General features: G+C 45.2%; 107 protein-coding genes and 1 pseudogene. 43 read left to right on the top strand and 65 right to left on the bottom strand.

Going from position 1 to position 115343, the window contains the following annotated elements:
- Positions 1–196: 196 nt before the first annotated feature.
- From ASC49_RS03015 to ASC49_RS03000, 4 genes are all read right to left on the bottom strand, one after another.
- Positions 197–4783, bottom strand: coding sequence for a beta strand repeat-containing protein (locus tag ASC49_RS03015; protein ID WP_055461739.1), 4587 nt, complete (start codon positions 4781–4783; stop codon positions 197–199).
- Positions 4784–5195: 412 nt separating this feature from the next.
- Positions 5196–6116 (bottom strand): PIG-L deacetylase family protein, encoded by a 921-nt coding sequence (locus ASC49_RS03010; protein ID WP_055461738.1) that lies wholly within the window; start codon positions 6114–6116, stop codon positions 5196–5198.
- Between the two features lie 33 nt (positions 6117–6149).
- On the bottom strand, positions 6150–8423 hold the full coding sequence (locus ASC49_RS19860) for a GNAT family N-acetyltransferase (RefSeq protein ID WP_072242032.1): 2274 nt from the start codon (positions 8421–8423) through the stop codon (positions 6150–6152).
- Positions 8413–9444 (bottom strand): ABC transporter permease, encoded by a 1032-nt coding sequence (locus tag ASC49_RS03000; protein ID WP_211262005.1) that lies wholly within the window; start codon positions 9442–9444, stop codon positions 8413–8415. Before ASC49_RS03000 ends, ASC49_RS19860 begins: the two co-directional genes overlap by 11 nt.
- Between ASC49_RS03000 and ASC49_RS02995 the strand changes: the two genes are divergently transcribed.
- Both ASC49_RS02995 and ASC49_RS02990 read left to right on the top strand, forming a co-directional pair.
- Entirely contained in the window at positions 9425–10522 is a 1098-nt protein-coding gene (locus tag ASC49_RS02995) for a glycosyltransferase family 2 protein (protein ID WP_055461736.1), read from the top strand. The two genes, ASC49_RS03000 and ASC49_RS02995, sit on opposite strands and share 20 nt — an antisense overlap.
- Positions 10419–12743: a glycosyltransferase gene (locus tag ASC49_RS02990; RefSeq protein ID WP_141656783.1), complete on the top strand. Its 2325-nt coding sequence runs from the start codon at positions 10419–10421 to the stop codon at positions 12741–12743. Before ASC49_RS02995 ends, ASC49_RS02990 begins: the two co-directional genes overlap by 104 nt.
- Positions 12744–12778: 35 nt before the next feature.
- Here the strand turns inward: ASC49_RS02990 and ASC49_RS02985 are convergent, their stop codons facing one another.
- Positions 12779–13477: a Crp/Fnr family transcriptional regulator gene (locus ASC49_RS02985; protein WP_055461734.1), complete on the bottom strand. Its 699-nt coding sequence runs from the start codon at positions 13475–13477 to the stop codon at positions 12779–12781.
- Positions 13478–13811: 334 nt separating this feature from the next.
- Here ASC49_RS02985 and ASC49_RS02980 point away from each other — a divergent pair, with 334 nt between their 5' ends.
- The 5 genes from ASC49_RS02980 to ASC49_RS02960 all read left to right on the top strand — a co-directional run bounded on the left by ASC49_RS02980 (position 13812) and on the right by ASC49_RS02960 (position 21376).
- Entirely contained in the window at positions 13812–15275 is a 1464-nt protein-coding gene (locus ASC49_RS02980) for a FecR family protein (protein ID WP_055461733.1), read from the top strand.
- A 34-nt stretch (positions 15276–15309) separates the two neighbouring features.
- Positions 15310–17280 carry a CHASE2 domain-containing protein gene (locus ASC49_RS02975; protein WP_055461732.1) on the top strand — a complete coding sequence of 657 codons (1971 nt, stop codon included), beginning with the start codon at positions 15310–15312 and terminating at the stop codon, positions 17278–17280.
- 69 nt (positions 17281–17349) lie between these two features.
- The gene (locus ASC49_RS02970) at positions 17350–18654 is read left to right on the top strand and encodes a tetratricopeptide repeat protein (RefSeq protein WP_055461731.1); all 1305 of its coding nucleotides are present in this window, start codon (positions 17350–17352) and stop codon (positions 18652–18654) included.
- A gap of 545 nt (positions 18655–19199) precedes the next feature.
- Positions 19200–20267 (top strand): phosphatase PAP2 family protein, encoded by a 1068-nt coding sequence (locus ASC49_RS02965; RefSeq protein WP_055461730.1) that lies wholly within the window; start codon positions 19200–19202, stop codon positions 20265–20267.
- Between the two features lie 107 nt (positions 20268–20374).
- Positions 20375–21376 (top strand): phosphatase PAP2 family protein, encoded by a 1002-nt coding sequence (locus ASC49_RS02960; RefSeq protein WP_055461729.1) that lies wholly within the window; start codon positions 20375–20377, stop codon positions 21374–21376.
- A 66-nt stretch (positions 21377–21442) separates the two neighbouring features.
- Here the strand turns inward: ASC49_RS02960 and ASC49_RS02955 are convergent, their stop codons facing one another.
- From ASC49_RS02955 to ASC49_RS02880, 16 genes are all read right to left on the bottom strand, one after another.
- Complete coding sequence (locus ASC49_RS02955; RefSeq protein WP_055461728.1) at positions 21443–22078, bottom strand: OmpA family protein; 636 nt, start codon at positions 22076–22078, stop codon at positions 21443–21445.
- Between the two features lie 26 nt (positions 22079–22104).
- On the bottom strand, positions 22105–23499 hold the full coding sequence (locus ASC49_RS02950; protein WP_055461727.1) for a TadE/TadG family type IV pilus assembly protein: 1395 nt from the start codon (positions 23497–23499) through the stop codon (positions 22105–22107).
- A 159-nt stretch (positions 23500–23658) separates the two neighbouring features.
- Positions 23659–24207, bottom strand: coding sequence for a tight adherence pilus pseudopilin TadF (gene tadF / locus ASC49_RS02945; RefSeq protein ID WP_072242030.1), 549 nt, complete (start codon positions 24205–24207; stop codon positions 23659–23661).
- A gap of 1 nt (position 24208) precedes the next feature.
- Positions 24209–24748 carry a hypothetical protein gene (locus tag ASC49_RS02940; protein WP_055461725.1) on the bottom strand — a complete coding sequence of 180 codons (540 nt, stop codon included), beginning with the start codon at positions 24746–24748 and terminating at the stop codon, positions 24209–24211.
- A gap of 21 nt (positions 24749–24769) precedes the next feature.
- Positions 24770–26353 carry a tetratricopeptide repeat protein gene (locus tag ASC49_RS02935; protein WP_055461724.1) on the bottom strand — a complete coding sequence of 528 codons (1584 nt, stop codon included), beginning with the start codon at positions 26351–26353 and terminating at the stop codon, positions 24770–24772.
- Positions 26346–27236 carry a type II secretion system F family protein gene (locus tag ASC49_RS02930; protein ID WP_055461723.1) on the bottom strand — a complete coding sequence of 297 codons (891 nt, stop codon included), beginning with the start codon at positions 27234–27236 and terminating at the stop codon, positions 26346–26348. The genes ASC49_RS02935 and ASC49_RS02930 overlap by 8 nt, the downstream gene beginning before the upstream one ends.
- Positions 27226–28155, bottom strand: coding sequence for a type II secretion system F family protein (locus ASC49_RS02925; RefSeq protein ID WP_211262004.1), 930 nt, complete (start codon positions 28153–28155; stop codon positions 27226–27228). The genes ASC49_RS02930 and ASC49_RS02925 overlap by 11 nt, the downstream gene beginning before the upstream one ends.
- Entirely contained in the window at positions 28155–29447 is a 1293-nt protein-coding gene (locus ASC49_RS02920; RefSeq protein WP_055461722.1) for a CpaF family protein, read from the bottom strand. Before ASC49_RS02920 ends, ASC49_RS02925 begins: the two co-directional genes overlap by 1 nt.
- 9 nt (positions 29448–29456) lie before the next feature.
- A complete protein-coding gene (locus tag ASC49_RS02915) occupies positions 29457–30710 on the bottom strand; it encodes an AAA family ATPase (protein ID WP_055461721.1) in 1254 nt (417 codons plus the stop codon).
- 6 nt (positions 30711–30716) lie between these two features.
- Positions 30717–31241, bottom strand: a complete 525-nt coding sequence (locus tag ASC49_RS02910; protein ID WP_055461720.1) for a hypothetical protein — start codon at positions 31239–31241, stop codon at positions 30717–30719.
- Entirely contained in the window at positions 31238–32566 is a 1329-nt protein-coding gene (locus tag ASC49_RS02905; protein WP_055461719.1) for a type II and III secretion system protein family protein, read from the bottom strand. Before ASC49_RS02905 ends, ASC49_RS02910 begins: the two co-directional genes overlap by 4 nt.
- Positions 32567–32578: 12 nt before the next feature.
- Complete coding sequence (gene cpaB / locus ASC49_RS02900) at positions 32579–33421, bottom strand: Flp pilus assembly protein CpaB (protein WP_082443686.1); 843 nt, start codon at positions 33419–33421, stop codon at positions 32579–32581.
- Positions 33422–33430: 9 nt separating this feature from the next.
- Positions 33431–33877, bottom strand: coding sequence for a prepilin peptidase (locus ASC49_RS20295; protein ID WP_407067169.1), 447 nt, complete (start codon positions 33875–33877; stop codon positions 33431–33433).
- A gap of 24 nt (positions 33878–33901) precedes the next feature.
- The gene (locus tag ASC49_RS02890; RefSeq protein WP_055461716.1) at positions 33902–34090 is read right to left on the bottom strand and encodes a Flp family type IVb pilin; all 189 of its coding nucleotides are present in this window, start codon (positions 34088–34090) and stop codon (positions 33902–33904) included.
- Positions 34091–34515: 425 nt separating this feature from the next.
- A complete protein-coding gene (locus ASC49_RS02885) occupies positions 34516–35502 on the bottom strand; it encodes a peptidoglycan-binding domain-containing protein (RefSeq protein WP_055461715.1) in 987 nt (328 codons plus the stop codon).
- Positions 35503–35624: 122 nt separating this feature from the next.
- Positions 35625–36428, bottom strand: coding sequence for an OmpA family protein (locus ASC49_RS02880; RefSeq protein WP_055461714.1), 804 nt, complete (start codon positions 36426–36428; stop codon positions 35625–35627).
- A gap of 417 nt (positions 36429–36845) precedes the next feature.
- Between ASC49_RS02880 and ASC49_RS02875 the strand changes: the two genes are divergently transcribed.
- The 7 genes from ASC49_RS02875 to ASC49_RS02845 all read left to right on the top strand — a co-directional run bounded on the left by ASC49_RS02875 (position 36846) and on the right by ASC49_RS02845 (position 44539).
- Positions 36846–38756, top strand: coding sequence for an ATP-binding protein (locus ASC49_RS02875; protein WP_055461713.1), 1911 nt, complete (start codon positions 36846–36848; stop codon positions 38754–38756).
- A gap of 1 nt (position 38757) precedes the next feature.
- Positions 38758–40128, top strand: coding sequence for a sigma-54-dependent transcriptional regulator (locus ASC49_RS02870; protein WP_055461712.1), 1371 nt, complete (start codon positions 38758–38760; stop codon positions 40126–40128).
- A gap of 217 nt (positions 40129–40345) precedes the next feature.
- Complete coding sequence (gene phnD / locus ASC49_RS02865; protein ID WP_055461711.1) at positions 40346–41389, top strand: phosphate/phosphite/phosphonate ABC transporter substrate-binding protein; 1044 nt, start codon at positions 40346–40348, stop codon at positions 41387–41389.
- A gap of 112 nt (positions 41390–41501) precedes the next feature.
- Entirely contained in the window at positions 41502–42287 is a 786-nt protein-coding gene (gene phnC, locus ASC49_RS02860; RefSeq protein WP_055461710.1) for a phosphonate ABC transporter ATP-binding protein, read from the top strand.
- The gene (phnE, locus tag ASC49_RS02855; RefSeq protein ID WP_055461709.1) at positions 42275–43069 is read left to right on the top strand and encodes a phosphonate ABC transporter, permease protein PhnE; all 795 of its coding nucleotides are present in this window, start codon (positions 42275–42277) and stop codon (positions 43067–43069) included. Before phnC ends, phnE (ASC49_RS02855) begins: the two co-directional genes overlap by 13 nt.
- Positions 43070–43087: 18 nt before the next feature.
- Positions 43088–43885 (top strand): phosphonate ABC transporter, permease protein PhnE, encoded by a 798-nt coding sequence (gene phnE, locus ASC49_RS02850; protein ID WP_055461708.1) that lies wholly within the window; start codon positions 43088–43090, stop codon positions 43883–43885.
- A gap of 81 nt (positions 43886–43966) precedes the next feature.
- The gene (locus tag ASC49_RS02845) at positions 43967–44539 is read left to right on the top strand and encodes a histidine phosphatase family protein (RefSeq protein WP_055461707.1); all 573 of its coding nucleotides are present in this window, start codon (positions 43967–43969) and stop codon (positions 44537–44539) included.
- A 100-nt stretch (positions 44540–44639) separates the two neighbouring features.
- On the opposite strand, the gene glmS is transcribed toward ASC49_RS02845, so the two are convergent.
- Together glmS and glmU are read right to left on the bottom strand one after the other, a co-directional pair.
- Entirely contained in the window at positions 44640–46469 is a 1830-nt protein-coding gene (glmS, locus tag ASC49_RS02840; RefSeq protein ID WP_055461706.1) for a glutamine--fructose-6-phosphate transaminase (isomerizing), read from the bottom strand.
- A 1-nt stretch (position 46470) separates the two neighbouring features.
- Positions 46471–47838, bottom strand: coding sequence for a bifunctional UDP-N-acetylglucosamine diphosphorylase/glucosamine-1-phosphate N-acetyltransferase GlmU (gene glmU, locus ASC49_RS02835; RefSeq protein WP_055461705.1), 1368 nt, complete (start codon positions 47836–47838; stop codon positions 46471–46473).
- A gap of 209 nt (positions 47839–48047) precedes the next feature.
- On the opposite strand from glmU, the gene ASC49_RS02830 reads away from it, so the two are divergent.
- Positions 48048–49469, top strand: coding sequence for an MBL fold metallo-hydrolase RNA specificity domain-containing protein (locus ASC49_RS02830; RefSeq protein WP_055461704.1), 1422 nt, complete (start codon positions 48048–48050; stop codon positions 49467–49469).
- A 70-nt stretch (positions 49470–49539) separates the two neighbouring features.
- Here the strand turns inward: ASC49_RS02830 and ASC49_RS02825 are convergent, their stop codons facing one another.
- Entirely contained in the window at positions 49540–50133 is a 594-nt protein-coding gene (locus tag ASC49_RS02825) for an FMN-dependent NADH-azoreductase (protein WP_055461703.1), read from the bottom strand.
- A gap of 160 nt (positions 50134–50293) precedes the next feature.
- Here ASC49_RS02825 and ASC49_RS02820 point away from each other — a divergent pair, with 160 nt between their 5' ends.
- A complete protein-coding gene (locus tag ASC49_RS02820; RefSeq protein ID WP_055461702.1) occupies positions 50294–51199 on the top strand; it encodes a LysR family transcriptional regulator in 906 nt (301 codons plus the stop codon).
- A gap of 96 nt (positions 51200–51295) precedes the next feature.
- Here ASC49_RS02820 and ASC49_RS02815 read toward each other — a convergent pair whose 3' ends face one another.
- Positions 51296–53437, bottom strand: a complete 2142-nt coding sequence (locus tag ASC49_RS02815) for a helix-hairpin-helix domain-containing protein (protein ID WP_245624638.1) — start codon at positions 53435–53437, stop codon at positions 51296–51298.
- A 255-nt stretch (positions 53438–53692) separates the two neighbouring features.
- On the opposite strand from ASC49_RS02815, the gene ASC49_RS02810 reads away from it, so the two are divergent.
- Positions 53693–54094, top strand: coding sequence for an H-NS histone family protein (locus tag ASC49_RS02810; protein ID WP_055461700.1), 402 nt, complete (start codon positions 53693–53695; stop codon positions 54092–54094).
- 73 nt (positions 54095–54167) lie between these two features.
- On the opposite strand, the gene trmB is transcribed toward ASC49_RS02810, so the two are convergent.
- From trmB to ASC49_RS02785, 5 genes are all read right to left on the bottom strand, one after another.
- Entirely contained in the window at positions 54168–54881 is a 714-nt protein-coding gene (gene trmB, locus ASC49_RS02805) for a tRNA (guanosine(46)-N7)-methyltransferase TrmB (protein ID WP_055461699.1), read from the bottom strand.
- Positions 54882–54945: 64 nt separating this feature from the next.
- Entirely contained in the window at positions 54946–55341 is a 396-nt protein-coding gene (locus tag ASC49_RS02800; protein ID WP_055461698.1) for a DUF423 domain-containing protein, read from the bottom strand.
- A gap of 14 nt (positions 55342–55355) precedes the next feature.
- Positions 55356–56345, bottom strand: a complete 990-nt coding sequence (locus tag ASC49_RS02795) for a WD40 repeat domain-containing protein (RefSeq protein ID WP_055461697.1) — start codon at positions 56343–56345, stop codon at positions 55356–55358.
- Positions 56317–56787 (bottom strand): Rsd/AlgQ family anti-sigma factor, encoded by a 471-nt coding sequence (locus ASC49_RS02790; RefSeq protein ID WP_055461696.1) that lies wholly within the window; start codon positions 56785–56787, stop codon positions 56317–56319. Before ASC49_RS02790 ends, ASC49_RS02795 begins: the two co-directional genes overlap by 29 nt.
- A 194-nt stretch (positions 56788–56981) precedes the next feature.
- On the bottom strand, positions 56982–57473 hold the full coding sequence (locus ASC49_RS02785) for a disulfide bond formation protein B (RefSeq protein WP_055461695.1): 492 nt from the start codon (positions 57471–57473) through the stop codon (positions 56982–56984).
- 144 nt (positions 57474–57617) lie between these two features.
- Between ASC49_RS02785 and ASC49_RS02780 the strand changes: the two genes are divergently transcribed.
- Complete coding sequence (locus ASC49_RS02780; RefSeq protein ID WP_055461694.1) at positions 57618–58043, top strand: flagellar basal body-associated FliL family protein; 426 nt, start codon at positions 57618–57620, stop codon at positions 58041–58043.
- Between the two features lie 100 nt (positions 58044–58143).
- Here the strand turns inward: ASC49_RS02780 and ASC49_RS02775 are convergent, their stop codons facing one another.
- From ASC49_RS02775 to ASC49_RS02760, 4 genes are all read right to left on the bottom strand, one after another.
- On the bottom strand, positions 58144–58428 hold the full coding sequence (locus tag ASC49_RS02775) for an oxidative damage protection protein (protein WP_055461693.1): 285 nt from the start codon (positions 58426–58428) through the stop codon (positions 58144–58146).
- Between the two features lie 65 nt (positions 58429–58493).
- Positions 58494–59648: a chromate efflux transporter gene (gene chrA / locus ASC49_RS02770; RefSeq protein ID WP_055461692.1), complete on the bottom strand. Its 1155-nt coding sequence runs from the start codon at positions 59646–59648 to the stop codon at positions 58494–58496.
- A 38-nt stretch (positions 59649–59686) separates the two neighbouring features.
- Positions 59687–60751, bottom strand: a complete 1065-nt coding sequence (gene mutY, locus ASC49_RS02765; protein ID WP_055461691.1) for an A/G-specific adenine glycosylase — start codon at positions 60749–60751, stop codon at positions 59687–59689.
- Between the two features lie 9 nt (positions 60752–60760).
- Positions 60761–63001, bottom strand: a complete 2241-nt coding sequence (locus ASC49_RS02760) for an AsmA family protein (RefSeq protein WP_055461690.1) — start codon at positions 62999–63001, stop codon at positions 60761–60763.
- Between the two features lie 185 nt (positions 63002–63186).
- Between ASC49_RS02760 and hisB the strand changes: the two genes are divergently transcribed.
- From hisB to hisF, 3 genes are read left to right on the top strand one after another with little or no spacing between them, the layout of a single operon-like run.
- On the top strand, positions 63187–63780 hold the full coding sequence (gene hisB, locus ASC49_RS02755; RefSeq protein WP_055461689.1) for an imidazoleglycerol-phosphate dehydratase HisB: 594 nt from the start codon (positions 63187–63189) through the stop codon (positions 63778–63780).
- A 16-nt stretch (positions 63781–63796) separates the two neighbouring features.
- The gene (gene hisH / locus ASC49_RS02750; RefSeq protein ID WP_055461688.1) at positions 63797–64459 is read left to right on the top strand and encodes an imidazole glycerol phosphate synthase subunit HisH; all 663 of its coding nucleotides are present in this window, start codon (positions 63797–63799) and stop codon (positions 64457–64459) included.
- 21 nt (positions 64460–64480) lie between these two features.
- Positions 64481–65254: an imidazole glycerol phosphate synthase subunit HisF gene (hisF, locus tag ASC49_RS02745; protein ID WP_055461687.1), complete on the top strand. Its 774-nt coding sequence runs from the start codon at positions 64481–64483 to the stop codon at positions 65252–65254.
- A 77-nt stretch (positions 65255–65331) separates the two neighbouring features.
- On the opposite strand, the gene ASC49_RS02740 is transcribed toward hisF, so the two are convergent.
- Positions 65332–65919 (bottom strand): SCO family protein, encoded by a 588-nt coding sequence (locus tag ASC49_RS02740; RefSeq protein WP_245624620.1) that lies wholly within the window; start codon positions 65917–65919, stop codon positions 65332–65334.
- A gap of 8 nt (positions 65920–65927) precedes the next feature.
- A complete protein-coding gene (locus ASC49_RS02735) occupies positions 65928–66371 on the bottom strand; it encodes a hypothetical protein (protein WP_055461685.1) in 444 nt (147 codons plus the stop codon).
- 152 nt (positions 66372–66523) lie between these two features.
- Between ASC49_RS02735 and gshA the strand changes: the two genes are divergently transcribed.
- Positions 66524–68119: a glutamate--cysteine ligase gene (gene gshA / locus ASC49_RS02730; RefSeq protein WP_245624619.1), complete on the top strand. Its 1596-nt coding sequence runs from the start codon at positions 66524–66526 to the stop codon at positions 68117–68119.
- 67 nt (positions 68120–68186) lie between these two features.
- On the opposite strand, the gene yihA is transcribed toward gshA, so the two are convergent.
- Positions 68187–68825 (bottom strand): ribosome biogenesis GTP-binding protein YihA/YsxC, encoded by a 639-nt coding sequence (gene yihA / locus ASC49_RS02725; protein WP_055461684.1) that lies wholly within the window; start codon positions 68823–68825, stop codon positions 68187–68189.
- A 197-nt stretch (positions 68826–69022) separates the two neighbouring features.
- Here yihA and ASC49_RS02720 point away from each other — a divergent pair, with 197 nt between their 5' ends.
- The 9 genes from ASC49_RS02720 (at position 69023) to tatC (ending at position 76203) form a co-directional block, all read left to right on the top strand.
- Positions 69023–69625: a c-type cytochrome gene (locus tag ASC49_RS02720; RefSeq protein ID WP_055461683.1), complete on the top strand. Its 603-nt coding sequence runs from the start codon at positions 69023–69025 to the stop codon at positions 69623–69625.
- Positions 69626–69788: 163 nt separating this feature from the next.
- Entirely contained in the window at positions 69789–70418 is a 630-nt protein-coding gene (locus ASC49_RS02715; protein WP_055461682.1) for a thiol:disulfide interchange protein DsbA/DsbL, read from the top strand.
- A 20-nt stretch (positions 70419–70438) separates the two neighbouring features.
- Positions 70439–71962 (top strand): GGDEF domain-containing protein, encoded by a 1524-nt coding sequence (locus tag ASC49_RS02710; RefSeq protein ID WP_055461681.1) that lies wholly within the window; start codon positions 70439–70441, stop codon positions 71960–71962.
- A gap of 99 nt (positions 71963–72061) precedes the next feature.
- Positions 72062–72814 (top strand): bifunctional demethylmenaquinone methyltransferase/2-methoxy-6-polyprenyl-1,4-benzoquinol methylase UbiE, encoded by a 753-nt coding sequence (gene ubiE, locus ASC49_RS02705; protein WP_055461680.1) that lies wholly within the window; start codon positions 72062–72064, stop codon positions 72812–72814.
- 2 nt (positions 72815–72816) lie between these two features.
- The gene (ubiB, locus tag ASC49_RS02700) at positions 72817–74460 is read left to right on the top strand and encodes a ubiquinone biosynthesis regulatory protein kinase UbiB (protein WP_055461679.1); all 1644 of its coding nucleotides are present in this window, start codon (positions 72817–72819) and stop codon (positions 74458–74460) included.
- 16 nt (positions 74461–74476) lie between these two features.
- The gene (locus ASC49_RS02695; RefSeq protein ID WP_055461678.1) at positions 74477–74809 is read left to right on the top strand and encodes a phosphoribosyl-ATP diphosphatase; all 333 of its coding nucleotides are present in this window, start codon (positions 74477–74479) and stop codon (positions 74807–74809) included.
- Positions 74810–74820: 11 nt separating this feature from the next.
- Positions 74821–75033: a Sec-independent protein translocase subunit TatA gene (tatA, locus tag ASC49_RS02690; protein ID WP_055461677.1), complete on the top strand. Its 213-nt coding sequence runs from the start codon at positions 74821–74823 to the stop codon at positions 75031–75033.
- A 3-nt stretch (positions 75034–75036) separates the two neighbouring features.
- A complete protein-coding gene (gene tatB, locus ASC49_RS02685) occupies positions 75037–75417 on the top strand; it encodes a Sec-independent protein translocase protein TatB (RefSeq protein WP_055461676.1) in 381 nt (126 codons plus the stop codon).
- Between the two features lie 21 nt (positions 75418–75438).
- Positions 75439–76203 carry a twin-arginine translocase subunit TatC gene (tatC, locus tag ASC49_RS02680; protein WP_055461675.1) on the top strand — a complete coding sequence of 255 codons (765 nt, stop codon included), beginning with the start codon at positions 75439–75441 and terminating at the stop codon, positions 76201–76203.
- A 334-nt stretch (positions 76204–76537) separates the two neighbouring features.
- Here the strand turns inward: tatC and dtd are convergent, their stop codons facing one another.
- The 4 genes from dtd to thiI all read right to left on the bottom strand — a co-directional run bounded on the left by dtd (position 76538) and on the right by thiI (position 82407).
- Positions 76538–76972, bottom strand: coding sequence for a D-aminoacyl-tRNA deacylase (gene dtd, locus ASC49_RS02675; protein ID WP_055461674.1), 435 nt, complete (start codon positions 76970–76972; stop codon positions 76538–76540).
- A gap of 126 nt (positions 76973–77098) precedes the next feature.
- On the bottom strand, positions 77099–78916 hold the full coding sequence (typA, locus tag ASC49_RS02670; RefSeq protein ID WP_055461673.1) for a translational GTPase TypA: 1818 nt from the start codon (positions 78914–78916) through the stop codon (positions 77099–77101).
- A gap of 199 nt (positions 78917–79115) precedes the next feature.
- Complete coding sequence (locus ASC49_RS02665) at positions 79116–80702, bottom strand: methyl-accepting chemotaxis protein (protein WP_055461672.1); 1587 nt, start codon at positions 80700–80702, stop codon at positions 79116–79118.
- A gap of 253 nt (positions 80703–80955) precedes the next feature.
- Positions 80956–82407 (bottom strand): tRNA uracil 4-sulfurtransferase ThiI, encoded by a 1452-nt coding sequence (gene thiI, locus ASC49_RS02660; RefSeq protein ID WP_055461671.1) that lies wholly within the window; start codon positions 82405–82407, stop codon positions 80956–80958.
- 332 nt (positions 82408–82739) lie between these two features.
- On the opposite strand from thiI, the gene glnA reads away from it, so the two are divergent.
- Positions 82740–84146, top strand: coding sequence for a glutamate--ammonia ligase (gene glnA, locus ASC49_RS02655; RefSeq protein WP_055461670.1), 1407 nt, complete (start codon positions 82740–82742; stop codon positions 84144–84146).
- A 12-nt stretch (positions 84147–84158) separates the two neighbouring features.
- Here glnA and ASC49_RS02650 read toward each other — a convergent pair whose 3' ends face one another.
- Positions 84159–84359, bottom strand: a complete 201-nt coding sequence (locus ASC49_RS02650) for a hypothetical protein (RefSeq protein ID WP_055461669.1) — start codon at positions 84357–84359, stop codon at positions 84159–84161.
- A gap of 62 nt (positions 84360–84421) precedes the next feature.
- Between ASC49_RS02650 and glnL the strand changes: the two genes are divergently transcribed.
- The 4 genes from glnL (at position 84422) to ASC49_RS02630 (ending at position 88100) form a co-directional block, all read left to right on the top strand.
- Positions 84422–85492 carry a nitrogen regulation protein NR(II) gene (gene glnL, locus ASC49_RS02645; protein WP_141656793.1) on the top strand — a complete coding sequence of 357 codons (1071 nt, stop codon included), beginning with the start codon at positions 84422–84424 and terminating at the stop codon, positions 85490–85492.
- A gap of 9 nt (positions 85493–85501) precedes the next feature.
- On the top strand, positions 85502–86929 hold the full coding sequence (gene ntrC / locus ASC49_RS02640) for a nitrogen regulation protein NR(I) (RefSeq protein ID WP_055461668.1): 1428 nt from the start codon (positions 85502–85504) through the stop codon (positions 86927–86929).
- A gap of 146 nt (positions 86930–87075) precedes the next feature.
- A complete protein-coding gene (locus ASC49_RS02635; RefSeq protein WP_055461667.1) occupies positions 87076–87456 on the top strand; it encodes a DUF3461 family protein in 381 nt (126 codons plus the stop codon).
- Positions 87457–87542: 86 nt separating this feature from the next.
- Complete coding sequence (locus ASC49_RS02630; protein WP_055461666.1) at positions 87543–88100, top strand: L-threonylcarbamoyladenylate synthase; 558 nt, start codon at positions 87543–87545, stop codon at positions 88098–88100.
- A 551-nt stretch (positions 88101–88651) separates the two neighbouring features.
- Here ASC49_RS02630 and ASC49_RS02625 read toward each other — a convergent pair.
- From ASC49_RS02625 to amaB, 12 genes are all read right to left on the bottom strand, one after another.
- The gene (locus tag ASC49_RS02625) at positions 88652–89365 is read right to left on the bottom strand and encodes an ABC transporter ATP-binding protein (protein WP_055461665.1); all 714 of its coding nucleotides are present in this window, start codon (positions 89363–89365) and stop codon (positions 88652–88654) included.
- A complete protein-coding gene (locus tag ASC49_RS02620; protein ID WP_055461664.1) occupies positions 89362–90243 on the bottom strand; it encodes an ABC transporter ATP-binding protein in 882 nt (293 codons plus the stop codon). Before ASC49_RS02620 ends, ASC49_RS02625 begins: the two co-directional genes overlap by 4 nt.
- Complete coding sequence (livM, locus tag ASC49_RS02615; RefSeq protein ID WP_055461663.1) at positions 90240–91514, bottom strand: high-affinity branched-chain amino acid ABC transporter permease LivM; 1275 nt, start codon at positions 91512–91514, stop codon at positions 90240–90242. Before livM ends, ASC49_RS02620 begins: the two co-directional genes overlap by 4 nt.
- Positions 91514–92425, bottom strand: a complete 912-nt coding sequence (locus ASC49_RS02610) for an ABC transporter permease subunit (protein WP_055461662.1) — start codon at positions 92423–92425, stop codon at positions 91514–91516. Before ASC49_RS02610 ends, livM begins: the two co-directional genes overlap by 1 nt.
- Before the next feature lie 76 nt (positions 92426–92501).
- Positions 92502–93617, bottom strand: coding sequence for a branched-chain amino acid ABC transporter substrate-binding protein (locus ASC49_RS02605; RefSeq protein WP_055461661.1), 1116 nt, complete (start codon positions 93615–93617; stop codon positions 92502–92504).
- A 339-nt stretch (positions 93618–93956) separates the two neighbouring features.
- Positions 93957–94889: a divergent polysaccharide deacetylase family protein gene (locus ASC49_RS02600; RefSeq protein ID WP_082443682.1), complete on the bottom strand. Its 933-nt coding sequence runs from the start codon at positions 94887–94889 to the stop codon at positions 93957–93959.
- Positions 94889–96166 carry a S41 family peptidase gene (locus ASC49_RS02595; RefSeq protein ID WP_055461660.1) on the bottom strand — a complete coding sequence of 426 codons (1278 nt, stop codon included), beginning with the start codon at positions 96164–96166 and terminating at the stop codon, positions 94889–94891. The genes ASC49_RS02600 and ASC49_RS02595 overlap by 1 nt, the downstream gene beginning before the upstream one ends.
- Before the next feature lie 24 nt (positions 96167–96190).
- Positions 96191–97324: a murein hydrolase activator EnvC family protein gene (locus ASC49_RS02590; RefSeq protein ID WP_055461659.1), complete on the bottom strand. Its 1134-nt coding sequence runs from the start codon at positions 97322–97324 to the stop codon at positions 96191–96193.
- A gap of 15 nt (positions 97325–97339) precedes the next feature.
- Positions 97340–98869 (bottom strand): 2,3-bisphosphoglycerate-independent phosphoglycerate mutase, encoded by a 1530-nt coding sequence (gpmI, locus tag ASC49_RS02585; RefSeq protein WP_055461658.1) that lies wholly within the window; start codon positions 98867–98869, stop codon positions 97340–97342.
- A 91-nt stretch (positions 98870–98960) separates the two neighbouring features.
- Positions 98961–99947 (bottom strand): LysR substrate-binding domain-containing protein, encoded by a 987-nt coding sequence (locus tag ASC49_RS02580; protein ID WP_245624618.1) that lies wholly within the window; start codon positions 99945–99947, stop codon positions 98961–98963.
- A gap of 88 nt (positions 99948–100035) precedes the next feature.
- Positions 100036–101307, bottom strand: a complete 1272-nt coding sequence (locus tag ASC49_RS02575) for an NAD(P)/FAD-dependent oxidoreductase (RefSeq protein WP_055461657.1) — start codon at positions 101305–101307, stop codon at positions 100036–100038.
- 47 nt (positions 101308–101354) lie between these two features.
- On the bottom strand, positions 101355–102899 hold the full coding sequence (gene amaB, locus ASC49_RS02570) for an L-piperidine-6-carboxylate dehydrogenase (RefSeq protein ID WP_055461656.1): 1545 nt from the start codon (positions 102897–102899) through the stop codon (positions 101355–101357).
- 170 nt (positions 102900–103069) lie between these two features.
- Between amaB and ASC49_RS02565 the strand changes: the two genes are divergently transcribed.
- Both ASC49_RS02565 and ASC49_RS02560 read left to right on the top strand, forming a co-directional pair.
- The gene (locus ASC49_RS02565) at positions 103070–103936 is read left to right on the top strand and encodes a LysR family transcriptional regulator (protein WP_055461655.1); all 867 of its coding nucleotides are present in this window, start codon (positions 103070–103072) and stop codon (positions 103934–103936) included.
- A gap of 118 nt (positions 103937–104054) precedes the next feature.
- The gene (locus ASC49_RS02560; protein ID WP_055461654.1) at positions 104055–104861 is read left to right on the top strand and encodes a DUF1338 domain-containing protein; all 807 of its coding nucleotides are present in this window, start codon (positions 104055–104057) and stop codon (positions 104859–104861) included.
- Positions 104862–104900: 39 nt separating this feature from the next.
- Here the strand turns inward: ASC49_RS02560 and ASC49_RS02555 are convergent, their stop codons facing one another.
- Positions 104901–105491: a hypothetical protein gene (locus tag ASC49_RS02555; RefSeq protein ID WP_141656782.1), complete on the bottom strand. Its 591-nt coding sequence runs from the start codon at positions 105489–105491 to the stop codon at positions 104901–104903.
- A 137-nt stretch (positions 105492–105628) separates the two neighbouring features.
- Between ASC49_RS02555 and ASC49_RS02550 the strand changes: the two genes are divergently transcribed.
- Genes ASC49_RS02550 through secB form a run of 3 tightly spaced genes read left to right on the top strand, consistent with a single transcriptional unit; the run spans position 105629 to position 106794 of the window.
- On the top strand, positions 105629–106045 hold the full coding sequence (locus tag ASC49_RS02550) for a rhodanese-like domain-containing protein (RefSeq protein WP_055461652.1): 417 nt from the start codon (positions 105629–105631) through the stop codon (positions 106043–106045).
- Positions 106046–106060: 15 nt separating this feature from the next.
- Positions 106061–106318, top strand: a complete 258-nt coding sequence (grxC, locus tag ASC49_RS02545; RefSeq protein ID WP_055461651.1) for a glutaredoxin 3 — start codon at positions 106061–106063, stop codon at positions 106316–106318.
- Between the two features lie 17 nt (positions 106319–106335).
- The gene (secB, locus tag ASC49_RS02540) at positions 106336–106794 is read left to right on the top strand and encodes a protein-export chaperone SecB (RefSeq protein ID WP_055461650.1); all 459 of its coding nucleotides are present in this window, start codon (positions 106336–106338) and stop codon (positions 106792–106794) included.
- A 211-nt stretch (positions 106795–107005) separates the two neighbouring features.
- Here secB and ASC49_RS02535 read toward each other — a convergent pair whose 3' ends face one another.
- Positions 107006–107791, bottom strand: coding sequence for an AraC family transcriptional regulator (locus tag ASC49_RS02535; RefSeq protein ID WP_072242028.1), 786 nt, complete (start codon positions 107789–107791; stop codon positions 107006–107008).
- Between the two features lie 118 nt (positions 107792–107909).
- Between ASC49_RS02535 and ASC49_RS02530 the strand changes: the two genes are divergently transcribed.
- Positions 107910–108728 carry a sulfite exporter TauE/SafE family protein gene (locus tag ASC49_RS02530; RefSeq protein ID WP_055461649.1) on the top strand — a complete coding sequence of 273 codons (819 nt, stop codon included), beginning with the start codon at positions 107910–107912 and terminating at the stop codon, positions 108726–108728.
- A gap of 249 nt (positions 108729–108977) precedes the next feature.
- Here ASC49_RS02530 and ASC49_RS02525 read toward each other — a convergent pair whose 3' ends face one another.
- The 3 genes from ASC49_RS02525 to ASC49_RS02515 form a co-directional block, all read right to left on the bottom strand.
- Positions 108978–109487 (bottom strand): DUF6653 family protein, encoded by a 510-nt coding sequence (locus tag ASC49_RS02525; RefSeq protein WP_055461648.1) that lies wholly within the window; start codon positions 109485–109487, stop codon positions 108978–108980.
- Between the two features lie 101 nt (positions 109488–109588).
- Positions 109589–110737, bottom strand: a complete 1149-nt coding sequence (locus ASC49_RS02520) for an FAD-dependent monooxygenase (RefSeq protein WP_055461647.1) — start codon at positions 110735–110737, stop codon at positions 109589–109591.
- A gap of 107 nt (positions 110738–110844) precedes the next feature.
- A complete protein-coding gene (locus ASC49_RS02515; protein WP_055461646.1) occupies positions 110845–111174 on the bottom strand; it encodes a hypothetical protein in 330 nt (109 codons plus the stop codon).
- Between the two features lie 315 nt (positions 111175–111489).
- Here ASC49_RS02515 and ASC49_RS02510 point away from each other — a divergent pair, with 315 nt between their 5' ends.
- A complete protein-coding gene (locus ASC49_RS02510; RefSeq protein ID WP_082443678.1) occupies positions 111490–111693 on the top strand; it encodes a protein-export chaperone SecB in 204 nt (67 codons plus the stop codon).
- 78 nt (positions 111694–111771) lie between these two features.
- On the opposite strand, the gene ASC49_RS02505 is transcribed toward ASC49_RS02510, so the two are convergent.
- From ASC49_RS02505 to ASC49_RS19555, 6 genes and pseudogenes are all read right to left on the bottom strand, one after another.
- A complete protein-coding gene (locus tag ASC49_RS02505) occupies positions 111772–112059 on the bottom strand; it encodes a type II toxin-antitoxin system RelE/ParE family toxin (RefSeq protein WP_055461645.1) in 288 nt (95 codons plus the stop codon).
- Positions 112056–112337 carry a type II toxin-antitoxin system Phd/YefM family antitoxin gene (locus tag ASC49_RS02500; RefSeq protein WP_055461644.1) on the bottom strand — a complete coding sequence of 94 codons (282 nt, stop codon included), beginning with the start codon at positions 112335–112337 and terminating at the stop codon, positions 112056–112058. The genes ASC49_RS02505 and ASC49_RS02500 overlap by 4 nt, the downstream gene beginning before the upstream one ends.
- 417 nt (positions 112338–112754) lie before the next feature.
- Complete coding sequence (locus tag ASC49_RS02495) at positions 112755–113918, bottom strand: tetratricopeptide repeat protein (protein ID WP_162265192.1); 1164 nt, start codon at positions 113916–113918, stop codon at positions 112755–112757.
- Between the two features lie 171 nt (positions 113919–114089).
- Positions 114090–114173, bottom strand: a pseudogene (locus tag ASC49_RS20290) (SEC-C metal-binding domain-containing protein); the annotation flags it as partial.
- Positions 114174–114256: 83 nt separating this feature from the next.
- On the bottom strand, positions 114257–114826 hold the full coding sequence (locus tag ASC49_RS02490; RefSeq protein WP_055461642.1) for a hypothetical protein: 570 nt from the start codon (positions 114824–114826) through the stop codon (positions 114257–114259).
- A 386-nt stretch (positions 114827–115212) separates the two neighbouring features.
- On the bottom strand, positions 115213–115343 hold a 131-nt coding region (locus ASC49_RS19555), incomplete at its 5' end, for a transposase domain-containing protein (protein WP_141656781.1).

Here is a 115343-nt window from a genome sequence, read left to right as displayed (position 1 = left end):
ACAAATGGCCACAAGTAAGACTGATTGAGCGAGATTCTTTTTCAATCTATCAATCTATTGAGGCGGGTGGCTTAGACATGCGTGATATTTAATCCTACAGAAAATAAAAAAGCCCCATCACCGAAGTGACAGGGCTTTATGCTTTAACCGAGGGCTATCCTAAGATAACCCTTGGCATCTTTCTCAAAGAGAGGGATTAAGCGAAGTTAGCGGCAGTCAGAGCAGTCTGCTCTGCACCGAAGTCGATAACACCAAGCATCTCAACAGTGAACTCTGAACCATCAGCAGCGGCTGCGTTAGTTTCAACAGAGAACACCTTGTATTCGCCAGCGTTCTGATCATTCTCAACCATAAGGATAGAGCTGATACCTGTACCAACTAGGTTAGTAGGATCTGCAACTGCAGTAGAACCACCGTTTAGGAAGTTACCGTATGCAGCAGTAGAACCTTCTAGAGCAGCATCGATATCAGCTGCATCTAGTAGAGCCCAAGTCTCGTTCAGAGAACCAGAGATATCTTGTGCAAAGTCGTTAATGATCACAACTTCGTTAGAACCTAGGTTCAAGTTAGCCGCTGCAGAGACAACACTAACAGTCGTTGCTGTAGTGATCGCAGACTCTGTAGAGCCAGAAGTTGAAGTTTGATCATCCAACCAAGCAGTGAAGTCCAAAGTATCGCCCGCAAGAGTAATACCAGAACCTGTCTGACCTTGAGTCACTGTCAGTGCATCAGCAATTGCAGTGTCAACAGCACCGTCTACGTAAGTTGTAGACTCAACAGCACCCAGCGCAGCTGACTTAGCTAGAGTTACAGTACCGTCAGCGTTATCAGTCACTGTCCAGTTAGTATCAAGTGCCGCATCCAATGCTGCAGCTGCTTTCGTTGCAACAGAGATTGCAGAATCACCCGCCAACAATGCAACATCAATCTGCTGAGCATCTGTAGTTGCATCACCATCGTGGTCAACGAATAGAGAAAGCGTACCCGCTTCGTCCGCTGCAGTGAAGGTCAATACGTCATCGCCTTCTGCAACAGCTGCAGCCGCATCAACACCATCCTGACCTGCAGTTACTGCGGTACCAACAGCACCAAAACCTGGTGTAGCAGTTGTGTTATCAGTAATGGCTGAACCAGTGAAATCACCAGCAACGATATTAGCGATATTGCCAGCAGTGTTTGCAGTAAACTGTACCACACCTGCACTGTAGTCATAGTCAGTTACAGTAAAGTTGGCGTAAGTGCCAGCAGCTACTTGTTGAGCGATTTCATCAACTTCAACAGCACCTGAGCCGTCAGTGTCTGCAAGAGTAATGGTTGTACCATCGAAAATGATCTCTTGACCAATGACAGCATTATCGACATCTGCAAATGCAACGTTTGTTACTTCAGCTACTGCATCTACAGCAGCAACAGCAGCACCACCTGTAGTGGTTTGAGTCATAGTTGCATCAGTTGCAATAAACTCAGCCACTTCAGTAGTTGCTACGTTACCTTCTGATGCGTCGTAGATCAAAGTAATGGTAGTGCTAGTTCCACCAACGTTAGATGCCACTACGTTAGTAGTTACACCAAGGCCGTTAACAGCAGCTACAATAGCGTTAGAGATAGCTTGATCGTCGTCATTTGTATTGATGGCAACCAAAACAACTTCGCCAGTACCAAGAGTGATCTGAAGACCACCATTGTTATCTGTTTCACCAGCAGAAACGCCAGTAACATCGATTGTTTGAACTTCGTTTTGTCCGCCAACCGCTGTTGAAGCAGCATCAAAGTTAAGAACAGATACTTTGTCCCAGTTATCAGAGAACACTAGCGTATCAGAAGAATCCTGATCAGTGTCTAGTACAACTAGATCATTCGCACCAGTACCCATGTCAATGATAGCGCGTGAAGTAGCGTTTGTGTTGTCAGTACCTTCAGTTGCATTCACAACCAAGTTAACTGCAACGTTACCTTCTTCGTCTAGGTTACCGTCGATGTTGCTAAGAACCGCAAGCAGATCTGCCTCAGGTGTTACCGTGCCGATAACCGCTGAATCTGCAACAGCACCTGTTGCTAGCAAGCCAGCTTCTAGTGCACTGTACTCTGTAGGTGCAATCGTCACATCACCTGCTACAGCAGTTGCAGCAGCAACAACAGTAGGCTGGTTAATGCTGATCGCTAGGTTGTATGCACCCTGCACATTAGATGTGATAGTCAGTTGCTGAGAATCTTCACTACCGTCATTTACTTCAGTTGATAGTAGACGAGACAGCTCTGGGTTAGCTTCGATTACTGCGATAATCGCGGCATTGATGTCAGCCTGAGTCGCAACAAAGTTGTTAGCTGCAGTCGTTGGGATCACTAGAGATTGCTGGAAGCCTGCAAAGTTTACCGTTACAGTTGCTTCGTATAGAACGCGTGCATTCCAAGAACCATCAATGCTGTCGCTACCAGTACCTAGAGTCCACTCACCAGCTTCACCGTTACCAGTACCCTCTGCATTATCAGCGTCAACCACAACGAAGTCAGAGCCAGAACCAGCGTTTACTTTTGTGATGATTTCAGTATTCAGGTATAGCGTGTCATCACCAGAACCTAGATCAACGTTAACGTTGTCTAGTGCCAGTACTGTCGCATCAGAAACACCAGTAGTACCTGTCAGAGTAGCAGTGTCGTCACCAGCACCCATTGATAGAGTGAAGCTTTCACCTACAGCATCTACAGAATCGCCATCAAGGTTAGCTGTAACGGTGTCATCACCTTCGCCCATAGAGATGCTGTATGCTTTGCCAGAAGATACCGAATCCTCTTCAGAAGACGACCAGTTGTAAGAGTCGTTACCAGAACCGAAGATAGACGTAACTGCTTGCTGACCAGTAAGGTCAGACATTGCTAGAGAGAAGTCACCAGTGAATGCAGACGCATCGATCAGTTCTAGCTCTTGGCCTTCACCTAGTAGGTTACGTACTGTTAGAGATGCACCGTCGAAGTCTGTTTCGTCGTTTTTAACGTAAACAGTTGTTAGTGCACCGTTAGTAGACTTGATCGTACCTAGGTTAGAAGGACGAGACTCGTCACCGCGAACGTCGATGTAGAACACTTCGATGCCGTCAGTTTGGTCAACATCAGTACCAGTGTTATTGTTAGGGCCAGAAGTTTGGTCTTTCGCACCGATGGTTAGATCACCACCGTCTGCATCACGACCTACTTTGTCTAGCTCGATGTTGATGCTTAATGGGTTTTCAACAGTGCTTGCTGCTGTAGAATTGAACGAGTTGTTCATGTCTGTGTCGTAAAGCACTGTAGATTGAGAAATCTCAACACCTGCAAGCGCTTCTGAACCAGTGTTTGTCAATGTGATTGGGTAATAAACACCAGCAGAGTTACCAGTCGTGTATGAACCAACTGGGATAGAGAATACTGCAGGCTCAGTTGCGTTAATAGCAGCCGTTACCGTGCTCAGACCTTGCGCAGCTAACTGTGCGTTAATCGCGTCAACTACCGCAGCGTAAGCTGTAGTGTAGTCTAGAGCTGAGTTTGTAGCGATGTCAGTGATGTCAACGTTTACCGCTGTTTCGCCCACTGTGAATGAGATTACATCGTAACCTTCCACTGGGTTGCCGCCTTCTACGTTAGAGAATGCGTTCAACATACGGATAACAAGACCTGCACCGCCAGTAGTTTGGTCAGTGATCAAGTAATCTTCATCGATGTAAACAGTCAAGTCAGAACGATCAGAAGTAACGTTGTCGCTACCCGCTGTGTGGTCCATAACTACTGTTAGCTCAGCCGTGTTACGAGCGCTACCATTTGCCGTTAGCGTCGTTAGGTTGTCGATGATTAGATCGCCGTTTGAGTAAGAAGAACCGATCACTTGGATGTCAGTCATAAGCTGAGCATCTAGTGTGATGTCTGTGTAAGAAGATCCAAATACAGCTTCAGATTGACCAGTAGAGAACACGTCACGAGCATTGATCATAACTTCTTCGATGTTCGCAGTCTTTGGCATAACTGCTACAGTGTTGTCGCCTGTTACACCGTAGAACTCAGGAACAAGTGTAGCGAACAAAGAGTCGTAGTCGCCTTGACCATCTAGACGGTCAGCAGATGACAATGTGTTAGAGATGCCGCCTGCAAAGCTGTTTTGGCCTAGATCAGCGTAGTATACATCTGCTGCAGATGTACCACGGAATGCAGAACCCGCATCAGTTGCAGTTGTTAGGAAGAACTCAGTGCCTTCAGCGCTTGAAGAACCGCCTAGGATAGTACCGTTGTCGATTTCAGCTTTCTTAGCATCAACGGTAGCAGAGTCAGCTGTTACGCCGTCAGTTACTAGTTGCATTTGCTCTAGTGATAGACCTGCGTAGTCACCGTTTACTGCGAAGTAGTCAGCTACTGCAACTTTGTTGTTTAGCTCAGCTGCTGCTGCGCCCCATACTGCGTCGTCTTGTGGAGCAGCGGCAATAGCTTTGATTGCTTCGTATGCAGCTTGACCAGTAGAGAAACCAGCGTTGATTAGGTCAGTTACGAACTGAGCGCCATCTGCTACAGCTTGCTCTGATGTGTTACCACCTAGTAGGTTAGTGATAAAACGAGCAGAGAACTCTTCAACTGTTAGGTATGAAGGGTAAAGTGCACCGAACTCAGATGAGTTACCTAGGTTCGCAGCATACTGATCTAGCGTAGCGCCATCATTTAGACCTGTTGCCAAAGCTGAAAGTAGCTCAGACGTAGGCGCTGCGTCGAACATACCAACTACAAGCGTTAGTAGATCCGTACGTTGTTGTTGACTAATAGCCATTTATTAACTCCTTGATCAAAGGTTATTTACTAAACTTCATGCGACAGTTTTGAATCCGTCACTGCCAATTACATGAATAAGTTTTAGCTAACTTGCGCACTGTGCGCGAGTTCCTATTGCTGGTCATATAGCGCCTGCACAAGCTACAAGCTTGCTCAATAATGCAATACGCTTATGACAATTTGGTGAACACTTAATGATATCACCTAGCATGTGTTGCAGAGTAATCGAGCTACCGTCAAAAGAATGTGACGGGCATCACACGATGCTAATTTTTTTAATTACTCTGCGTTTTTTGTTTTTCTCGGTAAAAATACGCAACAAAAACAAAGATTTTTACATAGCCGCCAAGGATGTCATACATACAACACAGTAATCAATGCTTTTGTAAGGACTTACGCTAATTTTGTATTCATTTTTTTTGCACAGAAAGTCGCTTTAACCAGCTCGATAGCTTCCTCATCGGTGATGTTATGCGCCAAGAACGGCTGCTGTACATCTGCTGAAGTGCAGTTTCTAGCTGCTGGACTTGCTCCTGTTGCTCAACAAGCCGTTGCTGTAAAAGGTAAGTGTACTGTTCGGCATTTTTTAACGCTAGGGTGGTTTGAGTCGGTGCATATTCTTGTAATAAAGGCTCTAGTTCCGCCACATCGACACTGTAAAATGCTTCTGCATACTGTGTGTCCAACCCGAGGGTATAGGTGCGATAAATATTTAGACCATTGATTTGCTCGGCATAATGCTGGGACGCCAATTGCGATAGGAAGCACTGCATGGCTTGCCATTTTAGGGATTTAAAAGCGGTGACATCTTCTATGACATTGGCAATTAGCGGTACGCCTATTTCATAGAAGCAAAGGCGCTTAACGCTTGGTAGTGTTTGCGCCAAGCGAATCGCTATTTCAGCTGTCGCCCGATGATCTCGGTGCATTTCCCAAATGGAAGGCGCGACGATGGTCGTCGGCTGCCACGCTTGTAAGCGCTCGGCCAGCTCGGAGGCGATCATGACGTTATCCCATAACTCACCGTCTTGCGCATTGAGAAACTCGGGCTCAGGTAGCCCAAGCACTTTGGCAGCTGCTTTTGATTCATTAGCACGAAGCAAGGCTTTCGCCAGACGCTTTTGCTCGGCATCTGACTGGTCTGAGAATTCGTTGCGCACAACACCCGCCGTCAAAACAAAGCTTTTTACTTGCTTACCTTGGGCTTGCCATTTGCTCGCACTGGCGCCACAGCCAAATATTTCGTCGTCTGGATGAGGGGCCAAGATGGCTATGCGCTCCCCAACGACAGCCGTGCCTGCATGGTAGGGGGTGAAAAATCGTTCAAACACGTTTAGTTCCGTTGCAAAAAAGAGATGCCAAGCTTATCGAAAATCGCTGTCGCCACCCATGAGCCACCAGTTGCCAACAGCGACTTGTGTGTGCTCTGGGTTATCTAGCCCATTCCCTGGCACGACGACATCTGTCTCTAACAGTGCTGGGCAAGTCTGTGTCAGCCATTGACTCACATTCGCTGTTAACCACGCGTACACTTTTGCCCTGTGCAACTGGGTCGCCAGCTGCTGGGCAGCGTTGATCACTAGGGCCGCATGTTGAGGCTCACATACAAAGTCCAGTAGCTCGATATGATCCGCTTCTGGGTGGTCTTTCGTTACGATTAGACCAATCGGCGCTCTGTGACTGCTTTGCCAGTCATTTAAACCAATAAAATGGAGCTGATATTGGTCATGGGGCTTTTCTAAAAAGCGGTAGCGCATCCAACTCTGATCTTTTAGACCGACTAGATAGGTACCCATGTGCTGGGACATCTTAAGCCAAAGTTGGTCAATTAATTTTCCTTGTTCCACACTGCCATCCCAAACCGCCATAGTGAAAGAGTCGGATTCGGCGGGGGGAGCTGGCCAAGTGGCTTCTAATATCTTATCGAATTTGGCGTATAACTTATGTCGCTCACCAACTCGTAGATGTCGATAGTTTGGAAAACCAAAGGCAAATTCATAATCTCGACCTTGTCCAATAGTATCCGCCATAAAAGGCAGTACACAGCGATAAAATGGTCCAGTCTTACTGAGTACACCGCGGTGGGAGGTTTGCACCATCACATCGCCTATTTGACAAAACGTCGATGGTCTCCCCTGCACTAGACCTTGCCTAGGCGCGCCGCCGCAAAAGGCGACGATTTCATTCCCTTCTGTGACCACAAAACCCGCACTATCGGTATGGCGATATTTCCAGTTCCAAGTACTCTTATTAAGCTGTTGCTGAAAAGCGTCTTGGTAGACACGTTGCAACTGTGCGAAATCTTCCGCTCTGGCAGGACGTGTTTGCCAGCGGTCGGAAAGCGCTCCGTGCTTGACGGTTGCGGTTTCAGCGATGCGAGGCTGGGGGGTAGTCACTTGCCAAGAGTGAGGCAGCATGACCAGTCCGCGCTCTTGATTGGCTTGGGTCACGTCTAATGTGACAACCGGGTCTGCTTCATCGTGTAGAAACAACCCACGTTGACAGAAAAGCAACACGCCCACGTAATAGGTGCCCTTTAATAAAGGCAATTTTGGTAAGTGCAATCGAACTTGTCCATTACCATGTCGATCTACACTCGGTTTGACGCCGGTTGTCCATGCCGCGCAGCTGGTTATCAATTGCCCTGCCGCATTGTGTACCGCAATCGCTATCTGAGGGGTTTCGTTTTTAAGCGTTGATACAAATTGAATATCCAGCGTGAGATCCGTGACACAACTTTCGATAGCGAGCCGTTCACCTTGCTCTTGAAGTGTTGAAGCAAGCACTTTTTTAATACGGGCATACTCTCCTTTAGGAGGCTCTTCTAGCATTGGCTTATCTTCCAATACCGTATCACGGGGCTCCAGTACATCTTCTGGCGTCGAGTCAGGTTGATGACTCAGTCGATCAAGAAACGCCTGATAGTCTGCCACCAGTTTTACCGGCTCTCCCATCTTAATAAGGCGACCTTTTTCTAACCAAATCGCTTTGGAGCATAACACTTCAATCTGATAAAGGGAGTGGGAGCAAAATAAGATGGTAGCGCCTCGTTCTTTCATCGCCATAATGCGCTCAAATGATCGTCTCGCGAAATCCCCATCACCGACGGATAGCGCTTCGTCAATAATAAGAATGTCTGGCTCAATACTGGTGGCGACAGAGAACGCTAACCTTACATACATGCCGCTTGAATAGGTTGAGACCGGTTGGTCGATAAAGTTTCGCACGCCAGCAAAGTCTATAATGCCTTCAACTTTATGCTCTATTTCTTGCTTAGGGACACCCATGATGGAAGCGGAGAGGTAAATATTTTCTCGGCCTGTAAATTGGGGGTTAAAACCAGCGCCTAACTCTAACAAGGCTGCAATTCGACCATTTACCGCCACGTTTCCTGAAGTCGGAGTCAATGTGCCACAAATCAATTGCAGTAGCGTTGATTTCCCTGCGCCATTACGCCCGACAATGCCCAACACCTCCCCTTTAGGTAGACTAAAGGACAGGGGTGATAAGGCTTGATACTCGCGGAAATACTGGCGTTTACCACGAAAGAGCATTTGCTTTAAACGGTCTTGGGGGCTGTCATATAGCTGATAGCTTTTTGACACCTGTTCGATACTAAGGGCAAGCTCATAGGACATCGGCAAACCCTCGTTTAAGTTTATGAAAACACGCAGCCCCTAATACCATAACGATAAAAGAGACTAAGAGATAAAGAATAAGGGCTAGCCAATCTGGCCAGTACCCAATCATTACTGCATCACGAATGGCTTCTATAGGCAATACTAATGGGTTAATCCAAATAATTGCTTGGATTGCTTCAGGCAATGAGGAAGAAGGATAAAATATCGGCGATAAGAACATTAGCGGTGTCAGTACCAATGTCACAATCTGAGCCAAATCGCGCAGATAGACACCTAACGCCGACAATCCCCAACTCAAACCTAGCAGCATAGGAAATGCCAGCACAAATACGAAGGGCAAGGACAAAATATGAATACTTAGCTCTAACCTCATAAAGTAAGCCGCTACGACTAATACCCCTAAGCTAACCACGGCAAAAATATAGGCAGTTAAGACATTCACCCATGCCAGCACTGGTAGCGGAAATATGACTTTTTTCACCATATTAGGCTGCTCCACTACCAGACTAGAAGCTCGACTCAATACCTCTGAAAATAAGTTAAACACCAATAACCCTGAAAAGATCTGCAAGGCAAACTCGATGTTATTGGCATCTTCATTCCCCGGCCACTTGGCTTTCAAGACGGATTTAAATACAAATGTATAAACGCTTAGCATTAATATCGGGGTGATAAACACCCAAGCCAACCCAAGGATAGAGCCTTTGAATCGTTGTAAGACCTGACGTTTTGTTAGTTGTACTATAAGCTGGCGCTGCTGTATTGGTAATGCATACTGCCAGAACCACTTGGTCGATATCATAAAGACCATCCAATCCACACGAAAATGGCCGCTAAGATACCACTGGGAGCTTAGCTGCGCAAAGTTACAATACTCATTAGGGTGGTATGTTTTTACGTAAACGGCTACCATTTCGCGTTTTGCTAAGGATGGGAATTCCCCTAGGTAGGCTGGTAATGGCTTTAAATCATGCGTTTGTAAAAATTGGTTGTCTTTCATGCCAAAAGTAAGTGTCATAGTAAGAACAAAAAATCGCCCAGATTTTCTCGAGGACGCTGTTCAATCTGTATTGGCCCAAACCTATAGACCTCTTGAGTTGGTTGTTATCAACGATGGAGGAGAAGATGTGCTTACGTTGCTCAATACTCTGGTAGACAAAACACATGACGTAGAACTTAATTACGTAGCGCATGAACAAAGTCAGGGGCGCACCCAAGCCGCTAATGCTGGTTTGCTTTGCGCAACAGGCGAGTTCTCCATTTTCTTAGATGACGACGACTACTTTGATCCAAGCCACATTAGTAAGCTCGTTCAAGCACATATTTCGGTATTTCAAGATAACAACATCCTTGGCGCCGTACACTGCCGGGCTCGTGCAGTCCATATAGATGGACAAGGCGAAGAACAACTGTTATCGCTTCAAGGAGGCCCGTTGGCTAAGGATCAGCTATTTTATCAAAATCTGATGCCTATCTTGACGGTACTTTTCCCCACTCGCGTTCGAGAATTAGGCACTACGTTTGATGATTCGATTGATCTTTTCGAAGATTGGGATTTCTGGCTGCAATTCAATCGCGTTGGTCGTTTTCACTTTATTGATGAAGTTACTTGCGCTTACCGAATACACTTAAATCAGTCAGGGGCTCAAGAACAGGCCAAGCAAGAAGCAGCCTATGAGACGATCTATAACAAGTGGCTTCCTAGCCTTACGCACAAAGAGCTCACGCTACTGCTTGCAAAAACGCATCAGTGGCACGAATTAAGAGTCGCTGCCCTACAAGACCAAAATACCAAAGAGCTATCTCGTATTGGTGATCTTCATTCGTTTGCGCTAAAAACTATTGCCGATAAAGATCAAGATATTGCTCATTTGACGCGCATTTATCAAAGAGTCGAAAAAGAGTGTCAAGAAAAGGAAGCTGCGCTTAAATCTGAGAAAAAGAAAAATTTAGACTACAAGCATTATCAAGCAAGCTTAAGAAAGGAGGAGCGTGAAATTCAACGCTTACGACGCCCCCACCCTCTTTACTTTTTATACCGTTGCGGAAAATCAGCTATCCATTTCTGCCGCAATATCTTTAAACGTCATAACTGAGGAATTCATGAACCACCCCATTGATGTCATTGTGCCGGTCTACCGAGGCCTCCAAGATGTAATTGATTGCCTTGATAGCGTTAATGCCTCTACCAATAAGGTAGACTTTGATCTAATTGTCATTGATGATTGTTCACCTGATCCTCAAGTAAGCGAGCTACTTAAGCAACGGGCAAGTACTGGTGAGTTCACTCTTTTGGTCAACGAGCAAAACCTTGGCTTTGTGGCAACCGTTAATCGAGGTATGCAGCTTCACCCGGAACGCGATGTTTTATTGCTTAACAGTGATACCATCGTTGCAAACGACTGGTTAGACCGCATTCACAAAGCGGCTTATGCTTCTGAGAACATCGGAACGGTCACTCCCTTTTCAAATAATGCGACTATTTGTAGTTATCCTTATTTTTGCAAAGATAACACCATTCCGAACAACACTCCCTTAGAGCGTCTGGACCTTTTATGTGCAGTGGTCAACTCGGAGCAATCCGTGGAAGTCCCTACTGGGGTTGGGTTTTGTATGTATATTCGTCGCGCCTGTCTGGATGCCGTGGGTTATTTTGATGTCGAGACATTTGGCAAAGGCTACGGTGAGGAAAACGATTTTTGTCAACGCGCCATTAAAGCCGGCTGGCAAAATCGCTTTGCGCTCGATGCTTTTATCCATCATACAGGCAATGTGAGTTTTGGGGATGAGCACAATGAATTAAAACACGGCGCTTTAGCTAAGCTTGTTAAGAGGCACCCGGAATATGAGCGCGATGTCCATTTACATATAGCCGAGGATCCTGCAAAAGAAGCGCGCGTTAAACTCTGGCTTGCTTCGCTTATCGCTGGAACTCTGCCTATTGTCCTACATGTCACCCATAATCGTGGCGGCGGTACGCTTCGCTTTGTAGAAGAGCTTGCTAACGATCTGAGTAATCAAGCTTACTCTTTGATGCTATTACCCAGTGTTAAAAAACCAGGATACCTAGCGTTGACAATAGCCAAGTCAAGCAGTGATGGTTCAGCTCCTGAGGAGTCTGAATATACTTTGTTTTTTAACGCAGAATCGCAGCAACAAGAGTTAAAAACCGTTTTACAACAATTGCCTATTCGAAACATGCACTTCCATCATCTTTTAGGTCTACCTGATTGGATTATGGATTTACCTCGCTCCGGTGGCTATCCTTGGCTCGTTAGCCTTCATGATTATTACTATTTGTGCCAATCAATCTCTCTTACCAATGAGAAAGACCTCTTTATTGGTCATTTAGAAGCCCAGAATAACTCGCAGTGGTCTAATCGATTCAAGGCTTTTATAGAAGGTGCTGATCTGTGCATTGCGCCAAGCAATGCCTGCTTAGCATTTTACCAAGAGACTTTTCCTAAGGCCCACCTCTCTACGGTATACCATGAACAAGGGAAGCATCTATTGAATCGGGCGTTTTCTGCCTCTCCTATTCAATACCCTTTAGAACGCCCTTTAAAAGTAATCATTATTGGCGCGCTGAGCAAAATAAAAGGGGCTGATCTACTTGAAAAGGTTGCTCTTCAATGCGCCAAACAGAATGTAGATGTTGAATTTGAGCTTATTGGCTACAGTTATCGAGACCTAGCTAGCAAGCCCAAAAGCAAGTTGACGGTCAGTGGTCAATATGACGATGAAACACTCGTTGCTTTATTAAAAGAAAAACATGCTAACAATGAAGCGGATCTCGTCTGGTTTACGGCGTTATGGCCTGAGACATATAGCTATACATTGAGTAGCGCTATTGAGGCGGGACTTCCTGTTGTCGTTCCCAATATAGGCGCGTTCAGTGAGCGGGTGTATGGCAGAGAGAACAGCTGGATTGTGCCGTGGGATATGCCTGCTGAAAGCTTCACAGCTCTCTTTAAACAATTGTCAACTTCTAGTGATCTGACCGAATTAGAATTTGTTGAGTCGAAAATGATCGAGCCAGCCTCTCCTTCAAATATCTATCAGACAGACTACTTCTCTTTGATTCAAAAGGGTAAGCCATTCAGCAACGATTACTCAGACGTTGATAAGAATAACATCGACAAGTGGATTAAGCTTGTATCCAGATATAATGATGATAGCGTCACAGTCGAGCAGAGCCTGCGCAAGGGAACCCTTAAAGCCTTGTATTACCTTCGAAGCGCTCCAGCATTACGTCCGGTATCTAGGTTAATCCCATTAACTTTACAACGAAAGATTAAAAATCTCTTGTCACACTAATTGAAGCCTGAAAACTTGAAGAAGGTGACGAAACTTTATCCGTCACCTTCTTCAAATAATGATCGTAGTGCCATCTCATTTAAGATTAACAGCCGGGAAGTCCCATCTCGTTTTACTATTTCTTGTGTTTGTAAGGTTTGAAATACACGCGTGACCGTCTCACGGCTCAGGTTGAGCATAATGCCAAGCTCCTGGTGTGTCGGCGGATAAGCGATAATCCCATCCTTTCTGTTTGCTTTATCTTGCTCTTCAAGCATCATCCATAATTGCCCACACACTCGGGCAACGGTGCTGGATAAACCAAGCAACGCTCTTTGAGCAGACAGCTGCCTCACTCTGCTTGCCATCCGTACAAACAAGCTTTCGACCATTTTCTGACTACTCTGTATAGCGACTCTTACCGCTGCAGCAGGGATCAAGATAATTTGAGATTTAGCCAGTGCAATAACGCTTTCAGGTTGACCTTGAGCATCATAAAGCCCCAACTCACCGCAGAAGTCACCAGGCTCGACAAAGTAGAGCCCTACTTCACGACCGTCTAGCGTAAAGTCTACCCCTTGTAAGCGGCCATCAAACAGAAAGCACAGATAGTCCGAGGCCGTGCCACCACTGACAATCACTGCGCGTCTACTGACATTCTTCAGAGAGGACTGTAACGCTAATTGCTCAAGCTCATGATCTGGAAGGCTTTGCAATATTGGAAAGCGTTTTAAGAGTTCAACCGTTACCGGCATATCACGCCCAATTTTGATCGTTCATAATTTGCGAGAGATTCATGGTTTCATTATTCAAATGTATATGGTGCCAGTCGAGCGGCTGACATTTAACCTGATTTTTTATCCACATGCCATAGAGAGCGGCATCAAATTGCCCACAGGCACACGAACAGCTTCCTCATTGGGGATAACTTGGTCCCTGTAGAATCAGTGAACACCTCATTTTCTGGAATACTTATTCATGTGACTGCAATCACTTCTCTTCTATATTTACAGCGTATTATTTACCCTATCTTTAAACTGTTTCCATGAGATAAAGTAGTTTTACGGACACTCAAGGCGGATAGAAAACATGCACTTTTTAAGCACTATCAAGTTTTATGCCAATCTTTCTTTGGTCAGCCTGTCTTTGCTGACCTTTGCACATGCCACACCTCAAGAAAGTGCTGGGATAGTCACGTTCATGCTTGGCAAGGCTTATTTAAATAATGAACTAGTTCATGTTGGTACAGAAATCAATCAAGGCGACACGCTAGAGACCCTAAGTAATGGGCATGTTCATATTCGTTTTGTTGATGATGCATTGGTTAGTGTTCGTCCGAGTAGCAAACTGTCTATTGATCATTATGCATACAATGCTCAAACGCCAAGCGAATCCGTTATAAAATTTGATTTGAAAGAAGGCATTATTCGCTCGATATCAGGCAAAGGAGCAAAATCCGCACGAGATAAGTTTCGCCTGAATACACCAATCGCGGCGATAGGTGTTAGGGGGACAGACTTTGTCGTAAAAGCCTCTAACAAGTTAGTTCAAGCGGTTGTTAATGAAGGCGCTATTGCTGTGGCACCATTTTCGTCAAGTTGTGATGCGAGTGCCTTTGGGCCTTGCAGCGAAGCAGTTGAGTTAGATGGAACATCTAAGCAATTACTTGAACTCAATACGCTCTACAGCACACCTAGGCTCATTCCTCTCTCTGCCTCCATTGAACTGGCCTCTGAGCTGTTTAAATCTGAACTAACTAACAGCCAGAGCAATACTGAAGACACTGAAACAGAGTCTTCTGAAAAAGATCAAAATGCCAAGGATTCTAGCAACAATACTAATAATGCTAAGAGCAATTCTGGTACCGATACGACGAGTGGCACCAGCAATAACAGCAGTTCATTTGACTCGCCTTTTTCAGAAGCAATGTCAGAAACAGAAGTAAAACAAATTATTGCGGACCATGTTGCAAAAAACAGCGTGGATCAGTTAACAACTTCGCCAGTTTCTACCAAGTTGGCTTGGGGAAGATTTTCTTCGTTTGGTAAAGTCTACCAAGACACTAAGAATGACACTTTGATTTATGAGAGTTACCTTGATGCAGCAGAGGGCAGAGAAAGCCTTCCCGTTGCAGCACTTTTAGGGGCCGCAAATGGACTTCCAAATGCCACGGCTCTTTTCAGAAGTGGCTCAGATCGATCAAGCATCGACTATAGTCTAGGCAACGTTGATTTTGACCTCAAAGCGAGTCAGGTGAATTTATATATGCCAGATGGCGGCGTAGAAGAGATGGATATTACGGATAGTTTTTTATCTGTTGATTTTACAAAAGGAAGTTTTAATACGGGCCTCACGTTGAATAGCCTTATCACATCAAAAGTGAAATTCAATATGAGCGGCTCGATTAACTCGAATGGTGAGTTGTTTCCAGGAAGTTCTGATTCCACTAGACATTTTAGCGGAGCCACTACACTGGAAGGAGATGAGGCAGGATACCTTTTCTATAAAGAAATTGAAGCAGGGATGATCGAAGGCGCCACTATTTGGCATTAATTACCATTAACCGCAGCCAGCCCTATTTCGTATTATGAAACTTTTACGTAACACATCAACTTCGACCCATGCCCGCCTGCCTTTCCAGCTAGGCTTGCTAGCACTTGCTTGTGCCATGGTTGTTTTTCTAAGTTTTGTGTTCCCTAACGTGAATTATGAATACGATGAAAAAGGCGGCTCTTTATTATGGTCATTATTACCTGATCAGGAACGTGAAGAGCGCATTGTTATTGTTGCTATTGATGAGAAGAGCCTATCAGAAGTAGGCTCTTGGCCTTGGTCGAGAAATACCATGGCTGAGTTATCAGATAAGTTGGCCGATTATGGCGCGGCTCTGCAACTGTTTGATATCGTGTTCCCCGAAACCAAACTTGGCGACCAAGCTTTTTCTCAAGCTTTAGCGAGAAATAATGTCGTACTAGCGCAAATACCTATTTTTGAAGGGGATTCTTCTCTTCGTAGTGGCGAGCTTTCTGGGGCCCTAGCATCAACACGTTGTGAGTTTCCTATACCTAGAGCAAGCAGCTACCTTGCCAACACTCCTGCCCTTAATGCTAAAAGTGTTGGACATATTACTCCGATTGTTGACGCTGATGGTGTTATCAGAAAACAACCGCCTTTAGTTTGTATTGAAGGTAGAGTTTATCCTTCTTTGGCCCTGCAGGGTCTATTAAGCAGCCTAGGTAAGAAAGACATTTCTTTATCGATTAAACAATATTCTGGACTGTTTTCTTCTCCCCAGAATGTAGAGATAGATTCCTATTTTGGGCTTTCTATTCCTCTCGATAATCAGGGCAATATGCGTCTTTCTTACCGACAAAGCCCTGATAGTTTTCAAGTAGTATCCGCTGCTAGCGTTTTAAATGGCTCAGCTCCAGCAGAGCTGTTAAATAATGCCTGGGTCTTGGTCGGTGCGACGGCATTTGGACTTGGCGATGTTGTTCCAACCCCTCATAGCGGTACGACACCTGGTGTTGAGCTGCAAGCTCGCTTGCTTAGTAATTTACTTGACGGACGCACACCCTATACACCAAATTATTCAAACCTTCTAAAATTTCTTTTTGGGGTGACTGCGGCAATCATTCTAATTGTGGTTGCAAAGCTTGGAAATAAAGCAGCTTCGTTACTTCTGCCCATCGTCACAGTATTGCTGCCAATTTGTGCTTGGGGTCTGCATACTTATTTATTAACTTATAGCATTTGGCTTGGATGGCTTAATCTTGCTCTGTTTTGCGCCTTTTCTGGGACACTGTTTGTGCTTGCAGATCACCAGTTGCTAAGACATCAGCATTTACGTATTTTCACTCATCTTAGTAGCTATTTACCTAAGAGTGTTGCTCAGAACTTGCTACATACATCGCCGTCTGGTGCTATCGAAGCCAAAAGACATGATTTAGTTTTGATGTGTGCAGATCTACGAAACTTTTCTGCTTATGAAGAAAGTCGCCCACCGGAAGAAGCCGCTGCACTGTTGCATTGCTTTTTCGTTGAGTCCACTCGTATTATTGAAAACCATAATGGTCAAGTTGAGGAATATAAAGGTGATTCGCTGTTGGCTAGTTGGCCTAGAGATAACGACCAGAACTCTGTTCAAAAAGCGCTTGATGCCGCAGCAGAGCTTCAGGAAATGCTCTCAAATATCCTTCCGCAAAGACCTCCTAAAGGCTTGGAGCCTTTGGCGCTAGGTATTGCAATAGAGCGTGGCCCTACGTTAGTTGGCTCCATTGGGCCTGTAAACCGCCGACACCACACATTGCTTGGTGATACGGTAACTATTGTTTTACGTATTCAAGAAATGACCCAAGACCTAGCACAACCTATTCTGATAGGAGAGTGTGCAGCAAGGGATTTAAGTGGAAATGAACTAGACTCTCAAGGCTCTTTCTTGCTTGATGGGCTGACCACTCCTCATGTATTATTCGCTCCTAAATCTCATCACGTCGATCCTTTAATGGATAGAGAAGACAGCAGAGTGTTTCGTATTGTTCGGCAACAAAGCTCTTAATTAAATTAAGATCTCTGTTTTGATGATTAGCCTAAATATATATTCAAGGATGCTATAACGGCTTATTAGATGCAGAAATCTTTTAACACTTTTATTCTTTCAGGCCTATTGATGGCTTCGGGCGTAACGTATGCCGAAGTTGAACAATGTTATGTCCCTGTATCTGTCCCTAGCTCTCCCACTACTCAACAATGGCGTGAGATTAACCATCTTCTTTCTCCGCAACTGGAGAACTGCTTGCAAAGCAGTGATTACTTTTCACTCTATGGCGCCTCCTTACTTTATCTTGGCGATGTGAAAATGGCTATTGAAATGCTTGAACGCTCCTTGCTTATTGACCCTAATAATGGTTCTGCACAGGTAGACTACGCTCAGGCTTTATATCAAAGTGGTCAATTACTTTCTGCATTGCAAATTAATGCACAGGCCATAGAGCAAGCCTCTATTCCTCCTCTCTTAAAAGAAGTACTAAAACAAAGACAAGATCTTTGGGAAAGTCAAAAATACCTTTGGAGAAATCAATTTTCGTATCTATATGGACATAGCTCAAACTTAAATAATGCTACTTATATAGACGATTATGAGTTAACTGTTCTTGGCTTTGATTTTCCCGTTAATTTGAGTGATTCATACAGACAGAAGTCTGGTAATTACCATTATTTCAGACTTTTCTCTCAGCACTATTCTTTACTGACGGAAGGCGTATCTGCTCTTAGCTTCTCAGCCCAAACTCGTGATAGTAATCTTAATAAATCGGATACAGATGAGTTTACGATCGCCTACGAGAGAAACATTGAAAAACTTCACTTTAGTTACCATTGGGAACTAGAGGCAGAGCATGTTCGCTTGGGTGACGAAGGACTTTATTCCTCTTTTGGTGGCAGCTACACATTAACACCTAGAAATAGCATAAGTTATCTGCGTCTAGAAAGCAGTCATACCCATTTTAATAGCGATCACACTCTAGATGATGTGTCATTTATGCTAGAGCCTGGCATTCTTTTATCAGATGAAAGCGTTCGCTGGGGAGCAAACCTAGGGCTTGGAATTAATTCGGCTTTAGAGGATCGGCCGGGGGCAGATAGAAACATTAAACAGCTAGAAACATTTTTGGACTTACCATTGCTAACAGGGAGGTTAACAACCAAGCTAAGCATAACAAAAACCGAGGACAATGAGGGATATCACCCGTGGCTAGCAAACAATACCCCTAGAAACACGAAAGCTTGGGCAGCTAATATCCAATATTTATACCCAATATCTAAAGACCTCACTGTTCACGCAAGTTACTACTATCGGGATCAAGAGAGCAATATTGATCTGTTCAATACAAAGAATGAAAGTATCGACCTCGGATTTACCTATAAATTTTAGTTAAGCTCGTTAAACACGCCATTTAATATCCACGCGTCGATTTAAGTAACGACCGTCAGCATCATTATTATCAGCTATAGGCGCTGTCCCCTTTTAGAAACAGGCTGGTCAAGTAATGTTCATTCGTTTTTGTCCTATGCCCTGAAGCATAACAAAGATGCGATAGATCAAAAACATTCTTAGGTGTGTTTGCCGGATGCTTACGTTACAATTGAACAGTAAGGTACAAGCCAAGTTAGTGTTATTACTATGTTTGCGTTCAAGTTCTGTATCGATAATTGGGGACAAAGCATAGTTTGGTCGAGGCGAGGCACTAAAACTAGAGACCCCCTTGCCCTGTAACTTAAATGCTGATTCAAATAGGATTGAATCCTAGTATCGTTCTCCTTCGATCAACTACTTACAGCCCATGGTCATACTTTAACTTTTTAGCAACGTTTGAGAATACCACATGTTCGAAGTTGATCTCTTAACACTGACTCAACCATGATCAATCCACTTAACACCTTAATTTAAAACTATATAAATAAAAAAGAACATTAAAAATGATTTTTTTAAATATAAAAAAATTCAAATCAACTATATATAGAGATAGAAAAATTTACTTTTCATTTCTATTTATATTCATGTCATATTCCTTATACTCTTTAACTATAAAGAACACCTTAGAAACCCCAGAAATCTATATAAAAACAATATACATAGCTGCAACAATTACTTTATCAATTTCTTCTTTTTTTTATTTTATATTTTTAATAATAAAGAAAGAAAAAAGACCTCTTGTTATATTTTTAAAGATAGCAAAAAAGCCATTCTCAAACTTAGAAGAAAGCTTAAACCTAATAATAATACTGACGTTTATATCATTGGTTTTCTCCATATATACTGACATAAAGATTTCAATACCCAACAACTTTCATTTTTATCTAGACCCTTATTTAGCTAATCTTGATAGGAAAATACACTTTGGAATCGCTCCATGGCAGATTACTCATATTATTTTTTCGTCCCCATTATCCAGCGCAATCATAAACTTACTATATAATCTTTGGTTTTTTATATGCTGGATTTTCCTTATAGTTTTTTGCTGTCTATTCAGAAACCAACAACTTAGAGAAACAACACTTATTACATTTTTATTATGCTGGATGATAAATGGCAGCCTATTTGCAACATTACTCTCATCTGTTGGCCCCTGCTTCTATGATCTGCTTTATCAAGGGGGTGATCAATTTAGTGACCTGATGCAAGTGCTTCAACAGCAGCATTCAATCCTAGAAAAGGATGGATACTTTTTAGGAATCTGGTCACTCAATACTCAGCATATGCTATGGGAGAGCTACACATCTCAATCCAGTACACTCGGTACAGGTATTTCTGCGATGCCAAGTATGCATGTTTCCATCGCAACACTCATGGCTTTAGCCACCCACTCCCTAAAAAAAGAGTTAGGCATTCTCTTTTGGGGCTATGCAATTATGATTATGATTGGATCTGTACATTTAGGCTGGCATTACGCATTGGATGGCTATATCGGAGCACTGATGACTTATGGAATCTGGCTATCTGTAGGAAAGTTTTGCAAAGATAGATCACAGCCATCCAAAAACTAGAATGATCATAAGATTAATCGTATAATTTATCAAAATAAAATCTGAAGGACTGGATTGTTTTGAAGTTCATTATTAAATCAGCGTTTACCCCGATACAAAGAGACCTCATGCTTTATATGATCGCTTTAACAGCGGTTTCATATCAACTCATCCTATATATAAATTTTGAAAAAATAAACTTAGACTTAAGCCTTTATAGAAATTCCTTTATTTTTGGATTGATTTCAACCTTTTTTCTCTCCTCAATCTTCATGTATCTTTATTTGATTATAAAGAAGGAGAGAAGACCTCTTAAAATCTATCTAGGATATTCAATAATACCGATCAAGCACTGGAATGAGAGTTTAAACTTCATACTTTTATCAGTCGCAGTTTCAATAATTTTTTCAGTTTATACCAGCGTAAAATATTCAATCCCAGACATAGTCCCTTTCTATCTAGACCCTTACCTAATAGAATTTGACAACTTCTTGTTTTTTGGAACACCACCATGGAAGATAACTCACTATATATTTTCCACTCCCATTGCGACAGGCTTCATTAATTTCCTATATAATATCTGGTTCTTTATTATATGGATATTTTTAATATCCTTTATGTGCTGCGTTAAACACAGCCAAATTAGGAAACAGGTTATATTAAGCTTTTTATTATGCTGGATTATTAATGGGAACCTTGCGGCATTACTTTTTTCTTCTGCTGGCCCCTGCTTTTATAGCCTCGCTTATGGAGTTGAAGGTCCTTATACAGAACTAATGGCTATACTTAACCAGCAAAACAGCTTTCTTTTAGAACAGGGCAGTGTCTTTAGTGTTTGGGCTCTTTCATTACAAGATTTATTATGGCAAAGCTACGTTAACAGAGTAGATGGTATTGGTAAGGGCATTTCAGCTCTTCCAAGCATGCATGTCTCCATGACTTGTCTAATTGCAATCTCAATTTATAGCTTGAACAAAAAATGGGGCATTCTTGCTTGGATATATGCATTACTAATTATAATAGGCTCTATCCATTTAGCTTGGCACTACGCTGCTGATGGGATAGTGGCGATACTTCTAACGCTTACAATATGGTTTTCGGTAAAGAAGTTGACTACACGTAAAGACTAATAATAGCTTATAGACATCAGGAAAAGAGGTAGTCTGATGTCTATAAGCATTACGCTAAGACATGTTTTAATATTTTATATCGACACGACGGTTTAAATAGCGGCCATCTTCGGTCCTATTACTAGCAGCAGGGTCTGTTTCACCTTTAGAAACTTTGATTAATTTATAAGGTGTATTTGGATGCTGCTGCATGTAGCTTGATACGGCTACAGCACGATCAGCTCCTAGGGTAAAATTATATTGTTTACTACCCAGATTGTCCGTATGCCCTTCTAAAGTGATGTTATAAGCATATTTCATTCTTTCTAACAATTGATTCAAAATATAGCGTGATGGTTGCGTTAGCTCATCACTGTCAAAATCAAAATGAATACGAGCTATAACACCATCTACTGGCAATACTTTACTGCCTTTTGTCATTATAAATGATGCACATTCACTGCTTATCCCGCCTACGTAAACCAGCTGCTCATGGATAAACTGATAGGCTGGTTCTAATGGAAGAGGGTCTTGCGAATAGGAGTAGGCGCCTTGGTTAATATGTACTCTTACGCCTTTGCCAATGCTGACGGAGCTCTGAAACTCAACTCCATTGCCACTACAGTAATATTGTATTTCATTACCGGAGGAAGCCGCATTTACTATTGAAGAAGTAAGAGTCACTAAAGCAGCTAAGGGCATGCTTAACCAGTTACATTTCATAATATACACCTTAATATATGCGCAGCTTAGCGTACCAAGCTACCTACCTCTTCAGAGATTAAGCTTAAAATCTTATTTTTAATATCTTCTGTGTTCACTGCTGAATAGACGCGTTCCTCTCCTACACAATTAGCCATTTGAGGATTGCTTGAAACACTATAATCAAAACCAATAGCCGCCATTTCAGCTCTGACATTATTTCCATTTACTACTTCTTCACTCAATGTATCGATTATTTCAGAGCAAAGCCCAGCACTAATTAACTTATCCGTAATGCTACTTTTAGAGTCTACGCCATCGGAAAGAATGATGATCAAGCGCCTTGGATTCATACCTGTTTCAGCAATTTGAGCGGCACGTATCAGGCCAGCATAAGAGGCCGTTCCACTTCCCGAGTATTCTGATATGTTAAAACGCCCTGAGTCATTAACGATACTTTTAATGTTAAGAAAGTTACTGCTCAATGGTATGGTCTCAAAAACAGATTTACTTGTGTTTTGGACCTCAGATTTATCTAAACTATGTTGGTTTGAAGGGTGATTTAGGTTAAAGATATTAGCAACTGTCGCATTAGCATCTACATAATAGCTATCTTTGATTGCGCCTTCAAAGAACACTCCTTGATACTTACAATCACTTGTTAAAGACCTAAATTTATTTCTCTGTACTTCATAAGGATTACGGTTACATATCAGATGATGAGCGAACATACGCTCAGTTACAGTTTCATACCAACAACTAAACCACCAACACTTTTCTACTTCATAGCTAGTAGACTCAGAAGTGTAATAATCAAATCCAACCACCGATAGGGTATTCACAAAATTAGGGTTCTGGTCATTGTAGTGCTTCAACTCATCAGCGATTTCATCCACGATATCGTTCAGATCTTTAAATTTACGTTGAGCACCCCCGTCCCAACCCTCATACATTGAAGAGGAGTAGTCGGATACAAGCACCACATCCACAGCTTCCGATAACCCTTTGCGTGCAACTGCTGTTCGACCCATTTTAAAGCTATCGCCATAACTAAGTGTGGAGCCATTATTTTTCTGAAATATGGTATCTCGCTCAACCTTCACACTTAAGTCATACTCGAAGAAGCGTTTCTCATCGTCCCCTTCCCCTTCTGTTTTAGCTGTCTTACTAGAAGTGACGGTGATATTGCTAGCTTCTACATCGCTGAAATAATCATTAATAAAACGTTTTGCGGTTGCTTCACGCACATCATTTTCGTCAGAAGCTTGTGCCGAGACCGCAAGAACAGCTACTTCCATTGCATCAGTAAGTCGAGCATCGCTCTGTAACATTCGAGCGCCATCAGTTGACCAAACAAATAGGCCAAATAAAGCTGGGAAAATCAAAAGGAACATCAGTCCAGCGTGGCCAGACTGCTGCTTTTGGGTATAGTAAAATCTCATTCTGTTACCTATAAGTAACCTTCTCAAAGTGTTAGCCAGTTAAGATTAGCACCCTTGAGTTGAGTTAAGCGTTTTGTTTGTTAAATTATACGCATTGACTATTTTTTGAGCAAAAAATTATTTCTACTAGGACTCATAACAAGCACAACAACTGCTTAGTCATCGCCCTATCATTAAGGCACTGCTTTGAACCGTATTTTGTCCTTGGCTAAACCAACTGGGGATTTCATAGCATACTGTTAGGCGATACAATGAAGCCCTGCGGCCCCATGAGGTCATAACGGACATATTTTCGGTTAAAGGCGCTTTAGCACTACAGTTTAGAGCGCCACCAGTTTGCAACACAGCATCATCTGAGTCAGGGGTCCAGGCTTCTAATCTTATGCCATATTTACGAACATCAAAGCTGTTTGTCATCCGTTCAAAAGAGTTTTGCATAATACTACTTAGTTGATTAAATTCAGCTGAACTTACCGTTAAGTTGTTTTCATCAAATAATGCTGTCCGCTCTTTTAATAAGCTGACTCCTGAGTATACCAAACGATCTAATTTCCCCTTCGTTGCAATGCTAATCACAGCCTCGGTACAGAAAGCCAGTGCTGCCGCAAATACAAGCCCTACAAGCGCGAACTCAACCATGAATGTTCCTCTTTGGCGACGAGTAGAGAGATACTGCTTATTTGAGCTCAGAAGCTTCGGTATCTTCATATTAGCCTCTCTGATACTCTTGGATAACAATCATTTCGCGAGCAAAAATATCTGCACTTGCACCAAAGAAACTTGAGAATATTGGTTGGTATTCATAATTTATACGATAAATAGCAATTGGAGCCCCAATGGCTGTACCACACTGATTTCCAGATTTTGTTGTTGGACATATTGTATTCAGCGTCGCTAAATCACTGTAGCTCTGAACAAATTGTATGCTCGTTTTAAATCCTTCCGGAGTCACTAGTGCACTCCAAAGGCTATCTTGTTGCCTAATAATGGTTTGAAAATCTTGGTTGAAATTCGCTTGGTTTTGATCACTGAGGTCATTAGGGTTTAATTTTGCGTAATGACTCGCGTTAGAAATGAGCACATCACCTAAGGCAGACACATAAGATACATAACTCATCTCAGCCCAGAGAAGACACATTCCCCAGAACGCAGCAAACCCCATGACAAATTCTAAAGCCGCTACACCTCGATTAGAGGACCTCTTAAATGCTCTACGCTTCACACCATTCTTCACCCAAGACAAACTCATTACGCTAACTCCTTCCTGCAGCTATTCAACTGCAATCACTGTTGCATCTGAATCCAGTGTAATATCTATTAAATTTCCATGGTGCCTGAATTGGGCCAATGGAATATTTAGCCCACCTTCCCCCTTTAAATCATAGCTACTCAATGGAACAAAGTTCCACTTTTTTACGGCATCAGGCTGTTTTTTTTGTGGCACTTCCAAAGAGGAGGCTAGAGGGCTATCAACTCCCTGAAAAGCTTGTTGTTCTTGAGGCTGATCGGCTCTTATACTGTTCGCGTTATCTACGTGAGTTGCTACGCCAAAAGTACGATCTACACCTAAAATGTCGTTTGCGAATCCTTGTTTATCCGTTATATTGGCATTGTTTGAAACATCGCTAGAACTGGTAGATGCAGCAATTTCCTGAGGCATATTGCTTGTCTTAAGACTCTCTCCGCCTATATTGAGGCTAGAGCGGCTATAATGCCTCTCAACACCCAATACTTCCTTTTCATCTAGCAGCACCGAATTACTATTCGATACGTCCTTTGACATAGGCTTAACTTGCGATAAAAAAACACTTGATGGTACTTCTGGAGATGGACTTTCTATAGAACTGGGTGCAAGTATCATCTCTTGATTAAGTGCCGTAGAGCGAGCCTTTGTTTGAGAGCTTGGACTATTCTCAGTTAAAGACCCCAAATCTTGTGGTACGCCTTTCATATCCTTAAGCAGCTTATTTGGTGAGTTGGACTGTAAAGGTATCTCATCTGCTAAAGTTGGCAGGGATCCCTCCTCTTGATAAGAGGAGGAAGCTGTTTTTATAACCAATTTACTCTCAGTAGCGAGGGGAAGATCTTTAGATTTTATAGCGAGTGCAGTATCCGACACTCTTGTTGCAGGCTCACTTGCTCTTAAGCTTTGAAATATGTCAAACAGCTGTGTCTCACTATATTTATCTCCATAGAGAGATTTCAAAGATTCAAAACTTCCCAGTTTGGAGACGATAATAGCTAAATTAGCCTTAAGCTTTGCGTCTACTTTAGACGGAGTGTTTATATAAATTGGCATCAAACGCTCAGCAGCTTGTTTAAAATCACCTTCAATCATATCTAACAAGGCCAAGTTATTTTTCACAACGACATCGTCATACATTAGCTCACGCGCACGATTAAATGATTGTCGAGCCACATTTAGCATTCCAAGCTCCGCTTGCGTTACACCAAGCATATTGATGGAGCGAGCATCATCTGGAGATTTCTGAACAGACACCTCTAACGATCTGAGTGCTTGCTGCAGTTTGCCGAGCCTATATTGAGCAACCCCTTGTAAGTAGAAAGCCTCTCCGTCAGCTTTAGGGTGAGCAATAACTGAAGCCAATGTAAAGAGCGCCGATTCATTATCATTCAAATCGATGTAAACTTGAGCAAGCTTTACCCTAGTAGAAAGACTATCCTTTTGTTTTAGCTGCTCTTTATAGTGCTCAACTAAACGAGGATAGTTGTTTGATTGCTCTAGAAAAACTTCATTCGCGCGAGTATCGTCTAATGAGCCGGTAGAATTAGGCCCTACAGCACAGCCTGTTAACAACAAAGTACTGATTGTTATAAGCCACAATTTAGCCATACATCATCCTCATTATTCCTGGAGCTGTAATTAGAATTACGATTGGAAACATAATAAAGAGGATTAGAGGTATGGACATTTTAGCCGATAACTGCCCAATCTTTTCCTCTAAACCTAACATTTGTACTTCTCGAATTTCAGAAGAAAGCGTCGTTAAAACACTATAGATAGACGTACCGTATTGTAAACTCTGGTTTAGCGTCATAACAAAGCTACGCATTTCATTTGTCGGCACTCTAGTATGTAATTCGACAAGCGCCTGCTCTATCCCAATAATCTGTATGCGATCGTTTGTTTTATTCAGCATATGGCCTAAATCTTTATCGAATGACATCATCTCTTTGCTTAAATAGGCCATAGAAGCTTCGATTGTCATCCCGGTTTGAACACAAACTGCAAGCAAATCAATCATATATGGTAGTTTATTAGAAATTTTAACCCTCAAGCTCTTTGCTCTTGAAGATATATATGCATCAGGAAAAATCAGTACTATCACTACCCAAATAGCGGCTACTACCATCAGATTAAGGGGCTTCCAGTTTTGCTCCTGAGATAACCAATAGATTACGCCGCCTCCAGCAAAGAGAGTGCAGTACTTGATAGGCATGTAATACAAAGCGACTTGTTTATTATAAATGCCAGCCTCAAGACATTTTTTTTGCATCTCCGCTTCAGTCGAGGAAAAAGTAGCTCTCAACCATCGTGCAATCAATAGAAAGCCTCTCCACCAAGCCTTTGAGGAAGTTGATTGATCATATTGCATCAACCAGCGGAGCCCCTGACTTTTTTGCTTACCTTTGCTTAGAAGCGTCAAAACTAAAAGCACGTGGAAAGCGGCTAAAAGAATGACAAATGTGACATCTGAAAATAGCTCAACGAACACTTTTCATTAACCCCCATATAATGCCAATACCAACCACTTCACTGGCTAACATATAATAAAGCAGCAAACGGCCTTGAGGATCGTTCATGACATACTCAAAGTTTTCGGGGCTTAAAAACCGCATCATAATCAAGAATATAAATGGAATAGCACCCACAATTTTCGCCGAAGTACGCGCTTCAGACGTCAAGGCATACTTTTTCTTTTCTATTGCTCGGATATTAAACATGAGACTATTAAGACGCTGAATAATATCTTTTAGCTGACCACCACGCTCCATATTTGCTTGAATCGTGATGATAAAAAAGAAAAACGTAGGGTAAGGGAATCTGACACAAGATTTACGAAAGACTTCTTCGGGGGATTCGCCAAGCTGTAAACGCTTACCCATAATACGAAACTCATCAGCCACATTTCCCTCTAATACATCCCCAACATAACTAATGGCTTGAGTGATACTTTCACCAGCGGAAACGGCACTCGTTAACATATTTAGAGCGACTGGAAACGTTTCTTCAAATTCTTTTTGCCGCTTGTTATTAAGCCATTGATATCCAAAAAAACTGCAAATAGGAAACGTGATAGCCACTATATACAGATAGTTCGTTTGTATAAAATACTCGTTAAAAAACTTAGCAAACACTAATTGTACGGCATAAAAAACAATAAGTTTAACTAAAGCATTCTTCCCTAACAGCCCAAGTAGGTTAAACCACTTATTTTTAACTCGATCTAAAAAGCTTCTCCCTGCCAAACTTTTCATATCCAGCAATTGATGCCGAGCATTAGAAATTTTTGGCTGACTGGAGCGAGAGTAGCCATTTAAATAATCAATAGCCTTTTCTCGTCTTGATTGGCGCGCAAAGAATATAAAGCCCACGACCCCTAAGACTACTAGAAAAGCGAAAAAGACCATCATTACTTTTTGACCTTCTGTTCTAAGCTTTTAAATGCCGCAGTTAAACGGTCTTCTAAGCCGAAAAATCTTGCTTTTTCATAAAGTACAGAGCGTTTCATAAGACCTGCAGTTTCAAAACTACCTTCCAACTTACCTTGCTCATTTTGGTGGTATGAAGGTTGGAATCGAAATATTTCTTCAAGAATAACACTGCTGCCTTCTAACCCTACCACCTCAGTAATACTCATAACTTTACGCGAGCCATCATGTAGTCGGCTGATTTGAATAATGATGTCCACTGCACTGACGATTGTACGTCTTATGGCCTCAAGTGGCAGGTTACTTGTCGCCATCATTACCATTGACTCAACACGAGCCAATGCATCACGGGGGGTATTGGCATGAAGCGTAGACATTGAGCCATCATGGCCGGTATTCATTGCCTGTAGCATTTCAAATGCTTCAGGTCCACGGCATTCCCCCACGATGATACGATCCGGACGCATACGCAAAGAGTTAATAACAAGATCTCGCTGGGATACTACCCCTGTATTTTCAATACCTGCAGTTCTTGTCTCAAGCCGCACCACATGAGGCTGTTGCAACCTTAGCTCTGCAGCATCCTCTATAGTGACAATCCGCTCATTCTCGGAAATATATTGAGATAAAGCATTCAACATGGTGGTTTTACCAGAACCAGTACCACCTGAAATAAGAATATTCAGACGACATCGTGCTGCGACCATCATAACTTGGGCCATCTCAACACTCATAGCACCAAACTCACAGAGCTTCTGAAAATCAATACTTTGCTTTTTAAACTTACGAATAGAGATAGAGGTACCATCAATTGCTATTGGTGGTATAACTATATTGACACGGCTACCATCCGCTAAACGAGCGTCACAAGTAGGTGAAGAATCATCGACTCGGCGTCCAACTCGAGACGCTATACGCTTTGCAATTTCTAATAGCTGTTTTTCATCGATAAAATCTACATGAGTTCGTTCAACCAAACCATTACGCTCGATGAAAACATTCTCATGCCCGTTAATCATAATATCGCTAATGGTGTCATCTTCCATTAGTGTCTGAAGTGGGCCTAAGCCTATTAATTCATTGACTAAATTCTTAACAAAATCTTGTCGTATTGCTCTTGGAACCGATAAATTTTCACGACTTATTAGCAGATCAACAGCACCAGTGAGTTGCTTTCCAAGCTGCTCTTTATTAAGACTAGAAATTACATCAGGGTCAAGAGCATCAAATATCTGCTTCCTTAAACCCACATATATTGCTTTCGCTCCAATCATGACAATACTCTACTTTTCACTCGAAGAGCCAAATGAGAACAAAGATCGCTTAGTAGGTTTCACTTCTGCACTTTCTCCTAATACAACCGAAGTCAACTCCTTTAGCGGTTTAGCAGCTTTCAGAGAAGTCTTAGCAATTCGTTTATCATCTAGGATATAAAAAGATATTTCTTCGCAGTAAGGTATTTCAATATCGATTTTTTGCTTCAAAAAAACTTCTGCGTCATTGGTGGAAAGCGTTTGTGCTTTCTTAGGTAGCGTATGATTCATGACTAGAATTAGACGAAGCGAACTGCTCTGATTAATTCTTTGAATCTTTTCTCGCATTCTAGCGGCATCTCGTACCGAAGATACTGTTGGAGACATAACCAGAACGATACAATCGCACTGACTTACAAAGCGATCTGATTCAATACTAAATCCAACCGAAGAAGAACAATCCTCAATAATAAAGTTAACATCGCTCGCTAAGAGATCAACGACTGCATTCGAATAATCTAGTAACGCATTACTATCTAAGTTATCGGAAGTTAGAGATAAGATAGAAAGTAAATTATTTTGGCGAAATATAAGGGATTGAGCAAACGCCTCATCAAGAGATGAGAAGTCACCTTGCTGTAGCTTCTTACGTTGGTAGTCCCTGATCCCCATCATTATATCAAGGTCACCAGTGCTATAATTTTGATCAACAACCAAGCAAGATGACTTTTTGTGCGCACTTAGTAGATAAGATAGCTCTGCACAGATAAACGTAGCACCTACCCCCCCCTTTGCACCCACAACACTTATGTACTTAGCTCGCCGATTTTGCCCTGGTCCACGGTTACTATTGCGCTTGCGGTTATCGTTTACACTTCGAACAAAGTCTATTAGCTCTTGCTTTGTAATCGGCCAAAACAAATAGTAAAAGCCCATAGCCTTCAGGTTTCGAATCGTAGAAATGGCATCTTCACTACCTATGACAATCACTGATGCGTGATTAGGCAGTAAGTGACTAACTAGCTCTGCTTCTTTACTAACATTTGAGCTATTATTTAATTCAACAATTACTATCTCTATTTCAGACTTTCTAACATGCTCTGTAATGTCATTTTTTGTGTTCTTACTTACTGTAGGCGGTGCAATTCCTTCAAATCGGTAGGCCTCTTCAACTAACTTTTTACATTCGTCTGTTTGATAGAAAAGGACTGTGCCAATTTTTTCCTGTTCAACTTCAAGCTCAGGATTCTTGCTTTTCTTTAATGAATCAACTAAATCAAACATCACCCTTTACTCCTGTAACTGGCCAAGGTCTGGTAGCATCCTTTCTGGCGCAACCATACTTTTCCAGCGAGCATTCTCAGTAAAGCAGCCATTATCTGATAAGAAATAATTCTGGGTCTTTGATTTTTCACAAACAATGTCAGCGACTTGGTGTTGAACAACTTTGATTTCAAAGTCAAAGTGGGAATCAATTAAGGTATTAACTTTCCTAATTTGTATATAGCCAGGGGCAACTCCCATTGAAATAAGTCGCTTCTTTGCAAAGTTAGCGAGCCTTTCGCTAGCTTCATTAGACCAATTCAGTTGAACATTTTGAGTAACTAAAATTTCAGAATATTCATCTAAATAAATATTGAGCTGTTGTTTAGATTTTTCAAATGGATTTCTTTCAACCGTTAATAACAATGTATGAAAAACTGGAAAAATATCTATTGAAGGCCCTTTTCTTGTCGACTCAAACGAAGCACAGGAGACCAAAAAGACACTTAAAAAAACAACAAATATTCGAATTATTTGACGAGAAAGAATCATTGTTTAAACCCCCCTTCAGCCAAAATACCTTCACTTATATGCTTATTTTCAGTTTTCATGCTTTGAAAAAATGAGTCTTCGGGTAATACGAAGAACCGTTCGAGATTTGTTGTACGCTGGAAGGTAGGTAGTTGAATATCCTCTGACTGAATAGGCTTTACAAGGTTAACCGTTGCAATGATCAGCAATTCAGTCTTGTTTCGCTCCGTTTCCGTGTAACGAAATAAGGATCCTAAAATAGGAATATCACCTATATAAGGTATTTTCCGCAGCAGTTCACGCTCTTCATTATTAAGCAACCCACCTAGCACAAAGCTTTGTCCGTCTCCCAGTTCCACAGTAGTGCGAGCTCTACGGGTTTTGAAAGCTGGTATGTTAAATGTAGAATCGCCATACTGAGTATCAATTGAGCTTACCTCTGGCTGTAAGGAAACACGTATTTTGTCATCACGCATAACCTTTGCCATCATCTCAAGGCGAATACCAAACTCTTTGTAGGTTATCTGAACTTCATCATTTAGAACTGTTGATATAGGGAGTTCTCCGCCTACTAAGAAGCTAGCAGTTTCACCTGAAATAACAGAAAGGTTTGGTTCCGCAAGGATCTGCCCCACCTCATCATCATTGATAGCAGTAATCGCTCGCATAATACTGCTACTATCAAAATTCCCAAGTGGACTTGAAAAAATACCCGCACCATTAGTGCCAAATTCAATACCAAAGTTCTCCATCAAGCTATGAGATACTTCAGCCACAGAGATTTTGACGTTAATCTGCTTAGTAGTAGCAACTTCTATATTATTCACAACACCGGAAAACGTTCGCTTCCTCATAAAATCCATGGAAAGAGACTGTCCACCGACTTTCCATTCAACATCTTGATTCTCAGATTCTTTCCCTAACAACTCACCTACTAAAATATAAATACCATCGCGCTCTTCTTCTGTGGCAACAATCCCACTTAGAACTACTTTATCCCCAAGGTTATATATTTCAACTTCTGCATTAGGGTAACGCATCTCGATGTTTTGCTGAATGTGAACCATACTTCGGTTCACAACCAGCTGCTTCTGGAGCAATGTATCCCCATCATCATTAAACAGAACAATTGTTGCTTTCCCTACGCCACGGCCAAACACAATAATTTTATGCTCATCAATAACCTGATAGTCTGCGATCGCTGGATCAGTAATAAAAACAGATCCAATATCTTGCTCTGTTTTAAGAATGCTTGTATCACCCTCTGAAAGATTGATTAGATCCTGAGCCCAAGATAGCGACCCGCTAAAAAACAACAATACGGCCGCAAAAACTCGAAATTTCATGATGAGATATCCTTATTGAATAGTTTCACTGCGAGCACGCAACTCACGAACCGACTTATAATCAGAAAGTATATCTCCTGCGTCAGCAGAGAGCTCAAATGCCGACGTCTCACCATTAGAGAGATGAACTTCCACCTGAGCAATTTTCTGTGCAATGGTCAATTTAGCAACCTGTTTACGAGTTAGCTGTAGTATGAGCGTAACATCTTTAGGCTCTGGCTGAGGCTCAGCAGACTTTGTAAGCTTCTCTTTGACGTCTTTAGACGCAGGTTTAGGTTTCTTTACTTGAAGAACCTTTACTCCAAAAAAAAGAGGAGAAATAGAGACACTAGATAAATCTCGTATTTTGGGTCCACTTGTTAGATTTTGTGACGAAGATGTTAGCACAAGCAGATCAACAGCTGAGCCAGCCTCAATAAGCCCACCTAGTAAACGCTCTTTTGGTATAGAAAAAGACACCGGAACGAAACCAGGCTCGATAATTAGATTGAAGTAGCCTTCTTGATTAGGGGAAATGATATGCTCAGGCAGGACAGGCTTTAATGCTAAGATTGGTTTTCTAGCGACCATTCCATCGACAAAATTAATCTCTACATCTTGTTTAATACCAAGCTCAAATGCGTCAGCCTCTGCAATTTTCTCAAGACGAAGATCTTCCCGAGAAACGCTTTCGCCAATGCCAATGTCACGCTTAGCAGTCCATATTATGTATTCTTTTTCAACTGGCAGAACGACCGCTGCAGGCATCTCGCTAGGCTTCGCATCTTTCAAAGATGATGCTTTAAGATACAAAACCCCTATTACCCCGATCCCCAATAAAATTAGCGACGCTATCATTAAGAATCTTGATCGCATTTTCACATCCTAAAAATTGATATCGAACCAGTCCATATACGAAAGAGCAATGCAACATCCACCAGATACGGATATAGGAATTGCATACGGAATACCCTTTTCTCTGACAAGGGATAAATCGTAAATACAGCCATAGACTAAATAGGCCACAGCCAAAAGAAAACCCAATATCACAGTTGCGTACAATAGAATAGGTATTAAAGCTGGATCTATACCAAGACTCAGTACAACCAACAACTTAGTATCACCTGCCCCTAACAGCCTCAAGGAAAATAAAACCACACCCGACACGAGAATCGCCAAGGTGTAAGGAAGAACATCATAATTGGGAAAAACACTCCACAGAGACAAAAGAATCAGCAGCAGCGCGATCAGATACCTATGCCTAACACGCCTGTAACAATAGTCCTCCAGTGAGATCTTTACCAGCAAGGCAAAAATCCCACACAGAAGCACATATAACAAACCATCAATCAACAATTAAGAAGGAATCTTGCCTCTTAGCGTACTCATCGCTGATGTAAGGGCATCTTCTAATCCGCCGTTAGTTCCAAAAACCGCTGCAGCAATACCTGCAATAGCAACCGCAACAATCGCATATTCAATCGCCGTAACACCCTTACGATCAGCCATGAAGGCTTGCATTTTAACAAATAATTTAGTAAGCATTTAGATTACTCCTTATTAGACATTTAACTAGCTTATATCGAATAGTCTCATCCAAAGATCTATTACAATATTTGTATAACATGATAGAGAAGTTCATCTTACCCTGCGCATGGACTTATCCTAAATCTGGGCAGATAGAAACAAACTTAAACATGTCCACCAACAAAATCTCTCTTCCAGAGATCAAATAACACTTTTACTCAATTGATCATACCAATAATATGATCAACGTCAATGCACAAAAAACGTGCACATAGGATCGTTTTTGTTAACTTATGTAACCAAAACCTATCGAAATGTAATCACTACTTAAGAGACAATCAACCAATACCATTGATTACTATGACTCAAAGCAAATACTTTCGGCACAACTATACATTAACTTTTCTTATTGATAATAATCATTCACTAACAATAGTATAGATTCAGTAATATTTCACAGCTAAGGAATCTAACGATTCAAAAGTAATGGCTCCAACAGCTAGCTCATTATCCCCCTGAAACGACTGCAATGCTTTAATTGTCTTTTCACCCAACATGCCATCAACAGGGCCAGGGTTATAGCCCACATCAGCCAATCGCTGCTGGAGACTAGAAATAAGAGAAGAATTCAAATCACCATTACAAACCGCTCGACGCATAACCATCTTCGGCTTGCCAGAGTATGATTTAAGCTGCATCTGACGAGTTTGCGCAGGCACTTGACGAGGGTTCGCGCTTGCAGGCTTAACCACTTCATCTATAGGCACTTCTTCTAGCTTAGGTGCAAGTGAAACCTCAACCACTCTTGCTGGCTGATCCACCACCCATTTCGTCACGGTTTCGTATTTAGCTGGCACTACCTCAACTTTACTCTGCTCAGGTTGAACCAATACTTGCACCTTAACCCATTGTTCTTTGGCAGGTATCTCCTTGGCACAGAAAGCAGCCGCACCGCCAATAGAGTTACATTGTTCGATAACAGTTCGAGCTTCTTCGACCACAACACGCTTTTGACGCTCTTCATACACCGCTGGAACTTTTACAAATCGAGTCGTCTCTGGTCGAACCAAAACCTGCTCAGCCACTCTTTTATAGGTAGCAGGCTGCAGGCGATAGGTTACCGTGCCTTCGCGGGTCACGACCTGTTTGTAGCCTCGCTTAATTTCAGCAGGCGTCACTTCAATAGTGGTATGTGAATCCTTTACCGTCACCGCTACGGTTTTTTCTACTTCACGCGGTTTTATTTGACCATACACCCAACACTCTCCTGGATTTACTTCTAAATCCGTTGGTGAGGGAACTGAGATTGGCTGCTCCATTACAGAGCCATTCGGCGCATCCACTGCTGTCTGCGCGATAGAATAAGGCAAATGAAGCGCTAAGGCGGTTAGCACGGAGCCTAGTAACAATTGTTTTTTCTTCGTACTCACTGACAATTTCCTACTAATCGATCTATAGCGTCTAGAGATATTTTGGGCGTTTAGACAGGGCTAACACTGGCTAAACAGACATGGCGATATTATCACTACCAACAATCAATAACTCAAGAAACCTATGAAGCTTCATAGATTTCAATCTCTACTCTACGATTTGGAGCAAGACATTCTATCAACGCCTTATCTTCCTTTTCACTCTCACACTCAACAACAGGTGAGCTTTCACCTAATCCTTTGATCAAAACTTGAGAATTCAGCAAACCTTTCTCTAAAAAACGTTTACCCACTTCCCTCGCTCGCCATTTGGATAGCCTCAGATTTGCTTCAGCGGAGCCAATACTATCGGTATGGCCGGTTATTGTGATCACAGGAGATTGATAACGCGCGATCACACTTTCAACAAAATTATCTAACGAACGAATACCAGATGCGCTTAGTTGATATTGATTAAAGCTAAACAAAACGTCGCTGAGTAAAGAAAATGTCTCAACCTTTTGCTTCTTTGAATTGACCGAGCCTTGGGAGACATTCTGTTGGTAAAGCAGGTCACAAAGGCTCTTGCGCCAATCTGCTGAACGAAGCCTATTGTCGTTACCAAACTCAAGACGGTACTGACACCCTACAAATGAACTGGAAGAAGTGGGCACACTGACATTGTAGTCCCAGCGTATTCCGTCAGTTAAATGCTCTACGCTGTACGGCGTGCCTAACAATGCGTCGATACTTTTCTGCGAGTCACCTAATCTAATACTAGATAAATACATAGCTAAATCTTGGCTACTAGCATCCAGCAACTGCTGATCAAACTGGGTAACAGAAGTAATTGCGTCGTCATGCTCTACCGCTAAAGAGTCTGCCCAAACAGGAGATAGAGATAAAACCGCCAACACAACAAGGGGGTTCCTCAACTTTTTGAACATGTATTTCCTCTTCATGCGTCAGGACATTACTCAACTTTACAATCAGTGTTTTTACCAAATGCTGACATAAAAAGTAAGTAGCTGCGTATTTAATTTTGAGGTGTGAACGCCTAAATGCTGACTTCCCACAGCTGCTATCTGTTGTACTTTCATTTAATCCAAACAAGCATCAGTGATGCCTTAAGCGCATTCTATCGTTGAAAGCATTTCAGTGATGCAACGACAGATAGTCGTTTTGTGCAACTGATTCAGTCATCCAAAGACAACAAGCTCTAACTCAAGCAGCTTCGATTAAGAACTTCCTGCAATGGGACATTTTTGTCCCATCTCTCATTTTAAAGCCTGTATTTAGTTGTCTAAAGCTGGCATCCTTTTTTCATTACATTTGGCTTACTACAATAATAACAGGGCGATAAAATGGGACTTAATCTGCACTATTGGGTGCGCCATATAGGCATCGGTGGACGGCTCTTTCTAGCATTTGTATTAATTTCTTCTATTACTATTGTCGCCAGCAGTCTGGCGACCAACACCTATTTGCAGCTTAGTAATAAGTTACAGATGCTTCAGCATCAGGACATTCCAGGCTTAGACGCCGCAGCAAGATTGAATGATAAAAGCCGCTTAATTGTTGCCACAGCTCCTTTATTAGTCAGTAGCGAGTCAAATACTGCGCGCCTTCAAGCAATGGCCGAACTCAACTCGGCGATTGATGAAATGGATCAATTGATGCGTAACCTTCCAGATTATAATCGCTATTTCGTCGAGCTAATTGCCCAGATTCACAACAGTCTTACCTTGCTCAACCAGAACGTTGAACAACGAGAACAGGTTCACCTCGAATTAATCCAAGCATTGTTAATCACTTTTCCAAGACTGCAGCGCTTGATTGATCAAATTGATCAACTGCCTTCGTCCGAATCATTGGCGATCATCAGTCGCCTCTATTATTTCTCTGGCATGGCAGAAAAGATCAGAAACGATGCTTCATTTAATGAGCTGGATTACACCTTTTTGCATTTAGAGCGCCTTGGTACAGAGATTCAAAAAGAAGCAGACGCACTTAATATTCCCGATGAAACACTGAGCGAATTACGCGAGATCATTAAGATCGGCTCTAGACAGGGAGCACTGTTTCTGATGAAAAACAAGGAGCTAGACCTGCTTTATCAGCAGTCATTCTATTTGCAGAACAGTCAAAACCATATACAGCAACTGGCTGCGCAAATTAATCAATACACCAACCGGACAAACGACAGTATTGAAAGCTCTTTGGACAAAGCAATTCAGTCTATCAACATTAGCATCCGAAGTGTCTTGTTACTTTCACTGGCAAGTTTAATCGTTGCGGGCGCGATTTCTTGGTTCTATGTTCAGCGTAATGTTCTGCAACGCATACAAGAACTCCAACAAAATATGCGCGCCATCGCTAGCTCAAAACTGGATACGCAGATTCGAATTATTGGCGACGACGAAGTATCCCGTATGGCCAGAGATTTGAAACACTTCCAAAAAACAGCCATACAGGTTGAGCAGACAAACCAAAGATTGGCGGCTGAAGTCGTAGAGCGAGTGGCAGCCGAAGCGCAACTCAAAGCAACACAGAACGAGCTAGTACAAGCGGGGAAATTGGCCGCACTGGGACAGCTGAGCGTTGGAATTACGCACGAAATAAACCAGCCATTAACAGCGATCGCAAGCTATTTACACAGTGTAGAACGACGGCTGGATAAAGAGCAGCCCGATAAAGCGCGTGAGGGACTAGCCAAGATATCGCGTTTATTGGACAAGATTGCGTCTATCACGCGCCATTTAAAGGCCTTTGCTCGGGAAGCCGGGACCGAGTTGTCCCCTGTTCATGTAAACGATGTGATTCAAGATACCATTGAACTAATGTCCAACCGCCTTAGAGAGAAGCAATTCCAATTTGAGTACCACCCTGGCCCACCGGGATTAACCGTATTAGCCGAGCCTATTCGCTTGGAGCAAGTACTTGTTAACCTGCTAAGCAACGCATTAGACGCGCTAGAGGTGGCCTCTTTCGATCACCTTACGCAGACCTTGCAACCAGCAGTTCGGATTCAAGTTGTTGACAAAAATACTCATATTGAAATTCATGTCGAGGACAATGGTATCGGCATAGAGTCTGACAAATTAGAGTTAATATTTGACCCATTCTTCACGCAAAAGGAAGTTGGCCAAGGTTTGGGATTAGGATTATCCATCAGTTACAACATCATTCAGGACTTTGGTGGACAGATTCGTGTCAGCTCAATCCCCAATCAAGGCAGTTGTTTCACCCTGATATTGAATAAGGCAGAACAATAAAATGAATCAGGATATAAGGATAGTAATCATCGACGATGACCAATCCATCGTTGAAGCATTGACGGAGATGCTAGAGTTAGAAGACTTTCGCATACAGAGCTTCTCAGATGCTGAAAAAGCATTAGCATCATTAACCCGTGACAGCCCAGTCGTACTCTTAAGCGATGTAAAAATGCCTAAGATGGATGGCTTGACGCTTCTATCTCGAATTCAATTGTTGGATCCAGAGCTGCCCATCTTGTTAATGAGCGGCCACGGCGACATTCCAATGGCAATTGAAGCGGTTCGCGATGGCGCTTATGACTTTCTAGAAAAGCCCCTCAACCCCAAACAACTCATCAATCAGCTTTCACGTGCCACCGAAAAGCGCAGATTGGTCTTAGAAAACCGCGCACTTAAGCAAAACCTTGAGCAGCAAAGTGGCTTAAAGGAATTTATTATTGGTGATTCTGCTGCGATAAAGACCATACGACAGCACATCCTTGCACTCGCGCAAGCCAATGTGGACACCATCATTTATGGTGAGACAGGCTCTGGCAAAGATGTCGTCGCTCGCGCCTTACATCAATTCAGCCAGCGCTCAGATCGACGCTTCATTGCAATTAACTGCGGGGGAATCAGTGAAAGTCTGATTGAAAGCGAATTATTCGGTCACGAAGCAGGCTCTTTCACTGGGGCAAACAAGCGTCATATCGGAAAAATTGAAGCGGCCAATGGCGGAACACTGTTTCTAGACGAAATTGAAACAATGCCCATGTCAGTTCAGATTAAATTACTAAGAGTATTACAAGATAGAACCATTGAGCGAGTAGGCAGCACCACGTCCATCCCTGTTTCATTAACCGTCATTGCAGCCAGTAAAGACGATCTCGCACAACTTGGCGAGGAGGGACGCTTTCGTAAGGATCTATTCTATCGTCTGAATGTCGCCAGCTTGACCATTCCTCCACTCAAAGATAGGCCTGAGGACATATTGCCTCTGTTTCATCATTATGCACGCAAGGCGGCTGAGCATTTTTCTCGTCCACTACCAGAGTTGCAATCAGATGTCATAACGCATTTATTGCAACACACTTGGCCAGGTAACGTGCGCGAGCTCAAGAATGCAGCCGATCGGTTTGTACTGGGCATCAGTGAAACATCATTAGCCTCTCTCAAACGTAATGACGATTCCGTAGGGTGTAGCTACGAAGAACGCATGGATCAATTCGAACGACAGCTTCTAGAACAAGGACTACGAGCTGCGCAGGGACAACTTCACGAAGCAGCAGACCTACTCGACCTTTCTCGGAAAACGCTTTATAGAAAAATGAAAAAGCACCAGCTGGACAAACAGAACTTTCGCAGCACCGAAGAGAATGGACAAATATGACCCATTGTCACTTTTTTGATTGGACATAGTTGTCTCAATAATCATAAAAACCAACACAAAAACAAACTAACCTTATGTTTTTATTAATGATTTAAAGATTGGTATCTGATTTGCAACTCTGATGGGACTCTGGGCACAAACCGAGCAACCCATCTCCGGCAACGGCTCCTCCCGACCGGTGATAACAATAAAAACAATGTCAAAAGAGGTATTACTAATGTCAATAAAGCTGCTTACTAGCCTGATTCTTTCTGGATCTTTGCTCCTCGGAACAAACACTGCTCTAGCTGATGACTGTTCTTCACGCGGTGTACTCGACGAGAAATTCTGCGATGAAGATCATGATCTTGTTGCAGACAGCCCTAAGGATCCATCCCAATGGCGCGATCCAAGCACTCTGGTGTTCACCTATACCCCGGTAGAAGATCCAGCGGTTTACAAAGATGCGTTTCATGACTTCCAAGAGTACTTGAGCGACGTCACGGGTAAAAAAGTTATCTACTACACGGTTCACTCTAACGCCGCAGAAGTGGAAGCGATTCGCTCTGGCCGATTGCATATTGCAGGCTTTTCAACGGGACCAACAGGGTATGCCGTGAACTTAGGGGGCTATGTACCGATTGCGGTTAAAGGAACTGCAGATGGTTTTCAGGGTTATAACCTGATTACGATTACTCGCACTGACAGTGGCATACACACAATGGAAGACCTGAAAGGCAAGGTTGTTGCTCATACATCCGCGTCTTCAAACTCCGGCAACTTAGCACCAAGAGCCCTGTTCCCATACATCGGCATCACTCCAGATAAAGACTATCAAGTAAAGTATTCAGGTAAGCATGACCAATCTATTATGGGCGTGTTAGCTGGTGACTACGATGCAGCTCCCGTAGCGTCTGATGTTTTTAACCGTATGGTTGAGGGTGGCCGTATTAAGCAAGATGATTTTCGCATCATCTACAAAAGCCCTAAATTCCCAACGTCTGCTTTCGGTTATGCACACGATCTTCACCCAGATTTAGTCGCGAAGATTAAATATGCCTTTGATACCTTCCGATTCTCTGAGGATATGCAGAAAACCTTTGGCGGAGCAGATCGTTTTTACCCTGTTACCTATAAAGAAGACTGGAAAGTCATTCGCGACATTGCGCATGCTTCTGGTACGGCGTATACAAAAACGGGGCTAAAACAACTCGCCGAAGCAGATGCCGCCAAAGCAGCCGCTGCAGCCGCTAAAAAGCAAGCGATGCAAAGCACTAACTAAGCCGCTTAATTCCGCGTCGAGGAGATACTCTCTCCTTTCTCCCTAACATAACTCTTCCCATATCGCTTACGGATTAAGCGGTATGGGACCTCTTTGCTTAAAGGAACTTGCTATGACAGCCGCCACCGACATTTCTAATGCTCCCAATGCTCTAAAAATCCTAGGGCTGCAAAAAGAATATATTCCAGGAAAACCGATCTTAAAGGGCATCAATATCGAGATAAACACCCCTGGTATCATTGCGATTATTGGCCCTTCAGGAACGGGGAAGAGCACCCTATTACGCTGCATCAATCGACTGATTGAACCCACCGCAGGTGAAATCATTTTTCATCAATCAAATTTGTGTTTGGCAAAAGGTCGTCAACTAAGACAGCTTCGCAGACATGTTGGAATGGTTTTCCAAGAATATAACTTAGTAGAGCGTCTCTCAGTTATCGAAAACGTGTTAACCGGTCGCTTAGGATACATGTCTGCTTGGCAAGCTTGGCGTCGCAAATTTAGTCAAGATGACATAGACATGGCCTTTCAATTATTAGAAGCCGTTGGACTCACAGAACACGCGAATAAACGTGCAGACAGTCTTTCTGGAGGCCAACGTCAGCGAGTAGGCATCGCTCGGGCAGTTATGCAGGATCCTCATATTCTGTTGGCCGATGAACCAACGTCATCTCTAGACCCCAAAACAGCGGTCGAAATCATGGAACTGCTGGAAAAATTTGCCGAAGAGAAAAATATCCCCACTCTCGTCAATATCCATGACGTCAACCTAGCACGCCGCTTTGCCAAGAGAATGATCGGCATGAGTGACGGCATCGTTGTTTACGATGGTGCGCCTGAAGGCATTACTGATGACCATCTGAAACAAATTTATGGAGGCGAATCATGGCTGGTGTAAACGCTTCAAAACATCTAGATAATCCCTTCAAAAGAAACTGGTTAATTACTGGACTTTGGGCGCTAGTCGCCGTTTATCTCATTTATTCAGTTCAAACAATGGGACTTAGTTGGACTCGTTTTTCTGAGGGCTTAGGCCATGCTGGCCAGCTGTTTGATCGCATGTTCCCGCCTAATTTCGAGCGTTGGGAACTACTGCTCAGTGGCTTAGCTGAAAGCTTAGAAATCGCTATCATCGCAAGTGTTACAGGGATTTTTTTGTCACTTTTCCTAGGACTTTTTGCGGCCCGTAATTTAATGCCTAGTTGGGTGACGATCCCCATGCGCGGCTTGATTGCTTTATGCAGAACTTTCCATCCGGTGATCATCGCCATCTTGTTTGTGAAAAGTGTTGGTTTCGGTGCTTTGGCAGGAATATTAACATTAGTGGTCGCCTCTATCGGCTTTATTGCGAAGCTATTTGCTGAAGCTATTGAAGAGATTTCCCTAAAACAAGTAGAAGCGATACGTGCCACAGGCGCGGGTTTTGTAAGCCTAATTTTATTCTCAGTGATGCCGCAGGTGTTCTCACGCTTTATTGGATTTTCCACCTACCAATTGGACTCTAACCTGCGTAACTCCACGATGGTGGGCATTGTCGGAGCAGGGGGGCTTGGAGGCACTCTGTTTTCGGCCTTTCAACGCTTCGACTACGATTTCGTTGCCGCTATTTTAATCACCATTATTGCACTGATTATGTTTGGAGAGTTTCTTTCCAACATCGTCCGACGCATATTTAGATAATCCAATGAGGATACGAAAATGACCACTACACACTCTCATTGGCAACGGTTTACTTTAAAACAAAAGTTGTCGCGTTATTCGGTTTATTTAATATTATTGATTGCCCTGCTTCAATCGATCCGTACAGTAGAAGTCATTCCTGAGTTTTTCTACGACGCTCCTGAGCAAATGGCAGACATGTTTACACGGATGTGGCCCATCGACTTCGCCTTTTATTCAATATCCGTCCATGACGCTATGATTGAAACGCTAAATATCGCTACGCTGGGGACTCTAGTCACACTGATATTTGCACTACCCTTAGCACTGATGAATGCTAGCAATGTCGTCTCTTCCCCATTTAGTCATTGGATTGCGCGATTTTTCCTAGTGTCATCCCGTTCAGTCAACTCATTAGTTTGGGCGTTACTATTCGTGGCCATATTCGGCCCCGGAGTCATTGCTGGCGTGTTGGCTATTGCTTTTCGGTCGGTTGGCTTTGTTGGCAAACTATTAGCAGAAGCCATAGAAGAGATAAACATGGGTCCTATCGAAGCATTACGTGCGACGGGAGCATCATGGGCTTCGGTTCTATTGAAAGGCTACTGGCCTCAAATCCTGCCCGCATTCTTCAGTATTGTATTGTTCCGTTGGGACATAAATGTCCGAGAGTCAGCTGTCTTAGGGCTAGTTGGTGCGGGAGGGATTGGTGTGGTGTTAAATGACGCAATGAACCTCTTCGAATGGCAACGCGTTGCCATGGCGTTACTTGCCATCTTCGCCGTGGTCATTCTGGCTGAAATTGTCGTGGTACAAATTCGTAAAAAACTAATCTAGCTACACATCTACTATTGCGGAGGATCTTTGTTCTAAGAGGTTAAAACAAAGATCCACCGCTAGTTTCAAGAGCAATAAAATATGCCATACCATAACCGCTACTACATTATGAGACATGGGCAAAGTGAAGCCAATGTAGCAGGTAAGATTGTCAGCCACCCTGATATTGGTTGCCAACAATACGGTTTATCAGATCAAGGAAGACAGCAAATAATCGGTTCATTAAAAAGCTATCGTGGCCCAACGTTTCAGCAGGTTTATTGTTCCGATTTTCAGAGGACTAAAGAAACAGCCCTACTTGTAACCCAGTTACTTTCCCTGCCCTCTCCCGTATGTGAGCCTTTACTTCGCGAGCGTTTCTTTGGTCACTTAGATGGATGTAGTGACGATCATTACGAACACGTATGGCAGCAGGATGCAGCTCACCCCAATGAACTCGACAACGGAGTAGAAACCACGGAACAGGTGTTTAGACGAGCTATTACCGCCATCGAAAGGCTAGAAGAGCTTCATAAAAATCAGACGATCCTTCTTGTTTCTCATGGTGATGTTTTACAAATCCTGCGCACGGCTTGGTTTGATTTAGCATCTCATGAACACCGACAACTTCCGGTAATCAATACCGCAGAAATTATTCTTCTAAACGCTAGTTGAAGTATTAAACCAATTGCCACAGGCCTACTGCAAACTTTTAAAAAGTTGCAGAGGGCCTGGGGTTATGATCAATCTAAGTTGTCGAGATTAAGCTCTAAGCCTATTCAACCGTTACCGATTTTGCCAAGTTCCTTGGCTGGTCCACGTCGGTGCCTTTCACGACTGCAACGTGATACGACAGCAGCTGCAATGGGATAGTATGTACAATGGGTTCTAAGATTTCTTCCACCCAAGGGATTTCGTTGTAATGGATACCTTCTGCTTGCTCAAAGCCTGTTTCTTTCGCCCCAAAGACAAATAACTCTCCCCCACGGGCACGCACTTCTTGTAAGTTCGATTTCAGTTTATCAAGCATCTGGTTATTGGGAGCAACGGTGATAATCGGCATGGTTTCATCTACCAACGCCAAGGGGCCGTGTTTAAGCTCGCCAGCAGGATAAGCTTCCGCGTGGATATAGCTGATTTCTTTTAACTTTAACGCACCTTCTAAAGCAATCGGAAACATCGGGCCACGACCTAGGAACAAGGCATTGTGTTTGTTGGCAAACTGTTCCGAGACCAGCTTGATAGCTTCGTCTTGCTTAATCGCCGCATCGACGTAAGCAGGCAATGATCGCAATGCCGTCACCAAAGCCTTCTGTTTTTCTGCACTTAACTCGCCTTTTTCCGAGGCAATAGCAATCGAGGTAATCAACAGCGCCGTTAGCTGAGTAGTAAAGGCTTTGGTGGAAGCAACACCAATTTCTGCGCCGGCATTGGTCAGTAAGGTAAGATCCGATTCACGAACCAATGTCGAAGACGGTACGTTACAGATGGCTAAAGTGGTTAGGTAGTTGAGCTCTTTCGCCATACGCAGTGCAGCCAGCGTATCCGCCGTTTCACCGGACTGAGACAGGGTTAGGAACAAGGTATTTTTTGGTATTGCGACCTTGCGGTAGCGGTACTCACTGGCCACTTCCACTGTACACGGAATATTTGCTAGATCTTCAATCCAGTATTTCGCCACCATACCCGCGTGATAGCTGGTACCACAGGCCACGATATGGATGTTTTCGATGTCTTTCAGAAAAGCAGAATCCGCACCAAAGCAGCTGGTTAATATACGATCATCGCTGATACGACCTTCTAAACAAGCGGCAATCACTTTAGGCTGCTCGTAGATTTCTTTGAGCATGTAATGGCGGAATTCACCTTTATCACTGGCGTCGACATTGTGATTAAACACGTTGATCGGACGCTCTTGAACCTGATCATTGGCATCGTAAATCGTCACCGCATCACGTGATAACTCCACCACATCCCCTTCTTCAAGGAAGATAAATTGGTCAGTGACATGCAACAGTGCTAACTGGTCGGAAGCCACAAAGTTCTCTTCGATACCGACACCCACCACCAATGGGCTGCCTTTGCGGGCCGCAATCAGACGCTCATTTTCATCGTTTAGCGTCACAGCGATGGCAAAGGCTCCGTGTAGACGCTTCAGGGCATTTTTCACCGCTTGCAGAAAATCTGGCTCAGTGTTCAAGGCATGGTGGATTAAGTGAACGATCACTTCGGTATCTGTCTGTGAGCGAAATTCATATCCCAACTCGATCAGTTCACGACGCAGAACTTCGTGGTTTTCAATAATACCGTTATGCACCAAAGCTAAGTCGTCACCGGAGAAATGCGGGTGGGCATTGGCTTCGGTTGGTTTGCCATGTGTCGCCCAACGGGTGTGAGCAATACCGAGCTTGCCGTCTAGAGGAATGGCTTCGAACTTATCTTTCAGAGCTTGAACCTTACCTACGGCACGGTGTGCACGCACGCCGGTTTCGTTATTGATCGCCACACCGGACGAGTCATAACCACGGTATTCAAGACGAGATAAGCCTTCTAATAGGATTTTTGCTACGTTACGTTGAGCAATTGCGCCGACGATACCACACATATTATTTCTCCTTCTTGGTCGGACGCGCCCAACCGTCTTTATTGGTTTGTTTTGCCCGAGCAAAGGCCAGCTGATTTTCGGCGACCGTTTTGGTAATGGTCGAGCCCGCAGCAATAGTGGCTCCTGCTTGAATTTCTACTGGCGCCACCAAGGCAGAATTGGAGCCAACGAATACGCCGTCGCCAATGATGGTTTGGAATTTGTTCACGCCATCGTAATTACAAGTAATGGTACCCGCGCCAACATTGACACCTGCGCCCATGGTCGTGTCGCCCACATAGCTTAAGTGGTTTACTTTGCTGCCTTCGCCGATATGGGCCTTTTTGGTCTCAACGAAGTTACCGATCTTGGCTTTATTGGCTAATACAGTTCCTGGACGTAGACGAGCGAACGGTCCCAAGTCGCAGCTTGCACCCACTTCACTCTCTTCAATCATGGTATTGGCTTTGATTACCGTATTATCGGCCACGGTGCAGTTTTTCAGTACGCAGTTGGGGCCAATCTCCACGTTTTCACCCAAGGTGACTTTACCTTCAAACACGCAATTCACATCGATGACACAGTCTTGGCCAGTAACCAGTTCACCTCGAATATCAATACGGCTTGGATCCATTAGGGTGGCACCATTACGCATCAGCGCTTCGGCTTGTTGCTGTTGCCATACACGTTCAAGTGCCGCTAATTGCACGCGATCGTTAACGCCGCTTACTTCCCATTCTTGCTCAGGATGCACCGTGACAATTTCAACACCCTGCTCGGCCGCCATAGCGATAATGTCCGTTAGGTAGTATTCCCCTTGGGCATTATTGTTGGTAAGCGCTGCCAACCAGCCTTGTAGCTTGGCGTTTGGCGCCAGCAAGATGCCAGTATTCACTTCGTCAATCAGCAGTTGCTCAGAGTTAGCGTCTTTTTGCTCAACGATAGCGGTCACAGCCCCTTGTGCGTTACGCACGATACGTCCATAACCAAATGGGTTGTCCAATTTGATGGTTAGCAGCACCAAGGTATTGTCATTCGACAGAGACAACATGCGCTCTAAGGTCGCACGCTGAATCAAAGGCACATCGCCATATAGGGTAAGAGTGGTGCCGTTTTCGCTTAACGAAGGAGCTGCACGACGCAAAGCATCACCGGTTCCTTGCGGATCATGTTGCCAAACGATATTGGCAGAAAAATCCTGACAAGCTTGTGCGACTTGTTCACCTTGATGACCGACTACTAAATGCAACTGGGCATTGCTTAAGCCACTGGCGGTCGCCAGTACGCGACGCACCATCGCTTCCCCCGCGAGTTTATGAAGCACCTTAGAAGAGGCAGATTTCATTCGACTTCCCTTACCTGCGGCAAGGATCACAATATCCTGTGTCATAAAGCAATATCCCAAATATTTAGCTGTCATCTGTAATTAAGCGGTATTAGACCTTGTGTTCAGTTCTGTCGCAATTTGTTTTGTCATAATAATTTTGACAAGTAATCACCATAACCCAGTTAAAGGCTTATGCTGTAAGTCATATAGGGCTCTCAATACTTTGTGCTAACCTTAATTTTTATCAAGAATTCAACAGCATAAGGACTTGTATGTACGAAATAACACACCACGGCGCTAAGGATGGCGTAACGGGTTCTTGTCATGAACTTTTGATCGATGAGCATCATAGTTTGCTGGTCGATTGCGGTTTATTTCAGGGTGCCGAAACCTCGCAAAATGGTGCCCATCATGAGCAGCTTGCCATCGAATTTGATATCAGTAACGCTCAAGCACTCGTCGTCACCCATGTTCACATAGATCATGTGGGACGACTTCCCTATCTGCTAGCGGCTGGCTTTGTGGGGCCGATCTTATGCTCAAAACCCAGTGCTAAGTTATTACCGTTGGTGATTGAAGACGCCTTAAAAGTCGGTGTCACTCGTAATCGAGGCATTATTGAAGCCTGCTTGATGCGCTTACAAGACCAGCTGGTGGCGTTGGATTATCAGCAATGGTTTGACTTGCCACTGCCTGACAGTAAGCAAAGCTGTCGTATTAAGCTAAGTCCAGCCGGTCATATTCTTGGCTCAGCCTATGTCACAGTGCGTTTAAAAGAGACGGCAAAAGACAAACCTTGGGATGTGATTTTTTCTGGGGACTTAGGCGCTCCCTATGCTCCCTTGTTAGCCGCGCCAAAGTCACCTTATAAAGCTGATCAGTTGGTCCTTGAAAGCACCTATGGCGATCGTAACCATGAAGACCGCCATCATCGACGTCAGCGCCTTAAAGCGTCGATGGAAAAAGCTCTCGCTGATGGTGGTGTAGTGTTGATTCCAGCCTTTTCCATTGGTCGCACCCAAGAATTGCTGTACGAGATTGAAAGCATTATTTATGACCACCCAAAGCAAGCTATCAGTCATACAGCCACGGGTCAGATACTAACGTGGCAAGACTTGGACATTATTGTTGATTCACCGTTAGCCAGTCAGTTCACTGAGGTCTATCGTGCTCTGAAACCCTATTGGGATAAAGAAGCAATACGACGAGTCAAACAAGGACGGCATCCGCTAAGCTTTGAGCAATTAACGACCATTGATAGCCATGAATTGCATGAGCAAACCGTAGCCTATTTGGCACAACAAAAACGCCCTGCAATCGTCATTGCCGCCTCTGGTATGTGTGCTGGGGGACGTATTGTTAATTATTTAAAAGCTCTGCTTGGGGATGAGCGTAATGATGTCATCTTTGTGGGTTATCAAGCGCAAGGTACGCCCGGACGAGACCTACTTACTTATCATGATAAAGCCGATGGTTATGTGATGCTGGATGGAGAACACTGTGAGATCAAAGCGCAGATATGGCAGATCGGAGGTTATTCTGCGCACGCAGGACAGCAGGATTTAATCAACTTTGCTAAACGGATGCGTAAGCCGCCCAACACCATCCATCTTGTGCATGGAGAAAGCCATGCGAAGCAAGCGCTCAGAGAGGCCTTTGCACGACAGCTACCAGAAACCACTGTTCTGTTCTAATTCCCCCAACTTAAACGCAAGCGGGGCAGCACTTTTGGTGCTACCCCGCTGCAAGCTTACTGAGCCAAGATTAAACCGCTTCAGCAATGCGATCTTTCGCTGAACTGAAGGCTTTTTCACCGTCTTCACCCAACGCTTGACCACCCGCTACAAACGCATCTTTCACGTTCAAGCCGATAAAGTTTAAGAAAGTTTTTACGTAAGGTAATTGGTGATCGTATGGTGTGTTTTCCAAGAAGCTACCACTTGCAGAGAACATGTAAGCATCTTTGTTCACTAGACCCACTGGGCCTTGTTCTGTGTATTTGAAAGTACGGCCAGCGCGAGCCACGTAGTCAAAGTAAGATTTTAGCGTCGACGGAATGCTGAAATTGTAGATCGGCGCGCTCACTGCAACAACATCAGCGGCTTCCAACTCATCAATCAGTTCATCGCCAATTGCTACAATCGCTTTTTGCTCAGCAGTACGTTCTTCTTCTGGGGTAAACAGTGCGCCCAAGGTTTCACTTGTGAAGTGTGGTAGTGGGTTGGCGTTGACATCGCGAACGACTACTTGACCTTCTGGGTTCTTTGCCAACCATTGCGCCACAAACGCGTCTGCTAGTTGACGAGATTTAGAGTTATCGCCTGATGCACTGGAATCGATACGTAATAGAGTTGCCATGATGAGTCTCCTAATATTTTTGTGAAGCATTGCTTCAAATTCATTCGATGAATACATATTAGAGCCAGTTTTTCTGATAAAAAAGCGGAAGTTTTTGACGATTTATATCGAAAAATACGATATAAAAATAGACAACTCATAAAACAGCGGAAGATTCTCTATGAAAGCACCAAGAGTGACATTGGAACAATGGCGCGTGCTGCAGGCGGTGGTCGACAAGGGTGGCTTTGCTCAGGCTGCGGAAGCTCTGCACAAAAGCCAGTCTTCTATCAGTTACACGGTTGCCAAACTGCAAGAACAACTTGGTTACCCATTACTTACCATTGATGGCCGCAAAGCCAAATTGACCGAACGTGGCGAAGTGCTGCTGCGACGCTCGCGTCATCTAGTCAAAGAAGCGATTGAATTAGAAGAGTTGGCGCACACTCTCGGTCAAGGCTGGGAACCTGAGATCGAGCTTGTAGTAGATGAAGCCTTCCCAACCCCTGCCCTGCTTCGAGCTTTACGCGCCTTTGAACCCCAGAGTCAAGGTACCCAAGTACAGCTGAAAGAGGTAGTGCTTAGCGGTGCGCTAGATACCTTAGCCACGGGCTCCCCTGATTTGGTACTCAGTGGCATCGTTCCAAAAGGCTACTTGGCCGATCCCATCGTTGAAGTGGATATGATTGCGGTAGCCGCTCCCGATCACGCGCTGTTTAAAGAGGAAGGAAAGATTAGCAATGAACGCCTTAAGCAAGAGTTGCAAGTGGTGATCCGAGATTCGGGTCGCGAGCACTCAGTGGATGAAGGCTGGCTTGGGGCTGATCGCCGTTGGACGGTGTCCAGCGTGCAGTCCGCTCTAGAAGTGGTGGCTTCTGGCATCGGCTTTGCTTGGTTACCCATAGCAGATCTGCGAGATGCATTGGAGAGCGGTCGCTTACAGCGCTTGGACTTAGAATCAGGCAGTGAGCGTAATTTCCATATGTACGCCATCTTTGGTAAGGGGGAACGTACAGGGCCTGCAACACGTTTATTCGTCGAATTACTGCAACAATCTTGCGCCCAATGTAATGCCATTCGTAAGTAATGCTGAACGCAGTAAGGTAGCACTCAACAGTGCTACCTTGTTCTGCCTCTAGGGGTCAGATCCCTTTTACACTACTTACCTAGCACAAACACGCTTTTATTTCAGACGTTTTAAACCAATGCGTTTGCGCTTCACATCCACTTCCATGACTTTCACTTTGACCACTTCCCCTACTCGCACTTCATCCCGTGGGTCTTTAACAAAGCGGTCTGCTAACTGCGAAATATGAATCAAGCCATCCTGATGGACACCAAGATCAACAAAGGCGCCAAACGCCGCCACGTTGGTGACCACGCCTTCCAAAGTCATCCCTTCTTGCAGGTCTTGAATACTACTGATGGCCTCGTCGAAACTGGCATATTTAAACTCAGGCCTTGGATCGCGACCAGGCTTCGCCAACTCTTGCAGGATATCTTGTATCGTGAAGTTATTCTCAGCGTTGGCTAAAGCAGCCGATTTCAGCATGGCTAAAGCAGCAGGGTTGCCAATCAGGTGTGAGATGTTTTGCTTCACTGAATGTGCCATTTCTTTAACCAGCCCATAGGACTCAGGATGCACTGCGGACGCATCCAATGGCTCATCACCACCTCGGATGCGTAAAAAGCCAGCACATTGCTCAAATGCTTTATCGCCAATCCCTTTGACTTTTTTCAGTTGCTTACGATTGGAGAACCCCCCAAGTTCTTCACGAAGGGCAACAATGTTCTGGGCCAGGCGCTGTGTTAACCCAGAGACATACGTCAACAAAGAAACCGAAGCGAGGTTTAAATCCACCCCAACTGCGTTTACACAGTCTTCCACCACTGCCGCTAAGGCATCGCTCAGGCGATTAGTTTTGACATCGTGTTGGTATTGCCCCACACCAATGGCTTGTGGATCGATCTTAACCAACTCCGCCAAAGGGTCTTGGAAACGTCGCGCGATGGAGACTGCACCACGAATAGTGACGTCTAAGTCAGGGAACTCTTCAATCGCGACAGGCGAGGCGGAATAAACCGAGGCTCCCGCTTCCGAAACGATCACACAGCGGCAATTCAGCTGATGCTGTTTAATCATTTGTTTAGCAAAGGTCTCCGTTTCACGGGAAGCCGTGCCATTGCCAATCACCAGCCAATCAATTTTCAGTCGCTGAATGGTCTTAGCTAATATCGCCTCCGCTTCCATGGACTTATTTTGTGGCGGGTGCGGATAAATTACACCGTTATCCAATAATTGCCCGTATTCATCTACGGCAGCCCATTTCACCCCATTACGAAAGCCAGGATCTAGGGCTAATGTTCTTTTTGCGCCGGCAGGAGCGGCCATTAATAGATCTTTTAAATTTGCTTGAAATACTTCGATTGCCGAGAATTCTGCAAAGTCTTTTAATTCACTAAGCAAATCCGTTTCTAATTTAGCTAAGATTTTTTCGTGCCAAGCCTTTTCAAGCCAAACCAACTTCTCCCTGCTGGGCGTGCGCTCTTTTACTTCGGGGAAACCTAACGGGGTGACATATATTGCATTATGCAATGCATAGGGAAGACCACCTTCTAGCTCAATAGAGAGTTTTAATAAGCCTTCTTTTTTTCCCCTAAACAACGCCAATAAACGATGGGGTGGACATTTTCTAACCGGTTCTTGGTAGTCAAAGTAGTCTTGGAATTTCTCCGCGGCTTCCTTTTTACCACGCAATACTCGACTAACAAGAATACCTTCCTGCTGTAGACATAATTTCGCTTGCTGCAAAGTAATAATATTTTGCGCTAAACGCTCAATAATTATATCAGCGGCTCCAGCCAATGCTGCATCATAGCTAACAGGCTCACTAAAGCCTGTTTTTAACGCCAGAAAGTGCTTTTGACTCTGAGCTTCCCCATCTTGCCAAAGCGCAATGGAAAATGGCAGCAGCCCTAGGTCTGTTGCAAGGTCGGCTTTGCTTTTTCGAGTTTTCTTAAAAGGTGCATAAATGTCTTCTAATTCAGTCTTACTTTTTGCCTGATTAATCGAAGCAAAAATCGACTGCGGAATATCAGGGAGCTCTTTTAATAACTCTATTATTGCAACGCGACGTTTTTCTAACTCTACTAAATACTGCCAACGTGTATGAAAGCTACGCAGTTGCTCATCTAACATAGCGCCAGTTACCTCTTTTCGATAACGAGCAACAAAGGGAACCGTTGCCCCTTCTTCAAAGAGATCGATGATATTTTTTACTGTGATTTCAGATATTGAGTATTCTTTGGCCAACGCCATTAACATAGTATTCAAAAAAGCCGCCATAATATTTACTAAAAGCTTAAGATAATTTTGCTTATAAAGAGGGTTTTTATTAAATTTTTGATCCGCACTGATTTAAATTAGTTAAATGAATGCTATTCTTAGTCATTCAGAGTTTGGGTAAGTTTTTGGAATTAAGCTTACCTGTTTAGGTAAACAAAGAGAAACACAGTTTTGGATGGATTTCTGTTCTGTGTTCGCGTTAATTAAATGCGTTTCAGATAATTAGGGGAAATCATGAGCTTACTAGCAGAGCTAGCAGGAAACAAAGCCAAAGCACGTGCCGCGGCAAAAGACCTAACCATCGCACAACTAGAAAACCTAATCGAAGGTTTAAACAATGCCCTGGTTAAAATGCAAGAAGACGAACAGGCTCGCCAAGCAGCGATTGAAGAGAAAGCTCGTCAAGCTTCAGATATCGCGAAAATGATTGAAGCCAGTGGTTTAACGCTAGAAGAGATCGCAGCTCTAAGCGGTGTTCGTTCAAACCCAACTAAAGGTAAAACTGTACTGCCAAAATACCGTATCGAATGGAATGGTGAAACGGTTGAGTGGAGTGGTCGTGGCCGCACACCAAAAGCGTTCCAAGAGTACTTCGATGCAGGTAATTCACGCGAGTCCGCTGAAATCAAAGCTTAATCGTGTGATCAATCATAAAAAAACCGACGATTAAACGTCGGTTTTTTTTGGTATTTATTTAATTAAGCGGGTTTTATTGACTTACTTTAGTGTAAATCAGATCCCAAACCCCATGCCCTAAACGCTCACCGCGCTGTTCAAACTTGGTTAATGGACGCCACTCTGGACGTGGATGGTAATTACCTTTTCCAGCCGCATTTTCGTAGTTTTCTTGCACTTCCATTACTTCCATCATGTGCTCTGCATAGGGTTCCCAGTCGGTCGCCATATGGAAGCTGCCACCCGCTTTCAGTACGTTCGCTACCTGCTGAGCAAACAACGGCTGTACGATACGGCGCTTATTGTGCTTTTTCTTATGCCAAGGATCTGGAAAGAATAATTGGAAGGTAGAAGCTTGTCCCTGCGGTAAGCAATCGGCCATTACTTCAATCGCATCGTGGCAGTAAACACGAATGTTTTTAATGCCCGCTTCTTGTGCCAACATCATCAACTTGGCCACACCTGGCGGATGAACTTCAATACCGATGAAGTCTTTTTCCGGAGCATTTTTGGCCATTTCAACCAAGGACGCGCCCATACCAAAGCCTACTTCAAGCACCACCTCAGCAGTGCGTCCAAACACTTCTTCGTAGGAAATTCGGCCATCAGCAACTTCCAAACCATATACGTCCCAGTTGGCGTCGTAGGCTTTCTGTTGGCCTTCTGTCATACGACCACCTCGTACGACGAAGCTGCGGATTCGGCGATGTTTCACGTCTGGATTTATTGGGTTTTGTTCGTCTTGCATGGAGTTGCCAGTCTCAAATTCAAAATTAGGCGCGTATGGTACTAAAATCGAATAAAAATGTCTGTTAATTCACCACATTCTTAGAGCTTTGCAAAAAGCTTTTCAGCATCATCAACCAGCCAGCCAAATACAAAACACCGCCAATCGGTGTCACTGCACCCAGTACACGAATATCGGTCATCGTCATCACCGCCAATGAGCCCGCAAACAATAGATTACCAAACGTAAATAATCGTGCAGACCAAAGAAATTTGACGCTGATCGAGGCCAGCAGAACGGCCAAAACACTTCCGAGACTGTGGTACATCAGATATTGGCAAGCGGTTTGCCACCATTCTAGATTTTGCGCCGCCACCATATGTTTTAAACCGTGAGCACCAAATGCCCCCGCAGCCACAGAGATAAATGCTTGAAGGCAGGCAATTGCGCCCCAGCGTCGTTGTATTGAAGAAAAGTGCATAGTGAAATCAAGACTTATTGAAAGACATTCAAGTAACCATTGCTGCCAATGGCGTAGTAGGTATTGCCAGCACCGAAAGCTAACGCTAAGACTGCAGCACCAGTAGGCCGTAGCGTATCCTTAAGATGCATGTCCCAAGAACGCGTGACATTACCACTCATTACTTCGACAAGATTTACTCTACGATTCTGCTGTCCTAGCAACAGCAAGCGATTGGAGTTAGAAAAGACGGCTTGGCTAATGGTGACATTGCGCGACTGCAATGCCCCAGTATCAATACGACTGACTTCGGCGCCAGTTAAGCTAGACCACACTTTAGCATCCCCCAATTGCGCCGCTGCAAACACATAGGCGCCATCATTAGAGAGTTTGACGGTTGAGACATTATTATCCAGCTGCCAGCGCTGTTTGATTTCGCCAGTGTTTAAATCCCAAAGAATCACTTGGTACAAATCATCGCCAGTCAAACCATATCGGCCATCAGGAGTGACATCTACAGAGCGCACAATCGCACCTGTGCGCAAGGTTTGGCGGATACCGCCATTCTTGATATCAAAATAACGTGCGGTTTGATCATCCATACCCACTAAGGCAAAGTCGCCATTGCGAGTCAGTTTGAGAGATTTGACATCACCGGGGGTATTCCAAAACCCGAGTGACTGACCCGTTATGGTACTCCAAAGCACCATGGTACGAGCGCCACCCGTAGCAGCAAAGTCACCACTAGGGTCGATATCGACTGCAATCAGAGGCGTTGCTTCGCCCGCTGCGTGATTCCAGTTATAGAGCCTCTGTGACGGTGTATTCTTCCAAAAACTGCCGCCATGCTGGATCGAGCCAATCAGAGATCCCGAGCCATTATCACTTAATGCCGCCGAATATAACCCTTGCACCGCCATCGGGCTGGTCGTCACTGGGTCGTCAGCCGAACACGCATTTAGCAGGGCAATGGATGCCACTGCTAATATTAAACGGCTAAGCACTTTGCTCGCTGTGAGCCTCATGCAGTTCCTCAATGAGCTGATCCTCATAGGCAAATCGTTCTTCCATTAAGACGCCTAGTGCCTGCAATGCAAATGGTAGATCGGTGAGTTGCTTATTACAGTGCTCTTTGGAGTCATACTTATCATTGAATTCCAACACAATACTAGTATTGGTAGACAGCTCAGGCATCAGCTTGTGTAGACATGCCAACGCGCTATCATCATGAAACTCTTTCGCTTCGAGCGCTAATTGCTCATAAACTTCAAAATGCCCAGTAGATACATAATCAACTAGCATTTCACAAAATACCTGTACTTTTGGAGTGTCCGTAGGTGTGTATTCACCAACCTCACGTAAGGCAACAAAGGCTTCCACTAATGCCTTACGATGCTTTAACCAGCGGTCAATGATTTCATGAACCCCACCCCATCGCTCTTGCGCAGTTTTACAACGTTCTAACATGACATGTCTCCTGACTACGTTCTTCTTTTGATGGTGGTCAGTGCGTTAATGCGCACCCATTCAATCCGTGTGTACTTGCTTTACCCGTGTTATACATTTTTAGCATATTCCGATCTAACGGCCCCTGCAAGACAGAGGTAAGAAGCTTTTGTTAACAACTACAACCTTTGTGTAACCAACATCAAAAGGGCTTGTCATTTAGTTTTCAAAGCAATGGCCAGATTCACTACAGCCATAACAACAAACGCCACTAACGTCCACCCCGGAATGCTCAGACCAAGGAAAGTCCACAACACATCGCCGCACTCCCCCGTCCCCATAATCATGGCCTGCATGATTTCCTGCCACGGGAACACTTCAAACATGTAGCTTAAACCAGGTAAACATGCTGGCAGCTCATCCATAGGCAGGCTTTGCAAATATAGATGTCGTATTGCTAAGCCCGCCCCTAGCAAAGATAAAACAATGATTGGCCAAGCCAATTTGCGATGCCAAGAAACTTGTCGCCCACATGCAGAGATAAGCGACACGACCCCGATCAAGAAGAACGCAATGCGTTGCAGCATGCATAATGGACAAGGCTCTAAGCCCATTTGATATTCCATGTAAAACGCCACGCCTAACAACGCGAACGCTACAAAAGCAACAACGAGGTGGAAACGACGAGCGGTAAACAGCGCAACCATAGAGAAAAGATCCTTTTATCGATACTTAACAGTGACCAGTGAAAATCTAGACAGTAGAATAAAGAGAAAGTGCAACGAACTACTGCATCGATACTTGTTGCAAAGTAGTATAACGAGTAATGACGTGAATTCGAGAGAGGAACTATGAAGCACATCACGCAGCTAGGCAAGCAGCGCTTATTAATCGTGTTAACCTGTTTAATGGCCTTTTTGGCCCATCCTGCGTTTGCTGAAGACGAAGCCGCCCCAGTGGTGCCAAGTTATATTGAGTTAACTCCTGATTTTATAGTGAACTACAACGCTTCAGGTCCACGTTTACACTACATAAAAACCAAAATCAGCTTACGTACAGATAGCGCTCGCGAAGGTATTATTTTAGCGAACATGCCTCTAATCCGTGATGCAGTGGTGATGTTCTTAAGCGCTCGAACTCAAGAGCAAGTTACCGGAGCGATTGCTCGTGAGCAAACCCGTGAAGAAGCCAAAGTCGCTATTAACTCGGCACTCAAAGAAGAGACTGGCACCGAGCCTGTCATGGATGTGTTATTTGCCAGTTTCGTGACGCAGTAACTTACTCATACGAACCCGATTAGATCGGGGAGAATTCAAAAAAACGCCGCTAGCATACAACCTGCTAGCGGCGTTTTTTTATCTAGATTAGAGCTGTTGCTTAAAGCTCTTGAATATCGTTTGGATCGACATAGCCCTGCAGGCGATCCGTTTCTTCATTGTTGAAGAATTTATCCATTTGCTCTAACAGGTATTTACGTGTGTCAGGTTGCATCAAATTCAGATGCTTCTCATTGATAATCATAGTTTGTAGCGCCTGCCACTCTTGCCACGCTTGCTTGGAAACGTTCTCTAGGATTTCTTGCCCTTTCGCACCAGGAAGAGGTGCGCGCTCTAAGCCTTCCATCTCTTTCTGGAATTTTTTACAGAATACAGTGTTCGCCATGCTGATCTCTCAATAATTCGTTCGTATAGGTTCTTTATGGCGCCAACGTTACAGGTTTCAAGCCATTAGAACAACGCAGTCACCAAACCACCTAGCACAAATACAGCAACTAGTTGCCAAATTGCCGGTTTCTGCCAACGTAACCAAACAAACGCTACAACCACGATAAGCGCTTGCCATACACTCCCCACACTACTGGGTAAAATAGGGAACAACAAAGTGGCGATTAATAAGCCCACTACCGCAGCATTAATGGCGGCTACGGCACCTTGTAAACGTGAATAATGTGACAGACCTTGCCAGAAATGCTGTCCCACCAACATTAACAATAAGCCGGGTAAAAAGATCGCCAAGGTCGCCAACAACGCCCAAGCCAGCATTTGTCCGTCTGGTGCTGAGACTGCTCCGAGATAGCTCGCTAAGGTAAACATTGGACCGGGGACTGCCTGTGCTGCCGCGTAACCTGTTAAAAGATTTGTTGTCGACACCAAGTCAGCTAACTGCTCAGACATCAGCGGCAATACTACATGACCACCACCAAACACTAGACTGCCTGCTTGAAAAAGCTCCGCTGCTAGAGCAAGCCAACCACTGCCATGAATCAGCGCAGTGACGATAAACAATATGCTGAAAAGGCCTAACGCTAGATAAGCAACCTTTGCAGACATTCGTCCCGTAAACACTTTGCCCTGAGTCTCGCCCAACCATAGCGCACCAGCGACACCGGCTAAGATAATCAGCAGCAAACTACCTAAACCCAATGGCCAAAGCAGCATAAAAAGCATACTAAGGATCGCAATCAGGCGAGTACGGTAGGATTGGCAAAAAGAACTCCCCATGCCCCAGATTGCATCCAGAATGACCACTACCGCCATCAGTTTTAATGCGCCCAGAATCCCAATAAAAGCACTGTATTCAGAAAACTGGCTGCCCAACGTGGCAAACACACACATCAAAACAACGGACGGTAAGGTAAACCCGATAAACGCCGCAATAGCACCGACAATACCGCCACGATGGTACCCTAAAGCGAAGCCAACTTGGCTAGACCCAGGGCCAGGCATAATCTGACTGAGCGCAACCCACTGAGCGTATTCTGTTTCCGATGCCCACCCTAAACGCTCTACGAACTCTTTTCTAAAGTAGCCAATATGCGCTGCGGGGCCACCAAAGCTGGTACAACCTAATAACAGAAACTTCCAGAAAATCGTCAGAAACATACGCCTATCCTTTACTCTTCGATCATCCGTTCAAGGGCTTAGATCAACTGCCGTCTTTCTTCATGGGTTTCCAGCAAAGTACGTACCGGAGCAGGAAGACCAAGTGCCAAAGCTTTTTCCATCTCAAACCACTGATACTTAGTTTGCTCCGCTACCACAGGAGTGCTCACAACCGCTAATTCAGACGGCAATATGTCCAAATGATAGTGACTAAAGGTATGACGAAACGGTGACAGGCTAATGACATGGTTTACATTGACACCTAAACGCTGCTCCGCGGCCTGCACGATATCCTCTTCTTGCGCCACTTCCGGTAAGCTCCACAAGCCCCCCCAGATACCTGTCGCTGGACGTTTTTCCAACAACACCCGATTGCCTTCGCGTAGCACAAGCATTTGCGTCGCTTTAACTGGCTTCGCAGCTTGCTTAGGTTTTGACTTTGGAAACTCCGTTGGCGTGCCGGTTGCAAACCCTTCACAATCTGCTTGCAGTGGGCACTCACCACAACGTGGCTTGGAGCGAGTACAGAGGGTCGCCCCTAAGTCCATCATTGCTTGCGTGTAATCACCACAGCGTTCCTGTGGCATATAAGTTTCCGCCAGCTCCCACATCGCCGCCTCGGTTTTACGCTCACCAGGCCAAGTGGGCACCGCATGATAGCGTGCGAGAACTCGTTTGACATTGCCATCTAAAATTGCCAAAGATTCATTGCGAGAAATTGATAAGATCGCTGCGGCTGTGGAACGACCAATACCGGGCAATTCACAGACACCTTCTTGGCTTAGGGGAAACTCCCCTTGCCAATCGTCCACCAGTTTCTGTGCTGCTTTATGCATATTACGAGCACGGGCGTAATACCCTAAACCACTCCAATGGGACAACACGTCGTCTTGCGGTGCATTGGCGAGAGCAAACACATCCGGAAAGGACTGCATAAAGCGCTCATAGTAGGGAATAACAGTCGTCACTTGGGTCTGCTGTAACATGATTTCAGAGATCCAAACACGATAAGGGGTTTTGTTTTGCTGCCAAGGTAGGTGTTTGCGCCCGTGCTGGTCAAACCAATCCAGCACACGGGGCGCAAAGTTTTGTTTCGGGATCATTTACTGCCGTTAATTAAATATATTATTGAGTTTGCTTTTAAGCTTGTCCTGTAGCTCCTGCTTCGCCTCGTCCTTCTTCTCCTCTAAACGCGCTTTTTCTGCGTCCAGTTTTTCTTGAGCACGAGCTTTCTCCGCATCAAGTTTTTCCTGTGCACGGGCTTTTTCTGCATCCAGCTTAGCTTGGGCCGCGGCTTTCGCTTGGTCTAGCTCTTTGTCTGCAAAGGCCTTCACAAAGCCTTTGACATCTGGTCGACATAAGCCTGCCGCATCATCCATGAAATTCCCCTTACAGACAATTGGGAACTGCACATTCGCCACATCTTCATTCACTGCACAGCTTGCATCTAAGCCACTGCCCACTAAAGACACATAGGTTTTGTAGTCCAGACTATTGGTCGGTAATGAGATCACACCATCACCGGTGACGCCTAAGGTAAGCGACTGCATTCGCAAACCAGGTGTGGACACTTGCCCATTAACAATTTTCGCCGGAATACGCATGGTCTCAAACGGAGTGTCCGCGTGGAACGCCGCTTCATTCAGCGTCTCAGTACGCATTAATGCGATCCCCTTACAAACCATTTTGGTGTAGTTAGTGCCGATCAAAGCGCCATCTTTAATGTTCACTAACAGGTCACCGTTTAGGTTGGCAATCAGGTCATCGATACGGTTACCACGAGTACTTAGATCACCCGTTAGGTTGGTGGCACCACGAATTTTTTCCAGCGCCATAAAGTCTTTCATCAATGGCAAAATCTCAACGCTGTCGATACTTGGCGAGACATTGATGCGGGGTGTACTGCCCGTCACATCTAATTGTGCCTGAAGCTTGGCAACACCGTCATACAAGGTCACTTGCGCTGGTGCGATACGCACTTTGCCGTTGGTCTGAGTGGAATCCAACTCAACTTTATCCAGCTGTAGGTTCTTCACTTTAACATTATCAAAGGCAATGCCCACATGACCGTTCAAGGAGCGAACCAAGTCTACGGGGATCAAATCTTGCGCCGCCGCATTCGCTTGCTGTGCGCTAGATCCCGAGCTTGCTGTAGAGTTACTTGCTGCCGTTTCTGAAACAGGCGGCAAGTAACGGTCCACATCGAGATTCTTACCCGCAATTTCGATGTCCCAGTTAAGCGGAGATAGATTCAACAAAGCATTGGCTTCGATAGAAGTATCATCAAAGTTAATCGAAATCGGCTGAGCTTTGATGCTATCCGTTGAGCCTTCCGCAGCAATATTTAAACTGGCTTTTTGCAAGACCGAATCATCCGCCATCTCAGGCAATGCTATGTTAAGTTTCGACATCACTTCTTTTGGAGAGAACTCAGCCACATCCAACACAGCATTAAATTCTGGCGCACTTAGCACTTGAAAAGCATTGATCTGGCCTTTGATATTCATGCCTAAGGTATTGATACTCAAACCTTCAAGGGATGCATTTTCCTGTGGCAAATCAAAGTCTAGTTGCGCCACATTCATCTTCATACTCAAAGGTGATGCTGGTAACGACGCCCCACTAACGGAAGCATTAAGCGCTAAATTTGCTAAGGATGCACTTTGACGCTCAGCAAATAGCGTAAAGTCTGCGCCAAAATCCACATCGGCCGTCATCGGGTTAGAACCATCTAGATTCGACTGGGTAATTTTGGCATCCAGTTTCATCGGCCAAGCTTCGTCTAAGCGTACGTCATTGAATGTGACATTAGAGACCACATCGGAGCGCATACCAGTTCGCTCATCTTCATAAATAATGTGCGCATTCACTAACGCTAATTCATCTAAAGCAATGTCTGGGATGGTAAAGCTATTATCACCACCAGTTTCAGTGGCAGGCGCTTCAGAGGTCGTTGTCGTACCAGCGGTTTGAACTTGCCAATTAGGTTGGCCGTTTTTATCCACTTTCAAATTAGCCTTTAGATCCACTAAGCGCACGGTATCCACCGCGATGCGTTGTTGAAACAGGGGCATCAACTGCACCCCAAACTCCGCTTTAGAGAAACTCATTAGCTCAGGATCTGAGCCTAATGCAACACCAAAGTTCTCTAGGCTTAAACCGATTTGCGGATAAATCGACCAGGCAATATCGCCATCCATTCGCAAGGTGACATTGGCTTTCTCCTTGGCAATTTTTTGTAGTTCACCCTTGAACTGATTAGGATCGACAAACACCACAACATAAATAATGGCGGCTACGATCAGTACTACGAGTGCCGCAAGCAACAAACCTAAACGTTTAACCCAAACCATATTAATTCCCACCCTTTAATAAGAGGATTTGATCACTTATCAAATCATAGCACCTTAATTGCTTTTTTCGATCACGCTAATAGGCATGAAAAGCATAGATGCAAAGCCCTGCACGTTTTATAATGATGTTCATATAACTTATTCACTGGGTTGAAAACCTGATTTTAAAGCGGAGAGCTCCTTACATGTCCAACCGGATTGCAACCGTCGAACGCAATACGCTTGAAACGCAAATTAAAGTGACTGTAAACCTAGATGGCACAGGTAAATTTAACTGCGAAACTGGCGTTCCTTTCCTTGATCACATGCTCGATCAAGTAGCCCGTCATGGCCTTATAGACCTTGATATTCATGCTGTTGGCGACCTTCACATCGACGCGCACCATACGGTTGAAGATTTGGGCATCACCCTTGGCCAAGCATTTGATAAAGCCGTCGGGGATAAGAAAGGTATCCGTCGTTACGGCCACGCTTATGTACCATTGGATGAAGCCCTTTCTCGTGTGGTGATCGACTTTTCTGGCCGTCCAGGACTTGAGATGCATGTGCCTTTCACTCGAGGGTCAGTGGGTGGCTTTGACGTAGATTTATTTTCAGAGTTTTTCCACGGTTTCATTAACCATGCAAAGGTAACTTTACACTTGGATAACCTGCGCGGGAAAAACACTCACCACCAAGCAGAAACCATCTTTAAAGCATTCGGCCGCGCATTGCGTATGGCCTTGGAACTAGATGAGCGCATGGCAGGACAAATGCCATCGACCAAAGGCTGCTTGTAATAGGATCCCCCTACTCATGAGTACACAAACTAAGTCTACCGTTGCTGTCATCGATTACGGTATGGGCAATCTTCACTCTGTTGCCAAAGCCCTTGAGCACGTAGCCGATGAAAACACTGAAATCGTTGTTAGTAGTGACCCTGCCGTGATCGACGCGGCGGATCGCGTACTGTTACCAGGTGTTGGTGCTATTCGCGATTGTATCGCGGAAATGAAAGCCCAAGGCCTAATTCCAGTGATTCAAAAAGCTATGGCGGAAAAGCCATTTTTGGCCATCTGTGTTGGCATTCAGTCCTTGATGGCCCACAGTGAAGAAAACGGCGGTGTGGATTGCTTGAACCACTTTGAAGGCAATGCTTTATTCTTTGGCAATAACCACAAGGATGTCGATGGCACGAAACTTAAAGTGCCACACATGGGTTGGAACCAAGTGAAGCAAACCATGAAGCACCCATTGTGGGAAGGCATTGAAGACGGTGCTCGCTTTTACTTTGTACACAGCTACTACATCGTAGCGAGCAACAAAGAGGAAGTCGCGGGTACTTGTAACTACGGTCACGACTTCTGCGTTGCCTTGGCGCGCGATAACGTATTTGCCGTGCAGTTTCACCCAGAGAAAAGCCACAAAGACGGTTTGCAACTGTACAAAAACTTCATCCATTGGGATGGCAAGCCTTAGTCCGCTGAATAGGAAAGTAAAATGGGATTAGCTAAACGTATTATTCCGTGCCTAGACGTGGACAATGGCCGCGTTGTAAAGGGTGTTCAATTCGTTGATATCCGTGATGCGGGCGACCCAGTTGAAGTGGCAAAACGCTACAACGAACAAGGCGCTGACGAGATCACCTTCTTGGACATCACAGCCAGCTCTGATGACCGTGAGACCACAGTACACATGGTAGAAGCCATTGCAGCAGAGGTGTTTATTCCACTGACTGTTGGTGGTGGCATTCGTACCTGCGAAGACATTCGCCGTATGTTAAACGCAGGCGCGGACAAAGTCAGCATCAACACCGCAGCCATCTTTAATCCAGACTTCGTTCGCGAAGCAGCTGAGCGTTTTGGTTCACAATGTATCGTTGTGGCGATTGATGCGAAAAAAGTCAGTGGCGAAGGTGAGCCTGATCGTTGGGAAATCTTCACCCACGGAGGCCGTAAACCAACGGGCATTGACGCGGTAGAATGGGCGGTAAAAATGGTCGATCTGGGTGCAGGAGAAATTCTACTAACCAGTATGGACCGTGACGGTATGAAAAACGGTTTCGACCTTGGCGTGACTCGCGCTATCAGTGAAGCGGTGCATGTGCCTGTCATCGCTTCCGGTGGCGTCGGTAATCTACAGCACCTAGTTGACGGCGTGACCGAAGGTAAAGCGGACGCAGTCTTGGCAGCGAGTATCTTCCACTTTGGCGAATACTCGATCCAAGAAGCGAAAGAAACCATGCAAGCGGCTGGCATCGAAATGCGCCTATAAACGCACTTTGCTCGCTCGCAAACACAAAAAAGGCCGCTGCTCATTGAATGAACAGCGGCCTTTTTAATGGGCCTGAATTAGTTGGCAGCCAGCAGCTTTTTAATTGCCTCGGCAATCTCTTCTGAAGACGAGTCATGGTACAAATACTGCTTGATTTGGTTGTCTTTACCGATCACATAAAGACGCGCACTATGACTCACGGTGTAGTTTTTGCCATCACCCTCTTCGATACGGTAAAAAGCACCGTACTGACGTACCACGCGATCAACTTCTTCTTTGGTGCCAGTCAGCCCCACAAAACTTGGATCAAAGAAGCTTACGTATTCACTGAGGTGATCAAAGGTATCGCGCTTGGGATCGACACTGACAAAGATAGTTTGCACCTGATTACGTAGCGCTTCTGGCAGTTGCTTCAACCCTACTTTTACATTCGCCAAGGTCAATGGACACACATCTGGACAATGGGTATAACCAAAGAACACTAGCTTAGCTTTACCTTCAAAATCACTCAGCGATACAGGGCCATTCGCACTCGTCAAAGTAAAATCCCCACCGACTTTACCCGGATGGTTATTTGTACCTTCGGCTTTTTTTAAGGCTAGCAAGGTACCTACAATGGCTAAAACCACCAGCATGGCTAATAAAACAACTGGTTTTAATCTCATATTCATTCCTACGGTTGACTCATCATAAATTCATACATCAATATCGACTTAGATCCATCACTGGATTCTAAGATTAAGCGCCACGCCATCTGCTCAGTGGTGCAAATAGGGATACGCAGCTGTCCTTGATATTGGTTACTTCGGTCAGCCGCTTTAAGTGTGACTGGCGTTATCCCCATATACATATCACGACCTTCCAAACGCCCCTGCCAAAAGTCTCCCTGCGCCATTGACTCAGGCAGCGTCAGTGTCAGCATCAGAGCTTTATTGACCACAATGGGCTCAGAAAAGTTTAATATTGCACCAAGATTCTTGTCGCATTTGCCGCTGTCTTGTTCACACTTGGCAATCGGCCCACTCCCCAAATCCGTATTGTGCCAAACGCTATAACCTAATAATGCCAGCAATGCAGCGCCTAAAACGCCGGCAGTCATCCAAGACGATTGTTTCACGTTCAATTCCTAGGCAACCAAATAGATACTCTATGATGCCACAGATGGTTAAATCTGTAATCTTTGCGCAACTGCTTTATGCTTTTCTTGCTGTGCTTCCAACATGCCTTGTACAATCCAAGCATATTTATTTTCCGAATTAGGATGACTCCTTGTTGCGCAATATACATGACGCTCTGACAAAGCTTGATCAGTGCATGATTCAAAGCGGCGACCTTTCCGCTGTTACCTTTCATCGTGGTGTAGAACGCGAGGCGTTACGTGTTTCACGGACGGATGGAAAAATTTCACAAGTCCCTCACCCAAAAGCCTTGGGGTCAGCACTTACTCACCCATCCATCACCACTGACTACTCAGAAGCTTTGATGGAATTCATCACCGGCGTACATGACTCGGTGGAAGGTGTTATTCAAGAATTGCGCGACATTCACTTAATGACTAACCGCGTGTTAGACGATATGGATGAGTGCTTATGGCCAGGCAGTATGCCTTGTGCCTTGAAAGATAATGCCGAGGTTCCGATTGCCTACTACGGGGAGTCTAACTCAGGCAAGCTAAAACGTGTTTACCGCGAGGGCTTGTCGAACCGTTACGGCCGCATTATGCAATGCATCGCCGGTATGCATTACAATTTCTCTTTTAGTGACAGCTTCTGGGCCTTCCTAGCGGATTTTCGTGGTGCCGATATCAGCAACGATAAGGCCTTGCAAGAATTTAAGTCACAACAATACTTTGCTTTGATTCGCAACTTCCGCCGTAAATCTTGGGTTCTGTCGCTGCTATTTGGCGCCTCTCCAGCGATCGATGTAAGTTTCTTACCGAGCAAACCAGACAAGCTTTCTGAGCTAGGCAGTCGTACATGGTTCGGCCCCAGCGCAACGTCATTACGCATGAGTGACATTGGTTATCAGAACAAAGCCCAAGATGGTTTATTCGTTTGCTACAACGAAGTCGACACTTACATCAATACCATCAAAGGCGCATTACGCACCCCGTACCCAGCTTACGAAAAAATCGGTGTTAAAGTAGACGGTGAATACAAGCAGTTAAGCCACAACATTCTACAGATCGAAAACGAGTATTACAGTGATATTCGACCAAAACGCGTTACTCAATCAGGCGAACATCCAAGTGCTGCGCTGCAAAAACGTGGCGTTGAATACATCGAAGTACGTATCATGGACTTAGATCCAACATCACCTATCGGAATGAAGCCTGAAACGCTGTACTTCTTAGATACTTTCTTGATGTGCTGCATGCTGCACAGTGACGATCGTTTAGGTGCAGAGGAATGTCAGCAACTACGCAAAACTCAGCAGGAAATTGCTACCCATGGTCGTGAGTTAGATGACAGTTTTGACTTCGGATTTGGTCCGATTACACTGCGCGAAAAAGCAAACGAGCTGTTAACACACATGCAAGAAATCGCTCAGTTCCTCACAGACCGTACCGGCAACTTTGCTTACACCGACAGTTTGGCGCTACAAAAAGGTAAGTTAGAAAACCTAGAAACACTGCCTGCGGCTCAGGTGATTAAACAATGTGAGCAATATGGCAGCTATCAAGAAGCTATGTTGGCTATTGGCAAAGCACAGCAGCAAGCTTGGCTTGCGCAAGAAGTCAGCCATGAGCTTGAGCAGCAGTACCAAGCTTGGGCAGAGCAATCAATCGCTCAGCAAGCAGACATCGAAGCCAGTGATGAAATGGACTTTGATGCCTTCTTAAGGCATTACATGCAGCCGCAATAAGCGACGAGTTTTCCGCATAAAAAAGGGCCTCTATCAAGAAGCCCTTTTTCGTATCAAAGCCTAAGCCTTACAGATTCACTGGAATCTCATTTGGATTTTCTAGTTCCAACCAGCCAGCTAGCTTAATGCGCAGCTCGTCCACACCATCGCCATTTAAGCCTGAGAATGTCTGCGCCGAGGCTTCCACACCACGTGCTTTCATCTCTTTTTTAACTTTCAACATAGTCGCCTGCGCAGGCCCTCGTTTAAGCTTATCCGACTTGGTCAGTAAAGCATGTACCTTAACATTATTGTTTGCGGCCCATGCCAGCATCATATCATCGAACTCTTTAAGAGGATGGCGAATGTCCATCACTAACACTACGCCCACTAATGAGCGACGGTTCATGAGATAATCTTGCATGTGCGCTTGCCAGTTCTCTTTCATGGCAACAGGTACTTTTGCAAAACCGTAACCAGGTAAGTCAACTAGGCGGCGATCGTCTACATTTAAACCGAAGCAGTTAATTAACTGGGTTCGGCCGGGTGTTTTAGACGTACGTGCCAGCTTACGCTGGTTGGCAAGTGTGTTTAGGGAGGTAGATTTACCTGCGTTTGAACGTCCCGCAAACGCCACTTCAAGACCTTGGTCAAGTGGACATTGGGAAAGCTTTTCAGCACTTTTTATAAAGTAAGCTGATTGAAAAATCGGGTCGAATGGCGTCATAGATTGATATCAGTCAATGAGAAATTGTATCGCGTTATAAGTTTTTGCACAGTTGTATATAATGCGAGCCATTCTGCTTACTGGCTCAATGTGGCTGTGCCCTAATTCATACTGGTAAGCATAACAGAAAACGAAACATCTTTATGCCAGAAATAAGATGTTCATTAACTTCGGCGTAAGCACATCAGAGGCAGCGAATGAAAAAAGTTCTTATCGGTTTGTTAGTAACAGTCGGAGCAACATCCGTTGCGATCGCTGAGGGCAACCCTGAAGCAGGCAAGCCTTTCACCGCAGTATGTAGTGCCTGTCACGGCGCGGATGGCAACAGCCTTGCACCAACGTTTCCTAAACTTGCTGGTCAAAATGAATCTTACCTGCTCAAGCAAATGACGGATATCAAATCTGGCGCACGCCCGGTAGCGCAAATGACAGGTTTATTAGATGGTTTATCTGAACAAAACCTTGCAGATGTTGCAGCCTACTTCGCAAGTCAAAACGTGGTCGTAGGTCAAGCAGATGCAGAACTAGTGGAAGCCGGTAAAAACCTTTACCGCGATGGTAACCCTGCGACAGGCGTACCGGCATGTATGGCGTGCCACGGCCCTGCCGGCAAAGGTTTAAATTCTGCAGGTTTCCCGCAACTTAGTGGCCAGCACGCCAGCTACACTGCCTCGCAGCTGAAGTTATTCCAATCTGGTGAACGCAAAAACGATGCTGCGAAAATCATGCAAAACATCGCGTTTAAGATGAATGAGCGTGAGATTCAGGCCGTTTCTAGCTACATTCAAGGCCTTTACTAGAGTCAACCTTGCGCATTCTTGAAACAAAAGTCCTCCTTTTAGGAGGATTTTTGCTGTATAGGCAATGTAAACTTGCTTCATGACACGAACTTTTGTTGAGTTTAGACATCCTAAAAGGATAATCCCATTGGATGTTATTGAATCACCATTCTAGGAGCATGACATGAAAAAGCTGTTAACAGCATTATTCGTTGCCGTTTTACTACCGATCACCAGTGCATGGGCACAGGATTACAGTGATGGCAATGGCTACACCACCATTAAAAATCCTGTCCGCACAGCAGACCCAAATAAAATCGAAGTCGTTGAAATCTTTTGGTACGGCTGTCCCCACTGTTATGCCCTAGAACCACTAACTCAGGCCTGGAAAAAAGATCTGCCTGATGATGTCGACTTTAAGTACATGCCAGCAGTCTTTGGACGTGGCTGGTTAGCCCATGCAAAAGCGTTTCATGTGGCAGACATTTTAGGTGTTGAAGACAAGCTGCATGCGGATATGTTTAACGCCATCCATCAAGAGCATAAACGCATGACTAGCGAAGAAGAATTGGCGGAGTTTTTCACACACTATGGTGTCTCTGAAGACGAATTTACAAAACAATACAACTCTTTCGCGGTAAATAGCCGACTATCACAAGCTGATGCTAAAATAAGAGCTTACGGCGCACGTGGTGTCCCGGGTTTAATTGTAAATGGCAAATACCTAGTTACCGCTGCCACAGCTGGTAGTAATAATAATATTTATTCGGTGGTAGATTACTTGATTGAACAAGAGCGCCAAGCGAGTAAGTAATAATGATATAGGGTGTATGAATGGATCCGGTTCAGGACAAAACGATTGAAAGTTTACTAAAGACCATCTCTCGCATTAGTATGCTGGCCGAAGGTAACGATCCTGAACTGGATACTACATTACAGTCTATCCGCGGCAACCTTGGTCGTTCGCAAAACGCGGAGGTTGTTCAAGCCAGTCTAAAGACACTGGAACCACTCGTTTTAAAATATGATGAAGATCGTCTAAGCCGCGCACAAACCTTTCGCGCTAAGCTTCTTGAATTGCTGGATGTGGTTGACGATTTACCCACAACACAAATGCCCACCAAAGCCAAGAAGTCGCTCGAAGCAGACATTCGCAAGCATTGGCAAACGTCCTCGAAATGGCCGGAATTGCTCAGCAAGACCATTCAACTGGTAAGTGAAACGCTGAAACAGCAATCGAGTGAAAAAAATAGCTCTTTGCTGGGACGCTTATTCCGTCGCAAAACAGATCGCATGCCGACTCCAGAAAATAATTCTGAAATCATGACCCATGTGAGCCACACCCTCGCTGCGTTGTTGACCAACATCACGCTACCAGACATCTATCGCGACCAGCTGATGGATATTAAACATGCCTTGACCGGCAGTTCTGACATTAACCATTTGCCAGCGCTGCTCGATGAAGTCATTACGCTTATTATGATTGCTGTGGGTAAAACCCAAGAGGATCTGACTCTTTACCTGAATCAACTCAACCAACAGTTGGCTAGCATCAATGATTCTTTATTAGCGAATTACAAAGCTCAGAAATCGATTTCCAGTCATCGCAAGCAATTGGGTGAAACCTTCCAAGATCATGTCAACAACACCAAAAGCGATGTGCATAACGCCACCGATTTGAATTCGTTAAAACAGTTGATTAATGATCGTATGCATACGATTAATGAAGCTATGACACTGTTTCAAAACAGCATGCAAGAGCAGGAAAAGCAGGCCGCCAAGTCAATTACCCAGTTGAAAAATAAAGTGAGTCGTATGGAGCAAGATGCCACACAATTACGCTCCAGCATGCAAGAAAAGATTGCCCAAGCACTGTCTGACTCTTTAACTGGTCTCCCCAATCGCGCCGCTTACCAAGATACAATTTTCCCACTACTGACCTCAGCAGCGCAAAACAAACAGCAGTTGTGTATTGCGGTCTGCGATGTCGATCACTTCAAAGTGATCAATGACACCTGGGGACACTTAACTGGAGACAAAGTGCTTCGTTTAGTGCCCCGTCAAATGCAAACAGCGCTCAAGAAGGATCATTTGCTGTTTCGCTACGGCGGCGAAGAGTTTGTTGTCATTTTTCCGATGACCTCACTCGATCAGGCATTTGAACATTGCCAAAATATTCGTAACGCCGTCGCAAGTACGCCGTTCAACATGAACGGCGAGCCGATTTCGGTCACCATTTCGATTGGTCTTAGTTTGTTCGACGGTAAAGAAAGCCATGACGAGCTCTTTAACCGTGCGGATAAGAACCTCTATCAAGCCAAACAACAAGGCCGGAATAAAGTAATTCGCGACAATTAATATGCTTTATCGTGCAACCGATACATAGTCACGGTTACAATAGCCCATTGCCGATTTTTATTATTCGCCTCCCTAAAGGTGTATTAGGAACGAGATTTTATGCAAGACAAAGAGAACACCACCCATTTTGGTTTCAAACAAATTCCAACCGATCAGAAAGTAGATGCCGTCGCACAGGTTTTCCACTCTGTTGCAGCGAAGTACGACATCATGAATGACTTAATGTCAGGCGGCATTCACCGTCTTTGGAAACGTCACACTATTAGCCAATCCGGCGTTCGTGCGGGCCAAAAGGTTTTGGACATCGCGGGTGGTACCGGTGATTTAACGGCAAAGTTCTCACGCCTTGTGGGTCAATCTGGCCAAGTCATTTTGGCTGACATCAACGACTCTATGTTGAAAGTAGGTCGTGACAAGCTAGCTAACCTAGGGGTTGTCGGAAACGTCCAGTACGTACAAGCCAATGCCGAAGAACTACCATTCCCAGATAACACCTTTGACTGTATTACGATTGCTTTTGGTCTGCGTAACGTTACCGATAAATCCAAAGCCCTCGCATCGATGCAGCGCGTATTAAAGCCTGGCGGCCGTCTATTAGTATTGGAATTCTCCAAACCAGAGACCGAATGTCTGAGTACGATTTACGATCACTACTCTTTCCGTCTTTTGCCGTTTATGGGCAAAGTGATTGCGAATGACGCGGAAAGCTACCGTTACCTAGCCGAGTCCATCCGCATGCACCCAGATCAAGAAACACTAAAAGGCATGATGGAAGAAGTGGGCTTTGAACGCGTCACTTACCAAAATATGACAGGCGGCATCGTCGCCCTACACAAGGGATTTAAGTTTTAGTCATGTGGAAAAGCGCCACTCGTTTTTTGCGTATCGCAACCACAGTATTGCGATACCGTCTAGACACCTTTATTCCGATTCACCTGCTGCCTTGGTTTCTTAAATACACCCTAGGCGCACTGCTTTCAATTGGACGAAAAGGCGCCGAGCGCAACCGTGGTGAACGCTTACGCTTAGCGCTGGAATCATTAGGCCCTATTTTCGTTAAGTTTGGTCAGATCCTCTCCACTCGCCGCGATCTACTGCCAGATGATATCGCCGATGAACTTGCGCGCCTACAAGACCGAGTGCCACCGTTTTCAGGCGATCTAGCCTGCAAGATTATCGAAAAAGACCTCGGCGCTAGTATTGAAGACATCTTTGCAGAGTTTGACCGCACTCCACTGGCATCGGCCTCCATTGCGCAGGTGCATACGGCGACATTAAAAACGGGTGAAAGTGTGGTGGTAAAGGTCATTCGACCCAATATTGAAAAAACCATCAAACAAGATATCAAGCTGCTCTACATGCTGGCGCACTTTATTGCAAAGACCAGCAAAGACGGCCGCCGTTTACGTCCTGTAGAAGTGGTGCAAGACTATGAATACACCATTCTTGATGAACTGGATTTAGCTAAAGAAGCGGCCAACACAGGGCTTCTGCAACGTAATTTCAAAGACTCTGAACTTCTGTACGTACCTCAGATTTACTGGGATTACAGCCGACGCAATGTCATGGTGATGGAACGTATTTCCGGTATTCCGGTTGCAGACATTCCCGCATTGCGCGAAAAAAACGTTAACATGAAAGTGTTAGCAGAGCGCGGGGTAGAGATTTTCTTTACTCAGGTGTTCTCGCACAGTTTCTTTCATGCAGACATGCATCCGGGCAATATTTTTGTCGACCCGACCAATCCAGAGCGCCCTAAGTACATTGCTATCGACTGTGCCATCATGGGCAGCCTAGATGAAGCGGATAAAAACTACCTAGCGCGTAACCTACTGGCATTTTTTAAACGTGATTATCGTATGGTCGCGGAACTGCACGTCGAAAGTGGCTGGGTTCCTAAGGGCACGCCGGTACATGCTTTCGAGTCAGCGATTCGTAGTGTCTGTGAGCCGATGTTTGCCAAACCTTTGAAAGAAATTTCGTTTGGCCAAGTGCTGTTAGGATTATTCCAAACTGCACGTCGCTTTAATATGGAAGTGCAGCCACAATTAGTTCTGCTGGAAAAGACACTGCTCAACATCGAAGGCCTAGGTCGTCAGCTTTACCCAGACCTTGATCTTTGGGTAACCGCTAAGCCGTTCCTTGAACGTTGGATGAGTGAGCAAGTTGGGCCGCGTCGTCTATTTGACGAAGTTAAAAAACAAGCGCCAGATTGGGCTGCTCATTTGCCACAAATTCCAAACCTCGTGTTCTCCACTATGACGCACCTGTCACGACAGGAAACGCGCATTAAAGAGCAGACCGAAGCGCTGGAAAACCTACGCAAGGAAATGCGTCGTTCACGCCGTAACATGCCTTTTAAACTACTTGGTTTGTTCGCCATAGGGGCGGCTTGGATTACTACCGATAACATTGCGCTAGCGCATCTTGCCGAAGCTGACATTTTGAGCCTAGCTCTGTTTTTAGGCGGCATTTACCTGCTAGTATTAAAACCGTAACATTTGAGAGGCTATAATGAAAATTGATGTTTTGGCTGAACTTGCCACTACGTTAGAAGAACGCAAAGTTGCTTCCGCTGACTCCTCTTATGTAGCAAGCCTACATGCGAAAGGCCTTAATAAAATCCTAGAGAAAGTGGGTGAAGAAAGCGTCGAAACCATCATCGCAGCAAAAGATTCTGTTGCATCCGGTGATAAAAAAGACGTTATCTATGAAACGGCAGACCTTTGGTTCCATACGCTTGTAATGCTGTCTCATCTAGACCTTGGTCCACAGGACATACTTGATGAGCTGGCACGACGTTTTAATTTGTCTGGCTTAGAAGAAAAAGCTAGCCGTAAGAAGTAGGAGTTCCACACATGGGTGGCATCAGTATTTGGCAATTATTAATCGTTCTAGCGATCCTAATTTTGATCTTTGGTACGAAAAAATTGAAAAGTTTAGGTTCTGATCTAGGCGGCGCTGTGAAAGGCTTCAAAGAAGCTGTTAACAACGACGAAGAACAGAAGGATGGCCAAAATCAAACTAAGGCAATCCAAGACGATCAGAAGAAAGACGACAAGAGCGCCTAAACCGTGTTCGACATCGGCTTTTCAGAATTACTCGTTGTTTTCGTTGTGGGCCTACTTATTTTAGGCCCAGAACGTTTACCCGTCGCTGCAAAAACAGCAGGCTTATGGATTCGTAAAATTCGTCGCAGCATTCAGTCTGTTCAGCGTGAAATCAACGCGCAGCTTGACCAAGAAGAACTACAACGCTCCATCAAAGAAACCAATGAGCGCATTATGCGTGAAACGGCAAAGTTTGAGCAGGACACCGAAGCGCAACCTGCATCTAAAGCTCAAACGGAGCCGCAAAAAACTGAGGCTTCTGCGGAGCAGCACCAGTCAGTTGATGCAGCGGTCGTTCAGCCAACTGTGAATAAAGTCAACGAAGAAACACAATCTCGAGCTTAACCTGTATTGGGAAATCCCAGCATGAGTCACGAAGAATCTTCACAAGCACCATTGGTGACACACCTCGTTGAGCTGCGTAACCGACTACTAAAATCTGTTCTGATTGTTTTAGTTCTATTTGGTGGTTTGTATTCCTTAGCCAATGAGCTATATCTATTTATTTCTGAACCACTACGCGCTCTGCTTCCAGAAGGCAGCTCATTGATCGCAACCGAAGTTGCTTCGCCTTTTATGGCACCTCTGAAGCTGACCTTTGCTCTGGCTGTTTTGGTGGCCGTGCCTTATATCCTTTATCAAGCTTGGTCGTTTATTGCCCCGGCTCTATATAAAGAAGAGAAGAGCATTGCCATTCCATTATTAGTTTCTAGTGTCATACTATTCTACTGTGGTATCGCCTTTGCCTACTTTGTGGTGTTGCCATTAATCTTTGGCTTCTTCACCTCAGTAGGTCCTGGTGAAGTAGCAGTCATGACCGACATTAACAATTACTTGGATTTCGTACTTAAGCTGTTCTTTGCTTTTGGCGTAACCTTTGAAATTCCAGTGGCCACTTATTTGCTGATTAAAGCAGGTGTCACAACGGTCGCAAGCCTTTCAAAGAAACGTCCTTACGTGTTCCTAGGCTGTTTTGTAGTTGGCATGTTAATCACGCCACCTGATATCTTCTCGCAGACGTTATTAGCGATCCCAATGTGGTTGCTGTTTGAATTAGGTTTGTTTGCTGGTCGCAGCGTGCCGGTAGATCCTGAAGAAGACGAAGAAGAGACTGAGGCAAGTAAGGCTTAAAACAACTTATTATCTCTCAGGCAAAAGCAGCTATCTAGCCGCTCAAACGGGTCATCAATGACCCCATTTCGCTAAAGCAATCATCCTGATTGCAGCTTGATAGCTTTGCTTTTGCCTTAAATCAGAATCGTACAATCCAGCTATACTTCAAATCACTCCGAACTCGCTCAAGCTTCCATGCGTTTGATTCGCGCTGACGCGTCGAGGCACGAAGACAATGCGCAAGCGAATTGAATTGCATGGAAGCTCCCTAGTTTGAAAAAGCTGAGGTTAATACTAACTGTTACTGAGGTTGAAGATTCGCTCCCCGAACGAAGCGGGTGCGTACAGGGTGTTAGTCCAACATAAAGGTCACAGGACCATCGTTGGTAAACTGGATTTTCATATCCGCACCAAAGCGCCCTGTTGCCACCTTGTCGTACTGGGCACGAACCTTGGCAACAAAGTCATTAAATAAGCGTTCACCTTCGGCAGGCTCTGCGGCATAGGAGAAACCAGGACGTAGACCTTTTTTCGTATCCGCCGCCAGAGTGAATTGAGATACCAACAGAACCCCACCGCCCACTTGCTGCACGTTTAGGTTCATTTTGCCATTCTCATCGCTGAACATGCGGTATTTCAGTAGCTTGTCAGCTAAGCGTTGCGTGTCTGCTTCGGTATCCCCACGTTCGATGCCAACCAAAACCATTTGCCCGTGATCAATCGCGCCAACAATTTCGCCCTCCACTTCCACTTTTGCGGCCAGTGATCGCTGCACTAAAACTTTCATCGCTTACTCCCATCCAATAAAGCTTGCGGACTGTTCTACACAAAACGCAGACAAAATAAAAGCGCCCTAGGGCGCTTTTATTCCGCTCAAGGCCTTGCGGCCTATTTGCTGCTGCTCGATAACGTATTAGCGGCTTGCGCGTTTACGTTCGTTCTCAGTCAACAATTTCTTACGTAGACGGATGCTTTCTGGTGTTACTTCCACTAGCTCGTCGTCTTCGATGAACTCAAGCGCTTGCTCAAGTGTGTGACGAATTGGCGGAGTCAAAGTCAAAGCTTCGTCTGTACCAGAGGCACGTACGTTGGTTAGCTGTTTCGCTTTCGTTGGGTTAACCGTTAGGTCGTTTGAACGTGAGTGAATACCGATGATTTGGCCTTCGTATACTTCTTCACCGTGACCTTTAAATAGACGACCACGATCTTGAAGGTTGAATAGACCGTAAGACAATGTCTTACCTTTCACCATACTGATCAATACACCGTTCTGACGGCTAGACACATCACCTTCTTTCACTGGACCGTAGTGGTCAAAGATAGAAGTCATGATACCTGAACCAGATGTCAGTGTTAGGAACAGACCACGGAAACCGATCAAACCACGTGAAGGCACCATGAACTCTAGACGTACACGGCCTTTGCCATCTGGTTCCATGTTCGTTAGCTCAGCCTTACGTAGACCTAGCTCTTCCATGATAGAACCTTGGTGTTGTTCTTCAACGTCGATTACTACTTGCTCGAATGGCTCTTGGATAACGCCATCGATCTCTTTCTGAACTACTTCAGGACGAGATACACCTAGCTCGAAGCCTTCACGACGCATGTTTTCGATCAATACCGATAAGTGAAGCTCACCACGACCAGATACGATGAATTTATCTGGCGTATCACCTTGTACAACACGTAGCGCTACGTTGTGGATCAATTCTTGCTCTAGACGATCTTTAAGGTTTCGAGAGGTTACGAACTTACCTTCTTTACCAGCGAATGGTGAGTCGTTAACCATGAACGTCATGCTTACTGTTGGCTCGTCAACAGTCAAAACTGGTAGTGCTTCTACACACTCAGGATCACATAGCGTATCAGAGATACTTAGGCCGTCGATACCTGTGATACATACGATGTCGCCTGCAGACGCAAGCGTTGTATCAACACGCTGTAGACCGTGGTAGCCCTTAACGTTAAGAACACGACCTTTACGCTCTTTGCCATCAGCGGCTTTGATTACTACCTGCTGGTTTGGCGTCAATTTACCACGTGTGATACGACCGATACCGATTACGCCAACGTAGCTGTCATAGTCCAATGCAGACACCTGCATTTGGAATGGCGCTTCTGGGTCTACTTTAGGAACCGGAACGCTGTCAACGATCATTTGATAAAGTGGTTCCATGTTTTCAGCCATCGCTTCTGGATCATTACCGGCAATACCGTTGATCGCAGAGGCGTAGATCACAGGAAAGTCTAGCTGCTCTTCTGTCGCACCAAGAGAGTCAAATAGATCAAATACTTGGTCCATAACCCAATCTGGACGCGCGCCAGGGCGGTCGATTTTGTTGATAACAACAATTGGATTTAGGCCACGCTCGAAAGCTTTAGAAGTTACGAAACGCGTTTGTGGCATTGGACCATCAACGGCGTCTACCAATAGCAGCACAGAGTCAACCATCGATAGTACACGCTCTACCTCACCACCGAAGTCGGCGTGCCCAGGTGTGTCCACGATGTTGATACGGTAATCATTCCATTTAATAGCGGTGTTTTTCGCTAGGATGGTGATACCACGCTCTTTCTCTTGATCATTGGAGTCCATGATACGCTCAGAACCCATTTCTTTACGGTCTAGCGTACCTGATTGACTTAAAAGCTGGTCAACCAGCGTTGTTTTACCATGGTCAACGTGCGCGATGATCGCGACGTTACGTAACTTACTGATATCAATAGACATTAATATTTCTCTGCATTTAGCGACAGGGAATGAGGGGGATCGAAACTAAGCGGGAACGGTACGCTTAAAATCAGTTTCGCTCATCATTCGGAGTAAAATTCGCGCAATTGTACCCTTATCTTTGTGAACTTCCTATGAAGTTCCCGAAAAAATACAAAAAAAGTCCGCAACGCGGACTTTCAGTGAATAACCTAGGAAGTTAATTTTTAGGACGTGTCACCTGACGCCAAAACTGTTGCGCCAGCCCTTCCATTTTCTGAGATAAACTATACAGCTCATCACAAGCGCCCGAGTTATCACGACACTTTTCAACAATCCCAGCGGTTACCGTCACAGCGTTAGCAATACGCTGGTTTATCTGCATGGCGGCTTCACTCTGTTGATTCATGGCCGCAGCCGTTTGCATCGCATTTTGGTGAATTTGATCCAAACCCTCACGAACTTGTGTCACTGCTTGTTCGACACTAACGGACTCGGCATGAGTTCGCTCAACCGCGGTCACAGCGGATTCCATCTTGGTACACGCCGCCATTGAACCTTGTTGAACGCGTTCAATAGCACCAATAATATCTTCGGTCGATTTGTAAGTACGTGTCGCCAAGCTACGAACCTCATCAGCCACGACCGCGAAACCGCGACCTTGCTCACCTGCACGTGCGGCTTCAATGGCAGCGTTCAATGCTAATAGGTTAGTTTGTTCTGCAACTTCCTGGATCACATTGACGACCGAGCTAATGGCCTCACTGTCACTGCGCAAGCGAGCCAATTCATCATTGGCTTGGCTAATATGAATCCGCACCGCATCCATCGCCTGTCGTGCAGTACTAATGGCTTGCTGGCCGTTGCTCATAGTTGTAAAGGCGGCTTCGGTTACAGCCGCTCCATCTTGAGTCGCTTGCGCAACCTCTTCTACCGCAGCCACCATGTCATCGGTCGCCTGCTCAATTGAGCTAAAATCTTTTGACAATTCGTCCAGTGCCCTTTCACTGGCCAGCACACTGGCACACACCTCGGTCTGTTTCTCACGCAATAAAAGAGAGAAGTTTGTAATACGCCCAACCACCGCAGCGGTTTCCCCTCGTAACCGCGTAAGCGCTAAACGAATGAAACCCGCTTCATCCGTTCGCCCAGTATAAACATACGCAGCTAATGCCGAGTCAGACACGCTTCGAGCACGGGCTATTGCCAAATTTAGCGGCTGATAACACCACCATAATAAGGCCAGTAGTACCAAGAAGCAGGCACCATTAAGCCCCCATGCCATGGCTCCGTCAAATTGACTGGCAATCAGATTAGACAGAAGAAAGTAACTCATGAGCGCGAGCAAACAGCGCATAGGAAAACTTAGCAGTGGTTTCTTAGGCAGTTTTTTACTCGGTTCAACGCTGCTATTAAGTGATTGATAAAGTGATTCGGCACGTCCTTGAACCTCTTTGCTAGGGGCTCTTCGTACAGATTGATACTCAACAATTTTATCGTCTACAACAACAGGGCTGGCGTAAGCATCGACCCAATAATAGCTACCGTCTTTACAACGGTTTTTAACCACACCCATCCACGACTGTTTAGCTTGTAGGTGCTGCCACATATCCGCAAAAGCCACTTTCGGCATGTCTGGATGGCGGATAATATTGTGGTAGTGGCTCAACAATTCGTCCGATTCAAAGCCGCTGATGCTCTCGAACTCTTTGTTCACGTAGGTGATGGTACTGTCTGGGTTAGTTAACGACAGAATATTCGATTCTTTGTCTAAGACTCGCTCTGATCCTTGCTGCTCAAATGTCATATCCCTACCGTTATCTAGCAAAAAATAAGGACTAGAGTTTAGCGTCACATCGCAAAGCGATCCTGACAAAAATCATAATAAGGTTATTTAGACTATTCAATTAACTGATCTATCACGAAGTCTTCATCTTACGCTTGTAGATAGCGGTGTCTTAACGATGACAAATTAATGAGTGATTCAGAAAGGGTATCGTGTTTCGACAGTCGTAAAAAAGCGCCCTCTTACGAGTGCGCTTTTTTGGTGCATTAAATAATTATGGTAAATACACGCCTACGTTTTCATTGCCTTTCGACATTAGATGCGAAGCATGAATACGGCTCATCACGCCTTTACCACAGTACAGCAGGTAAGTAGCGCTCTGATCCAAGCCAGACCACTTGTTGCCTAGGGTAAAGAATGGAATGTTAATCACCTGACGCCCAGACACTTTTACCGGATGTCGCTCCACTTCATCTGGATGGCGAATATCAATAATGATTTCATCACCCACTGGCATACGCACAATCGGCACTTCACCTTGATATTGCTTGTTCACATCCTCTATTACGTCCTGAATCGACATAACACGAGCACTGTTCACAGCATTGTCTAGCACTTCAAAGTTAAACTTGGCTTCTTCGCGCTCAACTCGATGCATTTTCGCGCGCGTGGTTGGCTTAACGGAAATGACACCACAGAACTCAGGCATACTAGCAGCAAACGGCGCTGTACCGATTTCTTTGGCCTTATCAATGATTTCCTGCTTATTCATGGTTACAAGTGGGCGAATCACTAATTCATCCGTCACTTGATCAATGACTTTCAAATTCACCAACGTTTGGCTGGATACTTGGGCAATGCTCTCACCAGTAACCAAGGCTTTAGCACTAACACCTTCCATCACGCGTGACGCTGCACGCAGCATCATACGCTTCAAGATGACGCCCATCTCAGCATTGTCTACGTTGTTTAGAATCTCTCCGACAACCTCTTCAAACGGGATGGTGATAAACTTCACACCCAAGTTTGAGCCATACTTTTCCCAAAGAAAATGAGACACCTGCTTTACACCAATCTCGTGAGCATCTCCACCCAAGTTGAAGAAGCAGAAGTGTGTTTTCAGGCCGCGACTCATGGTCATAAACGAACTCACGGTAGAGTCATAACCACCTGAAATCAAAGATAAAACAGCATCTTGAGACCCTAGAGGATAACCACCTAGGCCTTCGATGCGCTGCTCGATAATCCATACACGATCATCTCGGATGTCAATCGGTACCAACACTTCAGGATCTTTCAAACGTACCGCTAACGCCCCAGAACGCGCTTTAAGGGTGCCACCAATATGACGCTCAGCATCGACAGAGGTGAAAGCATGTTGGCCAACCCGTTTTACTCGTACGGCAAACACTGAGTCTTTTAGAGCATCGCCATAAGACACCATCGCTTCTTCCACAATGCCATCTAGGTCCGTCAATGGAAACTCACGCACGTACTGAAAGTGAGCAATGCCCGCAATGTGGCGTAATGACTCAATAAAGGCTTCACGTTGTTCGTTAAGATCTGACAGGATTTCAATGAAGTCCCAGTTTCCGGCAACGGTCACATTTTCATCATGATCACGTAATACGTGGCGGATATTTTGACGTAGCTGCTTCACAAATGCTTTACGCACAGGGCGGCTTTTGATGGTAATTTCGGGAAAGAATTTAACAATAAATTTCATTGGGTGTGTGTTTTTCGTACAGAGTGACTTGAGGGCGCACAGTATAAAGCATACAGCGCTGAAGCCAACCCTAGATTAGTGCACCAAAACTACACGCAACACCATCTAAGCGCACCATATTGGGTCATTCTCTAATGCATTTAGAATCAATTGAGTGCGTCTCGTTTCAGAAGCACTCTCAAAAAAACCATAACTCTTTGAAATTAAATAACTTTAATAAATGCTCAAATTTCTGGCATAGCTTGTGCTTTACATTTTGGCAATTACGCTTCATCTTGAAGCAACATTGAATTCCGAAAGAAATTTCGTTTAGACAACACTGGAGAACAAATATGTCAAACAAGACTCTTGATTTGATTGCAGAACACGACGTACGTTGGGTTGACCTTCGCTTTACAGACTTCAAAGGTAAAGAGCAGCACGTTACCATCCCTGCTTCTAACGTTGACGAAGAATTTTTCGAAAATGGTCAAATGTTTGACGGTTCTTCTATCTCTGGCTGGAAAGGCATCAACGAGTCTGACATGATCATGTTGCCAGACGACGAAGCTTCTGTAATGGACCCATTCACTGAAGAGCCAACAGTAATCGTTCGTTGTAACATCATCGAGCCTTCTACTATGCAAGGTTACGACCGTGACCCACGTTCTGTTGCACTTCGCGCTGAAGAGTTCCTAAAATCAACTGGTCTAGGTGACACTGCGTTCTTCGGTCCAGAACCAGAATTCTTCATCTTTGACGACGTTAAATTCCACACTGACATGTCAGGCTGCAGCGTTGAAATCAACTCTGAAGAAGCAGCTTGGTCTTCTAAGAAGTCTTTCGAAGGCGGCAACACTGGTCACCGTCCATTCGTTAAAGGCGGCTACTTCCCAGTACCACCAGTTGACTCTCACCACGAAATCCGTGCGGCAATGTGTAACGCAATGGAAGCAATGGGTCTATCTGTAGAAGTACACCACCACGAAGTAGCAACAGCTGGCCAGAACGAAATCGGTGTTAAATTTAACACGCTAGTTAAGAAAGCTGACGAAGTTCAAATCCTTAAGTACTGTGTACACAACGTAGCACACGCTTACGGCAAAACAGCGACATTCATGCCTAAGCCAATCGTTGGTGATAACGGTACTGGTATGCACGTTCACCAATCTTTCTGGAAAGATGGTCAAAACCAATTCGCAGGTGATCAATACGCTGGTCTATCTGAAATGGCGCTTTACTACATCGGTGGTATTATCAAGCACGCTAAAGCCTTGAACGCGTTCACTAACGCTTCAACTAACTCTTACAAGCGTCTTGTACCACATTTCGAAGCACCAGTTATGCTTGCTTACTCTGCACGTAACCGTTCTGCTTCTATCCGTATCCCATACGTTGCTAGCCCTAAAGGCAAGCGTATCGAAGCTCGTTTCCCTGATCCAACCGCTAACCCTTACCTAGCATTCTCAGCAATGTTGATGGCAGGTATCGACGGTATCAACAACAAGATTCACCCAGGGGATGCAGCAGATAAAGACCTTTACGATCTTCCACCAGAAGAAGGTAAATTGATCCCGACTGTTGCCAGCAGCCTAGAAGAAGCTCTAGCTTGCCTAGACGCTGACCGCGCATTCCTAACAGAAGGCGGCGTATTCTCTGATGACATGATCGACGCTTACATCGAGCTTAAGACTGCTGAAGCTCGTCGCGTTTCTATGACGACTCACCCACTTGAGTTCGAACTTTACTACAGCTGCTAATTAGCAAAATGCTTAAGTGAATTCCAAAAAGCCCCGACCTATGTTGGGGCTTTTTTTGCGCCCTACTTTTAGCCAACCGAAATATAATGCACCAAAAGCGAGCATTGTTTTGCTATAACTGACTAATAAAGCTAGAGAAATAAAGGCGTTGTTCTTTGCCCAATGTTGGTTCGTATTTTGCAACACCTTTTCACAAAGAATCGTTTCTGCCACCTCGCCGCTCTTAAATAGCGCGCTTTATGGCAGCACTTATAACATTCAAAGGGGCACTTCCGGTGTACAGTTTACTGATCGACCACTTATCAACCGCCGTACTGCAGCTGAATAGAGAACTCTGTATCGAGTATCTCAACCCCTCTGCAGAGATGATGCTAGAGGTCAGCCGTCGACGTATTTACGGACAGGACTTAGCATCCGCCTTTAGTGAAGACGATGCCAGTCGCAGCGCCCTAATCGCTGCCATCGAATCTGGCCATCCGTTCACCAAACGTGAAGCGGAAATCAATCTCACTACTGGCAAAACCTTACTGTGTGATTACAATGTTACGCCCGTGATGGGCGCACTCAACAATACCGATAGCCTGTTGATTGAACTTCACCCTCGCGATCGCATGAAGCGTATTTCCCAAGAAGATGAATTGATCGCCAATCACCAGACCAGCAAGGAATTAATTCGCGGCCTTGCCCATGAGATTAAAAATCCATTGGGAGGTATTCGAGGTGCCGCCCAACTTATCAGTCGTGTATTCGATGACGAAGACCTCAAAGACTACACCCAAGTCATTATTGAAGAGTCAGACCGCCTACGTGACCTGGTTGATCGACTGCTCGGTCCGCGTCAACTACCACAATACAAACCTTTGAATATTCACCGCGTGATTGAGCGTGTGAACCAGCTGATTTCAGTGGAATCCGAAGGTCAGATTCAATTGATACGCGATTACGACCCAAGCATTCCAGACATCACGGGCGATGAGTCGCAGTTGATTCAGGCCGTGTTAAATGTCATGCGCAATGCTATGCAAGCGCTGATCAACCAAGAACAAAATGACCACAAACAAATCACCATTTCAACTCGCACGCTGCGCCAGTTCACTATTGGCGCCAAGCGTCATCGTTTGGTTTGTCGACTGAGCATTGTCGATAACGGCCCAGGTATTCCAGAGAATCTCATGAAAACCTTATTCTACCCAATGGTCAGTGGCCGACCAGACGGAACAGGTTTAGGACTTTCTATTGCACAGTCCGTGATTCATCAGCACAACGGGATCATTGAATGCAACAGTCAACCAGAGCGAACAGAATTTAATATCCTAATTCCGATTGAAACATCGGTGACGGGCTAGGAGAAACACATGTCACAACAAGAAACAGTATGGATCGTCGATGATGATCGCTCAATTCGCTGGGTACTCGAAAAAACATTAGAGCAAGAAGGCATTCAATGTCGTTTGTTCGAGTCCGCAGAAGCGTTAGCCAACATGATCGGTAAGGAACAACCAACCGTTATTATTAGCGACATTCGCATGCCAGGGATGGACGGCTTAACCTTGTTAAGCCAGCTGCAAAAGGATCATCCATACATCCCTGTGATCATTATGACGGCTCACTCAGACCTTGAAAGCGCGGTTGCCTCTTATCAAGGCGGTGCTTTTGAGTACTTACCCAAACCATTCGATGTGGAAGAAGCCGTCAGCTTGATCAAGCGTGCCATCCTGCACCATAACAAGTCGAAGCCGGAAGCGATCATCGAAGAAGCAGAGCCTCTGGCGCAAAAAGAAATCATAGGTGAAGCACCGGCCATGCAGGAAGTGTTTCGCGCTATTGGCCGTTTGGCGAACTCCAATATCACTGTCTTGATCAATGGTGAATCCGGTACCGGTAAAGAGTTAGTCGCCCAAGCACTGCACCGCCACAGCCCTCGTGCTGCGAACCCATTTATCGCCTTGAACATGGCTGCGATTCCCCATGACTTAATCGAGTCAGAGCTGTTCGGTCATGAAAAAGGTGCCTTTACTGGCGCCAATACTCAGCGTCGCGGTCGTTTTGAGCAAGCCAATGGCGGCACCCTATTTCTTGATGAAATCGGGGATATGCCAGCTGAAACACAGACCCGTCTATTACGTGTACTCGCCGATGGCGAATTCTACCGTGTAGGGGGACATACTCCAGTCAAAGTGGATGTGCGCATTATCGCCGCAACCCACCAAGATCTTGAAGGCTTAGTGACCAAAGGCTCCTTCCGTGAAGACTTATTTCACCGACTAAATGTGATTCGTATCCATTTACCGAAACTGGCAGAACGCCGTGAAGACATTCCTAAGTTAGCGCGCCACTTTTTAAGTCGCGCCGCGGATGAGTTGCATGTTGAGCCCAAAGTGCTGACCAAAGAAACGGAAAACTATATGAGCCGTTTGGATTGGCCTGGTAACGTGCGCCAGCTAGAAAATACTTGTCGCTGGTTAATTGTGATGGCATCTGGGCGTGAAGTCTTAGTCGAAGACTTACCGCCAGAGTTACTCAACACACCGCCATCTGAACGCCCTCATGGATCTTGGGAAGACGCCTTAAAGAATTGGGTTGACAGTGCACTCGCCAGTGGTCAAAAAGGCATTCTTGAACAAGCTGTTCCTAAGTTTGAACGTATCATGATCGAAACCGCTTTGACCCATACTGCAGGCCGCCGCCGAGACGCCTCTTTGCTGCTAGGTTGGGGACGCAATACCCTGACACGTAAGATTAAAGAGTTAGGTATTGATAACTCTGACAGCGATGATGATTAAACATTAACCCTCTCTCAGACGACGCCATGATTACACATCAATCATGGCGTCGTTATCAGTCAATTTTTCTGCTGTTTCGCTTGCTTTTTAAGCAACAATTTCATTACATAAAGAGACCAAACACGTCATTCACATAAGGACTTTTTATGTACCCAACACTTGAGTCGATGGGCATCAACAGCTTCGAGAATATCGAAAAATACACCCTTCGTTACGAAGGTGGTTTTGATGTATTAAAAATTTACTACCGCCGTGAAAAAGGCTCTCTACTTCCTAAAAGTAAGAAATTCAAATTCGGTCGTGCGACGCGTACAGTCCTAGCCGATGGTGGCCAACAGCAGTACCGTGAAATCAGCGAACCATCTTTGGTTGTTTTACGTGCTGTAGATGAGCTAGGTCGCCTACTCGGCCAAGAGTTTGAAGACAAGCAAACCAAAGAAGATCTGTTGAAAGAACTGGATCATCTTGAGCGAGTGGTAGCCAATAAGATCAGCGAACTTAAGGAAAAAATCGAGAAACTTTCCTAATCAATTCCCTAGCGGCCATACATCGTATGGCCGTTTTACTATGAAAGTTTTACACTCCGTGCATTAAAAAATAACGGAGAACATTCATGCTGATTACTTCTGATGCGGCGCAAGTGGCTGAAATCTTGCGTGATGGCGGAGTCGTGGCTTATCCCACCGAAGCAGTTTGGGGATTAGGTTGTGACCCTTTCAATGAACAAGCGGTACAACGCATTCTAAGCCTAAAATCTCGCCCTGTTGAAAAGGGATTGATCCTAATAGCAGGGGCAGCCCAGCACTTGACTCCTTGGCAGGAAATTCTAGAGCCTGCGGAATACACTCGATTGATTTCCGTCACCGATCGTCCTACCTCTTGGGTCGTGCCAGATACTTTGATCACGCCTGATTGGGTTCGTGGACAACACCCAGGGGTCGCGATTCGCTTAAGCCAGCATGAGCCAGTACAAGATCTTTGCTGCGCCTATGATGGTGTGCTTGTCTCTACCTCAGCGAATCCAGCAGGTCTTGATCCAGCGCGCTCTAGAGAAGAAGTAATGGCATACTTTGGCGATGCGTTAGACGCTATTTTTGACGCGTCTCTAGGGGATGCGGCACAGCCATCCCAGGTACTGGACTTGTTATCAGGTAAGCAATTCCGCGCTTAACTTCAGATCTTTTGTTCGTTAGATCACAGCCAGCAAAACTAATTTTTAGCTCTACGCGCAAGCGCTAGAAGTCGCTGCAAAATTGTTTCGCTGGCTGTCTCGAAGCACCGAACAAGACAAAGCTGAAGACCCTTCAAAGCTAATTCTAGCCCTACGCGCAAGCGCTAGAAGTCGCTGCAAAATTGTTTTGCTGGCTGTCTCGAAGCACTGAACAAGACAAAGCTGAATACCCTTCAAAGCTAATTCTAGCCCTACGCGCAAGCGCTAGAAGTCACTGCAAAATTATTTTGCTGGCTGTCTCGAAGCACTGAACAAGACAAAGCTGAAGCCCCTTCAAAGCTAATTCTAGCCCTACGCGCAAGCGCTAGAAGTCGCTGCAAAATTATTTTGCTGGTTGTCTCGAAGCACCGAACAAGACAAAGCTGTAGCCCCTTCAAAGCTAATTCTTAGCCCTACGCGCAAGCGCTAAAAGTCACTGCAAAATTGTTTTGGTGGTTGTCTAAAATGCCCTCCCCTTGTTTCTTTAAGGGGAGGGTTAGGGTGGGGTTAAATCAGTGCCCGCCTAGATAGGCTTCGCGCACTTCTGGATTTACCAATAACTCATCGCCACTACCGGTCAAACGAATCTCGCCATTGACCAGCACATAGCCACGATCCGCCAATTTCAGTGCATGGTTAGCGTTCTGTTCGACTAAGAAAATGGTCATGCCAGTGCTCGCTACATCCGCTAAGATCTGAAAGATCTGCTTCACTATGATCGGCGCTAAGCCAAGACTTGGCTCATCCAACAACAGCAACTTTGGGCGGCTCATCAAGGCTCTTGCGATCGCCAACATCTGTTGCTCACCACCAGACATGGTCGAGGCACGTTGGTTACGGCGTTCTTTAAGACGAGGGAACAGTTCAAACATGTGTTGCATGTCTTCGTCACAGTGCGCCATACCAATTGGAATCGTGCCCATTAGTAGGTTTTCTTCTACCGACATACCAGGAAAGATTCGACGTCCTTCTGGTGACTGGGCTAATCCATTAGAGGCCACATAGTGAGCTGACTTTTTCGAGATATCTTCACCTTGGTAAATAATCTCGCCACTGGAAATACGAGGTTGACCGAATATCGACATCAGTAAAGTGGATTTACCCGCGCCATTGGAGCCGATCATGGTCACGATTTCCCCTTGATTCACTTCAAGGTTGACCTTCTTTAAAGCCTGAATAGGACCGTAATGAACATCCACATCTTTAAACTGCAATAGTGCGCTCATAGTGATACTTCCTCCCCTTCTTCGGCCCCTAAGTAGGCAGCAATCACCTTAGGGTTGGACTTAATATCATCTGGTCCACCCTTGGCAATCACTTCGCCGTGATCCAACACCACAATATAATCGGAGATGTTCATGACCATGCCCATATCATGTTCGATCAACAAAACAGTGGTGTTATGCTCGTCTCGCAGTACTCGAATCATAGAAGCTAACGCCTCTGTCTCCGATGGGTTCAAGCCCGCTGCAGGTTCATCTAAACAGATAATTTCAGGGTTAGTACACATGGATCGAGCAATCTCTAAACGTCGCTGCTGCCCATAAGACAATTCACCAGCCAAGCGGTTAGCAAACTCCGTCAAATGTACGACTTCCAACCAATAAAAGGCTTTTCGTAATGCCGCTTCTTCTGAGTTTTTGAACGATGCTGTATTTAAAATGCCGGAAATCATGCTACGTTGCACGCTCATATGCTGCGCAACCAGCAAGTTCTCGATCACCGACATTTCTTTAAATAGGCGGATATTTTGGAAGGTACGAGCAAGGCCCGCCCGGTTAACCAAATGAGAGCCACCGAACATTTTGTACTTCACTCGCTCGGCAAAAGCCGCAGGATTAATGAAGTCCGAGCCTTTAAATTTCTCACCCAAGACTTTCACAACACTGGTTTGCTTATTGCCAGCGTTCAGTAGGATGCTGCCGCCCGTCGCTTTATAAAAACCGGTTAAACAATTGAAAACCGTAGTTTTTCCGGCACCATTTGGGCCGATCAAAGCGGATACTGAGCCACGTTTAATGTTAAAGGTCACATCATTTAAGGCTTTAATACCACCAAAATGCATCACCAAGTTTTCAACTTCTAAGATATTTTCTTGGCTCATTTGACTGCCCCCTTACGTGTCGCGAACCCTTTACGAGTTACACGTACTAAACCACGTGGTTTCCAGATCATCATCACAACCATCAGGATACCGAACATCAACACACGGTAATCTGCGAACTCACGCAGCATTTCCGGCATTACCGTTAAGACGAAGGCGGCAATCACCACCCCAAGCGTCGACCCCATACCACCTAGTACTACGATGGCCAAAATCAAAGCCGACTCAAAGAACGTAAACGAAGATGGGTTAACAAAGCCTTGGTAAGTCGCGAAGAATACCCCAGCAATACCACCTGTTGATGCCCCCAACATAAAGGCTGACAGTTTTACCAATACATGGTTAAGACCAAGGGAACGACATGCGATTTCATCTTCACGCAAGGCTTCCCAAGCACGGCCAATTGGCATACGCGTTAAACGATGCTTGACGTACAGTACCGCTAGTACCACGACAAATAGGATCAAATACACAAACATGTATTTGTAAGCCGAGTCGAAGGGCAAGCCAAAGAACTCATGAAATGGCGTGCCTTCTCGGGAACGACGTTGGAACTCTAATCCAAAGAGTGTAGGCAAAGGCGCTGACACACCATTTGGACCATGGGTAAACTCGGTCCAGTTGGTTAATACCAAACGAATGATCTCACCAAAACCTAAGGTCACGATTGCTAAGTAGTCACCGTGCATCCGTAACACTGGGAATCCCAAGATAGCTCCCGCAATCGCGGCCATGACGGCAGCAATGGGTAGCATCGACCAAAAGCCTAGACCAAGGTACTCATAACCCAGCGCTAAGCCGTACGCACCGATGGCATAGAAACCCACAAAACCTAAATCCAACAATCCTGCCAGCCCCACTACGATGTTCAGGCCCAGCCCTAACAAGACATAGATTAAGCCAAGGATAACCACGGTCAGAATGTATTTAGTGGCAACGAATGGCACCAGTAAACCAATGACAATGACGATAGGTAAGATGTAGTACATCTTACTCTTGTAGTCTGGTGCGGTTACGGTCACACCATCTTCTTTCATCGCATGACGGTATAGAAATTTTCGTCCAACGTCAGATTGCACAAAAATCGATATAACAAAACGTCCGAACATGACGACTGCGACAATCGTGGCCAAATCCCCAGGGCGAGCACTGAAGTCATAGCCATCCAACAAAACACCGACAATCGGTCCGAATACGATTAACGCCAGCAAGCCTGCTATCACAGCATCCTTTATGCTGGCACCGAAATTTACTCCAGTTTGCTGATTCATTAGACTTTCTCCACTTCAGGTTTACCCAGAAGACCACTGGGACGGAAAATCAAAATCACCACCAAAAGTGAGAACGAGAACACATCTTTGTAGTCCGAAGAAATCAAGCCAGCAAACAGCGCTTCAGAAAGCCCTAATATCAAACCACCGAGCATGGCACCCGGCAATGAGCCAATGCCGCCTAATACCGCAGCAGTGAAAGCCTTGATACCAATAATAAAACCGACATAGAAGTCAAACGCACCGTAATCCAGCGTTACCAATACACCTGCCAAAGCCGCCATCGCCGCACCGATAACAAACACCGATGAAATGATGCGATCCGTATTGATACCTAAGATCGAGGCCATTTTTCGGTCTTGCTGCGTAGCACGACACATACGACCCAGTTTGGTTTTTTGAATAATGTAAGTCAGTATGCCCATACCTAAGAAGGCAGCAAACAGAATGAATAATTTCATGTAGGTAATCTGTACAAAGCCATCACCGACTTCAAAACGAATCGCGCCACTTAGCAGCGTAGGAATACCTTGCTGACGTGCGCCTTGGGAGATTTGTACATAGTTTTGTAAGATCAGCGACATACCGATCGCAGAAATGAGTATGGATAAGCGACTGGAATTGCGCAGAGGTCGATACGCAACCCGCTCAATCACCCACCCGTAGGCTCCTGTAACAATGATTGTGAAAATAAGTGTTCCGAAAATAATGATTGGAAACGACTCAAAACCGAAAAAAGTAAGAAGAGCAATCGCAATGGCGGTTAAGTAGCTGGAGACCATGTAAACATCGCCGTGGGCAAAGTTAATCATGCCGATGATGCCGTAAACCATGGTATATCCGATTGCGATAAGCCCGTAAACGGAGCCAAGCGTGAGGCCGTTCACTAACTGCTGTAGAACGATATCCATCGAAGTAACCTCTAGAAATTGTAACAAGGAAAGCAAGAGGCGCAGTCATTGCGCCTCTTTAGACAACGACATAGAGTTAGTTGTACAACATGGAGTACTTACCGTTTTTATCCCACTCGTACATTACGTAGTCAGATACGGTTAAGTCCCCTTTGTCATCGAATTTCTTGGAACCCATTACAGTGTCGATAGAGTTTTCATGTAACCAATCCGCCGCTTTGACCGGATCCATATCCGTTGCACCCAAGGCAGCAGCGACTACTTGCATCGCCGTGTAGGAGTACATAACGTAACCTTCAGGCTCAACGCCCGATGCACGGAATTCCTCCACTACCGCTTTACCTGCAGCATAGGTGGTTGGATCCGCACCAAATGTCATCAAGACACCGTCTACATACTTAGGCGAACCCGCAACCGAAACAAACTCATCCGATACGATACCGTCACCAGAGATAAACTTCGCAGTTAGACCTTGCTCACGCATTTGGCGAACCAGTGGACCTGCTTCTGAATGCAGACCACCGAAGTACACGACATCAGCATCCACTGAACGGATTTTAGTAACCAGCGCGTTGAAGTCCTTCTCACCACGGGTTAGACCTTCATATAAGACTTCTTTTACGCCATATGCGTTCATCGCCGCTTTGGTAGCATCCGCTAGCCCTTTGCCATAAGTGTCTTTATCGTGCAGCACGGCAACGCGTTTCGCCTTAAGCTCATCAACAATGTAGCTCGCTGCCACATCACCTTGTTGGTCATCACGACCACAGACACGGAAAACATTTGGTAAACCACGATCAGTAAGCGTCGGGTTCGTCGAACCAGGCGTCACCATCAGTACGCCAGCTTCTTCATAGATGGTTGAAGCAGGAATAGAGGAAGAGGAACAGAAGTGACCGACCACGGCCACTGCTTCATCAGAGTCAACCAAACGGTTGGCTACCGCTACCGCTTGCTTAGGTTCACAGGCATCGTCGGCTTTAATCAGCTTAATCATTTCACCGTTAATACCGCCTTTAGCGTTGATATCCATCGCCGCTTTTTCAGCGCCTCGCCAAAGTTGATCACCGAATGCGGCATAAGCGCCCGTATGAGGACCAGCAACACCGATAACAACATCTGCTTGAGCCGCAAACGCTGCACCAGCGACAGCCAAAGAGACAAGCGTTTTTCTTACAACTGTGTTCGACATGTTTAACTCCTACTCATTTTTGGTTTTATCGTTATTCTAAAAAAGCAAGAAGCGTTCCAGAAAATTGCAAGCCACCTAAACGGTCAAAAAAAGCAATAATCACGGAAAGATTTTTTGAAATGTGCACCATTGGTGAACATAAAACATACCGTCTGGTCAAATACCGGTCAATAGCAGTGCAGGATTTTATCGAACATATTTCCCAAGAAAGCACAAAAAGGCAGAATATTCTCCTAACCTTTAGTTCTCACATGAAATTTTAGACTGACATCAGTCTAAAAAAGCAGTCAAAAAACACATTGAATATATTTTTACCATGCTTGATTAGACTGATATTTCTTAATTGAGTAAGTGATCAATGGTCACTAATTGTGCAGAAAGAGGGAGCTGTAAGCGCTGTTGCAAATAAGCCATAGTTTCAGGGTAAGGATGTCCTATAGCAACCGCTGTACCGTGTTGGTGAGCGTGTTTCAACAAGCGTTCAAATTGATTACCAATCGCCGCTTCGGTGCGCACATTATCAAGGAAAATATCGCGGGTCACCGTCGGAATCCCCCGCGCATTGGCTTCCACATGAGCAACACTTTGCGCACTAGTGAGACTGTCAATAAAGAACAATGAGCGCTCTGCCATCACGTCCATCACCCAGCGCATCTGCTGAGTGTGAGTCGTCAGTAATGATCCCATATGATTATTGACGCCTTGCACATGAGGCACATTATCAAGATCGGCTCTTAAAGTACGCTTAAACTCTTCTTCATCCATACGCACGTAAAGACCGCCCGGACCTAATTTTAATTCGCGCTCATTTTCCATAGGAGCATGCAAAATGGTGATACGCTCCTGTAAGTGCGCACGCTTTGCGGTCTTCTCAGCATAGGGGGTTTCTGGCAAGATCGCCAAGACAACAGGCAAAGGCAAAGCCAGCGTTTCTTCCATGCCACGGCGGTTGTAGCCAACATCGTCGATAATAATTGCTATTTTCGGTGGTGCAGGCAGCGTATCCATTTCTGATATAGGTGCTGGGGGCTGCGTAATGATTAACGTTGACGAGGCAGGTTTCTCTACAGGCTTTTTAAACAACGGCGGCCAAGTGGGCGCCTCATCTAATGAGGGCGCCATGTAGGGAAAGTGACCTTGTGTTTGCTGCGCCTGTCCATCCAAGATAGGAAACGGTAGCGGGTCTGTATTCTGCGGTTCGGCCTGTAGAGCGCCATTGAGGCTGGTCAGCAGAAGACTGACCTTGGCCCACATTGATAGGGATCGTTGCATTACTTAACCAAAAACTGCTGTGCACTCTGAAGGATGGAAAGCGCTTGGAATAGTTGAAAGTCGCTGATAGCAAGGTCATTGAGTTTGCTATCGACATCGGAGCTGGTACGTTCGACACCACCCGTACCATTGCCTAGATGGCCCTTTAGCTCCGCTTCTTTAATAAAGAAACGTCCTTTCTCGACCTCGACTTTTGCTTGCGGAATTACCATGTCTGGCATGATGCCCTGCGCTTGGATTGAGCGGCCATTTGGCGTGTAGTAAAGCGCTGTGGTTAATTTTACCGCTGCACCACTGCTTAGAGGCACGACCGTTTGCACAGAGCCCTTACCAAAGGTTTCTGTGCCCAATACTAAACCACGTTTATGATCTTGAATCGCACCTGCCAGCACTTCAGAGGCCGACGCTGAACCTTCATTTACCAACACCACTAGCGGCGCTTTTGGCAACAGGGTCGCCGCTTTCGTCGCTTTAAATTGTGTTTTTGAATATTCATGACGACCATCGGTGTAAACGATCAAGCCATCATCCACCATAGTGTCCACAATCCCAACTGCACTCTGTAACACGCCACCAGGGTTATTTCGCAGGTCTAAAATCAGCCCCTTGATCACTGTTTTCTTTTGCAACGCTTCTAGCTTTTCGCGGAATTCTTTCGCTGAATTACCCAAGAATTGGCTAATACGAATGTAAGCAATGTCATTGCTCAACCACTCACTGGTGACACTGCTGTCTTCGATTTCAGCACGCTTGATAGAGTACTGTTTGATCTCGCCGTCACGATCAATATCGAGTAGCACCGAGCTCCCCACTTTGCCTCGCATCAACTTGACCACTTCCTGCAAACCCACACCTGAAACCAATTGATTATCGATGCGGATGATCACATCCCCAGCTTTGATGCCGGCGTTAGCCGCTGGCGAATCGTCCACTGGCGACACGACCGTTAGCTTGTTATCGACCATTTCTACTTCAACACCGATGCCGGCATAGTTGCCGGAAGTCTGCTCATCGAAATCCGCGACTTCGTCTTTGGTAAGATACTCAGAATGCGGGTCAAGTGACGACACCATACCTTTTAATGCTTTATTAAGAATCTCTTCGTCATTGAGCTGTTCCACATAGCCAGCACTGATGGTTTCAAAGGTTTCCACAAATGTCTGAATCTGCGCCAGAGGAATGGGCGCGCTCTCGGTGTTCGGCTCAGGGGCGGCCCAAGCTGGATTTAACAGCAGAGCACTAACCCCTAGTATTAGGTGACGCTTGATAGCAACCATATTCCATTCCTTCTTAAAAAGCTTTTAACCTTTGCCAAGCCAGCTAATCGGCGCCAAAGGCTCGCCATTGTGTCGTATCGCAAAAAATAACCCAGTTTCTGGGCGCCCACCGGAGCTGCCTGCAGTGGCAATGATTTCATTGGCGTTAGCCCATTCGCCAACGTCTTTTAACAAACTCTGGTTATAGCCATAAAGTGACATGTAGCCATTACCATGATCAAGAATCAGCAGGAAGCCAAAGCCACGCATCCAGTCCGAAAACACCACTCGACCATGATGCACCGCTCGCACTGCTTCGCCATTTTGGGCCGACAACGTGACACCACCCAAGTTGATCTGAGAATTATCCGGCAAGGGCTTGATCACTTTAAGAGGTGGAATCAACTTTCCTTTTTGCTTCGCAAAAGGGGTATCTTGGTCAGGAATTCGTATATCCGCCAATGCCGCTTCTAATTGTTTCAGTAACGCCTGCATTTGCGCTTGGTTTTTCTTAATCTGCTGAGCTCTTTGATCGCCCGAATTCAAATCCGTTTCAAGTTTCGCCAACAGTTTTTGACGCTGCGCTTGTTCGTCTTTGACACGCGCCTGCTGTTTTTCAAGATCGCTTTGCTCTTGCGCCATTTGCGCTCTTTGACTACGAATACTTTTTTCAATCAGGTTCAGGTCATCCGCTTGCGCAGCAAAACCATTGATCAACGACTGGCGTGCAGTGGAGAAATAGCGATTGTAATGGATCAGACGCATGGCTTCGTCTGTTGGGAGATCATCCAATAGAAACTTTAAGCCTTCATCACTACCAGAACGATAAACCGCCCGTAGTTGGGCGGCTATCTGTTGGTATTGCTGCTGAATGCTTTGCTGCAAGCTGCGCTGCTGTGTTTGCAGGTTCTGCAATTGTGCCACGCCCTTCTCTAAGCTTTTCTGCAATTCCAGAATACGCTTGGACAAATCCTGTATCGCTTGTTCTTTGCTTTCTAGCTGCTGCTCCACGCTGGAGCGTTCACTTTTTAGATCTTTGAGCCAGCTGTTTAACTTACTCAAATCCTGTTGCAAAGCTTGGATCTGTTTACGAGCTTCTTCTGGGGTTTGCGGCTCTGCTGCCCAGCTCACACTAGACAGCAGCACCATGAGCATCAACAAACAGGCTTTTAAACCCATAAGGATTCCCTTCGTTTATGAACGAACAAGCAGGCTGTGGCCAGTCATTTCAGCTGGTACATCCATACCCATCATTTCTAGGATCGTTGGTGCAATATCACACAAAGCACCTTCTTTCAAAGACCAGCTCGCGTCAGGGGTTACCATTACAAGAGGCACAGGCTCAATGGTGTGCGATGTCAGTGGCTGTGTGCCATCATCGCTCAACATCTGCTCAACGTTACCATGATCGGCCGTAATTAGACACTGACCACCGTTCTTTTCAAGCGCGACAAGAATGCGGCCCAGGCACTCATCGACCGCTTCTACCGCTTTCACTGCCGCGTCAAAGATACCACTGTGGCCCACCATATCACCGTTAGCGAAGTTACAGATGATGGTGTCGTATTTGCCGGCTTCGATCACTTCTACCAGCTTATCTGTCACCTCTGGCGCGCTCATTTCGGGCTTCAGATCGTAAGTCGCCACATCAGGCGAAGGAATCAGTTCACGTTCTTCACCGTCAAACACCGCTTCTTCGCCACCATTAAAGAAAAAGGTTACGTGGGCGTATTTTTCCGTTTCGGCGATACGCAGTTGTTTCTTACCGGTTTTAGACAGCACTTCACCAAGCGTATTGCTCAGTGCTTCTGGCGGAAAAGCAACCGCTGCGTCGATGTCGGATGCGAACTCGGTAAAAGTGACAAAACCAGCTAGTGCTGGTGTAGCTTTACGGGTAAAGCCAGAGAAATCGGCATCCGTAAAAGCACGGGTTAACTGACGCGCACGGTCAGGACGGAAGTTAGCAAAGATCACCGCATCACCGTCTTCTACTTTGGCAGACTCTCCAATCACCGTTGCTTTGACAAATTCATCGTTTTCATCACGATCGTAGGCTTCATCGATGGCATCAAATGCACAGCTCGCGTGATAAGCCCCTTCGCCCAATACGATGGCGTTGTAAGCCTGCTCAACACGGTCCCAACGATTGTCGCGGTCCATAGCAAAATAACGGCCTACTAACGTGGCAATTCGACCGACGCCAAGCTCTTTGAGTTTGTTTTCAAGCTGTGCGATGGGAGTATGAGCTGAGCGTGGTGGTGTATCACGACCATCAGTAAAGCCGTGTACATAGATGGCCTTCGCGCCACGTTTGGCCGCCAATTCACACATCGCCATGATTTGTTCGTGATGAGAATGCACACCACCAGAAGACAGAAGACCTAGAATATGAACCGCTTTACCAGCGGCCACGGCTTTATCCACTGCAGCCACCAGCGCTTCATTCTCAAAGAAGCTGCCGTCTTCAATGGCTTTGCCGATACGGGTAAAGTTTTGATACACCACGCGGCCAGCACCAAGGTTCATGTGACCGACCTCAGAGTTACCCATTTGCCCTTCTGGCAAACCAACCGCCATACCTGATGTTTTAATCAAGGTATGTGGGCGCTCACTCCAAAGCTTATCCCAGTTTGGCGTATTTGCCGCTGCGATGGCGTTTGATGTTGAGGTTTCGCTGTATCCCCAACCGTCCAAAATAAACAATGCCGTGGTTTTTTTGTTCATACGTGCTCATCCCGATAGGTAACTTAGACAGTTAGGCAAATACTAACATAGCCTTCAGTTCCGTCACAGATGACACACGTTGGCAACAAGATTAATTCTCTTTCGTTACAGTCGCCTGCTGCAACAACCAATCACGGAAAGTCACCACCTGCTCCAAATCTGCTTTATCAGCTGGATACGAGAGTAAATACTCGTGGGGAGTCTCGATGGCCGCTCCAAACGGTGCAACTAATTCGCCATTGGCAAGGCTTTGCGCGGCAATAATGGTGGGCATAATCGCCACACCCATACCATGTTTCGCGGCTTCCAGTAGCATATGAAAATGCGCAAACGCAGGGCCCGCGAGTGAGCCACTCTCCAAATCGTGGGCCGCTAGCCAATCTGGCCAAGCATGAATACGGGAGGATAGATGCAGCAACGGATACGACAGCACATCTTCCACCTTAAGCGAGCTGTGTTCTTCGATGATCGTAGGTGAACAAACAGCCACCACACTCTCCCCCAGTAAGTGATGACTCACTGCTCGCGGCCAATGATCGCCGCCATAATGCAAGATAATGTCCACTGCCTCTGGGTCAAACTTCACCGCATCGTCTAACGAGCGCACCTTGACCTGAAATTGTGGGTGGGATTTAGAAAACTGAGCCAACTTTGGCATCAACCAATAGGAAGCAAAGGTCGGTAAAGCAGAAATGGTCAGCGTGGTCTTCTCGTCTTCGCGATACAACATGCGCAGACTGGCGTTTTCCATGCTATCGAGTAGTGGAACCACTTCCTTGTAATAAGCAGCGCCTGTGCTTGTCAGTACTAAACGTTTGTTTAAGCGAATAAACAAATCTCTAGACAGGAATTCTTCAAGGTTACGAATTTGTCGACTGACCGCACTTTGAGTTAGGTGCAGTTCCTGCGCAGCTCGGGTAAAACTAAGATGTCGAACAGAGGCCTCAAAGCATTTGAGAGCCGTAGAAGATGGAATGTATCTCCGCATCGATAGACCGTTTTTCTTATATTTGGGTGGATAACTGTACATAAAATTGAAGCACTCGGCCATTGTGACGCGAAAGGAACCTGCTGTCATTTCAGGTTCCTCGCTTTTTATGTCGGAAATCTCCGAACTTTCTATCTCGATACGCTACATCATTCTCAACAAACCACCCCCTTAGGCTCTAGCCTAAGACATGAGTGCGTTGTCCGTAATGATAGGTGTGAGCACTCACTTCATAGAACACCCGTTTCATTTCACGCATAGAAATTTCGCCTAAGGTGTCCATTGGGAAAGTGGTTTGGCTACGCTGACCAGCCAGTAACTCCGCCAATTCTTTACCCATTAAAGTCCCCGTGCAGATCCCCCGCCCACTGTAACCGGATACACTGAATAGACCTTGATCCAGAACCTGACAATGGGGCAAGTGGTCATCACTGTAAGCAATTTTCCCACTCCAAAAATACTCAAATTCGACCTTGCTTAAGAATGGATACAAGTCTTTTAAGCGCTGCTTAGCCCAATCCGTATGCATTGTCCCGGTATTCCCCATGCCGCCGAAAATCAAACGACCTTGGTTATCTAAACGGAACGAACTCATCACCATGCAGGTATCCCAGAGCCCTTCTTTGCCGGGTAAAATACGCTCAAGCTCGGATGCACTGAGGGGCTTAGTGGCCATCTGGCTATAGCTGATCGGAACGAACTTACGCTCTTGCGGTTTTAAGAAAAAATCTGCGTAGGCATTGGCTGCCAGCACCACTTGATCGGCCATCACCTTGGCATTGGCCACACAAATCTGCCAGCGTGAGCCTAGCTTCTCAATACCCACCACAGGAGACTGATCAAATAACTGAGCCCCCTCTTTTAACGCCGCATGGGCCAAGCCACGGGCATAGCCCATGGGTTGAATCGTGCCCGCACGGGGATCAAATAGCGCCGAGTTAAAGCTTTTCGAACCAATGCGCTGTTGCGCTTCGCTGGCCGTTAACAACTTTACTGGCGAGCCACGCTCGGCCATCTGTTGATAGCGACGCTGTAACTGGGCTAAACCTTGTTTGCCAACGCCAGCATGCAAAGTGCCTTTGCGCACAGGTTCACACTCGATTTGATATTGCTCAATCAAGCCATAGACATAGTCAGGACCCTTTCCCAACATGTCATACAGCGCCCCACCTGCTTCGCGACCAAGCGCCGCATCCAATTGATTGGGTTCCAACCACACCCCGGCATTAGCAAGGCCTACGTTACGCCCTGAGCCACCAAAGCCGATTTCCTTGGCTTCAACTACCACCACTTTTTTACCAACCTTGGCTAAGTGCAACGCCGTTGACAGTCCCGTAAAACCACCGCCAATGATGACCACATCCACCTCAAGATCTTCAGTGAGTGGGCTTAATTCAGGTCCCTTTGGTGCGCTGGCGCGCCAAAGGGAATCACACATCAACTCAGACATAACCTAGGCCTCCGAATCCATCAATATGAGGGCGCTAAACAAAGGGATTATTCGAATACAATGCCTTGAGCCAACGGCAGATCACCACCGTAGTTCACCGTATTAGTGGTGCGGCGCATGTAGTTACGCCATGCATCGGAGCCAGATTCACGACCACCGCCCGTTTCTTTCTCGCCACCGAACGCGCCGCCGATCTCAGCACCAGACGTACCGATATTAACGTTGGCAATACCACAATCAGAACCCGCAGGAGACATAAACAGCTCCGCTTCACGCATACTTTCTGTGAACACGGCAGAAGACAAGCCTTGTGGTACTTCGTTTTGGATTTCCAATGCCTCTTCAAAATCGCTGTACGTTAATACGTATAGAATTGGCGCAAAGGTTTCCTCATGTACAATCGGCGCATCATGGGCAATACGCACAATCGCTGGTCGTACATAGAAACCGCCCGCAGGAACATTTTCTGCTACACGCTCACCACCAAATACTACTTCACCGCCTTGAGCTTTGGCGGCTTCCAAAGCACTTTGCATGCGGGCAAAGCTACCTTCGTCGATAAGAGGGCCAACTAGATTACCTTCTTCCATTGGGTTACCAATGCGAAGTGAAGAGTAAGCTTTCGCTACACGCTCAACTAGACCATCAACGATTGTTTCATGAGTAATCAGACGACGTAGTGTTGTACAACGTTGACCTGCTGTACCCGCTGCTGAGAATACGATCGCACGCAGCGCAAGATCCAGATCAGCCGTATCAGATACGATCATGGCGTTGTTACCACCAAGCTCAAGCAAAGAGCGACCAAGACGTTTCGCAACGGTTTCCGCTACCGCTTTACCCATCGCCGTTGAACCTGTGGCAGAAACAAGAGGGAAAACAGGGCTAGAAGAAATCGCTTCGCCCAAATCACGGCCACCGATCATGACACTCACAGACGCTTTTGGGATGTCCGGCATATCTGCGATGACATTTTGCGCAATTTGATACATAGCCAAAGCACATAGAGGCGCTTTTTCAGATGGCTTCAATAGGATTGGGTCACCACAGACTAGACCAAGCATTGCGTTCCAAGCCCAAACCGCCATTGGGAAGTTGAACGCAGTAATTACAGCAACAGGACCAAGTGGGTGCCATTGCTCCATCATACGGTGCCCAGGACGCTCTGAAACGATAGATAGACCATGTAGCATACGAGACTGACCAACGGCGAAGTCACACACGTCGATCCACTCTTGTACTTCACCCAAGGCTTCTGGAAGGATTTTGCCGGCTTCTAGAGAAATTACTTGAGCCAATTCATGCTTGTACTTACGCGCTTCTTCACCGATACGGCGTACTAGCTCACCACGACGTGGCGCAGGGATAACACGTAATGCTTTAAACGCTTCTTGAAGCTCAGCGTTAACAGCATCTAGTTGCGCTGGCGTTGCATTGTTAAATTGAGACAGCTTCGCACCATCGATTGGGCTGTGTGCTGAAAATGCTTCACCTTGACCAAGCGCTACAGTGTTACCTGTTAATACGCTGTAAAACGTATCGCCCTGTTTTAGTTGATTAACGCCTAAAGTTTCTAAGCAAGCATGCGTCATGGTATCCCCTTTCATTCAGTGATCATTAACTGTTGATTTACAGATTAGTATGAAGTCACTCTACTCAGTCTAGCCATCGAGGAGAAATATTGATTTCCTGTCTCTGGTATAGGTTTGTCCTATGCCTAGATTATCGCTATAGTCAAATTAACTGAACCAGAGGAATCGAGATGGATATTCGCTCACTACGTTATTTTATTGCGGTGTTTGAAGAACGCAGTTTAAGTGCCGCGGCGAAGCGTTGCTTTGTCGCCCAACCATCGATTTCTGCGACGCTGGCTCAACTAGAGGGTGATTTAGGGACGCAACTGTTTGTTCGTCATTCCAAAGGCGTCACCCCTACCGACAGCGGCGCTAAGCTTTATCCTCATGCCTGTCGAATGGTGAATGATATGAACGCCATGCGCAGTTTATTCGCCGATACGCATGCGCCATTAGATGTTTCCATCTCGCTATCTCCCTTTTTATCCGGCGCGCTCGTTAGCCAAGTACTTAAGACACTGCTGGATGAGATTCCGGGGCTGACGTTTAGTCTTGTCGATGCATCTGAGAAGGCAGATCTGCGCTTTACCTGCGATAACTACATCACCGATAAAGATGTATTTTATTACCTGTGGGAGGACAACTATGTCATCGCCATGGCCAATGATCATTGGTTGTCAGAGTTTCCTTCCTTGTCGATTAAGCAGATCGATAAGCTGGCGTTTATCTCAAGAAAACCCTGTGATATTCAAGAATCTTGGGACTATTTGATGCAGAAGCAAGGCATCACCATGGACGTACGCGCGCAAGTGAAAACCGAAGAATACGCACTGGACTTAGTCGCGGCAGGTTTAGGTGTCTCGCTAATCCCTGAGCACTCGTTGCGTGGCCGCAGCGACGTCACTATTCGCCCCATTACCGACGTAGCCCTTAAGCGCGTGGTCGGTATTGCCCATACCAAAGAAAGCAACTTACCCGCGCATTTAATCAATACCATCTTGTCAGTCAAACAACGAATGAATACCAAAACCTCAGCCATTAAAAGCAATGCATGAGTTTTACGCATCAAGCAATGCTTTTTTACCCTTTGCACCAATGGCGATGTGGTCTTACATTGACTCCATGGAGTAACTAAATTTCCACCTTTTTTTTCAGAGTATTGGGAGCATTTTTATGCAAGTTGACCAGTTTTTTGCCGCACTTTGGGATTCTTACACAAGCGTCACGCCGCAAGCGCAACGCATTCAAGCACTGTTCAAACAACACGGCGAAAACGTGATCAACGATCATATTGCCTTTCGTACGTTTGCCAACTCACCCATTGCACTAGAGAAATTAGAGCCAATTCTAATTGACCTCGGCTATCAGGCTTATGGTGCATTTCGTTTTGAAAGCAAACACCTAAAAGCCCGTTGCTACAAGCATCAAAGCCAAGCGGACGCACCAAAGATTTTCTTATCTGAGCTGTTAAGCGACGAACTGCCAGCAGACTGCCAAGCCATTATCAACAAGCTCGTAGAGCAAATCCCTGACGATGTCGTACAAGGGCCGGAAATCTTTTGGTCAAAATGCCTATGGCAGCCTATTGCAGAGCAGGATTACCTAACCCTTGCACAACACAGCGAATACGCTGCGTGGCTGAGCACCATGGGCTTACAGGCAAATCACTTTACCGTGAGCATTAATCACCTGACGCAAACACCGAGCATCCAAGAAGTGAATCAACTGCTGTTGGATGAAGGCTACACTTTGAACCAAACCGGTGGACTGATCAAAGGTTCTCCAGAGCTATACCTAGAACAATCATCGACCATGGCGGATAAGATCGAATTCACCTTTGCGGAGGGAGAGACGCGCGTCATCCCGAGCTGTTTCTATGAGTTTGCCTTGCGCCACAAACAGCCCAACGGAGAGCTGTTCGACAGTTTTATCGAAGGCAACGCGGACAAGATTTTTGACTCCACCAACAGCGCTGCCTAAACAGCTCTTAAGTGTCACAACAGATCGCAAAGTGCCGCGTTATAAACGCGGCACTTTCGTTTGTAGCTCTAAGGTTAGAGAAGCTTGCGCTAACACCTTACCGCCATAATAAAACACTTGCAGTGTTCTGGGCGTGTCCGGGCTACTCGGGCTGAGATCCAGTGCTTCTTGTCCCTCAATGTACAGTTTCCCTTTCTCATTCCAGACTACATTGAGCCAAATCTCAGTACCATCCTCCCCCATCAAACGCCAGCGAGTTTGCTCCGAGCGATAAATAATTAAAGGCTCTGCCATGTATTGGTTTTTCGCATTATCCTCAACCGACAGAGCCATTAGTTGCGCGAGATCGCCAGTTTGCGGTTGCTGTTGACGCTCGATAAGCTTGGCATCTAACTTGGCCAGCTCCGCTTTTACCAAGTCGATATTGTTCTGGTTCTGTTGCGCAATCGCCGCTTGTCCAGCTTTGGCACTGCTGATCAAAGGCGCACCCTGTTGTAGCGTCGGGATAATATGCCCACGTTGCCATAGGGTTTCTAATAGATGCGCTAATTCGTACTGCTGCTGATCACGCGTACTGTCAAATTCCTGCTTAGAAGGCGCACTGCTGCAGGCAACTAAACTGGTTATCAAAAGAATGCAACAAAAGGCCTTTATACTCTGGCTAAACACCGTGATCACTCCATTTCAACTGCACTGGCTTGCTAGTATGTACCCTTTTCCCTCACCGTGTATAATGCTTTGCAGTTTTTTTATAGGCTTGAATCCACATGATGAACCAACTAATTGAATTTTCTTTAAACCATTGGGAAATGGTAGCGGTCTTCGTTTTCATTGCGGCAACCTTGATCTTCGTGGAAACACGTGGTGGTGCGCGCTCTTTGACGACGGCGGCAGCCACTAACTTGATCAACGATAAAGACGCAGTAGTCGTCGATATCCGCCCAGCTAATGAGTTTCGTACCGGTCACCTAACGGGTTCGATCAATATTCCTTCAGCAAAACTGAAAGATTCTGCGAACACCCTAGAAAAATACAAATCCTCCCCAATCATCTTAGTATGTAAAACGGGAATGACAGCGGGCTCAAGTGCAAAAGAGCTGATCAAGTCAGGTTTTGATGTCTACAAGCTACAAGGCGGCATCACTGAATGGCAAAATGCTGGCCTACCACTAGTGAAAAAATAATAGAAGGTGTCCGCAATGGCTAACGTAACAATTTATTCCAGCAACTACTGCCCATTTTGCTCACGTGCAAAGCAGCTGTTGCAATATAAGCAAGCGGACTTCAATGAGATTAATGTTGATGGCAACCACGCTTTACGCCAAGAAATGATGGAAAAAAGCGGCCGTCACACAGTGCCTCAGATCTGGATTGGAGACCGTCATGTAGGTGGTTGCGACGACCTATTTGCGCTCGAAAGTGCAGGCGAGCTTGATGCTCTGCTTGCCTCTAACTAAAACACCAAGGAACTATCATGGCTGAAGAAAACCAAGCTCAACCACAACTACAAATCCAACGTATCTTCCTAAAAGACGTGTCATTTGAATCACCACGTTCTCCGCTTGTATTCCAAGAAGAATGGAAGCCAGAAGTAGGCCTTGAGTTGAACACTAAAAGCCGTCAAGTAGGTGAAAACCTTTACGAAGTCGTGCTAGACATCACGGTTAACGTGAAAAACAACGGTGAGCCAGCTTACCTTGTACAAGTTCAGCAAGGTGGCCTATTCACCATCGCTGGCTTCGAAGAGCGTCAACTACACCACGCACTTGGTGCATTCTGCCCAGGCACACTGTTCCCATACGCACGTGAAACCATCGACTCTGTGATCACCAAAGGCAGCTTCAACCCAGTGATGCTAGCGCCGATCAACTTCGATGCACTGTACCTAGAAAACCTACAACAGCAACAAAAAGCGACTGAAACCGCTCAGTAATCGCTACTGTTTTAAGGTTTAAATGAAAAATCCGATTAAGGCGACTTAATCGGATTTTTTATGGGGTTTTGTTGGGCTGGTACGACCCGACTCAGTTCGGGAGCGATCTATCAGGCTTGGAGGCAATCAATATTAGCTACACCTCTGTGGGACCGCGCTGTACGCGGGAACCATGATTGTGCTCTTCCGTTTAACGGCTTTTCATATGCCACTAATTACTATGAGAGAAATAATGTGCTGGTGAATCTCCCATCATCTTTTTAAACATCGCGATGAAGTTGCTAGCGGTTGTATATCCCAATGAAAAAGCAACATCACCAACAGGCACATTCTGAGACAGCAGCGCCAAAGCATGATTTAACTGAACCTGAGTACGCCATTGCACGAACGTCAATCCTGTCTCCGCAGGCATTAGACGTCTTAGCGAACGTGCTGACAAAGCCCCAAATTCAGCCCATTGTTCTACAGTCTTAGGGCTTCCTGGTTCACTTAATACCGCTTCCGCTATTCGTAACAAACGTGGGTCTCTTGGCATAGGCAGGTAGAGTTTTTCAGCGTCTGCGTTACGTATTTCATCCGTCATGACATCCGCAATGCGCATATTCTCTTCGGTAAGCAGATCCTTACACCAATTCTGACTGCGAATAACCATAGACATCAAAAGCGGATTAACTCCGAGTACATAAGGTTTACTTGGTAACGCTTCGCAAAGCTTAGGCTGAAATAAAACTGAATAACCCGAAACTGAGCTGCAAAAAAGGATACTGTGCTGCGTACCCGGAGGAATCCAGCCAGCTCTATGAGGAGGCAAAACCCACGTTCCAGAAGCCGTCTTGATTTGTACAACGCCTGATTCAATACACAGCAGTTGGCCTCTTAAATGGGTATGCCACTGATATGGCTTTTGGGTTTTGTTTTCTTTATGTGCAGCCTCCGACCATTCACATGTAATCACCTCAGCACCCGCTGTACTATCACCTACTTGCCTCACTCTCATTATGAAACTCTAAACCTTGGCCATTTAGCATTATATTACGGCCATAACTGACTAACATGCCAGAACAACATCCCCCTAGAGTACAGCTATCTAATTTGTTACTTTAAGGTATCTACTAATGATCGATTTTAGTTTTGCTGTTTATTACGCTTTATTAGGAATAGGGGTGGGATTTCTTGCCGGATTAGTCGGCGTTGGGGGTGGCGGCTTGACCGTTCCAGCATTCACGATGCTTTTTACTGCGCAGGGTCTTGCGGACCATGAGGTGGTCCATATGGCACTAGGTACTTCCATGGCAGCAATGATTTTTACAACCTTCAGCAGTATGAGAACCCATTACACTAAAGGGAATGTAAATAGCGTTCTTGCAGTTAAAATGACAGTTGGCGTCATGATTGGCACGTTCATCGCAACCTCTATCGCTGCCAAGATTAATGGCGTTATTCTAGCGCTGTTTTTTAGTCTGTTTATGCTTTATATCACTTATAAAATGTTCCGTCCTAAAGGCGATAAACCGAATAAATCACCTCATTCAACAACGGGCAACATATTTATTGGCGCCTTGATAGGCTCTTTATCAACATTGGTTTCAGTCAGTGGTGCAGGAATGCTGGTCCCTTATCTAATGAAACAAAATCTTAATGTGAAACAGGCTGTTGGCACTTCTGCCGCGATTGGTTTCCCATTGGCAGCCACAGGGACGTTGGGATACCTCATTAATGGTTGGCAAAACAGTTCGTCTGAACAACTTACCTTAGGCTATATCTATCTTCCCGCTTTTGCTCTGTTTGCTGTAACCAGCTATATATCAGCGCCCTTGGGTGTAGCCTGTAGTACACGCCTTCCAGCGAAGCATTTAAAAAAGATTCTCGGAGTGCTGTGCCTTCTGCTTAGCATAAAAATGTTGACTTACGTCTTATCGAACAGTCCCCTATAGGAGCTAATTGCGAGCTCAAAGGTCTTTACTAGGCGTTCAAGGCTGTTTATCAGGCCCAAGCAAATACCAAGGCACCATGACCATCGCCCGTTCAGAAAACACCTGAATAAAATGTGCTCGGGTGCCTGCCAATCCAAATGTTCTACTAAATGGTGCACCGCATGAATATGCCGGAGCGATGTCACCTCATGATACTAACGATATTCGGCGAGCACGGCAGCCCTCAGACCTGGCTCTATCTAGCTGAAGCTAAGCTTCTTCAGTCGGATTTAAGGTGGTCTGGGTATTTCTCATATCAAGATATAGCCAGACCATACGATCAACAAACCACGCCTTAAACACCATGACCCAAAAATTACCGATCAGCAGAGCCCAGATATCTAATTCATACAGCCCGTAGATTAAGATGGGAAGCCCCATCGCCGATAGCTGCTGAAGTGTTCGACAGACATGGATATGATGTTTGGGAATGTTTTCATGTTTACGATTGAGATAAATTCGTTCGCCAAATGTCCCCATTGACGCCCAATTGTTAGTATTGTCTGGCGCTTTAAAGAAGCGCGGATTAAGCCATATCCAACACAAAGAAAGCACAACGGGAATGATCGAATAACCCCCTATCCACTCCCTAGACCAGAACGCCAAAGAGAGTAAAGGCAACACCGAGAAACGCGTATAGACGCTCCAAGGGTTGGCATGCCTTCGCCACACCTCATCATCCATTGACATGGCCCTCTCAGCGTATTTTAGAATGTCCATCTCTGCTCCTAATCGTATGACACCTAAAGATTAAGCAACTTGCTTTGATGTTTACTAGGCCTTTAATCCTAATGAACTAGGGGCATAATAAGTCGACCATCTTAAGCGCCTACTTCAAAATGGTAGAGCCAATCTGATTGGCTTTTCGCCATCCTCGGTGAAAGCTTACTTAACAGCTGGTTTCGTGCGCTACATAAAAGCGGAGAACGCCAGTTAGCAACCTGCCCAATTTTCCATGAAGCGTTCGACACTCTATTTACCCTAGACTGTCTAGCCTTTTGGAACGTAGAAAACGCTATGCTTGGGTCACTATAGCGCACCAGTTTTTCAGCTATTTGATAGGAATCTTCAATGGCCAACGCCCCACCCTGACCTAGATTGGGCGTTATCGCATGAGCCGCATCCCCTAGAAGCAGCACACGTTTTGAAAACCAGTGTTTCAAAGGCTCAATGTCATACAGACTTCCCTCAATTATTAAATCTTGAGGCGTGCTTTCAATGATGTCGCTGACACAGTTTATGTAAGAAGAGAATACTTTTCGCAAGCTTTCAGCGGCGCTAGCTAGCTCAAAACCGTGGCTAAGTTTCGTCGTGACTGTCGCGTACCAATACACTTGATCCGGACCAATAGGGACAAAGCCAAAACGTGTACCGCTTCCCCAAAGCTCAGTTAGCTGAGCATTCCACCTATCAGGCAGCTGAATATTTGCCACGCCTCTCCAACAGACCTGCTGAGCGTTGCGCAGTGTCGCATCAGGCATCACAAACTGCCTTACTTTTGACCTTAAACCATCGGCACCTATCATAAACTCCGCTGTACACTGTTGCTCATTTGCAAAAGAAACCTGCACACCATCATTCGCACTCTCGACACCACTGAACTGATAGCCTAAATGAATACGCTCTTTGCTAACCTTGCGCAGCAATATCTCTTGCAGCTTCCCTCTGTGGACAGCCACGGTTTTGAACGGCATCCGATTATTGTCATAAGAGGATGGGGTAGTTGAAATGGGCTCCCCTCGAAAGTTGGAAACCTGAAGAGCGTTTAATTCCTTGCCACAAGACTTCACCTCATCAGCCAAACCATAATGAGCCAAAACAGCCATTGCATTGGGTGGTACAAGAATTCCAGCGCCAATCGCTTTTAACTCGGTCGATGCTTCATAAACATCCACATCAATCCCTTTTAATTTGAGAGCTACCGCGGTTGAAAGCCCAGCAATCCCCGCACCGATAATGATTCCATTCATCCTATTACCTTCTTTTAAGAGCATATAGCGCCCAGCATTGACGAAGCGAAGTCAGCGCATTTGGATTTCGAGCATAGCTTAGATTTCGAACGCAACCTAACGGACAGTTAGAACACGTACCAAATAGCCCCAAATATGGTTGGCGGCATAAGCAAAAGCACCACCAACACGCCCAAACATCCACCTTGACCACTATCTGACTTGTCGTGTTTACGTTCAGGATTCTTATTGAGCCACTGCTTATGACAGACCTGACAATATAGCTTGCTAAACCCTCTGCGCCACGCCTCCGTGGTGCGAGCTGAGTACTGCTCCGTCTTATTGCAACGAGCACAAATAAAGTAATTGGTGGGCGGACGTTTATTACCTTTTAGAAAAAAGAAAAGCCAAACAACGACTACAACGCCCAAAAAAAAGTAAAGCTCATTACCCTGCATCTAAATGACTCCTGTCTTGATTTGTCCTAGAGCTGCACTCTGCGGCAAATTTAAAGCGATGTAAAGGTTCGTAATCTCTCAGGTTATGATCGAAGGGATATTTGTTTTTGATATTCACTCGGCTCAAACCAGCTTCAAACAGCCACAGCTAGTGGAGTACGGAAGCGTACAACACTAAAGTAATTTTAGATGGGGGCGACGCCTAAATCAGGTCTGTCTTAGGTCTTGAGCTTATCCGGACACCCACACCAACAATTGCCTGCTTGACGGTGAGCCAGCTTACCGAGTTCAAGTCAGCAAGGTGGCCTATTCACCATCGCTGGCTTCGAAGAGCGTCAACTACACCACGCACTTGGTGCATTCTGCCCAGGCACACTGTTCCCATACGCACGTGAAACCATCGACTCTGTGATCACCAAAGGCAGCTTCAACCCAGTGATGCTAGCGCCGATCAACTTCGATGCACTGTACCTAGAAAACCTACAACAGCAACAAAAAGCGACTGAAACCGCTCAGTAATCGCTACTGTTTTAAGGTTTAAATGAAAAATCCGATTAAGGCGACTTAATCGGATTTTTTTATGGGGAAAACCGAGCTTTAAACATCATCTTGCGACAATATTTGACGACAATTACGCACGGTTAGCACACGAATTTCATGGCTTAAGCTATAGATAATACGGTAGTGACCAAAGATGATTTCACGGTAGTTCATATGGGGCATTTCAGGAACCAATCGCCCCATTTCAGGCATACTTCCAAGCAACTCCGTTTTATCAAAAACCTCGTTGACCCACTTTTCCGCTGCTAATGGGTTATCCAAAGAAATAAACTCAGCAACATCACTGAGCTTTTCAAGAGCTAACGGAGACCAAACTACCTTCACTTCTTAATACGCCCCAGAACCTGTGCACGTGCATCATCATTAGAAACACCAAGACCTGAAGCTAACTGAGCTTCCGCCGTGCGCATTTCTTCTAGCAACTCAATCTTCTCTTGCATTGCTTCGTACTCAGCAACATCCAGCACCACAGCAACGCCTTTACCATGCTGCGTAATGACCAATGGACGGCGAGTCTCATTGATTTGTTTGATGTAAGAAGCAACACCTGCACGAAATTCAGACAACGGCTGAATATCTTGATCAAAACGAATACGATTCATAAAGAACCTCAACAGTACAAAATAACGTACAAATAATAGTCCAATTGAAATTTCCGAGCAAGGGACTGCTCCTGTGCTATAACGCCTCAAACACCACACTCTAGTAATTTTTATCTGACCCTAATTGCCTGAAACTGGTCAGAATTTTGTGTGCCTAACATTTGGAAAATCGAGTGAAATGTAGAAATTTAGAGCTTGAATGACCATGAACAAGCCAGTTCTGGTTAGAGCTGGCTTATTTTTTGGCTTAGTGAAAAAAGAATGCTCAGCAACTTTTTAAAGTGGATGTCTTGTTTAACATGAGATGGGTGAAAGGAAACGTACACTCCAGCCCAATCTGTGCCCTTTCGGGGTGAACGATGCCTTCGAAGAGATAAATATTCATAAAATCATCTAACGCTCAAAACAGCGGAGCGTTTACGCGTCCGACTGCTTTTTCTTGTTAGATTCTGACACTAAATCGTCAGCCATCATGTTAATATTCACACCTAGCCCAGCAATATTTGGCTGTAAAATTAGGTACCTAGTTGTTAAACTAAAAAGTTTCTTTAATGTACTTATTAAATTACTTTTTTCTTCGAGTTCACCAGTTTTATATAACACTGATATTTCTGAAACTAACTTTGACTTATGTTTCTCGAAAATCGGAGCTAAGGGAGAGATATCATTCAAGTAAACCAAAGATTTCTCGATCATGTCTTTTTGTTTAAACGCTATACCAATAGCAGCATAGGTGAAAATATAATCCAGCCGTTCTGATTCAGATAATTCAGAAAGATTATCTTCTACTTCCTTAATGGTACTGATTGCCCCCTCATCATTTAAATCAAGCTTGGCTTGAGACATGAAGACCTTTACTATTTCTGTTTTCTGGATTTCTAACGACTTTCTGTATTGCTCTATAGCCTCTTCAAACTTCTTAATGTGAAATAGAGACTTCCCAATTTCAAAATGTATATCGGCTATGCCTGAATCTGTCCAGGAGTGATTTTCTAAAAGAGATTCAAACTCTTGAATTGACTGCACCTTTAACTTGGCAGAATGCTGTAGATCGGCTAATAAACTTATTGCCCGCGCATGCTGCATGTGTCCATATGAGTTATCACTTCTCCAATCTTTCAATTCATAATCATTTAGAGCTTGTTCAATTAACTTCTCAGATTCTGACTCGTCTCCTATACAAAGATACTTTATAGCTTTGGCTACAGTATATTGAAGTTTTTCCGAAGGCTTTTCGATTAGAGAAACAAGCCTGTCTAGGATATCTATATTTCTTTTAAACGTAAGTTCCTCAGAGCAAAAATGAAGATACAATTGGATAATTTCAGTATCACTCTCTTCATCTAAGGGTAGTAACTTTTTCACTTCCCTTTTCCCTACTTTTTCAGACCAATGATCACCAAGCGAAGCTATGATCTGAAAGTACGTGATTTTTCTTTGCCAGCGCACATCAGAAATATTACCTCTTAATCTTTCTAAGTCATGTTCAAATGATTGATAGTCATTTAAGCCTCGATAACAATCGAGTAAGAATTCAGTCAATTCGGCTAGAGCCTTAATATCAATATCTAAAAGCCACATTACACCGTCATTCTTACTGTTAATGTAAGGTGCAGTATTTGTCTTATGTAGAATTGTATAATTGGTAATTCCGTGCCTAACGTGTTTGAGTGCAGTTCGATAGTCTTTCCTAACTATCAAATCTCTAGCGGAGTCGATCATTTTCCCACAAGCAACATCGTTGTCACCGAAACAACAACGTTTGAATTTCAATCCTGACCCACACAAACATTGAGAATTTAATGCTGGTTTATGTCTAACACGCCTCACTGGCATAGTTCTCCGTTGAATCTAACGTTTGGTTAAAGGGCGGGCTTTAGCCCGTCCCAGTGAGCTAAGCGAACGGTTTGAACCAATTGTTATATGGCGCTGGCATGGAAGCGACTATGCAGACGACATATTTCATCGACAATTGGCTGTGCCTCAAATTTGTGGCCGAGTATTTCGAATACTGCTGTGTCAACGTAGAAAGCTCTAAACAGGTGTACTGGCACGCCTTGGCTATTGATGGTGCCACCCACGTATGCCGGTATAACATGGCCAACAATTGGCTTGCTATTTAGGTATGTATCGAGATTCTCATCGAAGTGCTCTAATTTATTCCTTAGGTTTCTGTCACGTAGAGGGCTTTCATCGGAAAGCTCTAAGAGTCGCTTTAACTCTAACCCTCGATTAGCGTGTAAATTCTCTTTACCTGCTTTAGATGGCCAGGCATACCTAGATATAGCTGCTGCGTGTACGAATATATTTTGTAAATGGTTTAAAACTGCGTCTTGTTGCTCGCCACCAATTTCGTAATTTCCATCTGCCTCGTTGGTCATGGAGGCAAAGTCAGCGAGAAAATCGATGGAGAGCATGGCAGCTTCGCAATGAAATCTGATGCATTGCATATAAAACGCTATTGCTGGTGGCCAAATTCCTGCTGGCATAAAGGGTTTCCTCAATCTCTCTGTAACATATAACGCCCGCTTAAGCGGACGGTAATAGTTGGCTAAAATTGTGAGGAACGAACGATAGCCAACTGTTGACGTTCCGTTTAAAGCGCTTGTTATACGTTACTTAAATGGGATATCACCATATGCCCATATTAATGTACCTAATATACCCATTACTAGTAAGCGTCTGGGCATCCACACCTTGAGTCTATTTTTTGACCTAAAACAGCTTTCTGATACTCAAGTGATGCAATCCAACACTGATATCTTTATGGTATGTCTAAGGTAGAGAGCTATGGATAGTTTAAGCTCCCAAGGACGGGAGCTCTACCTTTCTTCAGGAAGATCCTGAGCCGCATGGAGGCGGCGAGAGTGATTTGTCAGTGTGTCAGTTTGATGTTCCATGGTAATAAGTCATCAAGATCCACTCCCTTTTCCCGCTTCGGCAGTTCTTCAAACAGCTTCACAAGATAATCATAGGCAATCAAGCCATTGGCTTTGGCGGTTTCGA

The sequence above is a fragment of the Marinomonas fungiae genome, from assembly GCF_001418205.1.
Taxonomy (GTDB): domain Bacteria; phylum Pseudomonadota; class Gammaproteobacteria; order Pseudomonadales; family Marinomonadaceae; genus Marinomonas; species Marinomonas fungiae.
The sequence above is the reverse complement of the archived record's forward strand: the minus strand, read 5'-3'. Positions and strand labels throughout refer to the sequence as shown.

Bases quoted from the DNA above. Each gene is read 5' to 3' on its own strand.
- ASC49_RS03015 (WP_055461739.1), bottom strand. From the start codon at position 4,783: ATGGCTATTAGTCAACAACAACGTACGGATCTACTAACGCTTGTAGTT.
- ASC49_RS19860 (WP_072242032.1), bottom strand. From the start codon at position 8,423: ATGTCCTATGAGCTTGCCCTTAGTATCGAACAGGTGTCAAAAAGCTAT.
- ASC49_RS02995 (WP_055461736.1), top strand. From the start codon at position 9,425: ATGCCAAAAGTAAGTGTCATAGTAAGAACAAAAAATCGCCCAGATTTT.
- ASC49_RS03000 (WP_211262005.1), bottom strand. From the start codon at position 9,444: ATGACACTTACTTTTGGCATGAAAGACAACCAATTTTTACAAACGCAT.
- ASC49_RS02985 (WP_055461734.1), bottom strand. From the start codon at position 13,477: ATGCCGGTAACGGTTGAACTCTTAAAACGCTTTCCAATATTGCAAAGC.
- ASC49_RS02980 (WP_055461733.1), top strand. From the start codon at position 13,812: ATGCACTTTTTAAGCACTATCAAGTTTTATGCCAATCTTTCTTTGGTC.
- ASC49_RS02975 (WP_055461732.1), top strand. From the start codon at position 15,310: ATGAAACTTTTACGTAACACATCAACTTCGACCCATGCCCGCCTGCCT.
- ASC49_RS02970 (WP_055461731.1), top strand. From the start codon at position 17,350: ATGCAGAAATCTTTTAACACTTTTATTCTTTCAGGCCTATTGATGGCT.
- ASC49_RS02965 (WP_055461730.1), top strand. From the start codon at position 19,200: ATGATTTTTTTAAATATAAAAAAATTCAAATCAACTATATATAGAGAT.
- ASC49_RS02960 (WP_055461729.1), top strand. From the start codon at position 20,375: ATGCTTTATATGATCGCTTTAACAGCGGTTTCATATCAACTCATCCTA.
- ASC49_RS02955 (WP_055461728.1), bottom strand. From the start codon at position 22,078: ATGAAATGTAACTGGTTAAGCATGCCCTTAGCTGCTTTAGTGACTCTT.
- ASC49_RS02950 (WP_055461727.1), bottom strand. From the start codon at position 23,499: ATGAGATTTTACTATACCCAAAAGCAGCAGTCTGGCCACGCTGGACTG.
- tadF (WP_072242030.1), bottom strand. From the start codon at position 24,207: ATGAAGATACCGAAGCTTCTGAGCTCAAATAAGCAGTATCTCTCTACT.
- ASC49_RS02940 (WP_055461725.1), bottom strand. From the start codon at position 24,748: ATGAGTTTGTCTTGGGTGAAGAATGGTGTGAAGCGTAGAGCATTTAAG.
- ASC49_RS02935 (WP_055461724.1), bottom strand. From the start codon at position 26,353: ATGGCTAAATTGTGGCTTATAACAATCAGTACTTTGTTGTTAACAGGC.
- ASC49_RS02925 (WP_211262004.1), bottom strand. From the start codon at position 28,155: ATGATGGTCTTTTTCGCTTTTCTAGTAGTCTTAGGGGTCGTGGGCTTT.
- ASC49_RS02920 (WP_055461722.1), bottom strand. From the start codon at position 29,447: ATGATTGGAGCGAAAGCAATATATGTGGGTTTAAGGAAGCAGATATTT.
- ASC49_RS02915 (WP_055461721.1), bottom strand. From the start codon at position 30,710: ATGTTTGATTTAGTTGATTCATTAAAGAAAAGCAAGAATCCTGAGCTT.
- ASC49_RS02910 (WP_055461720.1), bottom strand. From the start codon at position 31,241: ATGATTCTTTCTCGTCAAATAATTCGAATATTTGTTGTTTTTTTAAGT.
- ASC49_RS02905 (WP_055461719.1), bottom strand. From the start codon at position 32,566: ATGAAATTTCGAGTTTTTGCGGCCGTATTGTTGTTTTTTAGCGGGTCG.
- cpaB (WP_082443686.1), bottom strand. From the start codon at position 33,421: ATGCGATCAAGATTCTTAATGATAGCGTCGCTAATTTTATTGGGGATC.
- ASC49_RS02890 (WP_055461716.1), bottom strand. From the start codon at position 34,090: ATGCTTACTAAATTATTTGTTAAAATGCAAGCCTTCATGGCTGATCGT.
- ASC49_RS02880 (WP_055461714.1), bottom strand. From the start codon at position 36,428: ATGTTCAAAAAGTTGAGGAACCCCCTTGTTGTGTTGGCGGTTTTATCT.
- ASC49_RS02875 (WP_055461713.1), top strand. From the start codon at position 36,846: ATGGGACTTAATCTGCACTATTGGGTGCGCCATATAGGCATCGGTGGA.
- ASC49_RS02870 (WP_055461712.1), top strand. From the start codon at position 38,758: ATGAATCAGGATATAAGGATAGTAATCATCGACGATGACCAATCCATC.
- phnD (WP_055461711.1), top strand. From the start codon at position 40,346: ATGTCAATAAAGCTGCTTACTAGCCTGATTCTTTCTGGATCTTTGCTC.
- phnC (WP_055461710.1), top strand. From the start codon at position 41,502: ATGACAGCCGCCACCGACATTTCTAATGCTCCCAATGCTCTAAAAATC.
- phnE (WP_055461709.1), top strand. From the start codon at position 42,275: ATGGCTGGTGTAAACGCTTCAAAACATCTAGATAATCCCTTCAAAAGA.
- phnE (WP_055461708.1), top strand. From the start codon at position 43,088: ATGACCACTACACACTCTCATTGGCAACGGTTTACTTTAAAACAAAAG.
- ASC49_RS02845 (WP_055461707.1), top strand. From the start codon at position 43,967: ATGCCATACCATAACCGCTACTACATTATGAGACATGGGCAAAGTGAA.
- glmS (WP_055461706.1), bottom strand. From the start codon at position 46,469: ATGTGTGGTATCGTCGGCGCAATTGCTCAACGTAACGTAGCAAAAATC.
- glmU (WP_055461705.1), bottom strand. From the start codon at position 47,838: ATGACACAGGATATTGTGATCCTTGCCGCAGGTAAGGGAAGTCGAATG.
- ASC49_RS02830 (WP_055461704.1), top strand. From the start codon at position 48,048: ATGTACGAAATAACACACCACGGCGCTAAGGATGGCGTAACGGGTTCT.
- ASC49_RS02825 (WP_055461703.1), bottom strand. From the start codon at position 50,133: ATGGCAACTCTATTACGTATCGATTCCAGTGCATCAGGCGATAACTCT.
- ASC49_RS02820 (WP_055461702.1), top strand. From the start codon at position 50,294: ATGAAAGCACCAAGAGTGACATTGGAACAATGGCGCGTGCTGCAGGCG.
- ASC49_RS02815 (WP_245624638.1), bottom strand. From the start codon at position 53,437: ATGTTAATGGCGTTGGCCAAAGAATACTCAATATCTGAAATCACAGTA.
- ASC49_RS02810 (WP_055461700.1), top strand. From the start codon at position 53,693: ATGAGCTTACTAGCAGAGCTAGCAGGAAACAAAGCCAAAGCACGTGCC.
- trmB (WP_055461699.1), bottom strand. From the start codon at position 54,881: ATGCAAGACGAACAAAACCCAATAAATCCAGACGTGAAACATCGCCGA.
- ASC49_RS02800 (WP_055461698.1), bottom strand. From the start codon at position 55,341: ATGCACTTTTCTTCAATACAACGACGCTGGGGCGCAATTGCCTGCCTT.
- ASC49_RS02795 (WP_055461697.1), bottom strand. From the start codon at position 56,345: ATGAGGCTCACAGCGAGCAAAGTGCTTAGCCGTTTAATATTAGCAGTG.
- ASC49_RS02790 (WP_055461696.1), bottom strand. From the start codon at position 56,787: ATGTTAGAACGTTGTAAAACTGCGCAAGAGCGATGGGGTGGGGTTCAT.
- ASC49_RS02785 (WP_055461695.1), bottom strand. From the start codon at position 57,473: ATGGTTGCGCTGTTTACCGCTCGTCGTTTCCACCTCGTTGTTGCTTTT.
- ASC49_RS02780 (WP_055461694.1), top strand. From the start codon at position 57,618: ATGAAGCACATCACGCAGCTAGGCAAGCAGCGCTTATTAATCGTGTTA.
- ASC49_RS02775 (WP_055461693.1), bottom strand. From the start codon at position 58,428: ATGGCGAACACTGTATTCTGTAAAAAATTCCAGAAAGAGATGGAAGGC.
- chrA (WP_055461692.1), bottom strand. From the start codon at position 59,648: ATGTTTCTGACGATTTTCTGGAAGTTTCTGTTATTAGGTTGTACCAGC.
- mutY (WP_055461691.1), bottom strand. From the start codon at position 60,751: ATGATCCCGAAACAAAACTTTGCGCCCCGTGTGCTGGATTGGTTTGAC.
- ASC49_RS02760 (WP_055461690.1), bottom strand. From the start codon at position 63,001: ATGGTTTGGGTTAAACGTTTAGGTTTGTTGCTTGCGGCACTCGTAGTA.
- hisB (WP_055461689.1), top strand. From the start codon at position 63,187: ATGTCCAACCGGATTGCAACCGTCGAACGCAATACGCTTGAAACGCAA.
- hisH (WP_055461688.1), top strand. From the start codon at position 63,797: ATGAGTACACAAACTAAGTCTACCGTTGCTGTCATCGATTACGGTATG.
- hisF (WP_055461687.1), top strand. From the start codon at position 64,481: ATGGGATTAGCTAAACGTATTATTCCGTGCCTAGACGTGGACAATGGC.
- ASC49_RS02740 (WP_245624620.1), bottom strand. From the start codon at position 65,919: ATGAGATTAAAACCAGTTGTTTTATTAGCCATGCTGGTGGTTTTAGCC.
- yihA (WP_055461684.1), bottom strand. From the start codon at position 68,825: ATGACGCCATTCGACCCGATTTTTCAATCAGCTTACTTTATAAAAAGT.
- ASC49_RS02720 (WP_055461683.1), top strand. From the start codon at position 69,023: ATGAAAAAAGTTCTTATCGGTTTGTTAGTAACAGTCGGAGCAACATCC.
- ASC49_RS02715 (WP_055461682.1), top strand. From the start codon at position 69,789: ATGAAAAAGCTGTTAACAGCATTATTCGTTGCCGTTTTACTACCGATC.
- ASC49_RS02710 (WP_055461681.1), top strand. From the start codon at position 70,439: ATGGATCCGGTTCAGGACAAAACGATTGAAAGTTTACTAAAGACCATC.
- ubiE (WP_055461680.1), top strand. From the start codon at position 72,062: ATGCAAGACAAAGAGAACACCACCCATTTTGGTTTCAAACAAATTCCA.
- ubiB (WP_055461679.1), top strand. From the start codon at position 72,817: ATGTGGAAAAGCGCCACTCGTTTTTTGCGTATCGCAACCACAGTATTG.
- ASC49_RS02695 (WP_055461678.1), top strand. From the start codon at position 74,477: ATGAAAATTGATGTTTTGGCTGAACTTGCCACTACGTTAGAAGAACGC.
- tatA (WP_055461677.1), top strand. From the start codon at position 74,821: ATGGGTGGCATCAGTATTTGGCAATTATTAATCGTTCTAGCGATCCTA.
- tatC (WP_055461675.1), top strand. From the start codon at position 75,439: ATGAGTCACGAAGAATCTTCACAAGCACCATTGGTGACACACCTCGTT.
- dtd (WP_055461674.1), bottom strand. From the start codon at position 76,972: ATGAAAGTTTTAGTGCAGCGATCACTGGCCGCAAAAGTGGAAGTGGAG.
- typA (WP_055461673.1), bottom strand. From the start codon at position 78,916: ATGTCTATTGATATCAGTAAGTTACGTAACGTCGCGATCATCGCGCAC.
- ASC49_RS02665 (WP_055461672.1), bottom strand. From the start codon at position 80,702: ATGACATTTGAGCAGCAAGGATCAGAGCGAGTCTTAGACAAAGAATCG.
- thiI (WP_055461671.1), bottom strand. From the start codon at position 82,407: ATGAAATTTATTGTTAAATTCTTTCCCGAAATTACCATCAAAAGCCGC.
- glnA (WP_055461670.1), top strand. From the start codon at position 82,740: ATGTCAAACAAGACTCTTGATTTGATTGCAGAACACGACGTACGTTGG.
- ntrC (WP_055461668.1), top strand. From the start codon at position 85,502: ATGTCACAACAAGAAACAGTATGGATCGTCGATGATGATCGCTCAATT.
- ASC49_RS02635 (WP_055461667.1), top strand. From the start codon at position 87,076: ATGTACCCAACACTTGAGTCGATGGGCATCAACAGCTTCGAGAATATC.
- ASC49_RS02630 (WP_055461666.1), top strand. From the start codon at position 87,543: ATGCTGATTACTTCTGATGCGGCGCAAGTGGCTGAAATCTTGCGTGAT.
- ASC49_RS02625 (WP_055461665.1), bottom strand. From the start codon at position 89,365: ATGAGCGCACTATTGCAGTTTAAAGATGTGGATGTTCATTACGGTCCT.
- ASC49_RS02620 (WP_055461664.1), bottom strand. From the start codon at position 90,243: ATGAGCCAAGAAAATATCTTAGAAGTTGAAAACTTGGTGATGCATTTT.
- livM (WP_055461663.1), bottom strand. From the start codon at position 91,514: ATGAATCAGCAAACTGGAGTAAATTTCGGTGCCAGCATAAAGGATGCT.
- ASC49_RS02610 (WP_055461662.1), bottom strand. From the start codon at position 92,425: ATGGATATCGTTCTACAGCAGTTAGTGAACGGCCTCACGCTTGGCTCC.
- ASC49_RS02605 (WP_055461661.1), bottom strand. From the start codon at position 93,617: ATGTCGAACACAGTTGTAAGAAAAACGCTTGTCTCTTTGGCTGTCGCT.
- ASC49_RS02600 (WP_082443682.1), bottom strand. From the start codon at position 94,889: ATGCAACGATCCCTATCAATGTGGGCCAAGGTCAGTCTTCTGCTGACC.
- ASC49_RS02595 (WP_055461660.1), bottom strand. From the start codon at position 96,166: ATGGTTGCTATCAAGCGTCACCTAATACTAGGGGTTAGTGCTCTGCTG.
- ASC49_RS02590 (WP_055461659.1), bottom strand. From the start codon at position 97,324: ATGGGTTTAAAAGCCTGTTTGTTGATGCTCATGGTGCTGCTGTCTAGT.
- gpmI (WP_055461658.1), bottom strand. From the start codon at position 98,869: ATGAACAAAAAAACCACGGCATTGTTTATTTTGGACGGTTGGGGATAC.
- ASC49_RS02580 (WP_245624618.1), bottom strand. From the start codon at position 99,947: ATGACAGCAGGTTCCTTTCGCGTCACAATGGCCGAGTGCTTCAATTTT.
- ASC49_RS02575 (WP_055461657.1), bottom strand. From the start codon at position 101,307: ATGTCTGAGTTGATGTGTGATTCCCTTTGGCGCGCCAGCGCACCAAAG.
- amaB (WP_055461656.1), bottom strand. From the start codon at position 102,899: ATGACGCATGCTTGCTTAGAAACTTTAGGCGTTAATCAACTAAAACAG.
- ASC49_RS02565 (WP_055461655.1), top strand. From the start codon at position 103,070: ATGGATATTCGCTCACTACGTTATTTTATTGCGGTGTTTGAAGAACGC.
- ASC49_RS02560 (WP_055461654.1), top strand. From the start codon at position 104,055: ATGCAAGTTGACCAGTTTTTTGCCGCACTTTGGGATTCTTACACAAGC.
- ASC49_RS02550 (WP_055461652.1), top strand. From the start codon at position 105,629: ATGATGAACCAACTAATTGAATTTTCTTTAAACCATTGGGAAATGGTA.
- grxC (WP_055461651.1), top strand. From the start codon at position 106,061: ATGGCTAACGTAACAATTTATTCCAGCAACTACTGCCCATTTTGCTCA.
- secB (WP_055461650.1), top strand. From the start codon at position 106,336: ATGGCTGAAGAAAACCAAGCTCAACCACAACTACAAATCCAACGTATC.
- ASC49_RS02535 (WP_072242028.1), bottom strand. From the start codon at position 107,791: ATGAGAGTGAGGCAAGTAGGTGATAGTACAGCGGGTGCTGAGGTGATT.
- ASC49_RS02530 (WP_055461649.1), top strand. From the start codon at position 107,910: ATGATCGATTTTAGTTTTGCTGTTTATTACGCTTTATTAGGAATAGGG.
- ASC49_RS02525 (WP_055461648.1), bottom strand. From the start codon at position 109,487: ATGGACATTCTAAAATACGCTGAGAGGGCCATGTCAATGGATGATGAG.
- ASC49_RS02520 (WP_055461647.1), bottom strand. From the start codon at position 110,737: ATGAATGGAATCATTATCGGTGCGGGGATTGCTGGGCTTTCAACCGCG.
- ASC49_RS02515 (WP_055461646.1), bottom strand. From the start codon at position 111,174: ATGCAGGGTAATGAGCTTTACTTTTTTTTGGGCGTTGTAGTCGTTGTT.
- ASC49_RS02500 (WP_055461644.1), bottom strand. From the start codon at position 112,337: ATGAATCGTATTCGTTTTGATCAAGATATTCAGCCGTTGTCTGAATTT.
- ASC49_RS02495 (WP_162265192.1), bottom strand. From the start codon at position 113,918: ATGTGGCTTTTAGATATTGATATTAAGGCTCTAGCCGAATTGACTGAA.
- ASC49_RS02490 (WP_055461642.1), bottom strand. From the start codon at position 114,826: ATGCCAGCAGGAATTTGGCCACCAGCAATAGCGTTTTATATGCAATGC.